Origin of the sequence: Mycolicibacterium hodleri (assembly GCF_025822245.1) — a bacterium.
Classification (GTDB): domain Bacteria; phylum Actinomycetota; class Actinomycetes; order Mycobacteriales; family Mycobacteriaceae; genus Mycobacterium; species Mycobacterium hodleri.
On sequence record NZ_JACKTL010000050.1, the window covers coordinates 1 to 115,343 of the forward strand.

Here is a 115,343-nt window from a genome sequence, read left to right on the forward strand (position 1 = left end):
GCCCCGCCGGCACCACCGTTGGTCGAGCCCGTCCCGCCGTTGCCGCCGTTGGCTCCGTTGCCGCCGACTGCGGCCCCGCCCGCGCCCGTGGTCGACGCCGCGCCGCCGGCCCGCCCGCGCCCGTGGTCGACGCCGCGCCGCCGGCGCCACCCGCACCGCCGTTGGCACCGTCGGTGCCGTTGGCGCCTGCCGCGCCGTTACCACCGGTAGCCAATGGTGCGGTCCCCGCCACCGCGCCGCCGGCTCCGCCTGCGCCACCGGGGTTTCCGGAGGTCCCGGGCAGGCCGTTGCCACCCGTCACCGTGCCGGTACCACCGGCTGCGCCGTCTACTCCGGCCGGGCCGGTAGGTGCCGGGTTGACCCCGTTCGCGCCATTGGCGCCGACCGTCGTCCCGTTCGCCCCATTGGTGCCGTTGGCGGCCGCGCCGCCGGTTGCCGAGGTGCCGGGTGTGCCTGCCACCCCGTCACCGCCGACGCCGCCCGCGCCGCCGTGGCCGAACAGGGCCAGCAGTCCGGCGTTGCCACCGTTGCCACCGTTGGCACTGGTGCCGCCCGCGCCGCCCGCGCCGCCGCTGCCGAGCAGGGCGAACAGGCCGGCGTTGCCGCCGTTGCCACCCGCCGCACCCGCGCCGCCGGCACCGCCTGAGCCACCGTTGCCGAAGATCACGAACGTGCCCGCGTTGGCGCCGTTGCCACCCACCGCACCGAGGCCGCCAGCGCCACCGGAGCCGCCCGAGCCGAACCAGAGCGCCCCTGCGCCGCCGTTTCCGCCGGCCTGGCCAACGGCGCCGGACCCACCGGTGCCGCCGTAGCCGATGAGCAGTCCGGCGTTTCCGCCGTTGACGCCGGTGCCGACGCCGCCATTGGTGCCGTTGTGCACGAAGATGTTGACGATGGGCACCAGCCCGACGAGGTTGATCACCTGGTACAGCGGAGTGAATTCAACGGGCCCGATGAAGGCCGCCGACAGAGCGTTGGGGGTGGGGAGATTCGGGGTCGCCAGGAAGCTGCTGGTACCGATCACCATGGTGTTCGACGTCGTGCACTGAGCCGGTAGCAGCGGGCATCCGACACTGGTGGCCGGTGACAATGACGAAGTTTGCACAGGTGCGGCATGTGCGATACCGGCGCCGCAGGCGAGTGCCGCACCAGCGCCTGCGATGGACAGGCTGGTGGCTAACGAATAGACGGAGCTCTTCTTCACTTGGAGACTTTCTTTGTGGGCTCCTTAGAGCCATTAACTAGGGTTTTTGGAGCTGATGACCAGTCATCCCCTGACCGCGGCCGCGACCAAGGCGGCAAACACTGAATCCTTTCAACTCGGTAAGTACATCTGCATGTAAGCATAGCGATATGCATGTGTGCCTGCAATAGCTGAGTGTGCTGGAGCGAACGATTGCGGCGGTCGGAATGCACGCCAAGGGCCGATCATGGAATACATTGGCCAGATGGCCGAGTCGACGTGGTGGCAGTACGTGCTCACCGTGACCGGCAATGCCGCGCAACGGGACATCGCCGAGGCGACGGGAATCGACCAGTCCAGCATCTCGCGCTGGCAGCGGGGGACGACGACCCCGCGGGCAGAGGCGGTGGTCGCGTTTGCGAGGGCCTATGAGCGCTCGCCGGTCGAGGCGTTGGTTGCCGCGGGCTATCTGAGGAGCGACGAATTGGGTGTCGTGGAATTGACCACGCTCACCGGCGACCTCACTTCGGTGTCGGTCGACTCACTGCTGAGCGAGCTACGGCGCCGTGTGCTCGCCGGCGGCGAGGAGGCGCAATCGTGGCCGGCTGGCTGGGCCGCCGATGACACGCGAGTGCACCGGTCGCAGGACCAAGAGAAGAGCGGCGACCTCGGTCGCTGACAGGTCCTGGGGTCGCACCCGCGTCATCACCTGCTCCAACTCCCAGCGCAAGTGCGGAAGGGCGCCGTGCGCCTCGGGGCTCGACCCGGAGTTGTTGCTGATGCGATCGCCTGCCTTCGATGTGCCGTGCGGTGGTGGTTCACGGATCGGGCAGCGGGGTTCAGGCCAGCCGACGTCGTCAAGCCGCTGAGCGAACTCCGCGTTCCGACAACACCGTCATCGTGCGCCTATCGGGCGATAAGCGCAAGCAAACGATCTTACGTATTCGAGATGTCCTGACATTTGCCTGCTAATGGGCTTCCGTCGGGAGGCGGATGTCCTGTTGGCGAACCGCTCCGGCTCGGACCGGGCCGGCCGGATCGGTTCGGTGGGACATGGCCAATCCCGCCGTTGTCAACATGGAAGCGTCCTCTGGTGCGCTCGAATCGCAGGTAATGCAACATGAAGTGGGATTTGAGGCAACCGGGCCGACGTGTCGGTCGACACCCGGCGCGCGGTGACGGCGGTTGTTCCTGCCGGTCGCGAGCTACATCGCAATTCTTGACACGTGTGAATAGGCATCGTGGTTAAATGCCGCCGCCGCGCGGGCCGCCAGCGAACACCGATACTGATCTTGATCCCTGCGACCACGACGATCTCGGCGACGCCCCCAGTGCTTGCGCAAACGAACGTGCGGGTCCTACCGGGTGTGGTCGCGGTGCCGCACGGAGGCTTCGATGTCGCCGGCCGTGACGACGTGACCGTCCTCGCAGCGCACCTCGACGGCGATGGGGCTCCCGCAGTCGGCATGCGTCAGGGCGACGCGGCCGCCGTCGGAGCGCGTCCAGCGGTTGCCCCACTGCATCAGGGCGAGCAGTGCCGGCAGGAGCTCCTCGCCCTTGGGGGTGAGGTGGTAGTCCTCGCGGCTTCGTTGTCCGGCCACGTGGTACGGCCGCCGTTCGAGTAGGCCCTCGTCGACGAGCTCCTTGAGGCGGGCGGCCGTGATCCGTTCGCTGACCTGAGCCCGACGGACGAACTCGTCGAATCGGTGGGCGCCGTAGAACGCCTCTCGGAGCAGCAGCATGCTGGCCCGGCGGCCCACGACGTCGAGCGCGGCGGCCATGGTGCAATTTTCCGCCGACCAGCCGTCACGATCGGCGAGTGCGCCCGTCAGCGTCATGGAGGTCACATCGCCATGATGCCACGCTGACTTGCCAGAGGTAAAGTCAGCGTCGTACTGTCTGACTTACCCGGGCCGCAGTCAGCATGCACGCGACCCACCAGACGCGAGGTAGCGATGACGATCGACGTATCCCCCCAGGCCGCGGCACTCGACCGGACCGCCGCACTCCTCGCGAAGGACCCGCAGATTCAGCGCGCCACACCCCGGCAGGACGTCGTCACGGCAGCCCGCCAGCCGGGTCTGCGACTCGCCGAGGTGCTCGCCACCTTCGTCGACGGCTACGAGGATCGCCCGGCCATCGGCAGCCGCGCCCGCTCCGTCGTCACCGATCCCGCGACGGGCCGCAGCGTGGCCCTGCTGCGTCCCGAATTCGAGACCACGTCCTACCGCGAGCTGTGGTCCAACGTCACCGCCGTCGCGAACGCGTGGAGCCAGGCGCCGGACGCGCCCGTGCGGCCGGGGGACTTCGTCGCCACCATCGGCTTCGCCAGCGGGGACTACCTGACGGTGGACCTCGTCTGCGGCTACCTGGGCTTGGTCGCCGTGCCCCTGCAGCACAACGCGTCGGTGTCCCGGCTGCAGCCGATTCTCGCCGAGACCGAGCCGGTGGTGCTCGCCGTTAGCGCCGCCTACCTCGATCTGGCGGTGGAATCGGTGCTGGGCAACCGATCGCTGCGGCGGCTGGTCGTGTTCGACTTCTCGGCCGACGTCGACGACGATCGCGACCGGCTCGAGCGGGCCACCGCCCGCCTGGCTGCGGAGGGAATGGACGTCGTGGTGGAGACGCTCGACGCCGCGGTTGCCCGGGGACGGGCCCTGCCGGACACGCCGCCCTACACCGAAGGCGACCAGGACCGGCTCGCCATGATCCTGTACACCTCGGGCAGCACGGGTGCGCCGAAGGGCGCCATGTGGACCGAGAAGATGGTCGCCACGCTGTGGACGTTGCCGCTCAAGGCGCCGGATGTCCCGGTCGTCAACGTCAACTTCCTCCCCCTCAACCACCTCGGCGGCCGGATCCCGCTGTCCTCGGCCTTCCAGGCGGGCGGCACGAGCTACTTCGTGCCCGAGAGCGATCTGTCGACGCTGTTCGAGGACTGGTCCCTGGTACGTCCCACCGACGTCGGGCTGGTGCCGCGCGTGGTCGACATGCTGTTCCAGCGATACCAGCAGGGCGTCGAGCGGCTGGTGTCCCAGGGGGTCGACGAGACGACGGCCGACACCCTTGCCAAGGCCGAGCTCCGCGAGCACGTCTTCGGCGGCCGCGTGGTCGGGGGCTTCGTCAGCACCGCACCCCTGTCCGCCGAGATGAAGACGTTCGTCGAGTCCTGCCTCGACGCGAACCTGGCCGACGCCTATGGGCTCACCGAGATCGGTGCCGTCTCGACCGACGGAATCATCGTGCGGCCCTTGGTGATCGACTACAAGCTGATCGACGTGCCTGAGCTCGGTTACTTCAACACCGACCGGCCGTACCCCCGCGGGGAACTGCTGGTGAAGAGCAACGGTGCCACCCCCGGGTACTACAAGCGACCGGAGGTGACGGCGGAGGTCTTCGACGCCGACGGGCACTACCGCACGGGTGACGTGATGGCGGAGATCGCCCCGGACCACCTCGTCTACGTGGACCGGCGCAACAACGTCATCAAGCTGTCCCAGGGTGAGTTCGTCGCGGTTGCCAACCTGGAGGCCGTCTACGCCGGCGCCGCCCTGGTGCGCCAAATCTTCCTCTACGGCAACAGCGAACGCGCCGCGCTCCTGGCGGTCGTCGTACCCACCGAGGATGCCCTCGCGCGATTCGAGGGCGATCCCGCCGGGCTGAAGACCGCCATCCAGCAGACGCTGTCGCAGACGGCCCGCGAGGCGGAGCTGCAATCCTACGAGCTGCCCGCCGACATCCTCGTCGAGGACATGCCGTTCAGTGCCGCCAACGGGCTGCTGTCCGGCGTCGGAAAGTTGTTGCGGCCCAAGCTCAAGGAACACTACGGCGCCGCGCTGGAGCAGATGTACGCCGACCTCGACGGCGCCAGGGCCGACGAGCTTCGGGCGCTGCTCGACGCGGCCGCGAGCCAGCCCGTCGTCGACTCCGTCGTCCAAGCCGCCCAGGCGCTACTGGGCATCTCGGACACCGCACCGGAGCCCGCCGCCAAGTTCCTCGACCTGGGTGGGGACTCGCTGTCGGCGTTGACGTTCTCCAACCTCCTGCAGGACGTCTTCGGCGTCGAGATGCCGGTGGGTGTCATCATCGGTCCGACGACGACGCTGGCCGACATCGCGGCGTACGTGGAGCGCCAGCGATCCGGGGGATCGGCGGGTGCGACCTTCGGCGGTGTCCACGGCGTCGGCGCCACGGCGGTTCGCGCGTCGGACCTGACACTCGACCACTTCCTGCCTGCCGAACTTCTGTCCAATGCCGGTGCGCTGCCTCAGGTTTCGACTGACGAGCCGCGCACCGTCCTGCTCACCGGCGCCAACGGCTATCTGGGCAAGTTTCTCGCACTCGACTGGTTGCAGCGGCTGTCGACGGTTGGCGGGACGCTGGTCTGCCTCGTCCGGGGCGACGACGTCTCCTCGGCGCGCGCCCGCCTGGAGGCGGTGTTCGAGGGCGAGGACCCGGTGCTGCTCGACCGGTTCCGTCGGCTCGCCGAGGAGCATCTGGTGGTGATCGTCGGTGACGTGGCCGAGCCCCGGTTCGGCCTCGACGAGGACGCCTGGCAGCGGTTGGCGGACAACGTGGACCTCGTCGTGCACCCGGCGGCGTTGGTCAACCACGTGCTGCCCTACTCACAGCTGTTCGGCCCCAACGTCGTCGGCACCGCAGAGGTTATCCGCCTGGCGATCACGTCGCGGCGCAAGCCCGTCGCGTACGTCTCCACCGTGTCGGTGGCGATGACCGTCGACCCGGACCGCTTCGAGGAGGACGGCGACATCAGGACGGTCAGCCCCGAGCGCCCCGTCGACGACTCCTACGCCAACGGCTACGGCAACAGCAAGTGGGCGGGGGAGGTCCTGCTCCGGGAGGCCCACGACCTCTGCGGCCTGCCCGTGACGGTGTTCCGATCGGGAATGATCCTCGCCCACCGCAGCTACGCGGGTCAGCTCAACGTGCCAGACATGTTCACCCGCTTGATCTTCAGCGTGCTGGCCACCGGTCTGGCACCGACGTCGTTCTACGTCAGGGACGCCGACGGGCACCGGCAGCGCTCGCACTACGACGGTCTGCCGGTGGACTTCGTCGCGGAGGCGATCACGACGCTCGGCGCCGAGACGAAGACGGGGTTCCGGTCCCTCGACGTGATGAACCCCCACGACGACGGGATCTCGTTGGACGTGTTCGTCGACTGGCTGGTCGAGTCGGGTCATGCCGTCAACCGCATCGACGACTACGACGAGTGGTTCCGCCGCTTCGAGACCGCTCTTCGCGCCCTGCCGGAGCACCTGCGGCAGCAGTCGGTGTTGCCCCTGCTGCACGCCTACCGCCGGCCGGAGGTACCCGTCCAGGGCTCGCTGGCCCCCGCCGAGGCGTTTCAGGCGGCGGTGCGCGCCGCGAAGATCGGTGTGGACCAGGATGTTCCGCACCTGACCCAGGACTTCATCGGCAAGTACGTGTCGGACTTGCGACTGCTCGACGTCCTGACGTCGTGACCGACGCGCGGCGGTTCGGGGCGCAAAGACGGCGTGGGCGGGTGACGGCGAACTAGGTTGGTGTCTTTCCGATCGACGACGGGAGACCACCATGGGACGCGGCCTGAAGTTCGGCGCCGTCGGCGTGTGCGCGCTGATGGCCGTCGGCTGCGGTGGTTCGGGCGGCGGCACCCAGCCGGCTGCGGCGCCGAGCCCCAGCCCGACGAGCAGTTCCGCAGCACCGCGACCGGTGATCAGCCCGTCGCTTCTCGACGTCGGCAGGTATCCCACCGCACCGCGTCCCCCGCTGGGTCTCGCGGGTAATCCGGCCGTGGGAGCGGTGTCCGACGCCCAGCACATGGCCGACTTCGTGGTGGGTCCGTGGCAGGTCGACGACAAACTCGTCGGCACCTACCTCAACAGTTTCTACGTGCTGAGCTCGGCCAGCGTGCTGAAGCAGCTGGGCCCGGAGGGAGTCGCGACCGCGGCGGCCCAGGCCGGGATGATCAACGGATTCGCCTCGGCCCGACAGGATCCGGACCGGGAGTCGATGGTGAACGCCGTGCTGCGCTTCCCCGATCCCGCGGCCGCGACGGCGGCCAGCGCGGCGATGGGAGACGCCGCGGCCAGGCAACCCGTGAAGGGCGTCGCCCCGACGGTGGTGGCCATCCCGGGTCATCCCGACGCCGTGGCCTCGACCTATCCGTTCACCCCGAACGGCTCTACACAGACCAGTGCCACCGTGCGTTCCTTCACCCCGCGGGGTCCGTACGTGTTCATGCACTTCGTCCAGTCGGTCGACGGCGTCGACCGCGCCACAGGACTGGTGGCCAAGGCAATCGACGCCCAGGGGCCGGCCATCGACGAGTTCACCCCCGCGGGCGATCTCGCCGCCGTACCGCTCGACCCGACCGGGCTGCTCGCCAAGACCCTGCCCGCCGCCGTCTCCGAGGCCGCGAAGAATGCGGTGTACGCGACGAAGGGAGCCGAGCACTTCCAGAGCAACCCCGTGGCGTCGGCGACGCTGTTCTCCGACACCGGCACCACCCAGGTCGCGATGGGGAGCACGAACGTCTATCAGACCAAGGACGACGGCGCGGCGGTCATGATCATCAACGCGTTCAGCCAGGAGATGACGTCGGACGGGATGGCGATCGCCGACACGGTCACGGCCCTGCCCGACAGCCATTGCTACGCGTTGCCGAAGGGGTTCTACTGCGTGGCGCCCGCCGGCCGGTACGCGATCGAGGCTCGCAGCGATCAGCTGGCCGACGTCCACCAGCAGTTGTCCGCTCAGTACGTGATGCTCACGGCGAAGTAGGCGTCATCGCCTCCGCGGCGGCGGCCCGCTCGACACCGCCGGCCCGACCCTCGACGCTTCTGGCGAGGTAGGTGCCCGTCAGGATCAGCACGGCGCCGACGACCCCGGCGACCGTCACGGGATCGCCCGCGACCGTCACTCCGATCGCCGCCGCCCACAGTGGTTCGGTGCCAAGGAGCACGCTCACCCGGGCCGGGGAGGTGCGGCGCGCGGCCCACATCTGCACGACGAACGCGAAGATGGTGCACGACAGCGCCAAGTGGAGCACGAGGAGCCACGAGTACGCGGTCATCTGGGTGGCGACGTCGACGACGCCGCGTCCGGTGGTACCCGACAGGACGACGAAAATGCCCAGGGCGGCGGCGAATTGGACGAGGGTCACCCGCCCGGGGTCGAGGGCTCGACCCGCGGACACCCGCGAGATCACGATGACGTGGACCGAACGCGCCACGGCCGCGAGCAGCATCAGGAGATCGCCCAGGCTGGGCGTGGCGAATCCGCCGTTCTGAGTGAGAAGACCGACACCCGCCACCGCGACGGCGGCGGACCAGTAGAACGTGGCGGACAGGCGGGGGACCGCAGCGCGTCGGTCGAGAAGCGGCGTGACGACGATCGTCAGCGAGATGATCAGCCCGGCGTTGGCAGCGGAGGTCTTCGTGACACCGAACGTCTCGAGGACGAGCACGACGCCGAGAATCGCGCCGAACACCGCACCCCACGCCAGCTCGTGGCGCGTGAGCCGGCGCAGACGCGGTGCCACGACGAGGGTCAGGCCGGCCGCGGCGATCCCGAATCGCAGTGTCAGGACGGCGAACACGGTGTCGGGGGTGACGGACTCCTTCGCGGCGAGGTAGCTCGATCCCCACGCGAGGGCGACCGCGAGCAGGGCGAGGTCGACGGTGTGCCGGTTCGTCGTGGGTGTCACGGGTCAATCGTGAGTGGGGGAGTCTCGGTAGACAAGCGAAATGAAATTCCGATATTGAGTAGAGTTACTACATGGATGTCGGGCGGCTGCGGCTGCTGCGTGAACTCGCCGAACGCGGCACGGTGAACGCGGCGGCCGGGGCCATGTCCCTGACGCCGTCCGCGGTCTCCCAGCAGCTGAAGATCCTGCAGCGCGAGGCGGGAGTGCCACTGCTCGAACCCGACGGGCGGCGGGTCCGGCTGACCGACGCGGGCCGCACACTGGTTGCGCGGACCGACGAGGTGCTCGCGGCGCTGGACCGCGCGCACGCGGACATGGACGGCTATCGGACGACGCCCCGCGGCACCGTGCGGGTGGTCATGTTCCCGTCGGGGGCGGCAATGCTGTTGGCGGGCCTCATCACTCGCGCGGCCGCGATCGGCGTGGAGGTGCTCGGCCGCGACCTCGACCAGCCCGCAGCCAATGCACCCGCCCTGCTGGCCGACGCCGACGTGGTGGTGGTGCACCGCGACGCGCGCGACACCGCCCCACTGAGCCCGCGGCTGGACACCACCGTGCTGCTGCGTGAACCCTTCGACGTACTGCTGCCGCCCGGACACCGCCTCGCGGATCAGGACGAGGTGGCGCTGCGCGACGTCGCCGACGAGTCGTGGGTGGGGGTCGAGGGCGGTCTCGTCGTCGACGACGTGATGCGATCGCTGGCTGCGGTGTCCGAAGTGCAGCCGCGAATAGTGCAACGGGTCAACGACTTTCGCGTCGTCGAGGAGTTGGTGCTCGCCGGGGTCGGGATGGCGCTGATGCCGCGCTACGTGGTGGGGGTGCGCGACCTGGTGCGCAAGCCGCTGAGTGGGGTGCGGGCCGCCCGTCGCATCGAGGCCGTCACCCGCGCGGGTGCGGCCACGCGCCCGGCCGTCGCGGCCGTCGTCGAGATCCTGGTGGCGCTGGCCGCCGACGTCGCGCGTTGAGCGTCGGCCATTTGGCGTGTAACGCATCGGGAAGGAGGTGACACTGAGGCGTGGAGTCACCGACGACATCCTTTCCCGCAACGGCAACGAATGGGTAGACGTGGACGATCCCGACCAACCCCGACGGCGCGGGTTCCCCGCTGGCCTCTGGCGGACGCTGGAGGAACATCCTCCGCCAGGACTGTCCCGCATCCGGTGGCGGAGTCCGCTGCGCGGCCCCTGGCTGACGTCGGTCTTCGCCTCCGCGCTGCTCGTCGTCCTGCCGATCGTCATCGTCACCGGCCTGCTGTCCTACATCGCGTACGGCCCCAAGTTCGGGCAGGCCATCCCCCTCGACGTGGGCTGGCTCAAGCTGCCGTCGTTCGACTGGCCGAGCAACCCGGCGTGGCTGTACCGACTGAACCAGGGGCTGCACGTCGGCCTCGGGCTGATCATGATCCCGCTGGTGCTCGCCAAGCTGTGGTCGGTGATCCCGCGGCTCTTCGCCTGGCCACCCGCCCGGTCGCTGGCGACCGTGCTCGAGCGCATTTCGCTGTTGATGATCGTCGGTGGCGTGCTCTTCGAAATCGTCACCGGCGTGCTGAACATCCAGTACGACTACATCTTCGGGTTTAGCTTCTACACCGCGCACTACTTCGGCGCGTGGGTGTTCATCGCGGGATTCGTTTCGCACGTCGCGATCAAGCTGCCGAAGATGATTCGGAGTTTGCGCTCCCGATCGTTCGTCACCGAGATGCGCACCTCGCGGGCCGACACCGTGCCGGAACCGCTCGACGAGGACGGGTTGGTGGCGCCCGACCCGGATCCGCCCACGTTGAGTCGCCGGGGGATTCTGGGGGTCGTCGGCGGTGGCGCACTGTTGGTGGCGGTGTTGACGGCCGGGCAGACCATCGGCGGCTGGACCCGGCAGTTCGCCGTCCTGTTGCCCCGCGGCCGAAGCTACGGCGACGGACCCAACGACTTCCAGATCAACCGGACGGCGGCCAGCGCGCGCATCGACCCTGGCCTGACCGGTGAGCGGTGGCGACTGCAACTGCTCGGCGGCCCGCGACCCGTCGCCCTCGACCGCGCCACGCTGGCCGCGATGCCACAGCACACCGTCGAGCTGCCGATCGCCTGCGTGGAGGGCTGGTCGACCGTCGAGACCTGGACCGGCGTGCGACTCGCCGACCTCGCCGCCGCGGCGGGACGGCCGACGCCAGGGTCGGCCGTGGTCTCCTCCCTGGAGCGGTTCGGCGCGTTCAACCACGCCCGACTGCAGCGCAACCAGGTGCTCAATCCCGATGCGCTACTGGCATTTCGGGTCAACGGCGCGGATCTGTCACTGGATCACGGCTACCCGGCCCGGATCATCGTGCCTGCGCTCCCCGGTGTGCACTGCACGAAGTGGGTGGCCTCCATCGAATTCCGGGAGTCGTGATGACCGTCTTCAGGCGCCTCTACGGCGACCACGTCCTGCATCTCCTCGTCCTGCTGGCGGCGTTGGCCCTGGGCGCGTACACGATCTCGGTACTCGGGGTCGACCAGTTGTTCAATCCACGGGTGTGGTGGCAGTCGATCGCGGTGTGGTTCGCCGTGGCCGTCATCGGGCACGACCTCATCCTGTTTCCGCTCTACGCGCTCGCCGAGCGGCTCCTGCCCAAGGCGCGCCGACCTGCCGACCCCGCCACGACGCGTCGGGTGCCGATCGTCAACTATCTCCGGATGCCCACCCTCGCAACGGCGTTGACGTTCGCCATGTTCCTGCCGGGCATCGTCGAGCAGGGCGCCTTCACCTATACCGCGGCGACCGGCCTCACCCAGGAGCCGTACCTCGCGCGCTGGCTACTGCTGGTGGCGGGCTTCTACCTGGTGAGCGCGGCCTGCTATCTGGTGCGTAGCGTCACGACCAGGACTCGTCCAGTTCACCCAGCGACTCGATGAGGGCGCTGTTGACGCTGTAGTCGACCGGGCAGGCGATGACGCTGACCGTGTCGGCCGCCAACGCCTCGCGCAGAGTGGGCAACAGCTCGCCGGCCGATGCGATGCGATGTCCCGTGGCGCCGAAACTCTCGGCGTAGGCGACGAAGTCGGGATTGGCGAACCTGGTGTCGACGTTGTGGCCGATCTCCAGATCCATCTTCCAACTGATCAGTCCGTAGGCGTCGTCGACCCAGATGAGGATGACGATGGGGGTGCCGACCCGCAGCGCCGTCTCGATCTCCTGGGAGTTCATCAGGAACGAGCCGTCGCCGGTGGCCACCAGCACCTTGGCCTCGGGCCGGGCGATCTTCGCGGCGATCGCACCGGGCAACGTCCACGCCATGGTGGACAGGCCGTTGGAGATGAGACAGGTGTTGGGTTCGTAGGTCGGGTAGAGCCGTGCCATCCACATCTTCAACGCGCCGGTGTCGACGAGCACGATGTCCTCACGACCCAGGGCCGCCCTGGTGTCGGCGACGATGCGCGCCGGGGCGAGCGGGAACCTGTCGTCGTCCCGGCCGTTGTCGAGCTCCCGGGTGAGCAGCTCCCTGATGCGCTCCTGCCCGGACGTGGGCGGATGGTCGCGGTGCACCGCGGCGGCGAGCTCGTCGAGACAGCGCCCGATGTCGGCGTGCAGACCCACGGCCACGTCGTAGTGCGCGTCGACCTCCGCCGGAAAGCGATGGACGTGAATGATCTTCGTGTCGCCGCGGGGGTTGATGCGGACCGGGTCGAACTCCTGGAGCTCGTATCCCGCCGCCACGATCACGTCGGCCTGGTCGAACCCGAAGTTCACGTAGTCGTGTCGCATGAAGCCGACCGCGCCCAGTGCCAGGGGGTGGTCGTCGGGCATGACGCCCTTGCCGTGGAACGTGGTGGCCACCGGGATGGCGAGGGTCTCGGCGAAGCGGCGCACCGCGGCGGAGGCATCGGTGCGCGCGGCACCGTGGCCGGCCAGCACCACGGGGTTGCGGGCGGCCCGAAGGATGTCGGCGGCACGGGCGATCTGGCTGGCCGACGGGTCGTCGGGGCGGGGCACGTTGACCCGCAGCGGCACGGCTGCTTCGGGGGCGTCGGCGGACTCGACGTCCTCCGGCACGGCCAGGTAGACGGCACCCGGACGCTCGGTCTGGGCGAGCTTGAAGGCCTTGCGGACCATCTCCGGCACGGCACCCGGCGTCGCGACCAGGGCCGACCACTTGGTGACCGGTGCGAACATCGACACCAGGTCGACGCCCTGATGCGATTCCTTGTAGCTTCGGCGCATGCCGACTTGCGCCGAGAGGGCAAGCACCGGAGTCGAATTGGTGGTGGCGTCGGCGACACCGAGCAGGAGGTTGATGGCGCCGGGGCCCAGGGTCGCCGAGCAGACCCCGGCCCGGCCCGTCAGCCGGCCGAAGACCTCGGCCATGAACGACGCACCCTGCTCGTGGCGGGTGAGCACGTATTCGATCGACGACCGCGAGAGCGCGTCGACCAACCTGATGTTCTCCTCGCCCGGAATGCCGAAGACGTGGGTGACGCCTTCGTTCTCCAAGCATTCGACGATCAACTCGGCCGTGATGCGACTGGGTGCTGCCATTCCTCGAGACTAGACACCGGGGCAATACCTGCTAGCCGGTAGACCGGCTGGGGGCAGGCATCGTCGACGCCGGCGGGCCGCTCACGACACGATCGAGACATGACCCAGCAGAGCTCCGTCCGAGACGACGAACTGCTCGGTGCGGTGAACATCCCCTACGAGGGCGGGTCGATGCCGGGCTATCTGTCCCTCGTCGACCCGGGTGGTCCGCCGCGGCCAACGGTGATCTACACCAACGGTTTCGGGGAGCGCTGCGAGAACGGCTACTCCGTCATCGGGGCGGCGGCACTTCGGCGCGGGTACAACTTCCTGACCTACGACGGGCCCGGGCAGGGCGCGATGCTCCGGGACCACCGGGCGACGATGCGCCCGGATTGGGAGAACGTGCTGGGTCCCGTCGTCGACCATGCCTCGACCGTCCCCGAGATCGACGACGGCGCCGTCGTGCAATTCGGCCACGGTCTGGGCGGTTACCTGGTGGCCCGGTACGCGGCCAACGACCACCGGGCGGCCGCGGTCGTCTGCAACGACGGCATGACGACGTTCTACGCGTCGTGCCCGCACATCCCGGAGCCGATCCTCGAGCTCATCGAAGACGGGCGCGACGACGAGGCGACGCCCCTGCTCGACGCGCTGATGCAGGAGGATCCCCGGGTCCGGTGGGGGCTGACCACCGGTCAACGGGCGTTTGGCGACCCGACTGCCGTGGGGTACGTCCGCAGGACTGCCGACTACACCCTGACCGCCGCGGACATCCGCCGGATCACCACGCCCGTGTTGGTGCTGGAGAGCCGCGACGACGCGTCACTGGCCGGTCAGGCGGCCAACTTCGCCAGGGCCATGACGGCGCCGGTCCACCACGTCGTGGTCCGCGACGCCGACGTCGTCCGTGAGACGGTGTTCGACTACCTGGCAACCGCGCTGCACCGGTGAGTCTCCGTGGCGCGGAGACCCCGGCCACCGCGTCGAATTCGACTGCGAGATGCAGGCTTTCGAGGTTGAGGGTGGGATGACGCCGTCGCGGACGGCACACGACGAGGTCCCCTCCACCCGGGGGCGGAAGGGACCTCGCGAGACCGTGGCGTCGGTTAGGAGGAACTGCCCTTCGACGACGACCCGGCGCCCTTGTCGGAACTCTTGTCCGAGGTCTTGGTGGAACCGGTGTCCGAGCCCTTCTCGGAACCGGTCGACGAGCCCGTCGACTGCTCGCTCGACGCGCCGTCCTTCGCCGGCGTCGTGGTGCTCGAGCCGCTCGACTTCGGTGTGTCCGAACCCGCCGAGGTTCCCGGCTCGACCTTGTTGCCGGTCGTCACGTCGGGATCTGACGTCGTCGGCTTCGTGGTCGGGGACGGGGCCGAGGACGTCTCGGACGGGGTCTTGGTCGAGGTCGACGGAGTCGTCGTCCCCGTGGTGTCCTTCGTCGTCCCCGTGGTCGTGTCCTTCGTCGAATCCACTGCACCGCTGGTGGATTCGCTACCGTCCTTGGTGCTCGCGGTGGTGCCGACGGCCTTGTCCGTGACGGCCGGCTGGTCCGCCGAGGCTGCCGGTGCGGTCGCGTCGGGGGTGGTGGCCGTGCCGGGCGTCGTCGCCGGGGCGGTGGCCGTGGTCAGGGTGACGGTCGCCGCGGCCGCGGCGGGGAGGCTGGCGATGGTGGCCGCGGGGGCGGGCGGTGCGATCGCATCGGTGATGAGCTTGAGGACCTGCTGGATGGCGTAGAGCGGGCCGCCGGTGTTGATGACGGCGTTGCCGTTCTCGTCGAAGGTGATCCCCGAGGACGCGAGCAGTCCGCCCGCCTTGACGATGATCCCCGACCCGTCCGGGATGCCCGCCAGCGGTCCGAGGTTGGGCCCGTAGCCACCGTTGAGGATGCCGTCGGCGATGGTGGCCGGGGCGGTGAAGACGGCATTCGCCACGGCGCCGAGGTCGCCGGTGCCCACCGCGTTGATCACGTTCTGGATGGCGGTAGCCGCGGCGGCGGGGGCGCTGATCAACGGGGCGATGAAACCGCTGACGGCGAGGAGCGTCGCGAGCGGATCGCGGGTGAACGCGTTGATCACGTTGACGAGGTTTGTCAGGGGCTGGGTGAGCACCGTTTGGAGAACGGGCAGGAGGTTCAACGCGGGTGCGGCGAGCGCGAGGGGAACGCCCAGCAGCGTGTTCACGGCGCCCTCGACGTTGCCCGCGGCGAGCTGGCTGACGGCGGTGGTCAGCGCGGCAGGCACCTGCGACGCCGCGGCGGCGATGCCCCCGCCGGTGGTCGCCAGCCCGTTGAGCAGCGTGGCGGCGCTGCTGACCTGGTTCTGCAGGATTTGGTTGAGCAGCTGCCCCGGAACGGTGTTCTGGATCAGGGTGTTCGTGTTGGCGAGCGCGGTCTGGAACACCTGGGCGTAGGCGTCGAGCGGATTGGCCAGGGCGGCGAGGTTGACCTCGGCGGCGTGAATCGACGGGAGCGCCACGTCCGGCAGGTGGATGTCGGGCATCGGCGTGACGGCGGCGGCGGCGATGACGCTCGCTCCGACCAATGCGACGCCGGCCGCGGCGAAGTGGGGACGACGGACGGCAGCTTCCATGGGAACTCCTTGACTGGATGTGAGCTCCGACACAGCGGAACCTACTTGCGAGTAACATCACGAACGGGGATGACTCAACCACCCGGGAGCCGGACTGCCCATCGCGCGAATTGATGATCTTGACTGGGCTTGTCAGCCCATTTGCTCCGATGTCCACGAGTGCAGCGTTGCGGCACGTCCTGCGCGGTTCGGTCGGGGGAAGGCGTCGTCGCCCGCCATCCGGTGGGCCTGGCGCCGCCCGCTCGTCTCCGCCGACGGAACGGGCGTGACCTCGACGGAACGGCCGCGCACACGACTCCGTCGTCAATATCATCCAAACGGGTGAGGGGGTGCCGCGGCCGGCCTTCGCCGTGGGAATTCTGACCGGCATTCGGCGTTCTGCAATGCGGGTCCTCGTAGAAGACCGGTGGACGGGACGGAGCCAGATGGCGCAGACGGTGCTCAGGGGCCGCAGCGACGCGATGTCGCGCGCACTGACCGCGCTGCGCCGAGCCAGCAGCACCGGCCAGGGCGCACTCATCGTGATCAGCGGTGAGCCCGGCATCGGCAAGTCGGCCGTCATGCGGGCGGTCGTCGAACAAGCCGCTCGGTCCGGTTTCGCGGTCGGCAGCGGCAAGGCCGAGCAGGGCGACCAGATCGCGCCGGGTGCGCCGCTGTTGGTGTCGCTGCGGTCGGGACGGCAACCGCTGCTGCCCGGCGAGGCATTCGCCAGCCTCGCGCCGCTGTACGACAAACCGCTGTGGCTGGTCGACCGGATCAGCTCGCTGCTCGAGGAGATGGCACTGAACACGCCGGTGTTGATCGCCGTCGACGACGTGCAGTGGTCCGACCGGTTGACCAGATTTGCGTTGCGCGTGCTGCCGTCTCGGCTTGCCGGGTCCCCGGTGGTGTGGGTGCTCACCAGTCGGTGGGCGCCGACCGGCCCGGTTCAAGAGGTAATCGCCGGCACCGACGACGTCACCGCGATCACGCGAATATCGTTGGGGCCGTTGGGTCCTGGTGACATCGCTAGCCTCGCCTCGGACCGGTTGGGCGCCGAACCGTCCGAACACGTGAAGAAACTCCTCAACGGCGTCGGCGGGAACCCCTTCTGGGCGGTGCAGGTGCTCGACGGACTGGCCAGGCGTCGCGAGCGCGGTCAGGGGGTCGGTGACTTGGCCGCCGAACTGTCGGTGGGTGTGCGCGAGCGGATGGGCGAGCTGTCGGAACAGACCGCGGCCCTGGTTCGGCTGACCGCCGTCTGGGGTCGACCCCTCGACGCGTCCGACGCGGGACGGCTGCTGGGCAACCTCTCCGACGCGCAGGTGAGCCTGCTCGTCCGTGAGGGCGTGGATCAGGGGTTGCTCGGCACCGCCGACGGCGAGGTGTTCCTGCCTCACGACCTGGTCGGCGAGGCCGTGTACGCCGACATCGTGCCGGGTGATCGCCGGGCGTTGCATCGGTCCGCCGCACGGTATCTGGTCGGCGAGGGCCGACCGGCATTGGCTGCGGCGACCCATTTCCGGGCCAGTGCCGTGCAGAACGACGAGGAGGCCATCCTCGCGCTGGAACAGGCGGCGAGCGAGTGCCTGGTGTCGATGCCGGAGCAGGCCGCCGAGCTGGCCCAGCAGGCCTTTGCGTTGACGACGCAAGCGAATCCGCTCTGGCTGGTCACCGGCACCCGCACGGTCGAGACTCTGGTCAACGTGCAGCGTGAGGGCCGGGCACTGGCCGTCGCCGATCGCCTGCTCGAGGTGGCCGTCGAGCCGGAGGTCGTGGCACGGATCGAGCTGCAGGCGTGCCGCGCGCTGTGGTGCCTGGGTGACTGCGTTCCGATGGAACGCCGCGCCGGTGCGGCGTTGGCCCTGACCGGAGTCTCGGAGGTGCTGCGGGCCCAGCTGTCGGCGGCGCAGGCCTTGGCCGCCTCCCGGACGAGCTCGGCGCCGCGAGCGGAGTCCATGGCCCACGTCGCGCTGGCGGAGGGGCTCCGCGTCGGAGACGACTACGGCCAACGCCTGGCGGTGATCGCCCTGATCGAGGCCGCCCGCAACGAGGGTCGGCACCGGTTGGCGCTGGACCGCTTCGCCGATTTGCGGCGGCTCTCGGACACCGCCTACGAGATCGAGGAGATTCGGACCCTTCAGCACCTGGACGCCTACGACGACGCCGAAGCCCTGCTGGCCAAGATTCGCGAGGCGCGCGACGACGTCGACGCGCTGCTGCCCTCCATGCTCTACGCCCAAATGTGGCAGGACCACAACCTCGCCCGATTCGACGCCGCCGAGGCAGGTGCCCGCACCCTGCTCAGGCTGGCCGACGAGACCGACAATCACGGCTACCGGCTCAACGCACGCATGGTGCTCGCCGCCGTCGCGAGCTATCGCGGTGAAATCGACAGGGCGACAGAACTCTTGGCGCCGATTGGGGACGACTGCCAGTCGTCCGACGGTGACCGGTCGCCGCGCGCGGAACTGATGCGGGGCTGGATGAGGGCCAGCTCCGGCGACCTGGCGGGAGCCTTGGCCATCCTGGGCCCGCTGCTCGATCGCGCGGAGGACGTCCGCGACCCCTGGCCGTGGACGCCGCCGTGGATGAGGATTCTGGCCGACATCGGCCTCGCCGCGGGCGATCGGGACATGGTGGTCGCGGCGTCACGCCTCGCCGACCTCGCGGCTGGGCGGAATCCCGGCGTTCCGAGTTTGGACGGCGTCGCGCTGCACGTTCGTGGTCTGATGAGTGACGACCCCGACGTGCTCGCCGTCGCGGTGAGCACGCTGCGGGAGTCGCCGCGGCCGATGTTGTTGGCAGACGCCCTGAAGGATTGCGGAACGGCGCTGCTGCGCCACGGGCGATCGGCGGAGGCCGTCGACGCCCTGGTCGAGGCCGCCGAGATCTATCAGCGGGTCGGCGCAACCTCGGCTGGGCGTGCGACAGCGAATGTGCTTCGCGGACAGGGCATCAGGGGAATCAGGGTGAGCCCGCCGGCGCCGCGCCCCCACAGTGGGTGGGCGTCGTTGACTCCTACCGAACTGCGGGTGGTCGAACTGATCAGCACCGGCTACACCAACCGCTCCGCCGCGGAGGCGTTGAGCGTGTCGACCAACACGGTGAACACCCACCTACGCGCGGTGTTTCGCAAGCTCGGGGTGAAGTCGCGAGTTCAGCTCGCCCTGGCCTGGGGAGGCCGGTCAGCCGGGGACGCGTGAGCCGGCAGGGTCGGTACGCCCCGAATGAGGAGCTGGCGTCGGAACGATCCGATTCTCGCCGGGGGTCGGCTGCCGACGACGTGACGGGGATCTCCACAGGTACGTCTGACACGCCACGTCGATTCTGTTTAGGGTTGCCTAACCTAAATGGAAAGGTGAGGCATGAGACGGATACGCGTCGCAGTCATCGGTGCGGGCCCGGCGGGCATCTACGCCGCCGACACCCTGGTGAACGACCACCCGGGGGCTCGGGTGGACGTGTTCGACCGGCTTCCGGCCCCGTACGGGCTGGTGCGTTACGGCGTCGCCCCGGATCATCCGCGCATCAAGGAGATCGTCAAGGCCCTGCGCCGGGTGCTCTCCCGCGACGGCATCCGGTTCCTGGGCAACGTCCACTACGGCACGGACGTGAAGCTGTCCGATCTGCGGCGCTTCTACGACGCGGTGATCTTCTCCACCGGCGCGCGGGCCGACCGTCGGTTGGACATACCCGGCGTCGACCTGCCCGGCAGTTACGGCGCGGCCGACTTCGTGTCCTGGTACGACGGCCATCCCGACGTTCCGCGGGAGTGGCCACTGACGGCCAAGAACGTCGCCGTCCTCGGGGCGGGCAACGTCGCACTCGACATCGCCAGGGTGCTCGCGAAGCCGGCCGACGAACAGCTTGCCACCGAGATACCCGGCAACGTGTACCGTGGCCTCGCCCTCAACCAGGCCACCGACGTGCACGTCTTCGCGCGCCGAGGTCCGGCCCAAATCAAGTTCACGCCAATGGAATTCCGCGAGCTGTCGCATTCGCCGAGCGTCGACGTCGTCGTGCATCCCGAGGGCTTCGAGATCGACGAGGCCAGCCAGGCCGCGATCGGCAAGAGCAAGTCGACCAAGCTCGTCGTCGACACGTTGATGCGCTATCTGGAGAAGGAGCCGACCGGCGCGCCGCACCGCATCCACATCCACCTCTGCCAGGCGCCGGTGGCGATTCTGGGCACGGACCGCGTCGAGGGGTTGCGGACCGAGCGCACCGAGCTCATCGGTGACGGAACCGTCCGGGGGACTGGCGAATTCGTCGACACTCCGGTGGAGGCGGTGTACCGTGCGGTCGGCTATCTGTCCTCGCATCTGGCCGACCTGCCCTTCGACCACGGAGCCGGTGTGGTGCCCCACGACAAGGGTCGGGTGCTCGACATGGACGGCGTCATGATGGAGGGCACCTACGTGACCGGGTGGATCAAGCGGGGACCGATCGGCCTCATCGGCCACACGAAGTCCGACGCGGCCGAGACCGTGACGAGCCTGTTGGCCGACCTGCCGGGAATCGCGCCCGCCGAGATCTCCGATCCCGACGCAATCCTCGCCCACCTGAGCGGCCGCGGCGTCGACTACACGACGTGGGCCGAGTGGGAGCGCCTCGACGCCCACGAGGTCGCGCTCGGGGCGGAGCAGGGTCGCGAGCGAGTCAAGGTCGTGCCGCGCGAGGACATGGTGCGGGCCGGCCGCCCCGCCTGACCCGCGCGGGGTTCGCGTACGAATCGTGAGTCAAGACAGGTCGACCGACACCTCGAAGGACGCCCGGTCGGCGCGGTAGACGTCGCGAGCGAACTCCACCCGTCGGTCGCCAACACCGAACGTCGTCCTGGTCAGCAGGGTGCCCGCCGAGCCGGGCCGGACGTTGAGCTGTGCACTCGAGGAATCGTCGAGGACGATCGACTCCAGCACGGCCGTCGAGCGGCTGAGTTCGATGCCGTACCGGTCTCGCAGCGTCGCCCAGAGGGACCCCTCGTCGGCGAGGTCGAGGATGCCCGGGGTCAGGTCGGCGGGCAGGAACGTCGTCTCTAGCGCGAACGGAACGTCGTCGACGGTGCGCAGGCGATGAAACACGTGTACGGCCGCCCCGTCGTCGAGTTCGAGGGCCAGCCGGACCGACGGCGTCGGCTCCTGATGTTCGGCCCACAGCAGTTTCGCGGCCGGGTGGCGGCCCAGCCGGGACACCTCTTCGGAGAAACTGCCGATGTGGAACCGCACGCGGGGCTCGGCGACGAACGTGCCCCGCGGTGGCCGTCGGTAGACCACGCCCTCGTTCTCCAGCAGTGACAGCGCCTGCCGCGCGGTCATCCGGCTGACCTGATGTAGTTCCGCGAGCTCGCGTTCCGACGGCAGCAGGGTGTGGGGTCCGAGCTGCTCGACGAGGATGCGATCCCGCAGCTGATTGGCGATCGCGATGTAGCGCGGTGTGGGCGACGGCCTCCGCTCGCTCCTCGACGCCGTCACCCATGCAGGGTAGCTCCGGGCCACCGGCCGGGTGACCGCTTGGTCTAGTCCACTGGCGTGTTAACAGTCGATGTCCGGGGTTGACGGCACGCGACCCCACTCCCATACTTTGGTTCAACCGCATGGTCTATACCATCTTGGAGGAGCCCCCATGAGCGATCCGAAGCCAGTCCCCCGAGGCGGGGGTGACGAGGCCGAACTGGCGCAGTTCGGTTACAAGCAGTCGATGGAGCGCCACACCGGGAAGTTCACGTCCTTCGCGGTGGCGTTCGCCTTCGTCTCCATCGCGACGGGCATCTTCACCACCTACGGCGCGGTGCTGAACTCCTCGGGTCCCGTCGGAATCTGGACGTGGCCCATCGCGGTCGTGGGCCAGCTCGCCGTGGCCTTCGTCCTGGGCACCATCGCCTCGCGGATGCCCGTGACCGGCTATGCGTACCAATGGATGTCGCGGCTGGCCAACCCGATCCTGGGCTGGATCATCGGATGGATCTCCTTCACCTTCCTGGCCATCGTCGTCGTCGCGGTCGACTACACGATCGCCTCGACCGTGCTTCCGGTGCTGCTGAACTACGAGGGCACGGCGGCCGTCACCTGGGGCGTGACCGCGCTGGTGCTCCTGCTGCAAGCGGTGCTGCTGGCGTTGTCCACCAAGTGGACCGAGCGCGTGAACAACGGCGCGGTGTCCCTCGAACTCGTCGGCATGGTCACGCTGACGGTGCTGCTGCTGGTGGTCGCGGCCGTCCGCGGCGACATGGATGGCGCCAATCTGTTCAGCAAGGGAGCCGTTGCGCCAGAGGGGTTCTGGAGCTTTGGCGACTGGACGTCAGCCGGCCCGTGGATGCTGGGCTTCCTGCTCGGCGCCTTCACGATCGTCGGGTTCGAGTCCGCTGCCAACCTCGCCGAGGAGACCAACGACCCGGAGCGCGTGGTGCCGCGGGCCATGTGTCAGGCCGTCATCGCCTCCGGCGTACTGGGTTTCGTGTTCCTCGTCGCCGTGACGCTGGCCGCGGGAGATCCCGTCGCCCTCGCCGAGTCCGGAACCCCGATCGCCGACGTCATCCACGACACCCTCGGGTCGGTGGTCAGCACCCTGCTTCTGCTCATGGTCGTCATCGCCATCTTCGCGTGCGGGCTGGTCATCATGATGACGGGAGTTCGCTTGACGTGGGCCATGTCTCGCGACGAGCGCTTCCCCGGCTGGCAGCAGTGGAGTCACATATCGCCGCGGTTCCACACGCCGTTCAAGGCGACGGTGCTGTTCGTCCTGCTCGCCGAGCTGATTCTGGCCATCTTCTCGCAGTCCGAAGACGCCCTGTTCACGCTGTTCGGCGCCGCCACGCTGCTGCCCGCGATCATCTACGCCGCGACGGTGGTGCTGTATCTGGTCAAGCGCAAGAATCTGCCCGTCAACGGCAAGTTCGACCTGGGCGCCTGGGAGAAGCCGATTCTGGTCGTCGCCGTGGTCTGGCTGGTCTTCGAACTCGCGCTCTTCCGCGACGCCAGCTTCAAGGACGCCTGGCTCTATGTCATCGTGATGGTCGTGATCGGTGCGGTGTACCTCGGCTATCTGCTCGCCCGCCGCGGGCGGGACGGCCTGGCCATGCCCGATCAGCACTCGATCGACGCGGTCCTCGACCACGAGGCGGGCGCACACCACCCATGAGCCACGTGTTGGCCGTCGACCAGGGGACCTCGGGCACCAAGGCGATCGTCGTCGACGACGCCGGTCGGGTGGTGTCGATCGCGGAGGTCGCGCTACGCCCCCGGTATCTGCCGGGGGGAGGGGTCGAGCAGGACCCCGAGGCCCTCTGGGACTCGGTGGTCGACGCGGGACGACGTGCCCTGGCCGAGGCGGGGGTGCCCGTCGCCGCGGTGGCGCTGGCCAACCAGGGTGAGACCGTGCTCGCCTGGGACCGCACGACCGGCCGTCCGCTGACCCCCGCGATCGTCTGGCAGGACCGCAGGGCGGAGACCGTCTGCGCGGCCCTCGCCGCCACGGCCGACGACGTCGCCCGGCAGACCGGTCTGGTGCTTGACCCGTACTTCTCCGCGCCGAAGATGGCGTGGATCCGGGCCAACCTGACCCGCGCCGGCGTCGTCACGACCACCGACACCTGGCTGGTGCACCGGCTCTGCGGCGCCTTCGTCACCGACGCCTCGACTGCCAGCCGGTCGCTTCTGCTCGACCTGGACTCGGCGACGTGGAGCCGCGGGCTGCTGGACGTCTTCGGCCTGGCCGACGAGCCACTGCCCGAGATCGTCGCCTGTGATCAGATCGTCGGTGAGACAACGGCATTCGGTGACACCCCGATACCCGTCGCCGGCCTCGTCGTCGACCAGCAGGCGGCCCTGCTCGCCGAAGCCTGCCTGGAGCCCGGGGCGGCCAAGTGCACGTACGGCACCGGTGCGTTCCTGCTCGCCCAGCTCGGCGACGACGCGGTCCGGTCGACGGCGGGGCTCACCACCTCGGTTGCCTGGACGCTGCGCGACCGGACGTCCTACTGCGCCGACGGACAGGTGTACACCGCGGCTTCGGCGGTGCGGTGGGCCGTCGACCTCGGTCTGATTCCGGCCGCCGACCAGCTCGACGCGGTGTCGGCGAGCGACTCCGCCGGTGTCCTCTGCGTGCCCGCCCTGGCCGGTCTGGCCGCACCGTGGTGGGACGCCCAGGCAGGAGCGTCCTTCACCGGGATGAGGCTCAGCAGCGGCCGGGGTCACCTGGTCCGGGCACTGCTCGAGGGCGTCGCCGCGCAGGTCGCATGTCTCGCCGAGCTGGTCGCCCAGGACATGGGGCGACCGTTGACGCGGCTGCGGGTCGACGGCGGGCTGACGCGCTCCGCGGCGCTGATGCAGGCCCAAGCCGACCTCGCCCGGATCCCCGTCGAGGTCTACCCGTCCGCGCACGCCACCCCGCTGGGCGCCGCGGCGTGTGCGCGGCTGGCGCTCGACCCGGCGCTGAGACCGGCCGACGTCGTCGGCACGTGGACGCCGGAACACACCTACGAGCCCCTGTGGTCAGACGAGCGCGCCGCCGAGTACCTGGCCCGCTGGCGGCAGGCCGCCGACGCCGTTCGTACCCCGAGTGAGGATCAATCATGAACACCCCCAACGGCACTCGCGACGTCGTCGTCGTCGGAGCCGGCATCGTCGGCAGTGCCATCGCCCGCGACCTCGGCGCCACCGGGCTGAGGGTGACGCTCGTCGACGGACGCGACGACGTGGGCGACGGCACCAGCAAGGCCAACACCGCGTTGCTGCACACCGGCTTCGACGCCACGCCGGGAACGTTGGAGTCGCGCCTGGTCGCCCGCGGCTACGACCTGCTCGGCGAGTACGCCGAGCGGGTGGGCATCCCCGTCGAACGCACCGGCGCCTTGCTGGTGGCGTGGACCGACGAGGAACGCGACGCCCTGCCGAAGCTGAAGGACAAGGCCGAACGCAACGGCTACCACGCCTGCGAGATCGTCGCGGGCGACGAGGTCTACCGTCGCGTGCCCGACCTCGGCCCCGGCGCCCTGGCCGGCCTCACCGTGCCCGGTGAGTCGATCATCTGCAGCTGGACCACCAACCTGGCGCTGGCGACCGAGGCCGTGCGGCGCGGCGTCGAACTGCGCCGGGGCACGACGGTCACCGACGTCGTCCGCCACGACGGGCACAGCACCGTCGTCACCTCTCGCGGAGAGATCCACGCGCGGTGGGTGGTCAACGCCGCGGGGCTCGGCGCCGACCAGCTCGACGGACGGTTTGGCTACGACCGCTTCACGGTCACCCCGCGGCGCGGTGAACTTCTGGTGTTCGACAAGCTCACCCGACCGATGGTGCCGTGCATCGTGCTGGCCGTGCCCTCGTCGCGCGGCAAGGGCGTGCTCGTCAGCCCCACCATCTACGGCAACGTCATGGTGGGGCCGACGTCGGAGAATCTGACCGACCGCACCGCCACCGGCACCTCCGAGGAGGGCTTCGAATTCCTGCTGAGCAAGGGCCGCGCGCTGATGCCGACCCTGTTCGACGAGGAGGTCACCGCGGCCTACGCGGGCCTGCGGGCCGCGATCGACCACGACGACTACCTGGTCGACGTCGACCACGACCAGCGGTACGTCCTGGTCGGTGGCATCCGCTCGACGGGACTGACCGCGGGAATGGCCGTGGCAGAACACCTTCTGGACCTCTTGGCCGACACCGACCTGGACCTGACGCCGCGCGAGGCGCTGCCGCCCGCGCCCCGGATGCCGAACATCGGCGAGGCGAGCACCCGGCCGTACCAGGACGCCGACCGGATCGCCGCCGACCAGGAGTACGGCCGCATCGTGTGCTTCTGCGAACGGGTCACCGCCGGTGAGATCCGCGACGCGTTCGACTCGACCATCCCTCCACGTGACCTCGACGGCCTCCGCCGCCGCACGCGGGTGATGAACGGACGCTGCCAGGGCTTCTACTGCGGCGCGCACACCCAGGCGCTGCTCGAGGCCGCGCTGTGAGGGTGGCGGTCGCCGTCGTCGGCGGCGGGCCGTCCGGTCTGACCGCGGCCGCGGCCCTGGCCCCGATGGTCGACGGCGAGGTGCTGGTGCTCGAACGCGAGGCTCATACCGGCGGAATCCCCAGGCACAGCGACCATCTCGGCTACGGGATGCGGGATCTCAAGCGTTTCGTCTCGGGCCCGACCTACGCCCGCCGACTGACGGCCACCGCGCGCGACGCCGGTGTGCGGCTGGAGACCGAGGCCATGGTCACCGGGTGGGGTGGCGAGCGCACCCTCGAGGTCACCTCGCCGCGCGGTCGCCGGATCGTCGAGGCCGACGCCGTCGTCCTGGCCACCGGCGCCAGGGAACGACCCCGTCCAGCCAGGATGATCCCCGGCGACCGGCCCGACGGGATCTACACCACCGGGCAGCTGCAGAACCTCGTCCACGTTCAGCACGCGGCGGTGGGCAGCCGCGCCGTCGTCGTCGGCGCCGAACTGGTCAGCTGGTCGGCGGTGCTGACCCTGCGCGAATCCGGTTGTGCGACGGTCGCAATGGTCAGCGCCCACCCGCATTCGGAGTCCTACGCGGCCTTCCGGATTCCCGGCCGTGCGCTTCTGCGCGGCCCGGTCCTGACGCGCAGCCGCGTGGTGAGCATCGACGGCAAGCGCCGGGTCCGGTCGGTGACCGTGGAGAACGTCGACACCGGCGCGCGCTCGACGGTCGACTGCGACACCGTCGTCACCACCGGCGACTGGATCCCCGACCACGAGCTCGCCCGCACCGCAGGTCTCGCGATGGACTCCGCCACGCGCGGACCCGTCGTCGACGCGAGCCTGCGGACCAGCACGCCGGGAGTGTTCGCGGTGGGAAACCTGGTGCACCCGGTCGACACCGCCGACGCAGCTGCCCTCGACGGCCGCCACGTGGCGCCCCGGGTTCGGGACTGGCTCGCCGGGAGACGCGCGGAGCGGACGGGTATCCGCATCCGAAGCCGGGCGCCGTTGCGTTGGGTCACACCGCAACTCGTCACCCCGGGCGGCGGGGTGGCCCCGCGCGGGGACCTGTTGTTCTGGGTCGACGAGTACCACCGCACCCCGCGGCTGCGGGCCGTCCAGGGCGGTCGCACGATCGGGGCGACGCGAACACCATGGCCGGCCGCGCCGGGGCGGATCTATCGGGCACCATGGTCACTGGTGTCCGATGCCGACCCGTCGGGTGGCGACGTCACCATCGAGCTGGTCCTCTAGTCAGGAGATCGTCAATGTCCGTCACCGTCATGCTCGAGCTGCGATTCAAGCCCGAATCAGTAGCCGAGGCGCGCGAGGTGTTCACCCGCGAGCTCGCCAAGACCCGCAGCTTCGCGGGCGCCCAGGTCATCGACGTCCTCGTCGACGAAACCGACGAGGCGCACTGGATCATCTACGAGGTCTGGGAGACCGTCGCCGACGACGAGGCCTATCGCGCCTTCCGCGCGGGTGACGGCAAGATCACCGATCTGCCGCCGCTGCTGGCCGCGCCGCCGGTCAAGACCCGCTACGTCACCACCGACGTCTGACACCCGCGCGAGTGGCCACTTGCCGAACGCTTCCCCGTCGACTGCGTGCAGTAGGTGGCCACTCGGCGGGTCGACATGGCTCTAGGTGCTTTACAAACCCGGTCGTCACCGCCACGCTCACAGGCATGTGCGCGCACACCGAGAGATGCAACCCCCGTCGCCCGAGGCCGGCATGAAGTCGTCCGTCGATCCCGGCAACGTCGAGGACATCCTCGCCCGTTCCGGAATCGTCCAGGGTGTCGAACCCGGCGCGGTCGCCGCCCTCGCGAGTCAGCTTCACCCCGTTGACTTCCCGCGAGGGCACACGATCTTCGTCGAGGGCGAGCCCGGTGACCGGCTGTACATCATCGTCTCGGGCAAGGTGAAGATCGTTCGCAGCGCTCCGGACGGCCGCGAGAATCTGCTCACCATCCTCGGCCCGTCCGACATGTTCGGGGAGCTGGCGATCTTCGATCCCGGTCCGCGGACCTCCAGCGTCACCACGGTCACGCAGGTGCGTGCGGTCTCGATGGATCGCGAGGCGCTGCGCACCTGGATCGCGGGCCGCCCCGAGATCGCCGAGCAGCTGCTGCGCGTGCTCGCCCGCCGTCTGCGTCGCACCAACAACAACCTCGGCGACCTCATCTTCACGGACGTGCCCGGGCGCGTCGCCAAGCAGCTGCTGCAGCTGGTGCAACGCTTCGGGGCGCAGGAGGGCAACGCGCTGCGCGTCACCCACGATCTGACGCAGGAGGAGATCGCCCAGCTGGTCGGCGCGTCGCGCGAGACGGTCAACAAGGCGCTCGCCGACTTCAGCCAGCGCGGCTGGATCCGCGTGGAGGGCAAGAGTGTGTTGATCCTCGATCCGGAGCGGTTGGCGAAAAGAGCCCGCTAGACCGTGCGTTGACGGTTCCGGTTCGATCGGCCATGCTCGAAGTTACTGGCGAGTAGTGGCGCTCACTTGATGATCGAACCGAAGCGGAGAGATCGACCATGAACGACGTGAAGTTCCTCAACCTGCACGGTGACCGGGTTGCCTATCGAGACGAGGGCAGCGGCGAGGTCCTGCTCCTGATCCACGGCATGGCGGGTAGTTCGGACGCCTGGCGCGAGTTGATTCCGCGCCTGGCCAAGAACTACCGCGTGGTGGCGCCCGATCTGCTGGGCCACGGCCAGACGGTCAAGCCCCGCGGCGACTACTCACTCGGCGCGTTCGCCGTGTCGCTGCGCGACCTGCTCGACGAGCTGGGCATCGCCCAGGCGACGATCGTGGGGCACTCCCTCGGCGGCGGAGTGGCGATGCAGTTCCTCTACCAACACCCGGACTACTGCGAGCGCCTGATCCTGATCAGCAGTGGCGGTCTGGGCTCCGACGTCGGCCTGATCCTGCGGCTGCTGTCCGCGCCGGGCGCCGAGTTCGTGCTGCCCGTCATCGCGCCGTCACCAGTTCTCAAGGCGGGCAACAAGATTGGCTCGTGGTTCACCGCGTCGGGCATGCGTAATCCGCGCGCGAGCGAGATCTGGCGGGCCTATTCGTCGTTCTCCGACCGCCCGACCCGGGACGCCTTCCTGCGCACTCTGCGGTCGGTGGTCGACTACCGCGGCCAGGCGGTGAGCGCGCTCAACCGCTTGCACGTGCGCGCCGAGTTGCCGACGCTGGCCATCTGGGGTGAGGACGACCAGATCATTCCCGTCGAGCACGGCCACGCGGCGATGGCGGCGCGGCCCGGCGGTCGACTGGAGGTGTTGCCCGGCGTCGGGCACTTCGCGCACGTCGAGGCTCCCAACGAGGTCGCCGACATCATCGACGACTTCATGCGGTCGACGAAGCACGACACCGGCGTCGACCTCGAGGTCGAGGTCGTGAATCCGCCGACCATTACGGATTCGGGCAAATAGGCCCGAAGTTCGCCGCAGTCGGGTTGACTTTGGTTACCGGTGGGTATTGGGTGTACAGGTGTTCACCAACTGAGCGCCGCTGTTCCATCGACGGATCCCGAGGTGCACCATGGCTCTGAACTTGCGCGACCTGGTCCGCTGGACCGAGAAGCCCGCCCGCAACGTGGAGGCGGGCACCGGGTCGCCGACGAACCTGCTCCGCGGCCTCGCGGCCCGGGCGACGACACCGCTGCTGCCGGACGACTACCTGACGCTGCTCAATCCACTGTGGTCGGCGCGTGAACTCCGCGGCGAGGTCGTTGACGTGCAGAAGGAGACCGAAGACACCGCGACCGTGACCATCCGGCCGGGGTGGGGTTTCTCCGGTGAGTACCAACCCGGTCAGTACGTCGGAATCGGATTGAGCATCGACGGCAAGTGGCACTGGCGGTCCTACTCGCTGACGTCGGTTCCGGTCCGCGACAAGAAGCTCATCTCGATCACGGTCAAGGCCACGCCCGAGGGTTTCCTGTCAACCCACTTGGTGAACGGTGTGGAGTCCGGAACGATCGTTCGCTTGGCGTCACCCAAGGGTGACTTCGCCCTGCCGGATCCGCCGCCTGCAAAGTTGTTGTTGGTGACCGCAGGCAGCGGAATCACCCCCGTGATGGCGATGCTGCGGTCGATGGCTCAGCGTGGGCAGACCTCCGACGTCGTCCACATTCATTCGGCGCCGTCGGCCAAGGACGTCATCTTCCGCGACGAACTGCAGGAACTCGACCGCGGGCCGTCGACCTACGAGCTGCTTCTTCAGCTGACCGGGGAGATGGGTCATCTGGACTTCGAGGCGGAGCTCGACCGGTTGGTACCGGACTGGAAGGACAGACCGACCTGGGCGTGCGGGCCGCCCGCGATGCTCGACACGCTCGAGAAGGTGTGGGCCGACGCCGGTGTGCCGGAGGACCGCCTGCACATGGAGCGCTTCGTCATCGCCCGCACCGACAAGGGAGGCGAGGGCGGCACGGTCACCTTCGCGATCTCCGACAAGACGATCGAGGTGGACGGCGCCACCTCCCTCTTGGAGGCCGGCGAAAAGCTCGGCATCCAAATGCCGTTCGGGTGCCGCATGGGCATCTGCCAAACCTGCGTGCTGCCATTGGAATCCGGCCACGTGCGTGACTTTCGATCGGGCAACGAACACGGGGAGGGCGATCGCATCCAGACCTGCATCTCCGCGGCATCCGGTGACTGCACCCTCAACATCTAGGAGTCGACATGGCCATCAGTGACATCAAGGAATACGCCCACCTGACGCCCGAGGACGTCGAGGAACTCGGACGCGAGCTCGACGCGATCAGGGCCGACATCGAGGAATCTCGGGGCGCGCGCGACGCACAGTACATCCGAAAGACCATCCAGCTGCAGCGAGGATTGGCCGCCTTCGGGCGAATCGCGTTGTTCGCCAGCCGCGACAAGCTCGCCTGGACCGCGGGCACCGCTGCTCTCGCCACCGCGAAGATCATCGAGAACATGGAGTTGGGCCACAACATCACCCACGGCCAGTGGGATTGGATGAACGACCCGGAGATTCACTCCACCGAATGGGAGTGGGACACCACCTCGCCCACCCAGCACTGGAAGAAGTCGCACAACTTCATCCACCACAAGTACACCAACATCGTGGGCCTGGACGACGACATCGGTTACGGCATCATGCGTCTCACGCGCGACCAGCGCTGGGAGAAGTGGATGATCGGCAACCCGATCTACAACATTTTGCTCGGCACGCTCTTCGAGTGGGGCGTGGCCCTGCACGGGGTGGAGACCACCAAGTGGCGCAAGGGCGAGAAGTCGATGGCCGAGGTGCGCAAGGACCTCAAGATCATCGGCAAGAAGGTCGGCAAGCAGGTCGGCAAGGACTACGTGGTGTTCCCGGCGCTCACCGGGCCGGCGTGGAAGCACACGCTTGGCGCCAACGCGGTGGCGAACCTGATCCGCAACTACTGGTCCTACATGGTGATCTTCTGCGGCCACTTCCCCGACGGCGCAGAGAAGTTCACGCAGGAGGAGTTCGAGAACGAGACGCAGGCCGAGTGGTACCTGCGCCAGATGCTCGGGTCGGCGAACTTCAAGGCCGGTCCGGTGATGGCCTTCATGAGCGGCAACCTCTGCTACCAGATCGAGCACCACATGTTCCCCGATCTGCCAAGCAACCGGTACGCCGAGATCTCCGAACGCGTTCAGGCCCTGTGCGACAAGTACGACCTGCCGTACACGACCGGCCCGCTGCTGCGGCAGTACGGCCAGTCGTTCTGGACGATCCTGAAGCTCGCACTGCCCAACAGGTTCTTGAAGGGCACACCCGACGACGCGCCGGAGACCAACTCCGAGTTGAAGTTCCGGATCCGTGGCGGCATGCGCGACACCTTCGGCATCGATCCGGAGACCGGCCGCCGACGAGGCCTGCGGACGGCACTGCGCGAGATGCAGAAGGACAAGGTGGCGGCTTAGCCACACCGACGACGACGATCGGCCCCGGCGACGCTGCCGGGGTCGATCGTCGCGTCGTGGGGATTACCGGGTGCGGGTGGTGCTGCGGCCGCCGACCCGGCTCCAGATCAGGATCACGATGATCGAGCCGATGATCGAGCCGATGATGCCCGACGGCTGCAGGAAGCCGTGGGCGGCGTCCTTGCCGAACAGCAGGTAGCCGAGGAAGCCGCCGACGAACGAGCCGACGATGCCGAGAGCGATGGTCATGACGACGGACATGCTCTGCTTGCCGGGGATGAGCAGTCGGGCGACCGCTCCGGCGATGAGTCCGACGACGATGATGCTGACGATGAGTCCGAGCATGGTGTGAGCCTTTCCGATTGGCACCCCGTGGGGCGCTTGCTCCGGGAGGTCGAGCGAGTGCCCGACGCTGACACCAGTCCACCCTCCCTAGGGCTGCCTCGGTACACCCCTAGGGAGGTAATCTCGGCCCTAGGTGATCGTCACCCCGCCGTCGACGGCGATGGTCTGCCCGGTGACGTAGCCGGCGGCCGGTGAGGCCAGCCACACCAGCGTCGCGGCCAGCTCGGCGGGATCGCCCATCCGCGGCAGCACGAACCGCTCGCTCAACGACTCGAGGTAGTCGGGCTTGTACTGGTCGGTCATCTCCGACTTGAAGAACCCGGGCGCGATGGCGTTGACCCGGATGCCCTTGCGAGATCCCCACTGCTGAGCCAGGTCTCGGGTCAAGCCGACGATTGCCGCCTTGCTGGCGCTGTAGGCGGCCTGCGGGAGCCCGGCGGTCGTCAGACCAAGGATGCTGGAGATGTTGACGATCGAACTGCCCGGCTGCATGACCTTGGCGCACGCCTGCGCCGCCCAGTACGACCCGTGCAGGTTGACGTCGACGACCGCGCGGAACTCCTCGGGCGTCTCGCGAGTGGCCGGCACCGCGGTGCCGATCCCGGCGTTGTTGACCAGCACGTCGACGTGGCCGAACTCGGCCATGGCGGCGTCGACCATGGCCTGACACTGGTCCGGGTCGGTGACGTCGGTCTGCACGGTCAGCACCCGCCTGCCCGCCGCGGACACCAGATCGGCTGTCGCGCCCAGCTTGTCGGCTCGCCGGGCGGCGAGCACCACGTCGGCACCGGCCTGAGCGCATGCCTCGGCGAACGCCACGCCGAGGCCGGACGAGGCGCCGGTGACGATGGCAACCTTGCCCTCGAGGGTGAACATCTTCATCACGTTCGCGTCAGCCATGGTTGCTTTCTACCCTGTCGGCCGGCGGTCACCGAACCCGCCACCGCGCTCGATCGAGCAAAGGGCGGTGCGACGTCGTGGTCTGGAAGTAAACTTCCACCATGCAACCGTCGGTGCCGATGAGCGAGGTCGGGGTCGGTGGCTGGATGTTCACCGTCGCCTCCGTCGTGGCCCTGCTGGCCGCCGGGGTCGCCGTCCGGACGGGTCGGCGCTTACTGCGCAGGTCCACCCCCGAGCTCGTCGTGCTGTTGAACGAGTCGGCGGCGTTCTACAGCCGTTGGCCGGAGGACCGGCTGTGGGCGGTCCCCGCCGCCGAATTGGCCGGCGAAGTGGCCAGATGTCGGCGCGTCGTCGAACTGCTGGAATCCCGGAGCGGCGCGGCGACGAGTGCGTCCCGTGGCGCCGTCGACGGTCTGCACGCGTGGATTGCGCTGTTGGGCAAGCGAATCGACAAACCCGTGAACTTGCCCTCGGGTGCGGCATACGCCTAGCGTGTTGGCCTGATGAGCCCACGACCGCTGCACTTCAACGCCTTCATCTGGCCCAACGGGTATCACGAATCGGCCTGGCGTCTCGCCCACGACGACGTCCGGAACGTGCTGGGGTTGCCGTACTACGCCGACATCGCCCGGACCGCCGAGCGGGGGCTGCTGGACTCGATCTTCCTGGCCGACAACATCGCCATCGCCGACTACCGCGCCACGCATCTGCCCCAGGTCCAGTTCGACCCCATCTCGGTGCTGTCGGCGCTGGCCGCGAGCACCGAGCACATCGGGCTGATCGGCACGGGGTCGACGACGTACAACGAGCCGTGGGAGCTGGCTCGCCGGTTCGCCACGCTGGATCACCTCAGCGGTGGACGGGCCGGCTGGAACATCGTCACGACCGTCACGCCACTGGCCGCAGCCAACTTTGGCAAGGGCGACCATCCCGATCACGCCGACCGGTATGCCCGCGCAAGTGAGTTCGTCGAGGTGGCCGCCCGGGTGTGGGACAGCTGGGCCGACGACGCGATCGTCGGCGACCGGGAGGGCGGGGTCTGGGCCGACCGCAGCAAGCTGCACGCCCCCCGCTTTCACGGACGCTACTACGACGTCGAGGGCATCCAGCCGTTCCCCCGCTCGCCCCAGGGCCGGCCCGTCCTCGTCCAGGCCGGCCAATCGGGGGCCGGAGTCGAGCTGGCCGCCCGTCACGCCGACATGGCGTTCTCCGGGCCGCCGTCGTTGGAGGCGGCGGTGGCCTTCCGCGCCGATCTGCACGCCAAGGCCGCGGCCCTGGGCCGCGATCCCGACCAGGTGCTGGTGCTGCCCGCACTGATGGTCACCCTTGGCGGCACCGAAGCCGAAGCCCAGGCTCGTGCGCAGCGGTTGGAGGAGCTGTCGAGCAGTGACTTTCGGTGGCAGAACGCGCTCTACACGGCGGGATTGGATCCCGACGGCTTCGACCCCGACGTTCCTTTGCCGGCGTCGCTCTGGAGGGACCCGTCCGTGTCCACCAGGACCGACCAGCTCTACGCCGCGGCCCGGGCCCAGCCGGATGCGCCGTTGCGGGAGGTGGCCCAGCGGGTCCGCGGCGGTGCCGGGCACACGCACTTCGTCGGTACCCCGGAGCAACTTGCCGAGCACGTGCTCACGTGGCAGGACGCCGGCGCGGTGGACGGCTTCACCATCATGGGGTCGACGCTCCCGCACGAGCTGACCACGTTCGTCGACCACGTCGTCCCGATCCTGCAGCGCCGCAACCGGTTCCGCAGCGAGTATGCCGGCACCACGCTGCGCGACCATCTCGGATTGGCGAGGCCAAGCGCCCCGTCCCGAGCTACAGCGGGATGACCGACTCGCTGTTGAGGAACCGCCAGAGACGGCGGCACGTCGCGCCGATCCGTCGGCGCGACGGATGGTGGGACAACGCGTCGACGAGTTCCTGGTCGGCGATCACGTAGCCACCGTCCAACCGGCGCCACCACCCGGCCAGCGACAGCTCGATCGCGGCCATCGTGCTGACCCGGCCGTGCGCCAGGGTGTCGAGGCTTTCGTCGGAGACGAAGTTCGCCCGGGTGGTGTGGGCGAGGTGGTCGACCACCCGGACGTGAATCTCGAGGGCGGCGGGCGAGAGGACCGCCCGCGCCGTGTCGGCGCGCAGCGCCGCGACCTCCGAGAAGACCGACTTGTCGTCCATGCCCACACTCTATCCGCAACACGGACGTAACAAGGCTTTTACATGGGGACGCTCAGCTCGAGACGCGGTCGACGATCAGGTCGGCCAGCAGGTCCGGTTGCTCCTCGGGCACCCAGTGCGAACCGCCGGCGATCTCGAATCGGTAGGGACCCGACACGCAGCGCGCGCACATCGTGGCGCCTCGCCTGCCGAGCGCGGTGTCGCCGGTGGTCCACACGTAGGTCGTCGGCGCGGCGACCTTCCTGGCGTACCTGGGGCTCGCGAACGGCATCGCGCGGTACCAGTTCAGGCTCGGGGTCAGCGCTCCAGAGTCGACGACTTCGGTTCGTACCGTGGCGATCTGCTGCGGCGTCATCCCGGTGCCGCCCAGCATTCGGGCCAGCAACCGCGGACGGCGGCACGCGAACTCCGGCAGCCACGGCAGCTGGAACAGCCCGATGTAGTACGAGCGCAGGATCTGACTGCTGATCGGCATGGAGCCCAGGAATGCCCTCGGATGCGGTACCGAGACCGCCGTGAGCGTGCGGACCACCTCGGGGCGACCGGCCGCCGTCGACCAGGCGACCGCGGCGCCCCAGTCGTGCCCCACCAGGTGCACCGGGGCGCCCGTCGCCTCGGCGAGGGCCGCCACGTCGGAGACCAGCCGGCTCATCCGGTAGGCGCGGCGACCCCGGGGCCGGGCGGTCGGGGCGTAGCCGCGCTGGTCGAACGCCAACGTCCGGTACCCGCTGGCGTGGAGCCGTTCGCGCACCGCGCGCCACGACGTGGAGGTCTGCGGAAACCCGTGCAGCAGCACGACGACGTCGCCGTCGACCGGTCCCTCGTCGGTGACGGCGAAGGTCAGGCCGTCGTTGGCGAACTGGCGGATGCGTTCAGTCATCGTTCCTCGGGTGGTTCGCAGTGAGCAGCGACAGCAGCAGCGGGATGCGGCCCGCCTCGAGCTCCGGCTGGGGCAGGACGCGACGGACGATCGCCGCCCCGTCGAAGGAGTTGGTCAGCAATGCCACGACGGCGGCGAGTGCGCCCTCGGGATACTGGTCGGCCGTGGGCAGGGTGCGCGCGGTGTCGAAGATTCGGGAGCTGTACTCCTTCAGCACCTCCTGCAGTGTGCCACTGAGCCTTTCGTCGGTGCGGGCCGCGACCAGGAGCTCGTACATCACCACGTTGGTGTCGTTGCCGGTGATGTCGCGCAGCGCGTGCAGGACCCCCTCGAGAGGGGGTTGGGTGGCCGGGATCTCGGCGACCAGCTTGCCGAATGCGTCGAGCTGGCGGCGCATCACCTCGTGGGCCGTCGCCGCCATGAAGTCGCCCATGGTGTCGAAGTGGCGAAACAGCGCCCCGCCCGACAGCCCGGCGCGTGCGGTGATCACCGCCGCCGACGCCCTGGCGTAACCGACGTCGACGATCGTGGCGATGCTCGCGTCGAGCAGGCGCGCGACGGTCTCTTCGCGACGCTCCCGCTGGGTCCTTGCCACGTCAGGCGGGTGCGGCGGCGACGGTTGGCCGAGCCGCACCCGCGGCCCGCAGGAACCGACCGGACTTGGCGGTCCGACCATAACCCTCCTGGAATTCTCCACTGCGGTAGACGATCTGGCCGTTGACCGCCGTGGCCACGACGGCGGCGTCGTTGCGGTTGACCATGCGGCTCAGCCCGCCGTAGAACGACACCGGAGCTTCGTGGTAGCCGTCGACGTCGTCGAGACCAGCCGGGTCGACGACGACGAAGTTGGCGGCGTCGCCTTCGCGCAGCCGGCCGGCGTCGAGGCCGAACCAGTCGGCGACCTCGCCGGTCAGGCGGTGTACGGCGTGTTCGAGGGTCATGAAGGGTCGACCGGCTCGGTCGGCGACGAGCACGCGCTTGAGCAACCGCAGGGCGTAGTTGTAGAACGCCATGTTGCGCAGGTGTGCACCGGCATCCGAGAAGCCCATGTGCACCGTCGGCTCGACGGCCAGCTTGTCGAGCTGGCGCTGACGATGGTTGGCGACGGTGGTCGTCCAGCGGACGTTGCGCTCCCCGTTCTCGACGAGCACGTCGAGGAAGGCGTCCAACGGATGCAGTCCACGCATCTCGGCGATCGCCCCGAAGCTCTTGCCGACCAGCGTCTGGTCCGGGCATTCGACGATCACCGCGTCGTGGAAGTCGCGGTGCCACAACGTCGGACCGAGCTTCTTGCGGTCGAACTCACGCCGGAACTCGCGGCGATACTCGACGTCGGCGAGCAGTTCGTTGCGCTCCAACTGGTCGCGCAGGTGCAGCGCCGCGGTCCCGGCACCGAACTCCTCGAACACCGGCAGGTCGATGCCGTCGGAGTACAACTCGAACGGGACGGGCAGGTGCTGGAACCGGACGCTGGCGCCGAGTACCCGATTCAGCAACCGGGTGCCCCTGCCGAAGACGCCGACCGCGCCAGGCGCCGCCTTGGAGTCGGCGGAGACCAGCAGGCTCATCCGCACGCCGTCGCGACGGCCGAACATCCGGCTGCTGGATAGGAAGAACAACAGTGCCGTCCACGGGCGCGCCACGTCGGGTGCGCTCTGTAACATCCTGCGACGCTTGCGAAGTACCGCAATGAGTGCGCGGCGCTCCCGCCAGGTCGCGAAGGTCGACGGCAATCCGCGGGACCGGTAGCGGTCGCCGTCGAGCTTGTCGATTGCCGAGTCCATGCCCGACATGCCGAGCAGGCCCGCGTCGAGCGCCTCGGCGAGCTTGGCGGTCATGGCGTTCAGTTCCGTCGGCGTCGGCCGAGTCGTGTCGTCGGTGGCGCGGCCGAGGCCGAGCACCGAGGTGCGCAGGTCCGAGTGCCCGATCAACGAGCTCACGTTCGGACCCAGCGGCAGGGCGTCGAGGGCGTCGACGTATTCGGCCGCAGTCGTCCAGGTCTTCTTGTCGTTCAACGCGCCGAGCACGAACTCGCGCGGTACGGCTTCGACCCGGCTGAACAGGTCGGCCGCATCCTCGTTGGTCGCGTACACCGCGGACAACGAGCAGTTGCCGAGCAGGACGGTCGTCACGCCGTGCCGGACGGACTCGCGCAGGCCGGGGTCGAGGAGCACCTCGGCGTCGTAGTGGGTGTGCACGTCGATGAAGCCAGGAAGGACCCACTTGCCCTCGGCGTCGACCACGTCGGGACAACCCGTCTCGTCGAGCGGTTGGTCGGACACCGAGGCGACGACGTCGCCGCGAATGCCGAGATTCCTCGTGCGCGGCGGGGCGCCGGTGCCGTCGAACCACAATCCGTTGCGCACGATCACGTCATAGGGCATGTGATGCACGCTACAGAAGATTGCGAGTGCTTACAATCTTTTTCTCGCTAGGCGGCCTTGAGCTCGGGACGCTCGGCGACGGCGGCGGGCCGACGACGGCGGCGCAACAGATCGGTCACCTTGAAGTCGTTGGGCAGCGAGAGCTTGAAGACCGTCTTCCACGCCGAGCCGACCTGCCGCGGCAGCGAACCGGTGGTGTAGGTCAGGCCGTAGCGCTCGAACACGTCCTGGATCTTGGGCGCGATCTCCTGATACCGATTGCTGGGCAGATCGGGGAACAGGTGGTGTTCGATCTGGAACGAAAGGTTGCCGGACATGAAGTGCAGCAACCGACTTCCGGAGATGTTGGCCGAGCCGAGCATCTGACGCAGGTACCACTCGCCGCGGGTCTCGCCGTCGATGGAGTGCTTCTCGAAGGTCTGCACGCCCTCGGGGAAGTGACCGCACATGATGACCGAGTGGGTCCACAGGTTGCGCACCAGGTTGGCCGTCAGATTGGCGGTCAGCGTGGGCAGGGCCGACGGGCCCGACAGCAGCGGGTGCAGCAGGTAGTCGCGGGTGGCCTGCTTGCGGATCTTGGCGAGCACCCGCTTGGCCTTGCCCTGGAACTCCGCCTTGTCGGTGCGGCCCTTGAGGTACTTGCCGATCTGCAGGTCGTAGGCGGCGATGCCGTATTCGATGACGCAGGCGTTGATGAAGTTCCACAGCGGCTGGGCGACGTAGAAGGGCACCCACTTCTGGTTCTCGTCGACGCGCATGATGCCGTAGCCGAGGTCGTGGTCCTTGCCGCGAACGTTGGTGTAGGTGTGGTGCACCTCGTTGTGCGAGTGCTTCCACATCTCGGCGGGGGAGGCGTTGTCCCACTCCCACGTCGTGGAGTGAATCTTGCTGTCGCGCATCCAGTCCCACTGGCCGTGCATGACGTTGTGCCCGATCTCCATGTTCTCGACGATCTTGGAGATCGACAGCCCGACGGTGCCGACGAACCAGGCGGGCGGGAACAGCGAGAACAGCAGGACGGCGCGGCTGCCCAGTTCGAGCTTGCGTTGACCGTCGATCACCTTGCGGATGTAGGCGGCGTCGCGCTCGCCGCGGCTGGCGATGATCTGCTCGCGAATCGCGTCGAGCTCGCGGCCGAGGTTCTCGACGTCCTCGGCGGTGAGGTGCGCGGTGGTGGGGTTCATGTCGATCTGAGCAGTGGTCATGGTGGTCTCCTGGTGGATTAGAGATCGATGTCGCACGAGCCCGCGGCGGCGGAGACGCAGGTCTGGATTTGGACGTTGTCGCCGGGTGCGGCGGAGGTGACGTCACCGGTGCGCAGGTCGCGCACGGCGCCTTGGCGGAGCGGGACGACGCAGCCGAAGCAGACGCCCATCCGGCAGCCCGACGGCATGAGGACACCCGCGGCCTCGCCGGCGTCGAGCAGGGTCTCGGCGCTGCCGGCGTCGACCACGGTGCCGGACTTGGAGAAGGTCACCTCGCCACCGTCACCCTCGGTGATGATGACCGGGCGGAAGCGCTCGGTGTGCAGTCGATCGGCGATCCCGTCGGCGGCCCACCGGGATTCGAGGGCGTCGAGCATGCCCGCCGGCCCGCACGCCCAGGTCTGCCGGTCGGCGAGGTCGTCGACCAGGTGATGCAGGGTTGCGACGTCGAGCATGCCGTCGACGTCGGTGTGCTTCTCCACCAACCGGATTCGCCCCTGGCGCTCCAGCTGTCGGAGTTCGCCGCCAAAGATGACGTCGTCGGCGGTCGGCGCCGAGTGCACGACGACGACGTCTGAACCCGTGTCGGTCATGTTGCGCAGCATCCCCATCACGGGGGTGACGCCACTGCCCGCGGTGAGGAAGAGGATCTTGGGTGGCGCCTGCTCGCCGAGGGTGAATTCGCCGGCGGCCTGGTCGAGTTGGACGACGGTGCCGGGTCGCGCCCGGCGGACGATGTGATTGCTGACCTTGCCGTCCGGAATCGCCTTCACGGTGATGGCGATGCAGCCGTCCCGCCGAGACGTCTCGGAGGTCAGTGAGTAAGCGCGCCACTGGCGAATGCCGTCGACGTCGATCCCGATGCGGACGTACTGACCGGGCGTGTGACCCAGCCACCCACGACCGGGCTTGATCACCACGGAGACGGCGTCACGAGTCTCGGGATGGATGGCGACGATGCGGCCGCGCAGGTCCGCACTCGAGCGCAGGGGATCGATGACGTCGAGGTAGTCGGCGGGGACCAGCGGCGTGGTCACGCGTTCGGCGAACTTGATGACCCGGGCCCGCAGCGCGCCGACGGCGGTCGGTAGAGGTGCTGTCGTCGTCATTACCCCACTCTGGCTGAGGTGCAGGTATAAAGTCTTGAATGTCAGGTGTGAATACTCACCATCAATTTGTTCGCAGGGAACAGTTTGTCTGAATCGGCGGTCCGCTTCACCGGTCTCGACCTCTCCGACGAGATGGCCGAGGCGCTTCGGGCCGTCCTGCCGCGGATGGCCGAGCGCACGGTGACCGCGGTGACGGTGGAGGTTCCCAGCTACACGCGCGCCTTCAGTGGCCCAATGGGCCAGACCATCGAGAACGCCGTGCAGATGGCCCTCGGCGCCTTCCTGCGGTTGGCCGTGCGCTCGCACGACTCCGACCCGAGCGCGACGCTGACCCCCGCCCTGGACGGGGCCTACGAACTCGGGCGCGGGGAGGCCCGTCAGGGCCGCACCATGGACGCGCTGCTCTCGGCGTACCGGGTCGGCGCGCGGGTGGCGTGGCGCGAGCTGTCGTCCACGGCCGTCGCCGCCGGGCTGGACGCCGAGACCGTCGCCCGCTTCGCCGAGTTGGTGTTCGCGTTCATCGACGAACTCTCGGCCTCCAGCGTCGCCGGACACACCGACGAATTGGCGACCACCGGTCGGGTCCGCCAGCGATATCTCGACAGGCTGGCCAAGCAGCTGATCGCCGGAGCTCCCGTCGACGTGGTGACGGCCAGCGCCGAGGAGGCGGACTGGCACCCACCGGACACCCTGACCGCAATCCTGGTCGCCGAGGCCCAGACCCGCGGATTGGCGGCCCGATTCGGACAGTCGACGCTGCAGTTGAGCGAGGACCTGCCCGGCGTCGAGCCCGCGGAATCACTTGCGGTGCTTCTGGTTCCGGACCTGGACGGCAGGTACCGCGGGCAGCTGCGGTCGGCGCTACAGGGTCGCCGAGCGGTGGTGGGCCCGGCGCGGCCGTGGGCATTCGTCGAGTCGTCCTATCGGCGTGCGCTGCGCGCCAGGCAGCTGGCGGTCGACGAGGAGATCGTCGACACCGAGGAGCACCTGGTCGAGTTGGTCCTGACCGCCGACCGCGACGCCGCCGCCGACCTTCGCCGCCACGCCCTGGCGCCGCTGGCCGACCTGCGGCCCACCACCGCGGACCGCCTGGCCGAGACGTTGCGATCGTGGCTTCTGCACCGGGGGCAGCGCGACGCCGTCGCCGCCGAACTCTTCGTCCACGCGCAGACGGTGCGCTACCGCATGACGCAACTCCGTGAGCTCTACGGAGACCGGCTCGACGACCCCCAGATGATCCTGGAACTGACCGTCGCCCTCGGGGTGTCGCAGTGACAACCCGGATCGCCGCCGCGTGCTGGGCCGTCGCCGGCGTGGCCTACCTGGGGTTGGAGGCGATCACCGCCGCGGCCCATCCGGGATACCGCTACGCGACGAACTTCATCAGCGACCTCGGCAGGCCCGATTCCCCGCTGAGCCCTCTGATGAACACGGCGTTCGTCGTGCAGGGCACGCTGTTCCTCGCGGCGGCGCTGGCGCTGACCCGCACCAGACGCGGCCCCGGCAGGGGCGTCTTCGTGGCATGCGCCGCGGCCAACGCGGTCGGCAACGTCGTCGTCGCGATGGTGCCCAGTGGCGGCGCGGGGATCGCCTGGGTTCACGTGTCGGCCGCGACGGTCGCCATCGTCGGAGGCAATGCCGCCATCCTCGCCGGGTATCGGTTGGTGAGCGAATCCCGTTGGTACCGATTGGTTTCCGCCGGGATCGCGGCACTGGGCCTGCTGGCCTTCGTCGTGCTCGCCGTCGGGGCGGTGACCGCCTCGACGGTGATCCTCCCTGGCGCGGTGTGGGAACGGACCTGCGTCTACACCATCATCGGCTGGCAGCTGCTGTCGGCGCTGCGCCTGCTCCGACGATGAAGCTCGCGGCGGTGAAAGCCGTTGCGGCTCAGGCGGGTGCGGGAGCAGGCGCCCCTGGGGCAGGAGCCGGAACGGCTACGGGCGCGGGAGCCGGAGCGGGCGCAGGTGCCGGAGCGGGAGCCGGCGGGAGGCCGGCGTCGGGTGCCGGTGGTGGTGGCGGCGGTGCGTCCGCCGGCGGTGGTGGCGGCGCTGCGGGAACGGGATACCCGAGCTTGCCGACGACGTAGTCGGCCGCCTGGTCCACCCGACCGTCGGGGACGTAGGCGTTGTGGAGGGAGAAGTCGCCGCCGTCGGAACAGATCGGGTCCCCGGGCACGCACGAGTCGAGGGTCTTGCCCGCGTACTTCGGGCCGATCACGATGTCGGGCTGGTTGACGAAGTTCATGAAGCGCGGCGACGGCTTGCCGAAGAGGGCCACCGCGGCCACGTGGTCGGCCACGGCCGGCGGCAGCGGGCCCGTCACGCCGGAGTCCGCGGCGCCCGGTGGCACGACGTCGGCGGTGACGAACCCAGCCACGGCGGCGCCCTGAGAAAATCCGCCGAGCACGATCTTGGACTTCGGGCAGTTCGCCACGGTGGCCTGGATGTGGGCGGCGGCGTCGTTGATGCCGTCGACGGCCCTGGGGAAGTCGATGGTGGCCGGATAGTTCACCGCGTAGACGTCGAGCGACTTGCCTCCCAGCTTGGAGCGCAGCGAATCCGCGAAGGAGTCGCCCACGTACCCGAGGCCGACGGGCTCGCCGGTGCCGCGCGCGAAGACGAGGTCGACGTCGGAGCACCCCGGGTTGGAGGCGTTCGGCAGGGGTTCGGCGGACGCGCCGGGAGCAGTGCCGCTCACCAATGACCACGTCAGAGCCGCCACAGCACCAAGGACGGGGGTGAGGGAGCGCAAAGTCATGCTGCTAGTTTGCCTAATTTTCGCGGATGCAAACCCTCCGAATGCACGTGATCTTCACGACGTCGGGGGTCAGGTGCCGCAGAACGTTTGGTACGGACCGAAGTCGTCGGGGGCCGGGGTGGCGTACCGCTCGAGGTCGGCGCGTTCGTCGTAGGGCGACGCGACGGCCTCGAGAAGCCGGTTCAGCGGGCCGACGTCACCGGAAGTGGCTGCGGCCAGGGCTTCCTCGACAAGGTGGTTGCGCGGGACGTACACGGGGTTTACCCGGTCCATCGCCTCGGCGTCCGGGTCGAGGGCCCGCCACCTGGCCAGCCAGTCGTCGAACCCGGCCAGGTCGAGGAACAGCCCGCGGGCGGGTTCGGCGTCCCCGCGGGCGGCCGCGGCCAGGTGGCGGAAGAACGACGTGTAGTCGACCCGGCTCTGGGTAAGTTGGGCCAGCAGGTCCGTGGCCAGGGACGTCACCGTCGCGTCGTCCACGCCGGCGGCCACGCCGAGCTTGGCTCTCGCGCCCGAGGCCCAGGCGGCGTCGTAGGCGGCGGTGAACCTGCCGAGCGATTCCACCGCGACCTCCACGGCGCGCTGTTGGTCGTCGTCGATCAGCGGCAGAAGGGTTTCGGCGAAGCGGGCCAGGTTCCACTGCGCGACGATCGGCTGGTTGGCATACGCGTAGCGCCCCGCGTGGTCGATCGAGCTGTACACCGTCGCCGGGTCGTAGGCCTCCATGAAGGCACACGGTCCGTAGTCGATCGTCTCGCCCGAGATCGTCATGTTGTCGGTGTTCATCACCCCGTGGATGAAGCCGACGAGCATCCACTGCGCGACCAAGCCCGCCTGTGCGGCGACCACCGCGTCGAACAGGGCCAGATAGGGCTGCTCGGCGCCCGCCGCGGCGGGGTAGTGCCGGGCGATGGCATGGTCGGCGAGCCGGCGTACCAGGTCGAGGTCCCCGGAGGCGGCTGCGTATTGGAAGCTGCCGACGCGCAGATGGCTGCTGGCGACGCGGGCGAGGACGGCCCCTGGCAGGGCGGTCTCCCGCCACACCTCGGCCCCGGTCGCGACGACGGCCAGGGCGCGCGTAGTCGGGATGCCGAGGGCGTGCATCGACTCGCTGACGACGTACTCGCGCAGCATCGGGCCGACGGCCGCGAGTCCGTCGCCACCGCGGGCGAAGGGGGTGCGCCCGGAGCCCTTGAGATGAAGGTCGCGTCGTCGGCCGTCCGAGTCGGTGAGTTCGCCGAGCAGCAACGCACGGCCGTCGCCGAGACGTGGTGTGTACCCGCCGAATTGGTGTCCGGAGTACGCCTGGGCCACCGGCGTCACACCCTCGGGAACCTCGGCGCCGACCAGCAGCCGCAGACCAGCCGCGCTTCGGAGCCACGGCACGTCGAGACCCAGTTCGGCGGCCAGTGTTTCGTTGAGGGCCAGCAGGCGGGGCTCGGGTGCCTCGGCGGCCCGCCACGCGACGGCCATCTCCGGCAGGTCGCGGGCGAAGTGGCTGTCGTGGAGGACCGTGGTCGGCAGTGCTGTGCTCACCTCGTCCAGGGTACGGAGCGGGCGACTCAGCGGTCGATCATCTTCATCTGCTGCTCGTTGTGGTGCTCGCCCACCGCGGGGGACACCTCGGTCAACTTTCGAAGCTGCTCCGCCGTCAGCTCGACGCCGTCGGCGGCGACGTTCTCCTCGAGCCGCGACACGCGCTTGGTGCCGGGGATGGGCGCGATGTCGTCGCCCTGGGCCAGCAGCCAGGCCAGTGCGACCTGAGCCGGGGTGGCGCCGACGTCGGCCGCGATGGCCTTCACCTCGGCGACCGCGCGCAGGTTCTGTTCGAAGTTCTCGCATACGAAGCGGGGGTTGGTCTTGCGGTTGTCGGAGTCGTCGAAGTCGGCAGTCGACGTGATCTGTCCGGTGAGGAAGCCGCGCCCCAGCGGCGAGTACGCGACGAACCCAATCCCGAGTTCGCGCAGGAGCGGCAGCACGTCGGGCTCCGGGTCGCGGGTCCACAGTGAGTACTCCGACTGCAGCGCGGTGATCGGGTGCACGGCGTGCGCACGGCGGATGTTGTCGACGCCGGCCTCGGACAGCCCGATGTGCCGGATCTTGCCCTCGGACACCAGCTCGGCCAGTGCGCCGACGGTGTCCTCGATCGGTGTCGCCGGGTCGACGCGGTGCTGGTAGTACAGGTCGATCCGGTCGGTGTCGAGCCGTCGAAGCGAGCCCTCCACGGCGGTGCGGATGTTCGCCGGAGTGCTGTCGAGATGGCCGGGACCCTCGCCCGCGTGCGAGACCATGCCGAACTTGGTGGCGAGCACCACGTCGTCGCGGCGACCCTTGACGGCCCGGCCCACCAGTTCCTCGTTGACGTACGGGCCGTAGATCTCGGCGGAGTCGACGAGGGTGACACCGAGGTCGAGGGCCCGCTGAATCGTGCGGATGGACTCCTCGTCGTCGGTGCCCGCCCCCGTGTAGGCGAACGACATGCCCATGGCGCCCAGGCCGATGCGGGCGACGTCCAGATCTCCGAGCGTGATGTGCTTCATGCGATCGACGTTACGACCGGACGACTCCGGGTGGGAGGGTCTGTCATTACCCGCCTCGGGACGCTGCCCCGCCGGTAGCGTCTGCCCGATGCGCAACGTCGTCATCACCGGTCCCGGCGCCGTCGAGCTCCGCGACGCCCCAGACCCGGTTCCGCCCGGAGCCGACGGAGCGGTGGTCGGGGTGGAGGCGACGGCGATCTGCGGATCCGATTTGCACTTCTACGACGGCGATCTGCCGGTCGGCGACGGGGTGGCCGTCGGTCACGAATTCATCGGCACCGTCCTGGAAGTCGGGCCGGAGGTGTCCAACGTGCGGGTCGGCGACCGCGTGCTCGCGGCATCGGTCACCGGCTGCGGAAAGTGCGCCGGGTGTGCAACGGGCAACCCCGTCACGTGTGTGCACGGCATGCAGATCTTCGGCTCCGGCGTGCTGGGTGGGGGGCAGGCCACCGCAGTCGCGGTGCCCAACGCCAACTTTCAGCTCCTCCCGATTCCCGAGGGGGTCGACGACGAGGCCGCGCTGTTGCTGACGGACAACCTCTCGACCGGGTGGATCGGAGCGAAGAAGGCCGACATCCCGCCGGGTGGGACGGTCGTCGTCATCGGCCTCGGCGCCGTCGGACTCTGCGCGGTGCGTGCGGCGTTCGCCCAGGGGGCGGGCACCGTCCTGGCCGCCGATCCGGTGGCGGGCCGCCGCGCGTTGGCGGTGGATTCGGGGGCCACGGCGCTTGAGGGGCCGACCGTCGCGGCGGTGCTCGAGCGCACCGGCGGTCGCGGGGCCGACAGCGTGATCGACACCGTCGCGCTGAACGCCACCCTCGACGACGCCCTGGCGTGCGTGCGTGCCGACGGCACGGTGTCGGTCCTCGGCGTGCACGACCTCGACCCCTACCCGCTGCCGATCCTGATGGCGCTGATCCGCAACCTCACCCTGCGCATGACGACCGCCCCCATCCAGCAGACGTGGGTGGACCTGCTTCCGCTGGTGACGGGTGGGCAGCTGCGCACCGACGGCATCTTCACGCACCGGTTCCCGTTGACCGAGGCGGCCGACGCCTACGCCGCGGTGGCGGCGCGCAGCCCGGAGTGCGTGAAGGTGATCCTCGACCCGGGCCGTAGCCCTCAACCGGCGTAGAGCACCTCGTCGAACGGCCAGGCGTCGGCGAGCCATTGCCGAACCGCTTGGCGCAGAACGGGATCGAGGTCGGCGACGTCGGCGCGAACCCACGACCGCACGTCCACCACGCCGGGCCGCGGTCCGGGATCGAGGTAGAGACATCCGATGACGTCGCCGTCCTCGGGCCGCAGCACGGTGTACGCGAACGCCACCCGCCGCTCGAATTCGTCGTCGTGGCGGACGAGGTCGACCAGGTTGGCCTCGGCCGAGAGGCCGCCGTCCGGCGGCCAGTCCCGGCGCTGAAACCCGGGAGTGGCCCGAATGTGCTCGATGCTGGTGGTCCAGGCGTTCAGATCGGCAGTGTTGTGCTGCGGGCCAAGGGGTTCGAGGCGAAACCGCGGCGCGCGAAGCTCGCGCGGCACCTCGAAGTCGTCCGGTACCAACGGCTGCGGGGTCATCGACGCACTCTAGCGTCACACCAGCCGGGGAGCGGTGGCCGTCAGCATTGCCGCGAGCATGTGCACGATCTCCTCGGGATCGCCGGGATCCGTGCCGTCCTGTGCCGCCCGCTCGTGCTCCGCGGCGAGCGCGAACATCGCGGTGGCGACCGCGGCGACGCGGCGGTGACGTGTCCTGCGGTCGCCGCCGGGCACCGCGTGCGAGAGCGCATCGAGCACCCTCGGCCAGGCGGTCTCGGCGGAATTCATTGGCTCCGTGCGCAGTCGGGGTCCGACCACCTGCACGAAGCGCGCGTAGTGCGTGCTCTCCAGGCGCAGCAGCGGCAGGACGAGCACCCGCATCAGCGCGTGCGCGTCGGCGTCGGCGTCGAGCTCCCCGAGCATGCGTTCGCGTTCCAGCTCCATGGGCAGCAGACGACGCGCCACCACGGCGTCGACGAGGTCCTGTCTGCTGCGGAAGTGGTAGTTGACCGCCGAGTTGTTGCGCTGGCCGGCCGCCTTGGCGATGTCGCGCAGCGGTACCTCGAACCCGTGCTCGGCGATCAGCCGCTCGGCGGCGTCGAGCAGCGCGTCCTTCGACCGGGTTCCACGATCCACGGGCTGATCCTAGACTTTCCTCGACATGGATTAAGCGGATGTGCTTAACTCGGTCATCGGCCAGCCCGCCGGAAGGATGCACGATGACTGCTGTCGACCACCCCCGCGAGAGCGGCGTCCGCGAGATCGACGCCGGCACACCCATGACTCGGTTCGCGAGGGGGTGGCACTGTCTCGGCCTGGCCGACTCGTTCCGCGACGGCGCACCGCACGGCGTCGACGCGTTCGGCACGCGCCTGGTCGTCTTCGCCGACCCCGAGGGCCAGCTCCACGCGCTCGACGGATACTGCCGGCACATGGGTGGGGACCTGTCGATGGGAACGATCAAGGGCGACACCGTGGCGTGTCCGTTTCACGACTGGCGCTGGCAGGGCTCGACCGGCCGATGCGTCGAGGTGCCCTATGCCCGCCGCACCCCACGGCTGGCACGCACGCGAAAGTGGTCGTGCCAGGAGGTGAACGGTCAGCTCCTGGTGTGGCACGACCCCGAGGGGTCGACGCCGCCCGCCGAGCTGACTCCGCCGACCATCGACGGCTACGACGAGGGCAAGTGGTCGCCGTGGACGTGGAACACGATCTTCATCGAGGGCTCGCACTGCCGGGAGATCGTCGACAACAACGTCGACATGGCCCACTTCTTCTACATTCACCGGGCGTACCCGACGTACTTCAAGAACGTGATCGAGGGTCAGACCGCCAGCCAGTTCATGGAGTCCAAGGCGCGTCCCGACACCACGGAGAACTACGACAATCTCTGGGAGGGAACGAATCTGAGGTCGGAGGCCACCTACTTCGGGCCCGCCTACATGATCAACTGGCTGCACAACGACGTCGCGCCGGACTTCACCCTCGAGGTGGCGCTGATCAACTGCCACTACCCGGTCACGCAGAATTCCTTCGTCCTGCAGTACGGCGTCGCCGTCCAGAAGATCGACGGCCTGCCCGAGGACAAGGCGGCGCGGCTCGCCGCGACGCTGAGCAAGAACTTCGGCGAGGGCTTCCTCGACGACGTGGAGGTGTGGAAGCACAAGACGCGCATCGACAACCCGCTGCTGACCGAGGAGGACGGCGCGGTGTACCAGCACCGGCGCTGGTACGAGCAGTTCTACGTCGACGTCGCCGACGTCACCGACGACATGGTCGACCGGTTCGAACTGGAGGTCGACACCACCCACGCCTACGGTGTGTGGCAGCAGGAAGTCCAGGAAAACCTCTCGCGCCGAGACGCGTTGGCGTAGGTCGGTCCCGTTCGGGCACGACCACCGGGATGACCCGATCGGTCGTGCTCTGGTAGTCGACGTAGTGCGGCGAGGCGGTGGTCATCGCGGCTCTCGTCTCGATCAGAGGTTGGCGTGGTCGTCGACGACCCGTGCGACCGTGCCGACGGCGCCGCGCAGTACGTCGAAGTCGGTCGAGCCCAAGGCCAGGCGAAGCGCCTGCGGCACGTGGCCTACGGCGAACGGCTCGGCGGTGGACACCGACACCCGCTGGTGTGCCAGGTCGGCCACGACCCGGTCCGCGCGCACGTCCTCGGGCAGGGGAAGCCACAGGAAGTACGACGCCGGATGGCCGACCACCGGCAGGCCCGCCAGCACGTCGCGCGCGATCGTCTGTCTGGCCCGCGCGTCGGCGCGCTTGGCGGTCTCGAGCCGCGCGACGGTACCGTCGTCCAGCCAGCGACAGGCGATCGCCGTCATCACCGCGGGCGTGTTCCAGGTGGTGGCACGGATCGCCCGCTCCAGCACCGGCATGAATTCCGTTGGTGCCGCGACGAATCCGACACGAAGTCCGGTGGCGACGCTCTTGGAGAGACCGGTCACGTGGACGGTGAGTTCCGGGGCCCGCGCGGCGAGCGATGCCGGCGGACGGTCGGCGAGATAGGCGTAGGCGGCGTCTTCGACGATGAGGAGGCCGTGTCGCCGCGCGATGCCGACCAGGCGGTCGCGGTGGGCGTCGGTCGTCACCCACCCCAGCGGGTTGTGCAGGGTGGGCATCGCGTACACCGCACGGACGCGCCGGGTGGCGCACAGACGGTCGAGGGCGTCCAGGTCGGTGCCGTCGCCGCCGGCGGGCAGCGGTGCCAGTTCGAGCCGAAGGGTCTCGGCGAGGACCTTGAACCCCGGATAGGTCACGGCGTCCACCGCGACGACGTCACCCGGTTGCAGCAGGGCCATGACGGTGACAGCCAAGCCATGCTGCGACCCGTTGACCAGCAGAACCCGGTTGGCGCTCACCGGCAACCCGTGCTTCTCGAGATATCCTGCCGCCGAGGCTCTTTCGTGCGACCTGCCCCCGTGGGGCTGGTAGCGCAGGAGGGCGGCCAGGTCACCCCCTGAAGCGAGGTCGCGCAACGCCCGTCGCAGGAGCTCGGGTTGGCCAGGCAGCGACGGGTAGTTGAAGTTCAGGTCGGCCACGTCGGCGCCGAGCGCCTGCTGGTCGACGCCGTGACCGGGGGACAGGGTGGTGTCGCGGACGAAGGTGCCGCGACCGCGCTCGCCGCTGACCAGCCCCATGGCCTCGAGTTCGGCGTAGACGCGCGAGGCGGTGACGACGGCGAGCTCCTCGGCGGCGGCCAGTTTCCGGTGGGTCGGCAGGCGGGTGCCCGACGGCAGCCGGCCCGACCGAATGTCGGCGGCCATCGCGTCGACCACACCCTTGTATCTCGACGGCGCCACCCCGAGATTGTATGCATGACAATTCTTTGATTGTCACGCTCGCCGGACCATACGATCGCCGCCATGCACATCGCCATCCTCACCTTCGACGGCTTCAACGAACTCGACTCGCTGATCGCACTCGGCGTCCTCAACCGCGTGACGCAGCCCGGCTGGCGCGTGTCCATCGCCAGCCCCACCCCGCGGGTGCGCTCGATGAACGGCGTCGTCGTGGACGCCATGGCCACCGTCGAGGAGGCCTGCACCGCCGACGCCGTGATCGTCGGCAGCGGAATGCGGACCCGCGAGGTCGTCGAGGACCACGCCCTGATGGCCCGGCTGCGCCTGGACCCGGCACGTCAACTGCTGGCAGGGCAGTGCTCGGGAACCCTGGTGCTGGCCAAACTCGGACTGCTCGACGGGGTTCCGGCGTGCACGGATCTGACGACGAAGCCGTGGGTGCGGGAAGCCGGCGTGGAGGTCCTGCACCAACCGTTCTTCGCCAGGGGCGACGTCGCCACCGCGGGCGGCTGTCTCGCGTCGCCCTACCTCGCCGCGTGGCTCATCGCCCGGCTGGTCGACGTCGAGGCGGCCGAGAGTGCGTTGCACTACGTGGCGCCGGTAGGGGAGAAGGACGACTACGTGCGGCGGGCCATGCGCAACGTCGGGCCCTACCTCGTTCGACCCGCGGCGGCCGTCTGACAAGATCGCAGGCGTGCGAACCGGACTGATGGTGGTGGTGTCGCTCGTCGTCGCGCTGGCGACCTCGGCAACCGTTCACGCCGACCCGAGCGCGCTGTGGAACATCGTGAACGGCCAGTGCGTCCCGAATCAGCTCGCCCACGACGACCCCGCACCGTGCGCGAGCGTCGACCTCGCGGCGGGCTCCGCGGTGCTCAAGGACCTCGTCGGCGCCACGCAGTTCCTGCTGATCCCCACCGAACGTTCCTCTGGCATAGACGATCCGGCAATCCTCGCGCCCACGGCGCCAAACTACTTCGCGGCGGCGTGGCGGGCGAGGTCCTTCGTCGACGAGCGGGCGGGCGCCCGACTCCCGCGGCAGTGGATGAGTCTGGCCATCAACTCGGCCTACGCGCGGTCGCAGGATCAGCTGCACATCCACGTCGACTGCGTGCGCCCCGACGTGCACGACGCGCTGACCCGGTACGGCAGTGCGGTCGGTCCGGGGTGGGCGCCATTCCCCGTCGAGCTGGCCGGGCATCGGTACGACGCCATGTCGATCGCCGGCGACGACCTGGGGTCGGCCAATCCGTTCGACCTCCTGGCCGACGGGGTGGCGGGCGCGCGCGGCGACATGGCCTCTCGCACCCTGGTGGTGGTGGGCTCGGTGGACGCGAACGGGCAGCCTGGTTTCGTGGTCCTCACCGACCGGGCCGACGCCGCGACCGGCAACGAGGCCGCGGGAGAAGAGTTGCAGGATCACGACTTCTGCCCACGCCTGGCGGCGACGCTGCCGGGCAAGTAGCGCTTACCGGTCGAATTCTCGCGTGCTCGACTCTGCGGTCCCCGTGGCTGCCTCTCGCACTTTTGCGCAGTGGTCGCAGAGTCGGCGCGCTAGTCCGGCTCGCCGTACTCGTCGAACCAGTACGCGAGCTTCCCTCGGCGGCTGACCGCACGGAGCCTGCGCTCGGCCGAGGCGCGGGTCTTGGTGGTGGTGACGATCAGCAGCTCGTCGCCGGCTTCGATGCGGGTGTCGGGCAGGGGGACGAACGTGTGGCCGTCCCGGATGATCAGCGTGATCACGCTGGGGTCGGGCAGCCGAAGCTCGAGGACGGTGACGTCATGCAGCCGGGAGGTGGGCCGCACGGTCAGCGTCAGCAGCTCCGCCTCGAGCACGTCCAGCGGCGCGGACTCGACGTAGATCTCCCGTGGCGAATCGCGCGGGATCAGCCGCAGCGCATGCGCCAGCGGGCGCAGGCTGGGCCCCTGCACCAGGGTGAAGACCAACACCAGAACGAACACGACGTTGAGCAGGCGGTTGCTGTCGGGCACCCCGGCCACGATCGGGAACGTGGCCAACACGATCGGCACCGCGCCGCGCAGACCCGCAAAGGACAGGAAGACCTTCTCGCGCAGCGGGACCTTGAACCCGGCCAGTGACCCCACCACCGACAGCGGCCGCGCGACGAGGAGCAGCACCAGGCCGACGACGATCGCGGGCACGAGGTCCGCGGCGAGCTCGCTGGGGTCGACCAGCAGGCCAAGGAGGACGAAGAGGCCGATCTGTGCCAGCCAGCCCAGGCCCTCCGCGAAGGACCGCGTCGCCGACCGGTGCGGCAGCCCGGAGTTGGCCAGGACCACTGCAGCGAGGTAGGCGGCGATGAAGCCGGAGGCGTGCACGGAGCCCGCCGCGGCGAACGCGACGATGCCGATCCCGAACGTCCCGATGGGGTAGAGGCCGGACGCGGGCAGGGCGACCCGTCGCAGCAGCAGCGCCCCGAGGTAGCCGAAGCCCAGCCCGATTCCCGTGCCGGCCAGCAACTCGTACACCAGGTCGCCGACGGCGCTCTCCGGATCGAAGACGAAGGGTACGGCGCTGAACATCAGCACGAAGATGACGGCGGGCGCGTCGTTGAAGCCCGATTCGGCCTCGAGTAGACCCGCCACCCGTCGGGGCAGCGGCAGTACCCGCAGCACCGAGAACACCGCCGCGGCGTCGGTGGACGACACGATGGCGCCGAGGAGGAGCGCTAGCTGCCAGTCCATGCCGAGCAGCAGATGCGCTCCAGCGGCGGTGACCACCAAGCTGATCACCACGCCGAGCGTGGCGAGTGCACCCGCGGGCGCGATGACCGTGCGGATGTCGGAGAACCGCGTCGTCAGGCCGCCCTCGACCAGGATGACGGCCAGGGCGGCGGTGCCGATGTTGCGGGCCAGCTCGACGTCGTCGAACTGCAAGCCGAGGCCGTCTTCGCCGATCGCGACGCCGACCAGCAGGAACAGCAGCAGGCTGGGAAAGCCGACCCGGGTGGCCACTCGGGTACCGACGATGCTGGCGAGCAACACGAAGCCGCCGATCAGCAACGCCAGGTACAACTCGTGCAGGCTCAATGGTTCCCGTTCGGACGTGGGCGGACGTGGCGGTTCGGACCGATGCGAGGGCCGGAGTGTGCGGTCAGTATTTCAGTAGGACGCCCGGTCGTCGTGCGTGCTGGCGACGCCACGGCCGAGGATGGACGAAGATGGACGGGTGGCGGGGGAGCGAAGGACACGCATTGGGATCGCCGGCGCGGGAAACGTCGGTCGCTCGGTGGCGCAGGAACTCCTCGACAACGGTCACAAGGTGCTGCTGATCGAACGCGAGCGCCGCAAGTTCGAACCGCACGTCGTGCCGGACGCCGACTGGTTGTTCGCCGACGCCTGCGAGGTGACGACGTTGGAGGAGGCGGGCGCCGAGACCTGCGACGTCCTCATCGCGGCGACCGGTGACGACAAGGCCAACCTCGTCGTCGGGCTGTTGGCCAAGTCCGAATTCGGCGTGCCGCGGGTCGTCGCCCGCATCAACGAGATCCGCAACGAGTGGTTGTTCACCCAGGCCTGGGGGATCGACGTGGCCGTCTCGACGCCCGGTGCGATGGTGGCGGGCGTCGAGGGCGCCATCGACGTCGGGCACCTGGTGCGGTTGATGGGCCTACGCGAAGGTCAAGCAGATCTGGCGAAACTCACTCTGCCACAAGACAACCCGCTGGTCGGCCAACGCATCGGAGATCTGGACCTGCCCGAGAACACCGCCATGGTGACCCTGGTCCGCGACGGCAGCGTGCACGTGCCGACGCCCGAGGAGGTGCTGCAGGCAGGTGACGAGATGCTGTTCGTCTCCGACAAGTCCGTCGAGAGTTCGATGCGCGCGGCGATCCACGGCGCCGAGCCGATTCGGGCGTTGAAGGACCTCTACGGGTTCTAGCCCGGCGGTTCCGCCGTCGTGGCCGCGCCGGATGCCTAGGCTGGAGCCAAGTCTAGGAGGGCCCGTTGACTGTCGTCGTCGTCATCTCGATCGCACTGCTCCTCGGGGCGGGCCTGGTGGTCAGCCAACTCGTCCGCCTCAAGGAGTGGCTCGGCAAGGCGCCGCCACCCGACCCCGGTCCCACCGAACCGCCCGGGTAGTCCGCGACTCAGCCAGCCGAACGCTGGCGGCCGTTCAGCACGACGTCGACGGCCGCCTCGATGACCGCGTCCTCGGGCACCGTTCCGAACATGATGGCCGGGCACGCGACGACACCGGTGAGCATGGAGACCGCGGCGTCCAGCGCGGCGCCGGAGAAGAGCTCACCGAGCATCTCGTACATCTGGTGCTGGCCGTCGGTGTTCACCCTCTGACGGATGCGCGCCATCTGCTCCTCCGACGCCCACTCGGCCATCCCGGACAGCACCCGGTCCAGTCGCATGTCCAGCACGCCGGCGCGAAACACGTGGAGCTCCCCGATCAGGTCGTCGCGTAGGACACCCGTGCGCTCGTGGTGTGGCATGTCGCCGATGCTCTCGATCGCCATGGCGATCAGGTCGACCCGCGCAGGCCAATGGGTGTACAGGGTGGTCTTGGAGTAGCCGGCGACCTCGGCGACGCGCGCGTGGGTCACCGCGTCGGAGCCATCCGTGGTGAGTACCTCGAGCGCGGCGCGCGCGACGTCGGCACGCGTGCGCGACACCCGGGCGTCCTCACCGGTGTCGCCTGCCTTGCTCCCGTCGCCGGATGCCATCGGAGTCCGTCACTTTCTCTGTGTCGCTGGCCGCCGAAATTGACGGACCTGAACGAGAAGTTAACTGATGCACTCCCAATCCAGTATTGGTCTGCTCTTCCACTATTGAACGTTTAGATCATTAGTGTACTGGGAATTTGTTATCTCGACGGCCGGCGCTACCTGACGGCGCCGCGTCGACCTACTTCGACAGGTAAAGGGAAGCCCATGTCAACGATCCTCTTCGGCTCCATCAGTACCCTCGCCGACACCTCAGAGCTCCAGCGTCGGGCGTTCAACGACGCCTTCGAGGCCTACGGCCTGGACTGGGAGTGGTCGCGCGACGACTACGCCTCGATGTTGGGCTCCAATGGCGGCGCGGACCGCATCGCGCAGTACGCGGCCTCTCGCGGGCTCGACGTGGACGCCGCGGCGGTACACGCCAAGAAGTCGGAGATCTTCCAGAACCTCCTCGGCTCGTCGTCGGTCTCGCCGCGGCCCGGCGTGGTCGACGTGGTCGAGGAAGCCAAGCGCGGCGGACACGAGATCGGGTTCGTCACCACGACCTCGCAGGGCAACATCGACGCGCTGCTGGCGGCCCTGCAACCGCACATCAGCGCCGAGATGTTCGACCTGATCGTCAACCGGGACTCGGTGTCCAGCCCCAAGCCGAACCCGGAGGTCTACGAGCTCGCCCTCAAGACCCTCGGTGCCGACGCGGGTAACGCCGTCGCGATCGAGGACAACGTCGGCGGAGTCAGCGCGGCGACCGCGGCGGGCATCACGTGCATCGCCTTCCCGAACGAGAACACCGCGGGCGGGGACTTCAGCGCCGCCGACGAGACCGTCGACTCCCTGGACGCCACGAAGATCTTCGGGCTGACCGCCCCGGATTCGCGGTCCTGAGCCACATCCCGATCCCGTCCACCCCTCGACACGGAGGAACACGATGAGCAACATGCAAGCCACGGTGACGGTGAGCGACCGGACCTTTCACGTCAAGGGCTACGAGAAGATCGAGTACGACCTGGTCTACGTCGACGGCGTATTCGCCGTCGACAATCCGGAGCTGGCAGACAGCTATCGTCAGTACGGCCGCGCATTGATGGTCGTCGACGAGTCGGTGCACGAGATCTACGGTGACGCGATTCAGACGTACTTCGACCACTACGGCATCGCGTTGACGGTCGTCCCCGTGCAGATCCGCGAGACGGCCAAGTCGCTGGAGACCTTCGAGATGATCGTCGGTCGCTTCGACGAATTCGGGCTCGTCCGAACCGAACCCGTCCTGGTCGTCGGGGGCGGGCTGACCACCGACGTGGCCGGATTCGCCTGTGCGAGCTACCGGCGCAACACCCCGTACATCCGTATTCCGACCACGCTGATCGGGCTCATCGACGCCAGTGTGTCGATCAAGGTGGCCGTCAACTACGGCAAGCACAAGAACCGCCTGGGCGCCTACCACGCGTCCCAAAAGGTGTTGCTGGACTTCTCGTTCCTGAAGACCCTGCCGGAGGACCAGGTTCGCAACGGCATGGCGGAGCTGATCAAGATCGCCGTCGTCGGCAACGCCGAGATATTCGGCCTGTTGGAGACGTACGGCCCCGAACTGCTCGCCACCCGGTTCGGGTACCTCGACGGCACCGCCGAATTGCGCGAGGCCGCCGACCGAGTGACCCACCAGGCCATCGCCACGATGCTCGAACTCGAGGCCCCCAACCTCCACGAGATCGACCTCGACCGTGTGATCGCCTTCGGTCACACCTGGAGTCCGACACTGGAACTCACCCCGCCGGTGCCGTTCTTCCACGGGCACGCCATCAACGTCGACATGGCCCTGTCGACGACACTCGCCGAGCAGCGCGGCCACCTGTCGGTCGAGGACCGGGACCGGGTGCTGGGTGTGATGAGCGGGCTCGGGTTGTCGCTGGATAGCAAGTACCTGACCCCCGAGCTCCTGGAGCAGGCGACGGCGTCGATCCTCAAGACCCGCGACGGTCTGCTGCGAGCGGCGATTCCCACCCCGATCGGTCGGTGCAGCTTCCTCAACGACCTCACCGTTGCCGAACTCGCCGACGCGTTGACGCTGCACAAGAAGATCTGCCTCGACTACCCGCGAGGCGGCGAGGGCGTCGACGTGTTCACCCTGGCCGACCCGCGTGACGAGTCGTGAACGACGCTGCGGTGCTTGACGACAACGCCGCGTCGACGGCTCGGCCGGTGACGCCGTCGACGATCCTGGCCCAAGAGCTCGGCGACGTGTGCCGTCAGCTCGCCGCGGCCGGCGGGGTCGACGCTGCGGTGCTGGACCGGTTGCAGCGGGCTCGTGACCTGGCGGCAGGGCTGGACCCGTACCTGGACCAGTGCACCACCCCGGAGTCACCGGCGCTGACTGAATTGGCCCGTCGGACCCGCGGCACCGACTGGGCCGCGCCGGACGCCGGTGGCGGCCGGCTGGAGCAGGAGATGCTCTCCGGCCACGTGGAGGGGCAGGTGCTGAAGTTCCTCCTGCACCTCGCCGACGCCAGGAGGGTGCTGGAGATCGGCATGTTCACCGGGTACTCGGCGCTGGCGATGGCCGAGGCGTTGCCCGACGACGGTGTCGTGGTCGCCTGCGAAATCGACTCCGACGTCGCACGATTCGCCCAGGAGTGCTTCGACCGGTCACCGGCGGGTCACAAGATCACCGTCGAGGTCGGGCCGGCGATCGACTCGCTGCGACGGCTGGCTGCCCAGTCGCCGACGCCGCGCTTCGACTTCGTGTTCGTCGACGCCGACAAGTCGGGGTATCTCGACTACGTGGAGTTCCTCCTGGCCGGCGACCCGCTCTCACCGCGGGCCGTCATCGCCGTCGACAACACGTTGATGCAGGGCCAGCCCTACGGCGACACGGACCTCACGGTCAACGGGGCGGCCATCGCGAGCTTCAACGCCGCCCTCACCTACGATTCGCGGGTCGAGCAGGTGTTGATACCGCTGAGGGACGGACTGACCCTCATCCGGCGGACGCCGTGACGTCGCTGCTGGACGCGGGAACGCCGGGCACGGACTCGGCGTCGGCGAGCCTGAGGTCGGCCAACGTCGGCAAGACCGTGGCCGCCTTCGGCGCACTGCTGCTCACGTTGCCCGTCGACCTCGCGCTGACCGCGGTGGCCCTGGCCATGCGACGACGAGACCCGTTGGCGCACAGTGCCGACGGGCCGCGGCGGACGGTACTCATCAGCGGCGGCAGGATGACCAAGGCGCTGCAACTGGCGAGGTCGTTTCACTCGGCCGGACATCGGGTGGTGCTCGTCGAGTCGGCGAAGTACCGGTTCACCGGGCACCGATTCTCCCGCGCCGTCGACGCGTTCCATTGCGTGCCCGAACCTACCGCGCCCGGATACGCAGAGGCCTTGCGGGACGTCGCCGTCGTCGAACGCGCCGACGTCTTCGTGCCCGTGTCCAGTCCCGCCGGCAGCGTCCACGACGCGCGCGCCGGCGAGCTGGTTCGCCACTTCTGCGACGTCGTGCACGTCGACTCCGCCACCGTCCGCACGCTCGACGACAAGACCGAATTCTCCAGCACCGCTGCGTCACTCGGCTTGCGGGTACCGGACTTCCGGCGCATCACCGATCCTCAGCAGGTGGTGGACTTCGAGTTCCCGCCCGGGCGCACCTACATCCTGAAGCGCATCGCCTACAACCCCGTCGGCCGGATGGACCTGACGCCGCTGTCGGCGCGGACACCCGAGCGCAACGCGGCCTTCGCGCGTTCGCTGCCCATCTCCGCCGACGACCCGTGGATCCTCCAGGAATTCGTCGAGGGCCAGGAGTACTGCACGCACGGCACCGTCCGTGACGGTCGGCTGCAGGTGTACGGCTGCTGCGAGTCGTCGGCGTTCCAGATCAACTACGCACACGTCGAGAAGCCCGAGATCCGTTCGTGGGTAGAAGAATTCGTGGGGGCCCTTGGCCTGACGGGTCAGGCCTCCTTCGACTTCATCGAGGCGGCCGACGGGCATGCCTACGCGATCGAGTGCAACCCTCGCACGCACTCGGCCATCACGATGTTCTACGACCATCCCCAGGTCGCCTCGGCCTACCTCGACCAGGGTCACCCCGTCATCACGCCGCGACCCGGTGCTCGGCCCACCTACTGGATCTACCACGAGATCTGGCGGCTGCTGACCCAGCCCAACCGGGTGGCCCGGCTCGCGACCATCCGCAGCGGCACCGATGCCATCTTTGCGTGGTGGGATCCGCTGCCGTTCCTCGCTGTTCACCATCTGCAGATCCCGTCGCTGCTGGTGGCCAACCTCCGGGCCCGGCGCGGCTGGAGCCGGATCGACTTCAACATCGGCAAGCTCGTCGAACCCGGGGGCGACTGAATGAGGCGCACGGTCCTGCAGCTCGTCGGTTCCGCGGTCGACGACTTCCTCGCCGATCTGTCCCGGCTGTATGCGGGCGCGTGCATCGAGGCGCTCGCGGGGGACGATCGATACGAGATGCGGGTGGCCTACGTGTCGCCGGATGGATTCTGGCGCTTCCCCACTGGCCTCGACGCCGACTCTCTGGCCGCGGCCGACCCGATGACGCTCGCCGAGGCCGTCGGTCACCTGCAGACCGCGGGCGTCGACGTGGTCGTGCCCCAGATGTTCTGTCTCCCAGGCATGACCGCCTACCGGGCGCTGTTCGACGTACTCGGCATCCCGTACGTCGGCAACCCGCCGGAGGTGATGGCGATCGCCGCCGACAAGGCCAAGGCGCGGGCGATCGTCGCCGCCGCTGGGGTCGCCGTGCCCACGGGCGAGGTGCTGGCCGCCGGGGAATCGTCGTCGCTGCCGTTACCCGTGGTGGTGAAGCCGGTCGACGCCGACAACTCGGCGGGGGTGACGCTGGTCCGAAGGGCCGGTGAGCTGGACGCCGCGGTCGACCTCGCGTGTTCCCGCGGTCGTGCCGCGCTGGTCGAGTCCTACGTCGAACTCGGTCGAGAAGTGCGGTGCGGCATCGTCGTCCGCAACGGTGAATTGGTCTGCCTCCCCCTGGAGGAGTACGCGGTCAGCGACGCCAAGCCGGTCCGGTTGGGCGACGACAAACTCGACCGCACCGCCGACGGCGATCTCTACCTGGTCGCCAAGGACCCGTCCCGAGCCTGGATCGTGCCGGAGGACGACCCGGTCACCGAACGCGTGTGGGCCGCGGCGCGGCAATGCCACGTCGCACTGGGATGCCGGCACTACAGCCTGTTCGACTTCCGGATCGACCCGGACGGCACCCCGTGGTTCCTGGAGGCCGGGCCCTACTGCTCGTACGCTCCGACGAGCGTGATCGCCGTGATGGCGGCCGCCGCGGGCGTCGACGTCGCGACACTGTTCGCGACCGCACTCACCGAACTCGACGACGAGGGGTCGCCATGCCTACGTACAGCCCGCTGACACCTGTGGGTGTCAGGGTCTCCGACGCGAGGGTCGACGAACTCGACGACGGTGAGATCGACGATCTGCGAACCGCTTTGGCAACCCATGGTGTGGCCGTCATCCCCGGGCAAGACGTCGACGACGAGGTCTTCCTGCGCTTCGTCCGCAGGTTCGGCGAGACGGTGTTCACCGTTGGGGAGACACCCGTGCCCGGCCGACCGGAGCTCAACGTCGTCACCAACGTCGGTCGGACCCGTCCGCCCAGGTCGAACTTCCACACCGACACCAGCTACATCTCGAACCCGCCGGCCTACACGGCACTGCGCGCGGTCTCCGTGCCCGAACGGGGCGGGCAAACCCTGTTCACCAACCAGTACGCGGCCTACGAGACGCTGCCCCGTCACATCCGCGAGTTCCTCGACGGGCGCGCGATCACACACGTCGTCACCGGGGTGACCCCCGACGGACGGCAGGAGTCCGCGGCGACGCACCCGATCTTTCTGGTGCACCCGGTGTCGGGTCGGACCGCGCTGTACCTGTCGACGCCCGAGCGATGTGCGGAGGTGAGCGGGATGTCGCCGCAGGACGCGGCGGCCACCGTGGCGTACCTGTTCGAGCATTCGACGCGCGAGGACAACGTCTACCGGCACGCCTGGTCGCCCGGCGACGTCGTGATGTGGGACAACCGGTGTGTGCTGCACAAGGCAGACCACCACGGCGTGGTCGGCGAACGGGTCCTCCATCGCGGCATGGTGGCCGCCCCGGCCTGACCGGTGAACAGTTCTCCGAAACTGTCAACCATCCCCTCCGGCGGCGGTAGCGTGCCGACATGACGATGCAGATGCAGGTGGACGACCTGGTGGCGACGGCGCGCGGGCTGCGCGACCTGGTGCGAGGCGAGGCAGCCGAGTCGGAGCGCCTGCGCACCATGTCGGCCCCGGTCGTCGACGCCATGTGGGCGAGCGGTCTGATGACGGCGTTCAACCCGGTGCCGGCCGGCGGCGTCGAGCCCTCGTTCGCCGAGATGATCGAGACCTGGATCGAAATGGCTTGGCAGGACGGCTCGTTCGGGTGGACCGGGATCGCGAACTTGCCGTCGTCGTTTGCCGCGGCGTCGTACCTGCCCGACCGGGGCTTCGCGGAGGTGTTCACCGACCACGACAATCGCGTCACGATGGGCGGACAGTTCGCGCCCAACGGCCAGGGTGTCGTGGTCGACGGTGGCTACCGGCTGACCGGGTCGTGGAACTTCGGGTCGGGCACCGGGCATGCGGAGTACGTCGCCGCCGGCTTCCTCCCGATGGACGCCGGCGAGATGCGCTGGATCAGCGAGGGCATTCCAGAGCTGATGATCGCCGTGCTGCCACGCGCCGAGGTGACCTTCACCGACGGGTGGAACGTGCAGGGGCTCAAGGGAACCGGGTCCTACGACTACGAGGTGGCCGACGTCTTCGTGCCGGAACACCGGACGTTCCGGCTGTTCACCACGGTGCCGTTGCGCGGGACGTCCCCGGCCGGGCGGATGGGCATGATGCCGGTGACCGCAGCCGGCCACGCCGCGTGGGCGCTCGGCGTCGCCAAGAGCATGCTCGACGACGTCACGGAGTTGGCGGCCGCCAAGTACCGCATGAGCGACATGGCGTCGCTCGCGAGCCGGCCCACCTTTCAGAAGGACCTGGCGCATCACGTCGCCGCGTGGCGGGCCGCCCGCCTCCTGGTGCTCGACGCCTTCTCCACCGCCGAGACGGCGGTCGCCGCGGGGGAGGATCTGACCCCGACGCTGCGAGTCGACATGCGGGTCGCGGCCGTTTACGCGACCGACGTCGCACGGGAGTGTGCCCAGTGGGCACACCTGGCGGCGGGCACCAGTTCGATCCGCGAGGGCAGCAGGCTCGAGCGGGCGTTCCGCGACGTCTACACCGGAACCCAGCACGCATTCATCAGCGAGAAGGTCGCGATCGACTCGGCGCAGGTGTGGCTGGGCATCATCGACGACCACTTCTCGCTGTAGAGCCGAGCGCTTTTGGGCACCACGGGGTTACGCCGCGCTCTCGTCGTCCCCCGGGCCGAGGAGTCGTTCGGGGTGGTGGAGGTAGTTGATTCGGGCTTGGCCGACGTCGAGTTGCGGGGGTGGGATCCACTCCACCGCGCCGTCTCTGAGTTGGACGGTCCAGCCGTGTTCGGCGAGTCGGTTGTCCGGGCCGCAGGCCAGGACCACGTCGTCGACGTTGGTGTGGCCGTTCTTGGCCCACCCGGTCGTGTGGTGCACCTGAGCCCCGTACCCAGGCACCGTGCAGCCGGGTTTGGTGCACCCACGGTCCCGCGCATGCAGCACGATCCGTTGGGCGGCTGAGGCAAGGCGTTTGGTCCGGCCGAGGTAGAGGGCTTCGTTCGTATGTTTGTCGAACACCGCCAAGTAGTGGTGGGCGTGGGCGGCCATCCGAATCAGGTCGGCCATCGGCAACAGGGACCCACCACCGGTGACACCACTGCCGCGGGCGGCTTCCAGGTCCTGCAGGGTGGTGGTCACGATCACCGTGACGGGCAACCCGTTGTGCTGGCCGAGTTCCCCGGAGGACAGGACAGACCGGCCGATGGCGATGAGCGCGTCGTGGTTGCGTTGCCCGACGCTGCGGCCATCGGCGTCGATCTGCTCCTGTGACGGTGTGCCCGAGATTCGGGGTTCACGGTCGTCGGGGTTGCACATGCCGGGTGCGGCGTACTTCGCGAGGATCGGTTCGATCACCGCGCGGGCTTCGGGGTCGAGCAGTCCGGTGATGCGGCTCATCCCGTCGGCTTGCTGTGGACCGATCGTCACCGATCGTTTCCGCGCCCGGTCCCGGTCGTCGGGTTCGGGTCCGTCCTGGTCGATCGCGGCGGCCAGCTTGTCGGCGACCTTCTTCACCTCCTCAGGCCCGGTGCCGGACCCGACGACCACCAAGGTCTTCTCCGAGAGCTCCCGAACCTCGGGGTCCACCCACGTCGGCAGCTTGCCCAGAAACGACCGGATCTCTATGACGTGCTCGGGTCCGATCGCGCCCTCTTGCTGTGCGGTGGCGGTGGGGGCCAGCTTCGGGTTCAGCGGCTGCCCGTTGAACGCCGTCCGCGGCCCGAGATCCTCGGCCTCGGACAGCCGGCGGCGGACCTCCTTGCCCGAGATCCGCAACCGCTGCGTCAGCACCGACCCCAACGACTTCGCGCCCAACTCGACCGGGGAGGCTTCGCGTTGCAGGCGGGCGATCACCCGATGCCCCACCGTCGGCAGCTGCCAGGTCGTGGTTTCCAGTTCACCCAGCAACTCCACCAACTCGAGGTGGGTGAACTGGTCACAGTCGAGGTCGGCGAGTTCGGCGACGGCGGACACCAGCGACCCCACAGCTGCGACCACCCGATCCGAACTCATACCCGAACACTAGTACCAGCCACCGACAAAACAGTCACCCTGAAACGGATGTGACACAAGGGTTTTCACGCCTCTGTGAGCGTGCGCAAAGTGGGATCTTCGCTCGGGGTGTCGGGTGCAGACACGCACGCTCGCGCTGTGAGCAGACACGCTCGGGCGTAGTGGGTCAGGTCGGCTGGTAGTCCGGCAACACGGGGGCACGGTCCGGCGACGACGCCGTCAGCCGCGACGTCAGCGCCCGAGCGGGCGCACTGGCGGCGACTCTCACGGCGGTGCGGAACACGCCAACGCCAAGTCGGCTGGTCGGGTTGGCGATCCTCGGCACCCCCGGCGGCAGCTTCTGCGCTTCGTCGACGAACGGCCGCATGTGGCGCTCGTAGGACGCGAAGGCCTCGGCGTGGTCATCCGTGGCGCCGAGTGCTCCCGCCAGAAGGTAGGCACCGGCGAGGGCAAGGCTGGTGCCCATCCCGCTGACCGGGGTGGCGCAGTAGGCGGCGTCGCCCACCACCGCCACCCGACCCGCGGACCACGACGGCAGTCGCACCTGGGCGATCCTGTCGAGATACAAGCTCGACGGATCGTCGGAGAGGGCGTCCAGGACGCGCGGTGCCGCGTAGCCGACGTCGGCGAACACCTCCCGCAGCGCCAGGACTTGATCCTCGCGGCTCTGATAGTCCAAACCCGTTGGGCGACTGAAGAAGTTGAGGGACGCACGGGTGGACCCGACGTTGTCGGGCCGCAGCTGAACCGAGCGGCCCCCGGTCGTGGTGTACCACCGCCACCACTGGTCGTCGTCGGTGATCTTGGGGACGGTGCAGTAGGCGGTGTAGAAACCGAGGTCGCGGTAGTCCGGCTCGGCACCGAAGACGGCATTGCGGGTCGTCGAGCGGATGCCCTCGGCCACGATCAGGAGGTCGAAGCGGCGGGTGTTGGCCCCGGCGAAGGTGACGTCGAAACCACTCTCGTCCTGCGCGACCGACACGATGCGCTCACCGAACAGGAACTCCAGCTCGCCGGCCTCGTCGACGAGCAGCCGCGACAGCTGGCTGCGCAGGATCTCCAGCTCGGCCGTCGGGCCGTCGCCGGTGGCGGAGTCGCCGACGGGAAACTCGCCCAGCGACCGGCCGTGGTCGTCGATGAAGCGCAATCCGACCTCGCCGGTGCCCGAGGCGCGCACCCGGTCCTCAAGGCCCATGCGGCGCAGAACTTCTCGGCCGATGCCGCGAACGTCGACGTTCTGGCCGCTGTCGCGCAGCTCCGGTGCGCGTTCGACGATCGTCGGCGAGAAGTCGTACCGCTTGAGCCAGTAGGCAAGAACCGGTCCTGCGATGCCAGCTCCGCTGATCAGAACGGTCCGTGTGGTGATGAAGGCTCCTGGGTCAGGGGTAGGTGAGGTCGGTCTGGTCAGCTGACCGCGATGACCACTTTGCCTCGGGCGTGGCCGATCTCGACCGCGGCGACCGCGTCGGCGGCCTCGTCGAGTGGCCGCACGTCCTCGACGTGCGGGTCGAGCTTGCCGTCGGCGACGAGCCCGGCGACGATCTCGAGGACACGGCTGGTGCGGTCTCGTTCGATCGGGTGACCGCCGAGTTCGCCGACGGAGAAGTCGCCTGCGCTGATGAGTTTCGTTCTGTCCGAGACGAGTTCGGCCACGGCTCGCAGCGCGTCGCCGCCGGCCAGGTCGAAGATGCCGTCGACGCCGTCGGGCAGGATCTGCCGGATCCGGTCGGCGACGCCGTCACCCGACGGCACCAGGGTGGCGCCAAGGGTTTCCACCATGGCGCGCTTGTCCTCGCTACCGGTGCCGATCACGTTGAGACCGAGATCCCGGGCGATCTGGGCGGCTGCCACCCCGACGCCCCCGCCGACGCCGTTGATGAGCAGCGTCTGGCCCTCCTTCAGGCCGAGTTGCGTCACGCCGTCGTAGGCGGTGGCTGCGGCGACGGGCAGGGTCGCGGCGTCGTTGAAGGACACCTGCGGCGGTTTGCGTGCCGCGGCGCCGGCGGTCACCAGGGTGTACTCGGCGAAGGCTCCCGAGCCGGGTGCGACGCTACCGAAGACCTCGTCGTTCTCGGCAAAGCCGTCGACGTCCTTGCCGACCCCGCGCACCACACCGGAGACCTCGCTGCCCAGAACCGCGGGCAGGTCGCCCTCGCTCGCATTGCCGAACATACCGGAGCGGATCTTCCAGTCGACGGGGTTGACTCCAGCGGCTCGCACTTCGACCAGCAACTCGCCCGGCATCGGCGTGGGCACGTCGACGTCGAGGAATTCTTGGACCTCGGGTCCACCATTGCTGCGGTATCCAAATGCTTTGACCATTGACGGGGCGTACCCGAACACGGTGGTGCGGTAAACCGCAGGAGCAGGTCGCGAGCCCGCCGCTGATTAGGTTAGCCTGCACTACGTGGATGTGGTGGAGGCTTTCGTCGCCGAGGTGGTCGACGCCGGACCGCGGATGCGGCGCGTGGTCGTCGATGTTCCGCGGTTGGCCCAGCTGAACCTGCCCGGAGCGGGTGACGAGGCCGTCGGTGTCTACGTTCCCGACGACCAGGAGGGGCGCAACTACACCGTCCGCCACCGCGGTCCGGGTGGGAACCAGCTGACGTTGGACTTCGTCTTGCACGAGCGCGGCCTCGCCAGCGGCTGGGCGCGGCGTGCGACGGTCGGCGACCGCTTGGTGCTGGACCATGCCCGCAGCTGGTACCGGCCCGAGGCCACCAGCGCCTGGCAGCTGCTGATCGCGGATCTGTCGGGACTGCCCGCCCTGGCCCGCATCCTCGACGAGCTGCCCGACGGCACCCACGCCTCGGTCATCGTCGAGGTCGCCGACGACTCAGACCTCGCCTACGTGGCGGTACCGCCGGGCGTCCCGGTGGTCACGACGATTGGCACTGGCAACGGTTACGCCGCAAGCCGTCTCACCGAGCTGGTACGCGAGCACGTTCACGCCGACGGGCGTGGTTACTGCTGGTTCGCCGGGGAGGCACAGACCACCCGCGAGGTACGCAAGCATCTGCGTGCCGACCACGGCTGGAGTGCCGATCAATACGACATCGTCGGCTACTGGCGGTTCGACTCCGAGACCTGGGACCGCAAGTTCGAGGAGGTGAGCGACGAGATGGTCGCCGTCTACGAGAAGGCCCTCGCCGACGGCAAGGGCGACAAGATCGCCGCCGAGGAGTTCGACCTCGCCCTCGAGAGCGTCGGGCTCTAGCCGTTGGCCGTCGCCGCGCTCGACCCCGCAACCGGCACCGACCGTGCGACGCGCGGCCGGCGCCACGCGCTCGGCCTGGTCGCCGCTGCCGCCGTACTGGCGCTGACGTGTCTGCTGAGTCTGGCGATCGGCACCGAGAACGTCGGGCTGGCCACGGTATGGCACGCCGTCGTCGACTACTCCGACACCGGCAACCAATGGATCGTGCACGAGCTGCGCATCCCCCGCACGCTGCTGGGCATCGTCGTCGGAGTCGCGCTCGGCCTGAGCGGTGCGCTGATCCAGGGAGTGACCCGAAACCCGTTGGCCGACGCGCAGATTCTGGGCATCAACTCCGGTGCGGGTCTGTTCGTCGTCGCGGCGATCGCCTTCCTGGGGCTCCGATCCGTCTGGTCGTACGTGTGGTTCGCGTTCGTCGGAGCCTTCGTCGCGATGGCGTTGGTGTACCTGATCGGCATGACCGGGCGCGCCGTCGCCACCCCGGTGCGGATGCTGCTCGCCGGCGTCGCCGCGGGCGCGGTGATGGAGGGCATCTCCTACGGCATCCGACTGCGCAACCCGCGGGCGTTCGACTCGATGCGGTACTGGGACGCCGGCGCCCTGGACGGCCACACGTTGGCCGTGGTCGGCGTGATCACCCCGTTCATCGTGCTCGGGACGGCGATGTGCCTCTACGTCAGTCGCGGCCTGAACGCGGTTGCCCTCGGTGACGAGTTGGCCGTTGCGATGGGCGGCAACGTCGTTCGTACCCGGGTGGTCGGCCTGCTGGCCGTCACGCTGCTGGCCGGCGCCGCCACCGCGGGTGCCGGACCCATCGGGTTCGTGGGGCTGATGGTGCCGCACGCGGTGCGGTGGTTCACCGGTCCCGACTGGCGGTGGATCTGTGCCTACACCGTGTTCGTGGCGCCCGCGTTGTTGCTCGCCGCGGACGTCGTCGGCCGGGTGGTCGTGACACCCGGAGAGCTGCCGGCCGGAATCGTCACGGCCTTCGTCGGCGCGCCGGTCCTGATTTGGCTGGTGCGCCGCAGGGACGTGGCGGCGCTGTGAGCCCCCTCGACACCGTCGACTTCGGCCACCGGCAGTTGATCGTCCGTCGCGAGCCGGGCCTTGCGCTGCGGGCCGCGTGGCGCAGCGTGGCGGTGCTGGCGGTCCTCGGGGTGGCATGCCTGGTGATGGCCGTGCTGGCGCTTGGGGTCGGGCAGTATCCCGTGCCGCCCGGGCAGGTGCTCGCCATCCTGCTCGGCCAGGACACGTCGTTTGCGAGCGTGCTGGTGCTCGAATGGCGGATGCCGCGAATCCTGTTGGCGTTGTTGATCGGTGCGGCCCTGGGCGTCTCGGGGGCGATCTTTCAGGCGCTGACCCGCAACCCACTGGGGAGCCCGGACGTGATCGGGTTCGACTTCGGCGCGTACACGGGTGCGCTGATCGCCATCGCGGTGCTCGGCGGTGGGTACTACACGACGTCGACCAGCGCGGTGGTCGGCGGCCTCCTCACGGCCGTCGTCGTCTACGTGCTGTCGTACAAGAACGGGCTGGCCGGCTTCCGGCTGATCATCGTCGGGATCGCCGTCAGCGCGGTGCTCAGCTCCGTCTGCCAGTGGATCATCCTGAAGATCCGGCTCCACCAGGCAATCACGGCGTCGGTCTGGCAGCAGGGCTCGCTCAACGGCCTGGAGTGGGCCCAAGTGTTTCCCGTCCTGGGCGGTCTGGTGGTCGCCATCGCCATGCTGATGGTCGTGGGACCCCAGCTGCCGATTCTGCAGATGGGCGACGACGCGGCCGGCGCCCTCGGCGTCCGTCCCGGCCGGGTGCGCCTGGCCTACTTCGGCATTGGCGTTCTGCTGATCGCGGTGGCCGCGGCCGCGGCGGGACCGATATCGTTCGTGGCCCTGGCGGCCCCGCAGCTGGCGCGTCGCCTCACCGGCGCCCCTGGCGTCGGGCTCACGTCGGCCGCGGCGATGGGTGCCTTCCTGCTGTTGGGTAGCGACCTGATCGCCTTGAAGATCTTCGCGCCCGCCGAGCTGCCGGTGGGCGCGGTGACGGTGACCCTCGGTGGGCTGTATCTCGTCTACCTGCTCGTCGTCCAGGCTCGTCGTCGATAGGAAGGGCGAGGAATGACCCATGAAGTGCGGCTGGGTGCCCGCGAGCTGTCCCTGGGCTACGGCGGGTCGGCGATCGTCGACGGTCTGACCGTCGACGTCGCCGCCGGGGCGGTGACCGCGATCGTCGGTCCGAACGCGTGCGGCAAGTCGACCCTGCTGCGTGGGCTCGCCCGATTGATGAGTCCCTCAGCGGGACAGGTCATTCTCGACGGATCCGACATCACCCGGCTCCGCACGAAGGACGTCGCCAGGAAGCTGGGGTTGTTGCCGCAGTCGTCGATCGCCCCGGAGGGCATCACGGTGGCCGACCTGGTCACCCGGGGGCGCTTCCCCCACCAGACGATGCTGCGGCAGTTCACCCGCGACGACCAGCGGGCCGTCGCCGACGCCATGGCGGCAACGGGGGTCACCGCGATCGCCGGGCGCCCCGTCGACCAACTGTCGGGCGGTCAGCGCCAACGGGTATGGATCGCAATGGTGCTGGCCCAGCAGACGCCGCTCATCCTGCTCGACGAGCCCACCACGTTCCTCGACATCGCCCACCAGATCGAGCTGCTCGACCTCTTCGCCGAGCTGAACGCCGAACAAGGCCGCACCATCGTCGCGGTGCTACACGACCTGAATCACGCCTGCCGGTTCGCCGACCAGATCATCGCGATGAAGGCTGGATCGATTGTCGCCCAGGGTAACCCGGCAGAGGTCATCACCGCCCCACTGGTCGAGGAGGTGTACGGGTTGAAGTGTCAGGTGATCGACGACCCGGAGACGGGCACCCCGCTGGTGGTGCCGCGAGCATCGGCGCGAATGCGCGCCAGGAGGCAGGACCCCACCCGCCGCTGACCACCCGGGACGGAAGTGGACCTGAGTCTGTGAACCTTCTAAGGTTAGGGTAACCTCTCTAACGACCGACTGTCGATGCGTCGGTTGCCACGGACGTCAACAACGCTGGAGGGCAAGCAATGCTCCGAACCATGCTGGGGGGCAAGGTGCATCGCGCCACCGTCACCCAGGCGGACCTGCACTACGTAGGGTCGATCACCATTGACCAGGACCTCATGCGAGCCGCGGACATTCTGGAGGGTGAACAGGTCGACGTCGTCGACGTCACCAACGGGGCCCGGATCACCACGTACGCGATCACCGGTGCGGCCGGCTCCGGAGTCGTCGGAATCAACGGTGCCGCAGCTCATTTGATCAACCCCGGTGATCTCGTCATCATCATGTCGTTCCAACAGCTCGACGAAGGCGAGGTGTCGCGCCACGCGCCACGCGTCGTCCACGTCGACGAGGGCAACCGGATCGTCGCCGTCGGCGTCGACCCGGCCCAGCCCGTCCCAGGGTCGGTCGACCAACTGGCGAGCCGGTGATGACGTTGACCATGAACGGCAACCACCGACCACGCACCGACGACGACGTCCTCGGGGTCGTCGGCGTTGGGTTCGGACCCTCGAACCTCGGCTTGGCGATCGCCATCGAGGAGCACAACGAATCGCGCGAGCACGGGCCGGCGATCACCGCCGAGTTCGTGGAGTCGAAGGCGGAATTCGGTTGGCACACCGGCATGTTGATCCCGGGCACGACGATGCAGATCTCGTTCCTCAAGGATCTGGCAAGTCAGCGCAACGTGCGAAGCCGCTACACGTTCCTCAGCTACCTGACCGAGCGTGGGCGGCTCAACGAGTTCATCAACCACCAGACGTTCTTTCCCACGCGGCTGGAGTTCCACGACTACCTGGAGTGGGCGGCGGCGAGAGTGTCGGCCACGGTGCACTACGGCACCCGGGCGGTGGCCGTCCGCGACGAGGGTGACTGCCTGGCCGTCGACGTCGACGGTGCGACGGGTGGAACGCTGCGCGCCCGTGCCGTCGTGCTCGCCGGCGGGCTGCGGCCCCAGCTTCCCGGCGGGGTCACCGAGACGCCGCGCCAGTTCCACAACCACGAGGTGCTCGACAAGCTGCAGACGCTGCCTTCGATCACGCATCGGAGATTCGTGGTGGTGGGGGCGGGGCAGAGCGCCGCCGAGGTCACCGACTACCTGCACACCACGTACCCGGACGCCGAGGTACATGGCGTGTTCGCGAAGTACGGGTACAGCCCGGCCGACGACAGTCCCTATGCCAACCGGGTTTTCGATCCGGCCGCGGTCGACGACTTCTACACCGCCGAACCGACGGTGCGCCAGCGGCTGCTGGACTATCACCGCGCCACCAACTACTCGTGCGTCGACCTGCCGCTGATCGAGGCACTCTACGCGCGGGAGTACGCCGAACGGGTGGCCGGCAACCGCAGGTTGTACTTCCACGGCGCCTCGGGCATCCAGTCGGCAACCGAGGACGAGGGCGGAGTCCGCGTCGTCGTCGAGCATCATCCGACGAAGGCGGTCGAGACGCTCGACTGCGACGCGGTGGTCTACGCCACCGGCTTCGCGCCGATGTCGCTGCCCGACATCCTCGGCGACCTGTGCGACCCGAAGGTGTTCTCGGCAGACGGGCCCGAGGTGGCGCGTGACTATCGGTTGCGGACGGCGCGCGACGTGCCGGGGGCGATCTATCTGCAGGGCGGTACCGAGCACACCCACGGCCTCAGCTCGTCGCTGATCTCGAACATTGCCGTGCGGTGCGGCGAGATCGTCGAATCCATCGCCAACGACCCGGTTTTCGGTCCGTCTCGCCGCCGCACCGTCGGCACTGCCTCGGCGGGTTAGGGCTGATCGGTCAGATAACCGCCACCGCGTCCGAAGAATTCCAGCGCGGGTAGCTCGGTGCCGTCGTCGAGGCGAACCACCTCGACGACGAGCCCGGGCGCGTCGCCACGATGGGAGTGCGGGCCCGCCACGATGACCATCCCGTCACCCTCGGCGATGAACACCCGGCCCGGGGTGCCCCCGTAGCGGCAGCGCGACACCGAGGCCCGCAGGATGCGGATCCGCTGGCCCCGCCAATACGTGACGGCGTTCGGATAGGGATCGGAGAGTGCGCGGACGAAGCGGTCCAAATCCTCTGCAGGCCAACGCCAGTCGACGATGCTGTCCCGGGCGGACCGCTTGTGGAAGAAGGTGCGTTCGTCGAGATTCTGGGGCGTCCAGGTCGCGGTGCCCTGCTCGATGAGGTCCAGCGATTCGATCAACACGTCAGGGATGAGGTCGATGGTCGCGCGTACCAGCGAGGTTCCCGTGTCGGTCGGTCCGATCGGAATGGACCGCTGCAGCACGACGTCGCCGGTGTCGAGTTCGTCGTCCATGCGATGGGCCGTCAGCCCGACTTCGGTTGCGCCACTGATCATCGCCCAGATGACGGGGGAGAAGCCGGTGAACTTCGGCAGCAGCGAGTCGTGCAGGTTGAGGGTGCCGTGCGGCGGCAGGTCGAACAACTCCCGCGGCAACCAAGTCCGCCAGTTGTTGGCGACGATGATGTCGGGCTCGGCGGCCCTCACGCGTTCGATCAGCTCGGCGTCGGGCCGCTGCGCAAGATGAACCGGGATGCCGTGGTCACGTGCCAGTTCCTCGACGGAATCCGACCAAATCGACTCGTACGGCTGGTCACTCGGCGGATGCGTGACCGCCAGAACCACGTCGTGATCCGACTTGACGAGTGCCTCCAAGGTCTTGTGACCCCAGGTTTGGTATCCGAACGTTGCTACCCGCATGATCCACCTCCCATGTGTACCTAGATTTGGCTAGCCTAACCTTTGATAGGGTTGCGTGGTTCCGGTGGGCGCGCCAAGGGTGCGCCAGGGGCCATGACGGCACCCCCAGGTCATTATTGAGGAGAGCACATGTCGGGCAACCCATTTGACGACGAGACGGCCAGCTTCTACGTGCTCGTCAACGGCGAGGAGCAGCACTCGCTGTGGCCCACGTTCAAGCAGGTTCCCGGTGGCTGGACCATCGTCTTCGGCGCCGAGGGCGGGTCGAGCAGGCAGGAGTGCCTCGACTACGTCGACGAGAACTGGACCGACATGCGTCCGAAGAGCCTCCGGGAGCGGATGGCGGCTGCCTCACCAGGAGCTGACTCGACATCGTAGCCACGACCACGGATTCGCCGACGACGAGCGAGGAAACGCGTACGGGCAACGCGGTCCTGCGGCGAACCGTCACCCGAAATGCCCGGCTGCTCACCGTGGGATCGCTCCTGATCTGCGGTCACCAGCTGTGCGAGGCCATGGTCCCCGTGATGATCGGCGTCGTCATCGGCCGCGCCGTCGAGACCGGTGACGTCGGCCAGCTGGTCGTGTGGGTCGCGGCACTCGCGGCCCTGTTCCTCCTGCTGACCCTCTGCTATCAGAGCGGCGCCAGGTATCTGATGCGCGCCATCGCGACCGAAGGACACCAGCTCCGGGTCGACCTCTCGTCGCGGATCCTGCATCCCTTCCGGCTGCGTACTCCGCTGCGCAGCGGCGAATTGCTGTCCATCGCAGGCACGGACGCCGACGAGACGTCCTATCTGCTGGACTACGTTCCGCGCATCGCGGGGTCGGTCACCGCCATCGTGGTGTGCGCGGGGGTGCTGCTGTCCGTCGACGTGCCGTTGGGCCTGGTGGTGCTGATCGGGACCCCGGTGATCCTGTACCTGCTGCACTTCGGCGGCCCGGTGATCACCAGGCGCGTCGCAGACCAACAGGAACTGGCGGGCAAGGCGACGGCGATGTCGGCCGACCTGGTCGCCGGACTGCGGCCCCTGCGCGGCATCGGTGCCGAGGACGCTGCCACGCACCGCTATCGCGCGGTCAGCCAGGAGGCGTTGGCCGCCACCCTTCTGGCGACCCGTTCCCAAAGTGTCTACATCGGCGTCTCCACGGCGATGAGCTCGCTGCTGGCCGTCGGGATCGCGGTCACCGCAGGCTGGTTCGCGTTGCGCGCACAGATCTCGATCGGTGAACTGGTCACCGTGATCGGCCTGGCCCAGTTCCTGCTGGAGCCGTTCAAGACCATGGCCGACGTACCCAGCTGGGTCGCCGAAGCCCGTGCCTCCGCAGTGCGCGTCGGCTGGGTCGAGGACGCGCCGGTCGCGTTGTCACCGGGGACGGCCCAGCTCGACGCGGGCCCGCACGCACTGGAGTTGCGCGACGTCCGGCACGGGTCGCTCAAGGGCGCCACGCTGTCGGTCGAGCCCGGCGCGATGGTGGGCCTCGTCGCCGTTCGGTCCGCCGACGCCGACGCCCTCGTCAAAGTGCTGTCCGGACAACTGGTTCCGGGGGAGTACGGCGGAGAGGTGCGGGTCGGCGGGGTGAAGCTGGAGGATCTCGACCTCGCGGAATCGCACCGAGCGCTTCTGGTCGAGCCACACAAGACCGATCTCTTCACCGGGTCGCTGCGGTCGAACCTGCTCACCGGGGGCGAGGTGGCCGACGGTAATCAGTTGGACGCCGCGCTGCGGTCGTCGTGCGCGGTCGACGTCGTCGAGGTGCACGGTGGTGGCCTCGACCACGGCGTCACCGAACGCGGGGCCAGCCTCTCGGGCGGGCAGCGGCAACGGCTCACGCTCGCGCGCGCCCTGCTGCGCCGGGCCCCCGTCCTCGTCCTGCACGAGCCGACGACCGCGGTGGACGCCGTCACCGAAAGCGCCGTGGCCCAGGGCATCACGGAGCTGCGGCACGGACCCCGGGCGGGGAACTTCACGACGTTGATCGTGACCTGCAGTCCGGCGTTGCTCGCGTCGACCGACCGGGTGGTGTTCCTCGACGGGGGTCGGGTGGTGGCTTCGGGGTCGCATGCCGAGCTGATGCGGCGCGAGGACTATCAATCGGCGGTGTTGCGATGAGCGCTTGCGCGAAGAACCGAGGGTTGCGATGACGACGATGATCGCCGAGGGCGACATCCTGCCGGTGGCGACCGGTCGCGAGACGTGGACGTGGTTGCGCCGAGAGTTGCGCAGCCGTGCCGGATCCGGACTGCTGACGGTGCTCATGGGGCTGATCGCCGCCGCGACCGCGGTGCTGCCCGTCTACGTGCTCGGTGTCCTCGTCGACCGCATCGTCGACGGCTCCCCGCCGTCGGTGATCGTCGTGATCGCCGTCGTCGTCACCACCGCCGCGGTGGTCGGCGGGCTGGCGAGCGGGCTGTCGAACTACTTCATCGGCCGGCTCGGCGCCATCGCGCTGGCAGACCTGCGCGAGGCCGGGGTCGAGCGGGCGCTGTCGCTGCCGACGGCGACGGTGGAACGGGTCGGGCGTGGGGACGTGCTCTCCCGCGTCAGCACCGACGTCGCGACGATCGGCAAGGCGGTGAGCGACGTCATCCCGACGATGTTCTCGTCGATCCTGTTGGCCGTGCTCTCGCTGGCGGCGATGGTGGGCCTGGACTGGCGGCTCGGACTCGCCGGCGCGATCGCGCTGCCGCTCTACGTCTTCGCGCTGCGCTGGTACCTGCCACGCTCGGCGCCCCGCTACGCCGAGGAGCGGCGAGCCATTGCCGAACGCTCACAGGTGTTGATGGAGAGCATGATTGGCTCGGCGACCGTACACGCCTACGACTTGCACGCCGAGCACCAGAGCGCGATTCAGGTCGCCTCCGCCCGCGTCCGGGACATCTCGCTTACGGTGTTCACCCTCTTCACGCGGTTCGTCGGCCGCATCAACCGCGCCGAGTTCATCGGGCTGGCCGTCATCTTGGTGACGGGGTTCTGGCTGGTGAAGACCGGCGAAGGCACAGTCGGTCAGACGACGGCCGCGGCGCTGCTCTTCCATCGCCTGTTCAGCCCGATCAGCGAGCTGCTCTTCACCTTCGACGAGGCCCAGGACGCCGGCGCGAGCCTGGCCCGCCTGGTCGGGTTGGTGACCATGCCCGACGCGGCTGGCCGGCGAACGGCCGCACCGGATTCCGAGCCGCGGGACGCGTCTCTGGACCTCGAGGATCTGCACTTCAGCTACGACGGTGACCACACCGTCGTGCAGGGTGTCAGCATCCGGCTCGAGCCGGGCCAGCGAGTGGCGCTGGTCGGGTCGACGGGCGCCGGAAAGTCCACGGTGGCCGGAATCGCCGCGGGGGCACTGACACCTCAGCGGGGCGTCGTGCGCATCGGTGGCGTCGACGTGTCCAGCCTGACCGCCGAACAGCGCCGCAGACACATTGCGATCGTCAGCCAGGAGGTGCACGTCTTCGCGGGGACGCTCGTCGACGACCTGCGACTGGCCAAGGCGGATGCCACCGAGGACCAGGTGCGTGACGCGCTGCGCGCGGTCGGCGCCGACGAGTGGGTCGCAGGACTCGACGACGGGCTCGACACGGTCGTCGGCGAGGGCGGTCACGAGGTGACGTCGGCTCAGGCGCAACAACTTGCGCTGGCACGCCTGATGCTCGCCGACCCCACCGTCGCGGTCCTCGACGAAGCCACCGCCGAGGCCGGGAGTCAGGGAGCCCGGGAGCTGGAGCGCGCGGCGGCCGCGGTGACCGCGGGCCGCACGACACTGATCATCGCGCACCGACTCACCCAGGCCGCATCGGCCGACCGGGTGATCGTGATGGCCCACGGCAGGGTCGTCGAAGAGGGAAGCCACCATGACCTGGTCGCGGCGGGTGGGCGTTACGCCCAGCTCTGGCGCGCCTGGGCAGCAGACCATTCTCGCGGGGAGTAGCCAGACATGACGACGACCGAGATCGACGACGGCCTGACCCCAAGCGCTCGCTTGGAACTCTTGCGGGAGTGGAACGACGCGAGCTGGCCCGACACCACGACCACGGTGCCGGCGGCCTTCGCCCGGCAGGTCGAGCAGACCCCCGACGCGCTGGCCGTCGTCGCGGGCGACGTGCGACTGACCTATCGCGAATTGGCCGACCGTGCCTACCAACTGGCCAATCACCTGCGGGCCGCGGGCGTCGAGCACGAACAGATGGTGGCCATCGCGTTGCCACGCTCGGCGGAGATGGTCGTGGCGGCGATGGCGATCCTCGCCGCCGGTGGGGCCTTCGTCCCCGTCGACCCCCAGTGGCCGGCCGAACGCAGGCAGCAGGTCCTCGCCGACACCAGGGCCACCTCTGTCGTGGTGGCGCCGGGTGCGGCCCTGCCGACGGATCCGACCGCGATCGACATCGCGCTCGACGCATGGACGTTCGGCCATCATCCGACGGCGCCGCCGACGACCACGATCGACGGCAGCCAGCTGGCGTACGTCATCTTCACCTCCGGGTCCACCGGCAAGCCCAAGGGTGCGATGATCCGCCACGAGGCCATCGCCGAACGACTGACCTGGCAGGTCGAGGACGTCCTGGGATTCGGTCCGGGAGACGCCTCGTTGTTCAAGGCGCCGCTGTCGTTCGACATCTCCGTCAACGAGATCCTGCTGCCGCTGGTCTCCGGCGGCTACGTCGTGGTGGCCGACCCCGGTGGCGAACGGGACCCGCAGTACCTGCTCGACCTGATCTCCGGCGAGAACGTCACCTTCGTCTACCTGGTGTCGTCGATGCTCGACGTGCTCCTCGACCTCGCCCAGGGCACCAGTCTGCTGTCCGGGCTCAAGCACGTGTGGTGCGGCGGCGAGGTGCTGACGCCCGCGCTGTTCGACCGGTTCCGAGCCCAACTGAGCACGACGCTCTACCACGGCTACGGGCCTGCCGAGGCGACCATCGGGGTCTCCCACGTCATCTACCGCGACAGCGCCGAGCGGATCGAGACCTCCATCGGGCGGCCGAATCCGCACACCCAGCTCTACGTCCTCGACGACGACTTGCACCCCGTCCCGGTCGGTGTCGGCGGCGAACTCTACGCCGCCGGATTCCTGTTGGGGCGGGGCTACATTCACGCACCCGGGCTGACCGGATCGCGTTTCGTCGCCAACCCCTTCGACGACGACGGCTCGCGGATGTACCGCACCGGCGACCTCGCGCGCTGGACCGCGGAGGGCGTCCTCGAATTCCTCGGTCGCGCCGACAACCAGGTGAAGATTCGTGGGATGCGGGTGGAACTCGAGGAGATCGAGGTCATCCTGGCGTCGCATCCGTTGGTGCGGCATGCGGCGGTCATCCTGCGGCAAACCCCCTCCGGCGGTGCACGACTGACCGGCTACGTGGTCTCCAACGCCGGGGTCGAGGCCGACGACCTGCTGAGCTGGTGCGCCTCGAAACTGCCGGAGCACATGGTGCCCGCCGCGGTGATGGTGCTCGACGAATTCCCCGTTACCGCCAACGGCAAGCTGGACCGACGCGCGCTGCCCGCACCGCCGACCGCGGTCCCGAATGCGGCCGCCGCGCCGACCGACCCACGCACCCGCGCGATCTGCGACATCTTCGCCGAGCTGCTCGGGGTGGTCAGCGTCAGTGCCGACGCCGACTTCTTCGCCATGGGTGGCGACAGCATCGTCGCGATGGGCCTGATCAGTCGCGCCCGCAAGCTCGGCCTGCGGCTACGACCGCGCGACGTCTTTGCGGCGCGCACCCCGGCCGCATTGGCTGCCGCGGCATCCGACATCGGCTCGATCGCAACCGAATCCGTGACCGTCGACCCGGTGGGCGACGTCGCCGCCACGCCGATTCTGGCGTGGCTCCACGAGGTCGGCAACGGCGTCACCGGCCTGGACGGCTTCTTCCAGTCGGTCACGTTGCACAGCCCCGCCGGATTGACGACGGCGGCGCTGACCACCATGGTCGACGCCCTGCTCGACTGCCACGACGTACTGCGCGCCCGTGTCGGCACGGTCGACCCCGCCGGGCTGACGATCCCCGCCACGGGCTCGGTGACGGCGGCCGACGTGCTGACCCGGGTACCGCTGGACGGCGACGCCGACGCGGTAACGGCCGAGCAGCGGTCTCAGGCGGTGGGCCGCCTCGACCCGCGCCACGGGCGTGTGCTCGACGTCGTGTGGCTGGACGCCGGCGCCAACCGCCCCGGACGGCTCATCCTGATGCTGCACCACGTGGTGGTCGACGGTGTCTCGCTGCGCCTGCTTGGTGAGGACTTGGCCTCGGCGTGGGCGAACGTGCGCGCCGGGCAACCCATCTCACTCGCCGCCGCGGACACTCCGCTTCGCCAGTGGTCCGATGAACTCCGCGCCGCCACGACGGGCGGCGTCTTCGCCGCCGACGAGGACCACTGGCTGCGCGTCGCCGGCACCGCAGACGCCCTACCGCTCGGCAGCAGGCCACTGGACCCGGCGGTCGACGTGGTCGCGACCGAGGACAGGCTGACGGTGCGCCTCGGCGCCAACGCCACGGGCCGCCTGCTGGGACCGGTGCCGAACGCGATCCGCGGCGGTGTGGACGACGTGTTGGTGGCGGCCCTCGCGGTGGCCCTCGCCGAGTGGCGCGGGAGCGAGTCGTCGTCGGTCCTGCTCGAACTGGAGGGGCACGGCCGCGAAGCCGAACACCTCGGTGCGGCAGGCGAACACCTGGACCTGTCCCGCACCCTGGGCTGGTTCACCACGCTCTTCCCCGTCGTGGTCGACCCCGGTGCGACGCCGTGGGACCGCCTGATGTCCGGTGGACGGCAACTGGGCGACGCCGTCAAGGCGGTCAAGGATCAACTGCGTGCAGTGCCCGGCAACGGATTGAGTTACGGTGCCCTGCGCTACCTCTCGGGCCGGCCGCGCCCGGATCTGGCGATCCAGCCGCAGGTGCTGTTCAACTACCTGGGCAGGTTCAGCGGTGCGGGCGACGCACCGTGGACCCTCGCCGAGGACGTCGTGGCCGAGGACCGCGACCCACGCATGCCCCTGCCGAGGGCCCTCGAGATCAACGCCATCACCGTGGAGACCGACGACGGCTCGCGACTGGAGGCGACCTTCAGCTGGCCCTCGGGCGTCCTGGATCATTCACGGGTGCAGGCACTCTCGCACCTATGGGTCGGCGCCCTCGAGGCCATCGCGGTCAGTGACGCGGTGAGCGGCCCGACGCCGTCGGACTTTCCGCTCGTCACGCTCGACCAGTCCGACGTCGACGCACTCGGAGTCGGCCAGGACGAGCTGGTCGACGTCCTGCCCCCGTCACCGCTGCAGGCGGGGATTTACTTCCACTCCACCTACGCCGACGTCGACCCCTACGTCGTCCAGCAGATCGTCGAGCTGTCCGGGCCGGTCGAGCCCGAGCGGTTGCGTGCCGCCGCGAACGCCCTCATCGCGCGGCATCGCCACCTTGGCGCCGCATTCCGGCCCACCGCGGACGGCGACGTCGTGTCGGTGATCGGGGCCGCGCCCGACATGCCCTGGCTCTTCGTCGATGTGAGCGTCGTCGACGACGCCGCCGCCAGTCGTCGGGTCCACGAGGTGGCCGCCGAGCAGCGCGACCGGCCGTTCGACCTGGCGCGGCCGCCGCTGATGCGGTACGCGCTGCTGCGCCTGACACCGCACCGGCACGTCTTGATTCAGACCGTCCACCACATCGTCGCCGACGGTTGGTCGGTGCCCGTCGTGCTGCGAGAACTCGCCGCACTGCACGACGACCCGTCGGCGCCACTGCCCGCGGCGCCCCGCTACGGCGACTACCTGACCTGGATCGCCGAGGCCCCCGTCGAGGAGGCGCTCACGGCCTGGCGCACCGAGTTGGACGGCGTGACAGAGCCGACCCGGTTCGCAGACGCGCTGCCGCCCAGCAGATCTCGAGGCGAGGGCTTCGGCAAGGCCGGCGCGACGTTGGCGACGGACGTGGCCGCCGGGCTGGCCGACTGGGCCGGCAGCCACGGCGTGACCGTCAGCGCCGTCGTCGGCGCGGCCTGGGGTATCGCGGTGGGCCGGCTCAGCGGCCGAAGCGACGTGGTCTTCGGCTCCACGGTCTCGGGCCGCGGCGTCGACGTCCCCGGCGTCGACGACATGGTGGGCCTGCTGATCAACACCGTCGCCGCGCGAACACGGTGGACGGCCGGCGATTCCCTCGAGACCGTGGTGCGCCGGTTCGCCGACGCGCAGACGGCGCTACTCGAAGACCACCACGTGGCGCTCGCGGACGTTCAGCAGGCCATCGGTGTCACGGATCTGTTCGACACCCTGGTCGTCGTCGAGAACCATCCCGCCGCGCACCACCCCGGGGCGAGCATCCAGGTCACCTCGGTCGACGTGGTCGAGGCGCCGCACTACCCCCTGACCCTGATGGTCAAGCCAGCCGAGCCGTTCACCGTCGCGCTGACCCACGACCTCGGCGTCGTCGACGCCGCGACGGCGCAACGCGTCCTGGAGTTCTATCAACGCATCCTCGCGACGATCGTCACCTCCGGTGAACTGCCCTGCGGCGACGTCGAACTCCTCGCGCCCGCCGAGTACGACGCGGTCCTGGCGGCCGGGACCGGTGCGCCGGCGTGGCGGGGCACCGTCCTCGACGCGTTCGACGACCAGGTGCGCCGCGTGCCGAGTGCGGTGGCCGTCGCCGACGGCTCCGGACGGCTGAGCTACGCCCAACTGGACCGGGAGGCGACACGGCTGGCGGGTGCCCTCGCCGACGCCGGCGTCCGTCGCGGTGACGTGGTGGCCGTGACCGTCGGCCGCACCACCGACCTGGTGGTCGCCCTGCTGGCCGTCCTGCGCTCCGGTGCGGCGTATCTGCCCGTCGACCCGCAGTACCCCCACGCGCGCATCAGCTTCATGCTCGACGACGCCCGGCCGCGGGTGATCGTCACCGACGGCCGTCCGCTGCCACCACACGGGCTGCCCACGGTGTCCGTCGATGCGAATCCGGCAGCGCAAGAAGCGGTCCGCGTCGACGTCGGACCCGACGACGCCGCGTCGATCGTCTACACCTCCGGCAGCACCGGCCGCCCAAAGGGGACCGTCGGAACCCACGGCGCGTTGGCCAACCGGCTCGCATGGGCGGCCGACGCATGGTCGCACGAGCACGACGACGTGCGGGTCGCCAAGAGCTCGACGAGCTTCGTCGACGGCACCACCGAGCTCCTCGGGGCCCTGGTGGCGGGTGCCACCACGGTGATCGCCGACGAGGACACCGCCCGGGACGCCGCGGCGCTCGCCAGTCTGGTCGACACGGTCGGAGCCACCCAGCTTCTCGTCGTGCCGAGCCTCGCCGTGGCGATGGCCGAGTCGGCCCCGACCGGCCTCGGTCACGTCCGGCGCTGGATCTGCAGCGGCGAGGCGCTGGACCACGGCACCGTCACCGCGCTGCGGCGGGTGTCGCCGGACGCGCAGATCGTGAACTCGTACGGATCGTCCGAGGTGGCGGGCGACGTGCTCGCCGGGCCGGTGCCCGTCGACGGCCCGACCACCCTGGGCCGACCCGTGCCGGGTGTTCGCATCCTGCTGCTGGGACCCGACCTCGCGCCGGTGCCACCCGGCGTCATCGGCGAGATCTACGTCGGCGGAAGCCAACTCGCCCGCGGCTACCACGGCCAGAGCGGCATGACCGCCGCCCGCTTCGTCGCCGACCCCTTCAGTGCGCATGGGGGAAGGCTCTATCGGACGGGCGATCTGGCCCGGTGGACCCCGACCGGCGACGTCGAGTTCGTCGGCCGGGCCGACGACCAGGTCACGATCAACGGATTCCGCGTCGAGCTGGGGGAGGTCGAAGCGGCGCTCGCCGACCTGCCCGGCGTCGCCGACGCCGTCGTCACCGTTCACCACGGGGCCCACGGCTCGACACGACTGGACTCCTACGTGGTGACCCGCGACGCGTCGCCGCTCGAGCAGGCGGCGATTCGCGCCGCGCTGGCCGAGCGGTTGCCGGCGCACTTGGTGCCGGCGACGGTGACCCAGCTGCCCGGGGTCCCGCTGCTGCCCAACGGCAAGCGCGACCGCGCGGCGCTCCCCGAACCCGTGCTCTCGGTCTCCAAGGTCGCCGCCCGGACGCCGCGGGAGTCGTTGATCTGCAGCGTCTTCCAGGACGTCCTGGACATCTCCGACCCGATCGGCGTCGACGACGACTTCTTCGCCCTCGGCGGCGACAGCCTGCTGGCGCTGCGGGTGGTCAACCGTCTCGCGGGCGCCGACGTGACGATCCAGACCAAGGAACTGTTCCAGCTGCGCACCCCCCGCGCGTTGGAAGACGTGCTCGCCACCCGCGGCACCGCCGTCAGCCCCGCACCCGCGGCGGTCCCGGCCACCTCCGTCGCGTGGCACGGCCTCGCCGACGACGAGCTGGCCCGTCTGGTCGACGGCTGCCCCGTCGAGGTCCAGGACGTCTGGCCGCTGTCGCCGCTGCAGCAGGGCGTCTACTACCAGTCCACGTACACCGACGACGTCAACACCTACCTGGCGCAGAACGTCTTCGACTTCGACCGCCAACTCGACGTGGACGCGATGCGCACGGCGTTCGGTGCGCTGCTGTCCCGGCACGACAACCTGCGGGCCGGCTTCACCAGCGAGGACGTGGTGCGGCCCGTGCAGTACGTCGGTCGGTTCGTGCCCGCCGACGGCGCGCTCGTCGACCTGTCGGACCTGACGCCCGAGGTGGCCGCCGATCGGCTCGCCGAGGTCATGCGCGCCGACGCCGAGAAGCCCTTCGACCTCCGCATGCCACCCCTGGTGCGGCTGACGGTGATCAGGCGGCCGGGTCTGGGGGACAGGCTGCTGCTCACCTGTCACTTCCTGCTCTGGGACGGCTGGTCCCGCGAGCTGGTGCTCCGAGAGTTGTTCGCGCTGTACGACTCCCGCGGCATCCGCGGGGCGCTCCCCGCGGCGGGCAGCACGTACGTCGACTACCTGCGGTGGGTCGACGACCAAGACCAGGCCGCGTCCATCCGGGCCTGGTCCGACGCCCTGGCCGGACTGGCCGAGGCAACACTGGTGGCGCCTGAGGCCGTCGGCCGCGAACCCGCACTGCCGCAACGGGTCTACGGGGAGCTGTCCGACGAGCTGACCGCCCGACTCGAGAGGCACACCAGGACCCGGCCGACGACGGCCAACACGGTTCTGACCACCGCCCTCGGGATGGTGCTGGGCTTCGAGACGGCAAGCACCGACGTCGTGTTCGGCACGACCGTGGCAGGCCGGCCGCCCGAACTTCCCGGTGTCGAGAACGTGATCGGACAATTCCTCAACACCATCCCCGTCCGCGTGCAGACGACGCCGAACATGACGGTGGCCGAACTGCTTCGGCGCGTGGAGGACTTCCGACTCGACCTCATGGCACACGAATACGTCGGGTTGGGTGACGTCACCCGCAGCACCGGTCACCAGCCCCTGTTCGACACGCTGTACGTCCTGCAGAACTTCCTCGACGACGACACGTTCACCGACTTCGAGCGCCAGCACGGAATCATCGGCGTCGACTTCGTCGACACCACGCACTATCCGCTCACGTGGGTGCTGACCCCCGGCGAGCGGCTGACGATCAAACTCGAGTACCGGCCCGACGTCGTCGACGCGGGCACCGCCGCGGCGATGGTCGAGCGGCTGATCCGAGCCGTCGACCTGCTCTTGGCGCACCCGGACGCCGCGGTGGGCGATCTGGATCTGGCCCTGCCCGCCGATCGGGCCGCACTCGAGGCGCAGTGGCGGTCGACCGAACACGACATGGGCGACGACACCATCGCCGATCTGCTGGCCGACCGGGCTCGCATCTGCCCCGACGAGACCGCACTGGTCTTCGGTGACACCCGGCTGACCTACGCCGAACTCGACGGTCGGATCAACCAATTGGCCCGCCGGCTGCTCGACCGCGGCGCGGGACCCGAGCGCATCGTCGCACTGGCGCTGCCGCGTTCGGTGGACATGGTGGTGGCCCTGTTCGCGGTGCTGCGCACCGGTGCCGCCTATCTGCCGCTGGAGCGGGACTACCCGCTGGCGCGACTCACCGGGATGATCGACGACGGACGCCCGGTGCTGTTGGTCTGCCATGCCGCGAGCGCCGAGGTGGCCGAACACCAGGAGCGCCGCGGCGGCGACGTCCTGCGGCTCGACGATCCGACGGTTCGCGACGCGTTGGCGCGCACGTCGACCGCCGCACTCACCGACGCCGAACTCGGCGCGTTCGCCAGAGGTGCCGGCGCGCAACGCCTCGAGCACCCGGCCTACGTCATCTTCACCTCCGGATCCACCGGACGCCCGAAGGGCGTGGTGACGCCCTACCGGGGTCTGACCAACATGCAGCTCAACCACCGGGCCGAGATCTTCGAACCGGCGATCGCCACGGCCGGTGGCCGGCGGCTGCGCGTCGCGCACACTGTGTCGTTCTCCTTCGACATGTCCTGGGAGGAGCTGCTGTGGCTCGTCGAGGGACACGAGGTGCACATCTGCAACGAGGAATTGCGCAGGGACGCCACCGCTTTGGTGGCGTACTGCCACGAGCACCGCATCGACGTCGTGAACGTGACGCCCAGCTACGCCCATCATCTGTTCGCGCAGGGACTGCTCGACGCGGGCTCCCATTCGCCGACCCTGGTCCTGCTCGGTGGTGAGGCCGTGTCCGACGAGGTCTGGCGGCGACTCCGGGAGCTGCCGGACGGCACCGGCTACAACCTCTACGGACCGACCGAGTACACCATCAACACCCTCGGCGCGAGCACCGATGACAGTGCCACTCCGACTGTGGGACAACCCATTTGGAACACTCGCGCCTACGTGCTGGATTCGTGGCTGCGACCCGTTGGCGACGGCGTGGTTGGTGAGTTATACATCGCCGGTGCCGGCCTGGCGCGCGGGTACCTCGACCGGCCCGCCCTGACCGCCGACCGCTTCGTCGCCGATCCGTTCACCGAGGGTGGGCGGATGTACTGCACGGGCGACCTGGTCGCCCGCCGGCCGGACACCGGTGGCACGCTCGACTTCTTCGGCCGCAGCGACGACCAGGTGAAGATCCGCGGCTACCGGGTGGAACTCGGCGAGGTCGCGGCGGCGCTGTCCGCGCTGCCGGGTGTGCGGCAGGCCGTCGCGGTCGCGCGACCCGGCCCGTCCGCGTCGGTGAACCAGCTGGTCTGCTACGTGGTCCAGGACGAGCGGCGGGAGGATAAGGAGGCGTTCGCCGCCGAACTCCGCGCGGCGGTGTCGCAGACCCTGCCCGACTACATGGTGCCCGCGCTGTACGGGTTCGTCGACGAGATTCCCTTGACCGTCAACGGCAAGCTCGACGTCCGCGCGCTCCCGGAACCCGTGGTTCCCTCCGCGGGAGAGTCGCGCGATCCGAGAGACGAACGGGAAACGTTGCTGGCCAGCGTCTTCGCGGAGGTCCTCGGCCTCCCGCACGTCGGCATCGACGACGACTTCTTCACCCTTGGCGGCGACAGCATCTCGTCGATCGCGGTGTCGGGCCGGGCGCGCAAGGCGGGTCTACCCCTCACCCCGCGCGACGTCTTCCGCCGCAGGACCGTGGCCGCGCTGGCCGCCGTCGTCGGGTCCTCCGCGCCGACGGCACCCGCCGAGCCCGACAGTGGTGTCGGCACGATCGCCGCGACGCCCATGCTCGCCGAGACCGCCGACGCCAAGACGCCGCTGGCCAACTTCTACCAGTCGATGGTGGTGGCCACGCCGGCCGGCATCACCGACGGTCAGCTCGACGCCGTGCTGCAGGCGCTGTTGGACACCCACGACATGTTGCGTGCGCGACTCGACGTCGGCACCGCCGGCTGGACGCTGTCGGTGCCGGAGGAGACCGTGGCGGCCGGCTCGTTGCTGACCGTTCGTGACGGCGCCCTCACCGCGTCCGACGTCGCCGAGGCCACCACCGCGGCGGCCGCCGACCTGAGCCCCGAAGACGGTCGGATGGTCCGCGCCGTCTGGTACCGCGACGGTCAACTCCTGCTGGTCGTGCACCACCTCGTCGTCGACGGCGTGTCGTGGCGCGTGGTCACCGAAGACCTGGCGGCCGCGTGGGCGGACGTCGTCGCCGGCCGGCCCGCCGCGCTCGACGCCGTCCCGACCTCGTTCCGGACGTGGTCGAGCGCGATTGCCGGGACGCGGTTCGACGCCGAGGCGCCGTACTGGAACGACGTGCTGTCGACTGCCGATCCCGACCTGGGCCACCGGCCCCTCGACGCGAGCGTCGACACGGCGGAGACCGTTCGCGCCCAGAGCTTTACGCTGCCGGGCGACGTCAGCTCGGCACTGCTCTCCTCGGTGCCCGCGGCGATTCACGGCGGGGTCAACGACGTGCTGCTCGCCGCGCTGGCGCTGGCGCTGGCCCGCTGGCGGGCCGACCGTGGGCATGACACGAGTGCTGCGGTGGTGAACCTCGAGGGACACGGCCGCGAACCCGAACTCGTCGCGGGGGACCTCGACCTGTCCCGGACCATCGGGTGGTTCACCGCGATCTACCCGGTGCGCCTCGATCCCGGCATGCTCGACTGGACTGACGTGCTCGAGGCGGGCCAGCAGCTCGCGACGGCGGTGAAGTCGGTCAAGGAGCAACTGCGCTCGGCCCCAAGCCGCGGCCTCGGCTATGGCGTGCTGCGCCACCTCGACGCCGAGCGGCCCGTCCGCGGCGACGCACCCCAAATCCTCTTCAACTACCTCGGGCGCTTCTCGGGCGGCAGCGGCAAGGCCTGGGAACCCGTCGCCGACTTCGGTGGTCTGCGTGAGGGCGTCGACCCCACCAATCCGGCAGTGGCACTGGAGATCAACGCCATCGCCGAGGACGGTCCCGGCGGCACCCGCCTGACCGTCACGCTCGCCTGGCCGGGTGGTCTGCTGGACGCCGGCGACGTCGACGAGCTGGCCACCCTGTGGTCGGCCACGTTGACGGCCCTGACCCGGTGCGACGCGCTGGCCGGTCACACCCCGTCGGACTTTCCGCTCGTCGAGGTCACCCAGGAGGACCTGGACGACTGGCAGTCGACCGGACCGGTCGAGGACGTCCTGCCGCTGTTGCCGCTGCAGGAGGGCATGTACTTCCACGGCGCACTCGGTGCGGGTTCCGACGACTACGTCGACACCTACCGCGTGCAGCAGATCGCCGAGCTGTCGGGCCCGGTCGACCCGGAAGCGTTGCGGGCCAGCCTGAGTGCGGTCATCGCGCGACACCAGGCGTTGCGGGCCGGGTTCCACGAGCTGCGCGACGGCCGGATCGCGCAGGTCGTCTGGGCCGAGGTGCCCGTCGTCCTCGACGTGGTCGACGCGTCGGACCTCGACGAGGGAGTCGTGCGCCAACGTCTGGACGACGTTGCGCGCGAGCAACTCTCGCGACCGTTCGACCTCGCGGCCCCGCCCTTGGTGCGCTACGCGTTGGTGTCGCTGACCGCCCACGACCACCGCCTGATTCAGACCATGCACCACATCGTCGCCGACGGCTGGTCGTATCCCGTGATGTTCGGCGACGTCGTCACGCACTACAACTCGGCGCTCGGCGTCGGCGCGGGCCTGACCCCGTTGACCGCAACGCTGCGCGATCACGTCGACGCCGTCCGCGGCGGGGACCAGGACGCGGCCCGACAGGCCTGGGCGACGGCGCTGGCCGGGGTCGAGCCGACCCTTCTGTTCGACGAGCCGAAAGCCGTTGGTGAACATCACAGTTCAGTGCGTCGACTCTCGGTTGACCTCACTGCGGCACTGACGCGGGCGGCGCGGGAGCGTGGCGTCACCCTCGGCACCGTGGTGCACGGGGCGTGGGGACTGCTGCTCGGGCGGCTTCTCGACCGGCGGCGCGTGGTGTTCGGGTCGACGGTCTCCGGTCGCGGCGGTGAGCTCGCGGGCACCGACTCCATCGTCGGATTGCTGATCAACACGGTGCCGGTGCCGATGGCCTGGGACCACGACACGTCGGTCGCGGCGGTCATGGCCGCCCTCCAGGAGCAGCAGAGCGCCGTCCTGGACGCCCAGCACCTGGGCCTGGCCGAACTGGCCAGGCTCGCCGGGGTCCGCGAGTTCTTCGACACCATGGTGGTCGTCGAGAACTTCCCGACGGTGGCCGACGAACCGTCCAATGACGCTCGCGCCGTGCACTTCGAGGGCTTCACCGGTACCGACGCGCCGCACTACCCGGTGTCGCTCGTCGCCTACCTCGACGACCGTCTCACCGTGGAGATCAAGTACGACGCCGAAGCGGTCACCGCCGCTCAGGCCGACCGCTTCGCCGAACGCGTGGAGCGCATCCTGGCGGCGTTCACCGGGACGCCGGACACCGCCGTCGGCGACGTCGACCTGCGCACCGACGCCGAACGCGACCTCGTCGCCGCCACGCAGTCGCGCCGTGGCCCCGACCGCACGCTCGTCGAGGCCTTCACCGCGGCGGCCGGCGCGCACGCCGGTCGCACCGCGGTCAGCTGTGGCGCGGCCCGCCTGACCTACGCCGAACTCGACGAGAGGGCCTCGGCGGTCGCCGCGACGCTGACCCGGCTCGGGGTCCGGCCCGAATCCCGGGTGGCCGTTGCGTTGCCGCGGTCCCTGGACCTGATCGTCGCGCTGCTCGCCGTGGTCAAGGCGGGCGGAACGTACGTGCCGCTGGACGTCGACTCACCCGAGGCGCGCCTGCGCCACATCGTCGTCGACTCGGCACCGGTCTGCATCCTGGTCGACCGGGTCGACCGGCTACCCGACGGGGTCTCGACCGCGGCCACGCCGGTGGTGCTCGTCGACGACGCCGCCCGGCCGCAGCCCGGTACCCTGCACGCACCGGCGCTGGTGGCGGACCACGCGGCCTACGTCATCTACACGTCCGGTTCCACCGGCCTGCCCAAGGGCGTGACGGTCACCCACCGCAACGTCGCAGCGTTGTTCGACGGCACCGCAACGCTGTTCGAGTTCGGCCACGACGACGTCTGGACGATGTTCCACTCGGCGGCGTTCGACTTCTCGGTGTGGGAGCTGTGGGGTCCGCTGCTGCACGGCGGTCACCTGGTGGTCGTCGAGCAGGCCGTCGCCCGCGACCCCGACCGCTTCCTGGAGCTGCTGGAGTCCGAGCGGGTCACGGTGCTGAACCAGACCCCGTCGGCGTTCTACCCCCTGATCGAGGCCGACCGACGACGGGGACGTCCGTCATCCCTTGGTTCGGTGCGCTACGTGGTCTTCGGTGGCGAGGCGCTGGACACCGGCCGGCTGGTCCCCTGGTACGAGCGGCACGACGCCGACTCGCCGCGGCTGGTCAACATGTACGGCATCACCGAGACCTGCGTGCACGTCTCGCACCGCCCGCTCGCGGTCGCCGACGCGACGAGTGCGACCGGCAGCGTGATCGGAGACGCCATTCCGGGACTGCGCATGCACCTGCTAGACGACTCCCTTCAGCCGGTACCCACGGGGGTGGTCGGCGAGATCTACGTCGCGGGCGGTCAGATCGCGCGCGGGTACGTCGGCAAGCCGGGTCTCACGGCGTCGCGATTCGTGGCCAACCCGTTCGACGGCGACGGTGAACGGCTCTACCGCAGCGGCGACACCGCGATGTGGACCGAGGACGGTCAGCTCGTGTACGTCGGACGCTCCGACCAGCAGGTCAAGGTGCGCGGCTATCGGATCGAGCTCGGCGAGGTCGAATCGGCGCTCGCAGCGCTGCCGGACGTGGCCAACGCCGCCGCCGCGGTCCGTCAGGACGAGACGGGCCGCAGCCGGCTGGTCGGATACGTGGTCGGTCGCACCCGGGTCGACGTCGCCGAGATCCGTGCACGACTGTCCACCCGGCTGCCCGACTACATGGTGCCGTCCGCGTTGGTGGTCCTGGATTCGCTGCCGTTGACGGTCAACGGCAAGCTGGACCGCGCCGCGCTGCCCGCACCCACCGAGGCGCCCGTCGCGACCGCGCAACCCGTCGTCGACCCCGATGCCTCCGGGAGCACCGCCGAACTGCTGGCGGCGCTGTACACCGAGATCCTGGGCGCCGCAGTCGGAGTCGACGACGACTTCTTCACCATGGGCGGCGACAGCATCGTCGCCATCCAGCTGGTGAACCGGGCCCGCCGCCAGGGCGTCCACATCACCCCGCAGCAGGTGTTCCTCAGCCGGACGCCCGCAGCACTGGCCGGAGAGGCCGACGCCGCGGCGCCGCGGCAGGCCGCCGTCGACGACACCGACGCCGGACCGGATCTCGGCGAGGTCATGGTGACGCCCATCGTGCAGCGGCTCGCCGAACTCGGCGGCGGCGTCGACCGTCTCAACCAAGCCGAGCTGCTGCTAGCACCGGCCGGAGCGACGGCCGAGCAGCTCGACGCGGTGGTCAACGCCGTCGTCACGCGACACGACGCGCTCGGGCTGCGGCTGCATCGGCCCGCACCCATGCTGTGGTCGTTGGAAGCCGCTGTGGCGCCGCACGTCTCGATCCGTCGGGTCGACGCCTCCGGGTTCACCGACGACGAATTCGTCGACGCGATCGGCCTGCAGTCCGACGCGGCGGCCGACCGCCTCGACCCGGGGACGGGAGCGTTGGTCGACGCCGTGTGGTTCGACCTCGGCCCGCAGCGGCAGGGCCGCCTGCTGCTAACCGTGCACCACCTCGCAATCGACGGCGTCTCCTGGCGCATCCTCGTCGACGACCTGGGGGAGGCCTTCGACCAGGTGCGCGCCGGCAACCGGCCCGCGCTGCCCGCGGTCCCGACCTCGATCCGGTCGTACGCCAGGGCCGTCAACGAAAGTGCGCAGCAGGCAGCACGATTGGCGGAGTTCGAACACTGGACCTCGGTCCTCGCGCCGGGCGGTGAGCTCGACGACCGGGCCAACACGGTGGGTTTGACCGTGGGCGCGACCCGCGACCACGAGGTGCGCCTGACGGCGGCGGAGACGCTGCCGCTGCTGACGTCGGTGCCCGCGATGGCCAACGCCGACGTCACCGAGACGTTGGTGGCCGCGTTGTCCATGGCCGTACGACGCTGGCGCAGTGCCAGCGGTGGCAACCCGGACGCACCACTGGTGGTGGACCTGGAACGTCATGGTCGCGACGGGTGGGGCGACGACATGGACCTCTCGCGCACCGTCGGGTGGTTCACCGCGATCGCGCCGGTTCGGTTGTCCAGCAACGCGACCGACGACCACGTCGCCGTTCTCAAGGAGACCAAGGAGCGGCTGCGCGCGGTCGCCGACGGCGGGCTGGGATTTGGTCAGCTGCGCTACTGCAACCCGCGCACCGCAGCGGCGCTCGGGCGCCTGCCCGCGCCGCAGGTGCTGTTCAACTACCTCGGTCGGTGGGCGGCCGACGGCACGGCGGACTGGGACTCGGCACCCGAGGTGGCCACGCTGCGCGGTGCCCCCGACCCCGACCTCGGTACGCCGTATCTGCTGGAGGTCAACGCCGTCTGCGACGACACCGTCGACGGACCGGTGCTGCGTGCGACGCTCACCTACGCCGATGGCGAACTGGGCGAGGAGCCCGTCGTCGAGCTGGCGGACCACTGGACGGCGGTGCTACGCGAGCTGGGTCAGCTCGACCAGCTCGACGGCGGCCCGTCCGCACCCTCTCTGACGCCGTCGGACCTGAGGTTCGTCGACCTGTCCCAGGCCGACGTCGACCGGGTGACCGCCGCGACGACGCCTGGCGTCGAGGACATCTGGCCGCTGTCGCCGCTGCAGGAGGGGGTGTACTTCCAAGCCAGCTACGCCCAAGCCGCGGTGTACATCGTGCAGAACGTCTTCGAGTTCGCCGAACCCGTCGACCCCGACGCCCTGCGCACCGCGTACTCGGCGGTGATGGCGCGCAACCCGGTGCTGCGCTCGGCTTTCCTCGCCGACGGACTGCCGCATCCGGTTGCCGCGATCGCGAAGGACCCGGTCTGTGAGCCGGAGTTGATCGATCTGACCGACGTGGCACCCGACGACCTCGACGCCCGGCTGGCCGAGATCACCGCGGCCGACCGGCTCCGCACCTTCGACCTGGACTCCCCGCCGCTGGCCCGGATGACGATCGCCCGGACCGCCGACCGCGACCGCCTGATCTTCAGCTACCACTTCCTGCTGCTGGACGGTTGGTCGCGTGAGCAATTGCTGCGTGAGTTGTTCGCCGAATACGCAGCGGCGAGAACGGGTGTCGCGGCTCGACTGCCCGAGCCGACCGCCCACTTCACCGACTATCTACGGTGGCTCGACCGCCAGGACCGGGACGCGTCGGCGGGGCGGTGGGCCGCGGCGTTGGCCGACCTGGCCGCACCCACCCTCCTGGTCCCCGCCGCCGTGGGCACCGAGCCCACGCTGGCGCTGCGCCTGGACTTCACGCTGACCGAGGACCAGAGCGCGACGTTGCTGCAGGCGGCCCGCGACGCGGGGGTTACCCTGAACGCCCTCGTCAGCACCGCGCTGGCCATGGTGCTCGCGTACGAAACCGGGAGCGAAGACGTGGTGTTCGGCTCCACCGTGGCCGGGCGGCCGACCGACCTCGAGGGCATCGAGGACGTCATCGGACTCTTCCTCAACACGGTCCCGACCCGGGTGCGGCTCGAACCGGGCCGCTCGGTCACCGAGACGATGCGGGCCGTGCAGTCCGAACGCCTGGCCCTGATGGACCACGAGTACCTCGGCCTCGGCGACATCCAGCGCGCGTTGGGCTCGGGCAGCGGCCCGTTGTTCGACAGCCTGTACGTGCTGCAGAACTTCCTGGACGACGACACCTTCACCGACATGGAGTCGGAGTACGGCATCGTCGGCCACGATTCGGTCGACGCGTCGCACTACCCGCTGACCTGGGTGGCCTCGCCCGGCCGCGAACTCTGGGTGAAGCTCGAATACCGGCCGGACGTGGTGGACCGGGCCGACGCCCAGCGGCTGCTCGACCGTCTGCGCCAGACCATGCTCCAGATCGCCGACGGTGCAGCGACTCTGGCGGCGGTGCCCATGCCGCTGCCGGCCGAGACCGGCGCGCTGACGGCGCACGACGCGGCAACCCGCCACGACCTGCCCGCCGCCACGGTGATGGACCTGCTGGCCGAGCGCTGCGTGGAGTCGCCCCGGGCGACGGCACTGGTGTGCGGGGACGACAGCGTCGACTACCGGACGTTGGACGAGCGGGTCAACCGCTTGGCCCGGCGGTTGCGGGGTAGCGGCATCGGTCCAGAACAGACGGTGGCGCTTGCCATTCCGCGATCCGTCGACGCGGTGGTGGCACTGTTCGCGGTGTTGCGGGCCGGCGCCGCCTACCTGCCGCTCGAGCTGGACTACCCGGACGAGCGGTTGGCGATCATGCTCGACGACGCGGGACCGGTCCGTCTGCTGACCACCTCGGCCGTGGCATCGCGCATCGCGGCCGTCGCGCCGCCGAACTGCCCGGTCGTCGTGCTCGACGACGAGGACGTGGCCGCTCGACTCGCCGCGGAGGCGCCGGATTGGGACGGTGTCACGCCCTCGCTGGACCACCCCGCCTACGTCATCTACACCTCGGGGTCGACGGGCAAGCCGAAGGGCGTCGTCACCCCGCATCGCGGCCTGACCAACATGCACCTCAACCACCGCGAGGCCATCTTCGCACCGGCGATCGCCAAGGCCGGTGGGCGACGGCTTCGGATCGCCCACACGGTGTCGTTCTCCTTCGACATGTCGTGGGAGGAGCTGCTGTGGCTCATCGAAGGCCACGAGGTTCACATTTGCGACGAGGACTTGCGCAGGGACGCAACCGCGTTGGTTGCCTACTGCCACCGGTACGAGGTCGACGTCGTCAACGTGACACCCACCTACGCGCAGCTGCTGTTCGACCAGGGCCTCCTCTCACCCGGTGGGCATCCGCCGGTCCTGGTGCTGCTGGGTGGTGAGGCGGTGTCGGCCGCGGTCTGGGACCGGTTGCGCGACAGCGAGACCAGCTACGGCTACAACCTCTACGGACCCACCGAGTACACCATCAACACCCTCGGTGGTGGGACCGACGACAGCGCGACGTCGACCGTCGGAACGCCGATCTGGAACACCAGGGCACACATCCTCGACCCGTGGCTGCGGCCCGTCCCCGACGGTGTCGCCGGCGAGCTGTACATTGCCGGTGCGGGTCTCGCCCGCGGCTACCTCAACCAACCGGGGTTGAGCGCAGGCCGATTCGTGGCCAACCCCTTCGAGACCGACGGCCGGATGTACCGGACGGGGGACCTGGTGGTGCGCCGCCGCGCCGCCGACGATCGGGCCGGGAACCTCGACTTCCTGGGCCGCACCGACGACCAGGTCAAGATCCGTGGCTATCGCGTCGAAGTCGGCGACGTGCAGAGTGCCATCGCCGCCCATCCGCGCGTGTCGCAGGCCGCGGTGGTCGCCCGCCCCGACCCGAAGACCTCCGGGTCACACCAGCTGATCGCCTACGTGGTGCCCACGGGTGGGCTGGCGCTTTCCGACGAGGACGCCGCGTCGCTCATCGGCGGGGTGCGCACCCACCTCAAGGGTGCCCTGCCCGGCTACATGGTGCCCTCGGCGATCGCGGTGCTCGACCGACTTCCGTTGACCGACAACGGAAAGCTCGACATTAGAGCGCTGCCTCAGGTCGACCCCGCCACCCACCGCGCGCCGAGCCGGGCCCCGCAGACCGCGACCGAGGAGGCGCTCTGCCGGATCTTCGGCGACGTGCTGGGTCTGGACGACGTCGGCGTGGACGACGACTTCTTCGACCTCGGCGGCCACTCCCTGCTGAGCATTCGTCTGATCGGTGCTGTTCGGACCGCGCTCGGCGTCGAGACGTCGATCCGCGACGTCTTCGACGCTCCGACCGTCGGTGCGCTTGCGGCCCTGGTGGATTCGCAACGGACCGCCCGGGCACCACGGCCGGCGCTGGTCGCGGCGCAGCGCCCCGAGGTGGTGCCGACCTCACCCGCGCAGGAACGCCTGCTCATCCTCGACCGCCTTGGCGAGACCGGGCTGGCCTACAACTATCCGCTGGTGTTCCGGGTTCGCGGCCCGCTCGACGTCGAGGCGCTGCGTGCCGCTCTCGGCGACGTCGTGGACCGCCACGAGGCGCTGCGAACGGTCTTCGGCGACCGCGACGGTGTCCCGTTCCAACGCATCCTGGCCGCCGGAACCCCCGTGCCGCTGCGGGTTCTCGACCGCGCCGAGACCGACGTCGCGGCGCAGATCGCGAATTCCGCGCGGCATGCCTTCGACCTGGCGTCGGAGATCCCGTTGCGCGTCGACGTCATCCGGGTCGGCACCGACGACCACGCCGTGGTCGTGCTGCTGCATCACATCGCCACCGACGAGTGGTCGGACGCGCCCTTCGTCGCCGACCTGAACCGCGCGTACGCGGCCAGGGTCGTCGGCACCGACCCGGACCTGCCCGACCTGCCGGTGCAGTACGCGGACTACGCGTTGTGGCAACGCGAACTGCTGGCGTCCATCGGCGACGAACGGCTGACCCATTGGCGCGCGGCGCTCGCCGGCGCGCCCGACGAGCTCACCCTGCCGACCGACCGTCCCAGGCCAACCAGGCCCAGCGGTGTCGGCGGCACCGTCGACGTCGAGCTCCCGGCGGAAGTGGCTGCGGCGGTGCGCAATCTGGCCGCCGAGCGCCAGGTCAGCGTGTTGATGGTGTTGCACGCCGCGGTCGCGGTGCTTCTGCACCGGTTGGGCGCAGGGGACGACATAGTGGTCGGGACACCGGTCGCCGGCCGAGCCGACGCCGCGCTCGACGACGTGATCGGCTTCTTCGTCAACACCGTGGTGCTGCGGGTCGACGTCGCGGGCAACCCGTCGTTCGGCGACCTGCTGACCCGGGTCCGGACGGCCGACCTGGCCGCATTCGCCCACCAGGAGCTGCCCTTCGAACGACTGGTCGAGGACCTCAACCCGCCACGCGTCGCGGGCCGCAATCCGCTGTTCGGGGTCTTCGTCGGCTATCACCGGCGCGACGGCGCGGACGCCGACATGTTCGGCCTGCCCACGCAATGGGTCGAACCCGACACGTCGGCGGCCATGTTCGACCTGGGCTTCACGGTGATCGACGGGGGTGCCGAGGGTGGCGCCACGATCATGGCCGAGTACGGGGCCGACCTGTTCGACGAGTCGACGGTACGAACCCTGACGTCGCGGTTGGTGCGCATCCTGGGCGAGGGCGCGGTGGCTGCCGACCTGCCAATCGGGGCCGTCGAGCTGCTTGGTGACGGCGAGCTCGACGACCTGGTGGGCGAGCGCAACCGCACCGCCCACGACGTTCCCTCAATGGGATTGGGCGCGTTGGTGTCTCGGCAGGCGACGCTCACGCCGACCGCGACCGCCGTGGTGTTCGACGGGCGGGAGCTGAGCTACGCCGAGCTCGACGGGTGGTCGGACCGCCTCGCCGCCCAGCTCGTCGAGGACGGCGCCCACCCGGGCGCAATCGTCGGGGTGTCGCTGCCCCGGTCGGTGGAGCTGATCGTCGCCCTGGTCGCCATCGCGAAGTCGGGTGCGGCGTTCCTGCCGCTGGACCCCGAGTATCCCGCGGATCGGTTGGCGTTCATGACCTCCGACGCGAACCCCGCCGTGGTACTGGACGACCCGTACACGGTGGTGTGCGCGAGCGGTGACACTGCGGTGGCGCCGCCGACCGACGTCGACCCCCGACAGCTGGCGTACGTCCTGTACACGTCCGGTTCGACGGGACGACCCAAGGGCGTGGCGGTGCCGCACGCAGGCATCGTGAATCGCATTGCGTGGCTGCAGGACGCCTACCCGCTGGGGTCCGAGGACCGGATGCTGGTGAAGACGCCGATCAGCTTCGACACCTCGGTGTGGGAGGTCTTCTGGCCGTTGAGCGTTGGCGCGACGCTGGTGGTGGCTCGCCCCGGCGGGCACCGCGACCCCGGCTACCTGGCCGAAACGATCGTCTCCGAGCGGGTCACCGCGGTCGACTTCGTCCCGTCGATGCTCGAGCTGTTCCTGGAGGAGCCGCGAGCCGCGCGCTGCACGTCCCTGACTCGGGTCACCGTCGGCGGGGAGGCGCTGGCGGCCGACGTGGCGGCCCGCTTGGCCGACGTGCTCGACGTCCCGCTGCACAACCTGTACGGCCCCACCGAGGCGTCAGTCGACGTCCTCGGGTGGACGGCCGACGGCGGGCCGGTCGCCCTGGGGGTGCCGGGGTGGAACGTCCGCGTCTACGTGCTCGACGCGTACCTCAACCCCGTCCCGGTGGGCGCCCCCGGCGAGTTGTACCTGGCCGGCGTGCAACTGGCCGACGGCTACCTGCACCGGCACGGGCTGACCGCCGCGAGCTTCGTGGCCAATCCGTTCGAGGCCGGCGCGCGGATGTACCGGACCGGCGACGCGGTGCGTTGGCGGCGCGACGGGATGCTCGAGTATCTCGGCCGTACCGACGAGCAGATCAAGCTGCGCGGCGTCAGGATCGAACCCGGCGAGATCGAGACCGTCCTGGGCACCCACCCGTCGGTGGCCTCGGCACGCGTCGTCGTCCGCGGTGACGTGCTGGTGGCGTACTACCTGCGCGCCGAGGGCTCCGAGGGGACAGACACAGACGCGCTGCGGACGCATGCGCTCGCGTCGCTGCCGATCCACATGGTGCCGTCGGCGTTCGTCGAACTCGCGTCGTATCCGTTGACGCCCAGCGGCAAACTGGACCGCAAGGCGCTTCCGGACCCGCAGATCGTCTCGGGCACTGGACGACCCGCGGAGACCGCGTTGCAGCAGCGCCTGTGCGACCTGTTCTCCGACGTGCTCGGGGTCGCCGTGACGAGCGTCGACGACGACTTCTTCGCCCTCGGTGGGCACTCGCTGCTGCTGGTGCGGCTGGCCTCGGTCATTCGCCGGGAGCTGGACGTCGACGTGCCGGTGGCGGGCTTGATGGTCGCCCCGACCGTCGCCGAGGTAGCGGCGTTGCTGGACGACTTTGGCGGGACCGTCGACGGCTTGGCGCCCGTGCTTCCACTGCGCGCGGCCGGCGCGGCGGCGCCGCTGTTCTGCCTGGCCCCGGCCAGCGGGCTGAGCTGGCAGTTCGCCGGACTGAAACGGCATCTGCCGCAGGACGTTCCGCTGTACGGACTGCAATCGCCACTGTTCCACGGCGGGCGGTTGCCCGACGACATCGGCACCCTCGCCGCCGAGTACGCCGACAGGGCGGGCGAGGTCGCACCGCGGGGGCCGATCCGGCTCCTCGGGTGGTCGTTCGGCGGCTCGATGGCGCTGCTCGTCGCCGAGGAACTGGTCCGCCGCGGCCGCGAGGTGACGTTCGTGGGGATGCTCGACGCGCGCACCGACGTGGTCGCCGATGCCGACGAGTTCGACCCGGCGACCGTGTTGGCCGGCCTGCTCCGAGAGATGGGCTTCTCCGTCGACCCCGGTGCCACGATGACCGTCGACGAGGCCGTCGCCCTGGTGCGGACCAGTGGCGACGCGATCTCGATACTCGACGACGTGCAGATCGCCCGGGTCGTCGAGAACTACGTCGCGGCAGAACGATTGACGGCGGGAGCGGACTACGGTCGCTACGACGGGGACGTGTTCTTCGTCGACGCCACGCAGCTGGAGATGAACCTGACCGGGGTGGCGTCGGAGGGCTGGCGCGCTCACGTCGGCGGCGAGCTGAAGGTGGTCTCGCTCGACTGCGCACACTCCGAGCTGATGGACGCCGAAGTGCTCGATCGGCTGGGCCCGCTCATCGCGGCCGAGTTGGCCGACTGAGACCCCGCGACCAGACGCAAACGGCCCTGAATCTCGTCGATTCAGGGCTGTTTACGTCTGCTCGCGCAAAGACTGCTCGCGCAAAGACTGCTCGCGCGCGGGGGTGCTCAGGCGTTGGAGAGATCCTCGACCGGCTTACCCGTGTAGGCGTTGGACAGCTGGGGGACCAGCAGGTCGAGGGCGTACATCATGGCGTTGGGTCCGTGGAAGGCGATCGCACCGCTGAGGGTGGAGTCCGAGCCCGCGTACAGGGTGCGGCCGTCGCGAACGACGTTGAGCCGCTGGAACGCCGGGACGTCGGCCAGCTGTTCCTTGCCGAGGCCGTTGACGAAGAGGGCCTCGCCGTCGAGCAGGTTCAGCTTCTCCTCGGAGACGTCGCCGATGGTTCCGCCGGTGTCGAGCCCGAGTCCGTCGAAGATCGCGTTGCGCGGGTCACCCTTGCCGATGACGTAGTGCGCGTTGGGTTCCGAGGTGAAGTCGGAGACCAGCTTCTTGCCCGCGAACTCGGGATGGGCGGCCTTGGCCTCGTCGAACTTGGCGTTGACCTGGTCGACGAGCTTCTGGGCCTGCTCTTCGCGGCCAAGCGCCTTGCCGGTCGTCATCAGCTGGACGTTCCACGGCGTTTCCTCGTCCGGGTAGTCCGCGGACTGGACGACGGTGGGGGCGATCTGCGAGAGCCGGTCGTAGGTCTTCTGGTCGACGGTCTCGTTGATCGCGAAGATGACGTCGGGCTTGGCCGCGGCGATGCCCTCGAAGTTGATGGAGTCACCTTCGATGGCGGGGACGCCCTTGCCGCCGGTCTCCTGCTGGACCCACGGGAAGCTGTCGTAGTTCTCGAAGTAGCCGCCGCGACTGCCGACCGGCACCACGCCGAGCGACAGCACGAAGTCCTGGTCGATCCATCCGGCGGTGACGACGCGCTTCGGGTCGGCCGGAATCGTGGTCTCGCCGAACTTGTGCGACACCGTCACGGTGTCACCGGCGGCGGCCGAGGACGTCGACTCGTTCGCCGGGGTGGACGAGCTGCCGCATCCGGCGACGAGAGCCGCCCCGAGAAGGACCGTGGAGGCAAGGGCCAGGGCACGTGGTGCGTGTAGGGCACGACTAAAAATCCGCATTTGGCAAGGCTAGCATTGCCTAACTTCAATGGGTGCGGGCCGGTGTGAGCCCCGCCGCTTGCAGACGAATCGGTAGGGTGTCGTCCCGACGGCCCGCAAATCTCGGGTCATGCGCAACGGAGCGTCGATCGTTCCGGCATGCCGCCCGACGTGAATTCCATGATGTGAATTGGAGCAGTCCCTTGGCCCTCAACACCATCGCGCTGGAACTCGTGCCGCCCAACGTCGACCGCGGCGCGGCCTACGCCGTCGACGAAGCCCACAAGGTGCTGCAGCTGGCCAAGGACGCCGGCATCGAGGGCCGCATCAAGCACGTCATGATCCCCGGCATGATCGAGGAGGACGGCGACCGTCCCATCGAGATGAAGCCGAAGCTCGACGTCCTCGAATACTGGTCGATCATCCGGCCGGAGCTGCCGGACATGAACGGCTTGTGCACGCAGGTGACGTCGTTCCTCGACCAGCCGGCACTCGAACGACGCCTCGGCGAGCTGCTGACCGCCGGTTTCGACGGCATCGCCTTCGTCGGCGTCCCGCGCACGATGGCCGACGGCGAGGGTGCGGGCGTCGCGCCCACCGACGCACTGTCGCTCTACCAGGGCGTCGTGCCCAACCGCGGTGCGATCCTGATCCCCACCCGCGACGGCGAACACGGCCGCTTCAACTTCAAGTGCGACCAGGGCGCGACCTACGGGATGACGCAGCTGCTGTACTCCGACGCGGTCGTCGGCTTCCTCACCGACTTCGCGAAGGCGACCGACCACCGCCCCGAGATTCTGCTGTCGTTCGGTTTCGTGCCGAAGATGGAGACCGACGTTGGCCTCGTCAACTGGCTGATCCAGGACCCCGGCAACGCCGCCGTCGCCGCCGAGCAGGCCTTCGTCAAGGAATTGGCCGCCGCCGACCCGGCCTTCAAGCGCAAGCAAATGCTCGACCTCTACAAGCGGGTGCTCGACGGCGTCGCCGACCTCGGCTTCCCCCTGAGCATCCACTTCGAGGCCACCTACGGCGTCTCACGGCCGGCGTTCGACACCTTCGCGGAGATGCTCGACTACTGGTCGCCCGACCGCTGACTCACCGGCCCGCGGCGACGTAGTCCGCCAGGGCCGTCCCCACCGCGCGGGCGCCCGCCCCGTTGGGATGCAGCGGCGCCGCCGGGCTGACCGGCGCGAAGCCCTCGACGAAGCGATCCTGCGGCGCCGCGCAGATGTCGTGCCCCACCGACAGCGGCCGGACGTCGAAGAACTCGACGCCCCGATCGGCGGCCACCCGAGACAACCGCTCGTCCAATTCGTCGACCCTGGCCTGGAAGTAGGCGGCGTCGACCGGATTGATGGGCTCGTCGGGAAAGCACCCCTGCGGCCGGACGTAGGTGCCGTAGCCGACCAGGATCACCCGGGCCGACGGCGCCCTCCCACGGATGTCGTCGACGAGGTCGGACCAACCGTCGGCCTTGGCCTCGATGGCCGTGGAGATGGAGTCCGCGCCGTCGACGACCAGGTCCGGCGAACAGGGTGGTACGTCCAGGCTGGTCCGACGGCACTTGGCGGCGATGGTCGGCAGGTCGACGTCGTTGCCACCGATCGTGACCGTGACCAACTGGGTGTCGGCGGTCACCGCGTCCAGCTGGGGCGGCACCGAACCGGTGCGGGTGGGCTGGAAGTGCGAAACGAGGTCCTCGGTACGCGCTCCGCTGCACGTCACGTCGGTGAACGACGCCGCCCCGATGCGGCGGGCCAGCACCGACGGGTAGTCGTTGGTCGACTTGAGGCACCCCACGGGCTCGGCCTGGTCGGGCACCAGCGGCGCCGCCGCGGCCGAGTCGCCCATCGCCACGTACCGCGGACCGGACCCGGGCGGTGCCCCGGGTGGCGGCAGTGCGGCGGTCGACGACGGCTCCGGCGCGATCGGCGCGGGCGGGGCATCGACGCACGCCGACGCCGTCAGCACGGTCAGCAGAACCGCGACCACCGTCCGGTGGATTCGGTTCGGAGCCATCACTCGTTCATACCCAGGCCCGCCGACCATGCCACTGTGGGCTGCGTGACTCTTCCCTCGGACAACCACGTCCACACCGAGTTCTCCTGGGACACCGGACCGGACGCCTCCATGGTGAACACCTGTCGCCGTGCCGTCGAGATCGGGTTGCCCGCGGTCGCCTTCACCGAGCACGTCGACTTCACCGACTGGGGCGACCTCGACCGTCCGCCGACGGGTGCCCTGGTCGGCGCTCGCAAGCGCGTGCTCCCGGTCGACGTCGACGAGTACCTGGGAAGCATCGAGCGCTGCCGTCACGAGTTTCCCGGGCTGCGCATCCTGTCCGGCATCGAGGCCGGCGAACCCCACCTCTTCGCGGGCAGCGTCGCGGCGGTGCTGAGGTCGGGGCGCTTCGACCGCGTACTCGGGTCGCTGCACTCGATCGTCCACGACGGCAAGCTCGTCTACGCCAACCACGTCTTCCGATCGCGGCCCGCCGACGAGGTCGTGCGGGACTACTTCGCCGAGCTGCTGCGTCTCGTCGAGGGATCCGACGTCTTCGAGGTGCTGGCCCACTGCGACTACCCGCGGCGCTACTGGCCCGCGGCGCGCGAGGGCCGGTACCGCGAGGCCGACTTCGAGGAGGAGTACCGGACGGTGTTCCGCGCGCTTGCCAGCTCCGGGCGGCCGCTGGAACTCAACACCTCCAGCCCGCTCGCGTCGGTGGACCTGATGCGGTGGTGGTACGAGGAGGGTGGCGGGGCGGTGTCCTTCGGGAGCGACGCCCACGTCCCCGTCCGGGTCGGGGACAAGTTCGACGTGGCCGTCGACGTCGTCGAGGCGGCCGGGTTCCGGCCGGGCCGCGACGAGTACGACTTCTGGCGCCGCTGAACCTCCGTGGTCGACCGCCTATCGTTGACCGAGTGTCCGGCGACGAATTGCGCGACTTGCGTGCGCGCCTCGACGGCCTGACGATCCGCGACGCCGACCGGCTGCGGCGTCGGCTTCGGGGCAGCGGAGCCAACCCGGAAACCCTGGCGAAGCTCGCCGGTCAGTTCGCCACGGCGGAAGCCCTCGTCGCCACCCGGCTCGCGGCCGTGCCCGAGATCTCCTATCCCGACCTGCCGGTCAGCGAGAAGCGCCACGACATCGCCGCCGCCATCCGCGACCACCAGGTGGTCGTGGTCGCCGGTGAGACCGGGTCGGGCAAGACCACCCAGCTGCCGAAGATCTGCCTCGAGTTGGGCCGCGGCATCCGGGGCACCATCGGCCACACCCAACCGCGCAGGCTCGCCGCGCGCACCGTCGGCCAGCGCATCGCCGACGAGTTGGGTGTCCCGCTCGGCGAGGCGGTCGGCTACACCGTCCGGTTCAACGACCACGCCAGCGACCGCACGTTGGTCAAGCTGATGACCGACGGCATCCTGCTCGCCGAGATCCAGCGCGACCGAAGGCTGCTGCGCTACGACACGCTGATCCTCGACGAGGCCCACGAACGCAGCCTCAACATCGACTTCCTGCTCGGCTATCTGCGGGAGCTGTTGCCGCGCCGGCCCGACCTGAAGGTGATCGTGACCTCGGCGACCATCGAGCCGGGCCGGTTCGCCGCGCACTTCGGGGGACCGGAGGGCCCGGCACCCGTCGTCGAGGTGTCGGGCCGCACCTATCCCGTCGAAATCCGTTACCGCCCACTGGAACTCCCGGTATCTTCCGACGACGAGGACGATCCCGACGACCCGGACCACGACGTGATCCGCACCGAGGTGCGCGACCAGACCGAGGCGATCGTCGACGCGGTCCGCGAACTGGAGGCCGAGCCGCCGGGCGACGTCCTGGTGTTCCTGTCCGGCGAGCGGGAGATCCGGGACACCGCCGAGTCGCTCCGCGACGCGCTCAACCCCAACACCGAGGTGCTGCCGCTGTACGCGCGGCTGCCGACCGCCGAACAGCAGAAGGTCTTTCAGCCGGGTCGATCGGCACGGCGAATCGTGTTGGCCACCAACGTCGCCGAGACGTCACTGACCGTGCCGGGCATCCGCTACGTCGTCGACCCGGGCCTGGCTCGCATCTCGCGGTACAGCCGGCGCACCAAGGTGCAGCGGCTGCCGATCGAGCCCATCTCGCAGGCGTCGGCCGCGCAACGCGCGGGCCGCTCGGGGCGCACCGCACCGGGCGTGTGCATCCGGCTGTACTCGGAGACCGACTTCGAACTCCGCCCCCGCTACACCGATCCCGAGATCCTGCGCACCAACCTCGCCGCCGTCATCCTGCAGATGGCCGCCCTGGGTCTTGGTGACATCGAGAACTTCCCCTTCCTCGATCCGCCGGACGCGCGCAGCATCCGCGACGGCGTGCAACTGCTGCGCGAACTCGGTGCGTTCGACGGTGACGGCGCCATCACCGAGCTGGGCCGCCGGCTCGCGAAACTCCCACTCGACCCCCGGATCGGCCGGATGATCCTGGCCGCCGACGCCGAGGGGTGCGTTCGCGAGGTGTTGGTTCTCGCTGCGGCACTGTCGATCCCCGATCCGCGCGAGCGGCCGACCGACCACGAGGAGTCGGCGCGGCAGAAGCATGCCAGGTTCGCCGACGAGTTCTCCGACTTCACCTCGTACCTGAACCTGTGGCGGTACCTCGGGGAGCAGCGACGGGCGTTGTCGGGCAGCGCCTTCCGGCGCATGTGCCGCACCGAGTACCTGCACTACCTGCGCATCCGGGAGTGGCAGGACCTGACGGGGCAGCTGCGCAGCATCGCGCGTGACCTCGGCATCCGCGAGAGCGACGACCAGGAACCCGCCGACCCGGCGAGGGTGCACGCCGCCCTGCTCGCGGGATTGTTGTCGCACGTCGGTTTACGCGAGGGCGACGGCAGAGACTATGCGGGCGCGCGCAACTCGAAGTTCGTGCTCGCACCGGGTTCGGTGTTGTCGAAGAAGCCGCCCCGCTGGGTGGTCGTCGCCGACCTGGTGGAGACCAGTCGACTGTTCGGACGGATTGCGGCACGTGTCGAGCCCGAGGTCGTCGAACGCGTCGCGGGCGACCTGGTGCAGCGCACCTACAGCGAACCGCATTGGGACGCCCGGCGGGGTGCGGTGATGGGCTACGAACGCGTCACCCTCTACGGCCTGCCGCTGGTGGCCCGCCGACGCATCGGGTACGCACAGGTCGACCCGGTGGTGGCACGGGACCTGTTCATCCGGCACGCCCTGGTCGAGGGCGACTGGGACACCCGGCACCACTTCTACCGCGACAACACCCGGCTGCGCGAGGAGCTCGCCGAGCTGGAGGAGCGGGCCCGACGGCGCGACCTGCTGGTCGACGACGACGAGATTCACGCCCTCTACGACGCCAGGGTGCCGCCGGAGGTGGTGTCGGCGCGGCACTTCGACGGATGGTGGAAGAAGCAGCGGCACCGCACGCCGGACCTGCTGACGTTCACCAGGGACGATCTGCTGCGCCACGACGCCGACGCCGATCAGCCCGACACCTGGGAGGCCGACGACCTGTCGTTGCCCCTGACCTACCGCTACGAACCGGGCCGGGAGGACGACGGCGTCACGGTGCACGTCCCGGTCGAGGTGCTCGCTCGCCTCGGCGGTGACGAATTTGGTTGGCACGTACCGGCATTGCGCGAGGAGCTGGTCACCGCGCTGATCAAGTCGCTGCCAAAGGACTTGCGGCGCAACTTCGTTCCCGCGCCGGACACCGCACGGGCCGTCGTCGGATCGCTGGATCCCAGTGCCGGGTCGCTGCTGGACGCACTGCAGCGGGAGCTGCGCCGTCGCACCGGCGTGCTGGTCCCCGTCGACGCCTTCGACCTCGGCAAGCTGCCCGACCACCTGCGGGTCACCTTCTCCGTCGAGGCCGGCGACGGCACCGAGCTGGCCCGCGGCAAGGACCTCGGCGTCCTTCAGGAACGGCTCGCCGCGCCGGTGCGCGACGCCGTCGCCCAGGCCTTTGCCGGCGATCTCGAACGGACCGGGCTGCGCACCTGGCCCGAGGACCTCGACGACCTCCCTCGCGTCGTCGATACGGCGGGCGGTGGCCGCGCGGTCCGCGGCTACCCCGCCCTGGTCGACGACGGGACGACGGTCAGCCTGCGGGTGTTCGCCACCGCCGCCGAGCAGGGTGCCGCCATGGGGAAGGGCACCCGGCGACTGCTTCGACTGGCGGTGCCGTCGCCGACGAAGGCACTGGAGAAGCAGCTCGACACCCGGACCCGTTTGGTGCTCGGCAGCAATCCCGACGGATCACTGGCCGCGCTGCTGGACGACTGCGCCGACGCCGCCGTGGCCGGCCTCGCGCCGAAACCGGTGTGGAGCCGGGCCGAGTTCACCGCCCTACTCGAACGGGTCGCGGCGGCCATCGCCCCCACCACGCGGGACGTCCTCACCCGGGTTCAGCGGGTGCTGACGGCGTTGCACGACGTGCAGGTGGCGCTGCCCGCCACGCCGGTACCCGCCCAGGCCGACGCGGTCGCCGACATCCGCGCGCAATTGGCCGCGCTGCTACCTCCGGGCTTCGTCGCCGCCACGGGCGCCACGCACCTGCTCGACCTGGCCCGCTACCTGACGGCCATCGGCCGTCGACTCGAGCGGTTGCCCCAGGGCCTGGTGGCCGACCGGGAGCGGATGGACCGGGTGCACCACCTACAGGACGCGTACGACGACCTGGTGGCCGCGCTGTCGCCGACCAGGGCCGGGGCCGACGACGTCCGGGACGTCGCGCGTCTCATCGAGGAGTTCCGGGTGAGTCTGTGGGCCCAGCAACTCGGTACCGCGCGACCGGTCAGCGAGCAGCGGATCTACCGCGCGATCGACGCCGTCACCCGGTCCTAGCGCGCAGGCCCCGGGCACGACGAAGGGGGCATCCGCGGTGCGGATGCCCCCTTCGGTGTCTGAGTTAGCGGCTCTGGTGAACAGTCGTGTCGACGTGCGGCACGTTGACCTGCTGCGTGATGTCGTTGATGAACGCGTGGTGGTCGATGTCGGCCTGCGCGGCACCCGAGAGTCCAAGGGCGCTGGCGGCGAGTCCACCGGCGACGATCGTGGCAAAGCCGAGCTTCTGAATCTTCTTCATGATTGTCATCCCTTCATGTCGAACGTGTTCGAGTCGTGGCCTTCTTGCCGCGATTCGGACGCTCTTCCGGAGCGGAGTTTCCTTCGTGCCGGTCTAAAGGGTTGAACCTGCACCGCAGGGGTTTTCATTCCGTCTGTGTCCGGTGCCACACCGCGGGTAGGCGACGGAATGGTCTGCGTCTCAATGACGTTGAACAAGTAGTTAGTTAGAAGATGATTGCCGCGTTCCGCGGCTCAAAGGACTCAACATGCACTTCGCTTCCCGTTACTTGACCCCGATGGCCCTCGCAGGAGGTGCGGCCCTCGCGATCGCCGTGGCACCCACGGCCGCCGCGTCACCGCTCAGCTGCACCGACGTCGGCTCGGCCACGCAGTGCGTCTCGCCGGGAAACAGCCAGATCACCGCCAACGCCCCGGTGGTGCAGCAGCAGCCCCAGCTCATCATCATCCACCGCAACCGCTTCTAGGTCTCACGGCACGAGCGAGCGCACCTGCCCCGCGGTGGCGATGAAGTCAGCCATGCCGTCCGCCGAGTCCAGTGGTTGCAACGCGACGGCGTCCACTCCGGCGGCGAGGTAGGGCGCCACCCCGTCGGCGATCTGGGCGGGGGTGCCACCGACGCCGAACACGCCTCCGGAGGGGACCTCCTGTCGCGCCGCCTCGTCGGCCAGCCGTCGTTCGGCGCGCTCGCCCGGCACGCAGGCCAGGAACAGTGTGGTGTCGAAGGGCCGGGTCGCGTGGGTGCGCCCCTCGGCGACGTGGCCTAGCGCCTCGCCCACCGTGTGCGTGGCGTATCTGCTGTCGAGCAGGACCCCGTCGGCGATCTCCCCGGCCAGCCGTAGGGTCTTGGGCCCCGTGCCGCCGATGAGGATCGGGTAGGGGCGGGCACTCGGGAACTCCAGGCGCACCTGCGACAGCCGGACGTAGCGGCCGTCGGTGGTGACCTCCTCGCCGGCCAGTAGGTCCCTCAGTGCGGTCACGTACTCGCGCAGGAGGGTGAGCGGCGACTCGACCGCCGCACCCGCCTGTCGCATCCAGCTCTGCACCCCGTGGCCGACCGCCACGCGGGTGCGGCCGGGGAACGTCGCATCCAACGTGGCGAACTCCATCGCGGCCGCGGCGACGTTGCGCAGCGGGGCCGGAATCAGCCCGATCCCGACGTTGAGCCGCTCGGTGGAGGCAAGGGCGACGGCGACCTGGGCGACGCCACCCTGTTGGAAGCAGTCCTCCCACAGCCACAGTTCGTCCACGCCGGCGGCCTCCGCCGCGGTCGCGATGCGCCGGAGTTCGTGCGGGGGGAAGTCGGGGCGGAAGATCACACCAAGGCTCGTACTCACGACCCCATCATGCGGGACGCCGGGAGACGCCGGACACCGGCCGGGGTGGCGCGCGGCAAATGGTTTGCTAGCTGGGCTAGGCACCTTCCGGCGTGACGCGTTCCTGCCACGCGCCGGTCAATTTCCGCCAGCGGAATTACCGCGCTGAACTGGGCGTTACAACCACCAGACCACCAAGAGGAACGAGAAAGAAGGGCTTCGAAAGTGAAGAAGTTCGGATTTGCCACCATCACCGCCACCGCATTCGCGGCTGCCCTCGTCGGGCTTGCGGGGCCCGCCGCCGCGGCGCCCGTCGCCAACCCGGCACAGGTCGGATACTCCGCTGGCATCGACCATCACCAGTGGATCAACGACATCCAGCAGCAGGTGAACCGGCCGCCCGCGCCCATCGTGGGCAACGGCCGCTAACCGCGGCACCAATCAAGAGGGGCATCCGCCAGGCGGGTGCCCCTCTTGCGTTGTTCTTGCTACATGTCCGCCGCCGCGCGCCGACGCGCGAGTTCCTTGATGTCGTCGGGCAGCGCATCGGCGGCGAGGACCTCCGGCAGCAGGTCCTTCTCGACCAGCAGGGCGCGGTACACGAAGCCGACGGTAATGCCGTGCCCCGGGACGTCCACCACGTCGACGGCGTCACCACCGGTCAGCGATCCCGGTTCGAGCACCCGCAGGTAGGCGCCCGGTGTGCCACCGTGGGCGAAAGTCTTTATCCAGCCGGCGATTCCGAGGCGCTTGGCGAAGGTCTTGCACGGCGTCCGTGGACTGGTGACCTCCAGAAGCACCCCGTCGGTGCCGACTCGCCACCGCTCGCCGATCACCGCACCGGTGACGTCGACCCCCATGGTCGTCAGGTTCTCGCCGAAGATGCCGTTGGGGAGCTCGCGGTCCAGCTTGGCCGCCCACGCGTCCAAATCCTCACGGGCGTAGGCGTAGACGGCCTGGTCGTCGCCGCCGTGCAGCTTCCGGTTGCCGATCACGTCGTCGACGACCCCGCTACCGAGGCCGCCGCGCATGGGACCCGGTGCCCGAACCGCGACCGACCCGTTCACCGGACGCTTGTCGATGCCCGTCCTCGAGCCGGTGCCGTTCGACTCGACCTGCGTGCGGTTGACCGTCAATACCGTTGCCACCCCACGAGGGTAGAGCGCGACGGTGTCATCCGCCGTTCTGGGCCGCCGCCGCGTCGCGCAGGATCTGCTGCAACCGATCCAGCGGATCGCCGGCCCCGGGGTTGAGTCGCAGTCGTTGGTCGGGCTCGTCGGGGCCTGGCCCCGACGCCGCGGGCGGCGGGGGAGGCGGCGGCGCCGCCGGTGGCGGGGGAGGAGGCGGCGGTGGTGGAGCCACCGACACCGCGTCGATCTTCGCGTTGAGACGGGCCGCGGTGGCCTCGAGCACGGCGCGACGGTCGGGGTCGGCGTCGGTGCTGCCCGTGAAGCAGCCGGCGGGGGCGGCGTCGACGACGGCCAACGCGTTGCGGTACCAGCCGACGGCGGCACCGTCGAACGTCTCGGCCGCCCGGTCGCCGAGGGTCTCCCTGACCAGTTCGAGGTTGACCCGAACTGGGCACGACGCGGCCGCGTCGGTGCCGGCCAGCACCAAGGCGAACTGGCCGTCGGCGTCGGTGAGCCGATCCTCCAGGACGGCGAGAGTGCCTGCGGCGAAACGGGTCCGGGTCGGCTCGACGACGTCGGCGATGCTCAGCGTCGACACGTCGCCGCGGAGGGCGTCGGCGTCGCGTGCGGCGAAGTCGGCGGGGGCCGAGCCGCCCGCGACGACGACCGTCCACAGCTTCAGCAGTACGACGACCAGTAGCAGGGACACTGGCGCCGAGGCCACCAGCAGTCGCGTCCGAAGCGAACCCCGTCGCCACCACGCTCGTTGGCTCATATGGACACGTCCACCATGGTTTGCCGGGTCCGGCGGAACTCCCGCAGCACGTGATACAGCTCGATGAGCGCCAGCAGGGCCGCCACCGCGGCCGGCGCCCAATACAGCTCCGTGCGGCTGGCGGTCCCGCTGCCGGTCGCGGCCTGGCCGCGGTCGCCGGGCTCGGCGGGCAGCACCGACGCCAGTCCGTTGCCATCGCCGCGCAGGGCATACGGGACGCCGATCTGGTCGGCGACGCCGCGCAGCGTGGCCTCGTCCACCACCGACTGCGTGACGTCCGTGCCGGGAATGGGACCGCCCACGGGGCTGCCGTAGCCGAGCACCGCCCCGCCGTCGACCGCGCCCTCGGGCAGGTTGAAGTCGCGCGGTGGGAGGGCCGCTTCTGGGGCGCCGGCCCCGAGGTAGTAGACCAGGTTGCGCGCCCTCGGGTACTGCTGCACCGCACTGATCAGCTGGTAGCGCAACATGTTTCCCGCCGCCCCGGCGTTGGTCTCGGCCGCCGCGTCGGGGCCGGCGGCATACGGGGTCAGAGTGGAGACCACGGGTCGAAGGCTCCAGGTGTCCGCCGACAGCGGCCAATCCAACGACGCCCGGCTCGCAAACGAGATGACGGCGACGCGCGCATCCGGGTAGCGGTCGAGCAGTGCGGCGACGTCCGTTCGCGCCGCGGTCATCCTCGACGCACCGTCGGGTTCGTCCCGGACGTCCATGTCGGGGGACCGGTCGACGAGCACGAACACGTTGGGCGCCTGGGAGTCCGCCACGCGGGTGTCGGGGTCGGCCGGGTCGAGCACGGGTCGCGCCGCGGACACGACGAGCAGCAGTGCCGCCGCGGTGAGTCCACCCCACCGCCACAGTGCGCCCCTGGTGCGGGCCGCCGGGGACAGCCGGCGCAGCGCGACGACGCGGGCAACCAGGATGATCACGGCGACGGCGGCCAGCAGCAGCGGCGGAAACACGGGTTGCAGCGTCATCGGCGTTGCACCATGGGCCATCCGGCCAACGCGACGGCCGCCGCGAGCGCGATCAACACCGGTACGTCGGGGGACTCCGGCGCCGTGTCGCCGTCGGCGTCCTCGCTGAACCTGGCCGCAGGCGGGTGGGCCCGGATGTCGTCGAGGCTCGCGGTCACGCTGGGACCCGCGGAGAGTGCGCGTCCGCCGGTGTCGCGGGCGAGTGCCGACAGCGCGCCGGAGTCCCGCCCGGTGAGCACGGCGTTCACCTGGACCGCACCCGTGACCGCGAGATCGTGCAGCCGATCGGGGGTGAACAGCGCCGGATCGCCGGGCGGGGTCGAGTCGGGGCCGACGTAGATCAGCGAACGACGTTGTGCCGTCGGCTGATCGAAGCCCGGGAAGCCGGTCAAGCACAGGCTCAGCAGATCGTCGAGGTTCGCGGAGTAGTCCACGTAGGTCACCGGGGCCGAGAACGCCGCCACGTCCCCGCGCTGGTCGGCAGTTTGGGCGTAGTCCGAGAGCGTCTGCTTGGCGTATTGGTAGTCCCGCGTCAGCGGGATGACTCGGCGGTTCGTCGACGTCAACCCGATGCGCTGGGTGCCGAAGTCGTCGACGTGGCCGGCGAAGTACCCCAGCGTCGCCGCGACCGCCGGGTCCGTCGGGGGCGCTCCGACGCAGATCATCACGTCCTCAGGATCACCGCCGCCGAAACGCGTTGCCGTCGTGGGTAATCCCGTGGGTCGAGCGGCGACGATCACCGATCCGGCGAACATCACCGCGAGCAGCACGATCGTCACGACCGCCGCCACCGTGCGGGCCCGAACGGCACGTGCGTATTCCGGCAGCAGGGTGAGTCGTGCGGTGTTGGCCAGCGGGCGCAGCCGCCGGCGTTGGGCGCCCATCGGCTGGAACAGCACCGCGGCGATGCAGCCGGCGAGGGCAACGCACCCCGCGATGACCACCAGCATCCACGTCAGCCCCACGAGCGGATCAACTCCTCGGCGTCCCGGCTGATCTGGCCGACGTCCAATTCCGAGGCCGCGTTGAAGCGGACGTCGACCAGGTTCGCCAACAGCGGTGCGGCAGGCGCGATGTCACTGTTCTCGACGTCCTCGATCTGCATGTACTCCGCGCGAACGCCGCTGACCTGGCGGAGGAAGCGCCGCAGTTCGCGGCTGACGGCCTCCCCGGCGGGTGCGGCGGCCAACTCGCCCGCCCGGTACCGGTCCCCGATGGCGCGGACGTGGTGCGCGGCGCGGTAGCGGATCACGCGGTCGCGGGCCGCCCCGACCAGTGGCATGGTGCGCAACCGCCGGCGCGGCATGGTGAGCACGAAGACGCCGACGTACCAGGCGACCAGCAGCAGCGACAGCCCGATCGCCAGCCACAGCCACCACGACGAGTAGGGCGTCGGCCCGATGACGTGGCGCAGCAGGTCATCCGGCACGGGCGTACACCTCGGTCATCCCGATCAACTGGTTGCGGATCGCGGTGCTGCCTCCGATCACGGCATGCGGGATGCCGTGGCCGACCATGAAGTCCGAGAGCCGCTCGCGCCGTTGAGCTTCGGCGCGGCGGTAGGCCTCCACCACGCGCGAGCCGAGCGCGGCACCACCGAAGACGAAGCCGCCGTCGGCGACGTCGAAGCCGTCGTCCTCGTCCTCTGCCGATCCGATCGCCGGCATGTCGGAGACCATCGCCCACATGACGTCGTGCCGCGCGGTGAGCCGGGAGAGCACCTCGGCCAGCCGGTCGTCGGGGTCGGGCTCGTCGGACACCACGAAGAGCAACAGCGGGCGGCGTTGGTGCCGGGCCACCCAATCGAGTTGCGCGACAATGCGACTGGCCGCCGGCCGGTCGGTGGCGTGGTCGTGGAAGCGGTGCAGCATGTGCTCGACGTGGGTCTCGCCACGCCGCAGCCGGACGTCGACGCAACCGCGCGCGTCCCCGAACACCATGCCGATCTCGTCGGAACGCGGCAGGGTGATCAGGCCCATGGCGCCGATGACGTTGGCGGCGACGTCGCGCTTGCGCTCCCCGGACGGCGCCGACGCGGACATGTTCCGGCCCGCGTCGGCCACCACCATGATCTTGTGGTGCTTCTCGGTGACGAAGCGCTTGATCAGCACCTGGCCCGACCGGGCCGAGGCCTTCCAGTCGATGTCACGGACGTCGTCGCCCTGCACGTAGGGACGCAAGTCGTCGAACTCGAGGCTGCGGGTGTGCACCAGCGCGTACCGGCCGCCCTCGAGCAGGCCGTTGCCGTCGCGGCCGAAGTGCGTCCTGGCGCGGTCGAGATGGACGCCCACTCACGGCACCCGCACTGCCTGCAGGACCGCGTCCACCACCACGTCCGGGGTGACGCGGGCGCTGGCCGCCTCGAAGCCCAGGATCAGCCGGTGGCGCAACACGCGGTGCGCCAGCTTCGCGACGTCGTCGGGCACGACGTGGGTACGCCCGCGCAGCACCGCCAGCGCCCGGGCGGTGCGACAGAACGCGATGGTCGCGCGGGGGCTGGCACCGTACTCGATCAGCCGCGCGATCCCCGGGGACAGGTGAGCCTCCGGGTCGCGCGTCACGCCGACCAGATGGCTGGCGTACTGGATCAGGGCGCGGTCCATGTGGACCGACGCCACCAACCGCCGAACCCGGCGCACGTCGTCGAGGCTGACGACCGGCATGGTGCGGTGGTCCTTGTCGAAGAGGCCCGCGTCCATCCGGGAGATGACCTCGACCTCGTCCTCGGTCGACGGATAGTGCACCACCTCCTTGAGCATGAAGCGGTCGGTCTGGGCCTCCGACAGCGGATAGGTGCCCTCCTGGTCGACCGGGTTCTGGGTGGCGATTACCAGGAACGGCTCCGGGATGGGGTACTCGACGCCGGCGATGGTGGTCTGGCGTTCCTCCATGGCCTCCAGCATCGCGCTCTGGGTCTTGGCGCTGGACCGGTTGATCTC

The 115,343-nt window shown here is 69.6% G+C and carries 86 protein-coding genes and 1 pseudogene (1 of these 87 running past the window's edge); 50 read left to right on the forward strand and 37 right to left on the reverse strand.

What is annotated here, in order from left to right; translation table 11 throughout:
* Window positions 1-1,027 (reverse strand): annotated as a pseudogene (locus tag H7J06_RS20915) (hypothetical protein); the annotation flags it as partial.
* A 421-nt stretch (window positions 1,028-1,448) separates the two neighbouring features.
* Between H7J06_RS20915 and H7J06_RS20920 the strand changes: the two are divergent.
* A complete protein-coding gene (locus tag H7J06_RS20920; RefSeq protein ID WP_264041004.1) occupies window positions 1,449-1,862 on the forward strand; it encodes a helix-turn-helix domain-containing protein in 414 nt (137 codons plus the stop codon).
* A 679-nt stretch (window positions 1,863-2,541) separates the two neighbouring features.
* Here H7J06_RS20920 and H7J06_RS20925 read toward each other — a convergent pair.
* Window positions 2,542-3,021 carry a winged helix-turn-helix transcriptional regulator gene (locus H7J06_RS20925; protein ID WP_264041144.1) on the reverse strand — a complete coding sequence of 160 codons (480 nt, stop codon included), beginning with the start codon at window positions 3,019-3,021 and terminating at the stop codon, window positions 2,542-2,544.
* A 117-nt stretch (window positions 3,022-3,138) separates the two neighbouring features.
* On the opposite strand from H7J06_RS20925, the gene car reads away from it, so the two are divergent.
* Window positions 3,139-6,669, forward strand: coding sequence for a carboxylic acid reductase (gene car, locus H7J06_RS20930; protein WP_264041005.1), 3,531 nt, complete (start codon window positions 3,139-3,141; stop codon window positions 6,667-6,669).
* 91 nt (window positions 6,670-6,760) lie between these two features.
* The gene (locus H7J06_RS20935; protein ID WP_264041006.1) at window positions 6,761-7,969 is read left to right on the forward strand and encodes a DUF7373 family lipoprotein; all 1,209 of its coding nucleotides are present in this window, start codon (window positions 6,761-6,763) and stop codon (window positions 7,967-7,969) included.
* On the opposite strand, the gene H7J06_RS20940 is transcribed toward H7J06_RS20935, so the two are convergent.
* A complete protein-coding gene (locus H7J06_RS20940) occupies window positions 7,956-8,894 on the reverse strand; it encodes a DMT family transporter (RefSeq protein WP_264041007.1) in 939 nt (312 codons plus the stop codon). The two genes, H7J06_RS20935 and H7J06_RS20940, sit on opposite strands and share 14 nt — an antisense overlap.
* Before the next feature lie 71 nt (window positions 8,895-8,965).
* On the opposite strand from H7J06_RS20940, the gene H7J06_RS20945 reads away from it, so the two are divergent.
* The 3 genes from H7J06_RS20945 (at window position 8,966) to H7J06_RS20955 (ending at window position 11,782) form a co-directional block, all read left to right on the forward strand.
* The gene (locus tag H7J06_RS20945) at window positions 8,966-9,859 is read left to right on the forward strand and encodes a LysR family transcriptional regulator (protein WP_264041008.1); all 894 of its coding nucleotides are present in this window, start codon (window positions 8,966-8,968) and stop codon (window positions 9,857-9,859) included.
* A gap of 157 nt (window positions 9,860-10,016) precedes the next feature.
* Window positions 10,017-11,279: a molybdopterin-dependent oxidoreductase gene (locus H7J06_RS20950; protein WP_264041145.1), complete on the forward strand. Its 1,263-nt coding sequence runs from the start codon at window positions 10,017-10,019 to the stop codon at window positions 11,277-11,279.
* Window positions 11,279-11,782: a hypothetical protein gene (locus H7J06_RS20955; RefSeq protein ID WP_264041009.1), complete on the forward strand. Its 504-nt coding sequence runs from the start codon at window positions 11,279-11,281 to the stop codon at window positions 11,780-11,782. Before H7J06_RS20950 ends, H7J06_RS20955 begins: the two co-directional genes overlap by 1 nt.
* On the opposite strand, the gene H7J06_RS20960 is transcribed toward H7J06_RS20955, so the two are convergent.
* Complete coding sequence (locus H7J06_RS20960) at window positions 11,742-13,403, reverse strand: acetolactate synthase large subunit (protein WP_264041011.1); 1,662 nt, start codon at window positions 13,401-13,403, stop codon at window positions 11,742-11,744. The genes H7J06_RS20955 and H7J06_RS20960 overlap by 41 nt on opposite strands.
* Window positions 13,404-13,502: 99 nt before the next feature.
* Between H7J06_RS20960 and H7J06_RS20965 the strand changes: the two genes are divergently transcribed.
* Window positions 13,503-14,336 carry an alpha/beta hydrolase family protein gene (locus H7J06_RS20965; RefSeq protein ID WP_264041012.1) on the forward strand — a complete coding sequence of 278 codons (834 nt, stop codon included), beginning with the start codon at window positions 13,503-13,505 and terminating at the stop codon, window positions 14,334-14,336.
* 155 nt (window positions 14,337-14,491) lie between these two features.
* On the opposite strand, the gene H7J06_RS20970 is transcribed toward H7J06_RS20965, so the two are convergent.
* Window positions 14,492-15,973, reverse strand: coding sequence for a hypothetical protein (locus H7J06_RS20970; RefSeq protein ID WP_264041013.1), 1,482 nt, complete (start codon window positions 15,971-15,973; stop codon window positions 14,492-14,494).
* 425 nt (window positions 15,974-16,398) lie between these two features.
* Between H7J06_RS20970 and H7J06_RS20975 the strand changes: the two genes are divergently transcribed.
* Both H7J06_RS20975 and H7J06_RS20980 read left to right on the forward strand, forming a co-directional pair.
* The gene (locus H7J06_RS20975) at window positions 16,399-19,158 is read left to right on the forward strand and encodes a helix-turn-helix transcriptional regulator (RefSeq protein WP_264041014.1); all 2,760 of its coding nucleotides are present in this window, start codon (window positions 16,399-16,401) and stop codon (window positions 19,156-19,158) included.
* A 162-nt stretch (window positions 19,159-19,320) separates the two neighbouring features.
* The gene (locus tag H7J06_RS20980) at window positions 19,321-20,664 is read left to right on the forward strand and encodes an FAD-dependent oxidoreductase (protein ID WP_264041015.1); all 1,344 of its coding nucleotides are present in this window, start codon (window positions 19,321-19,323) and stop codon (window positions 20,662-20,664) included.
* 30 nt (window positions 20,665-20,694) lie between these two features.
* Here H7J06_RS20980 and H7J06_RS20985 read toward each other — a convergent pair whose 3' ends face one another.
* The gene (locus tag H7J06_RS20985; protein ID WP_264041016.1) at window positions 20,695-21,426 is read right to left on the reverse strand and encodes a GntR family transcriptional regulator; all 732 of its coding nucleotides are present in this window, start codon (window positions 21,424-21,426) and stop codon (window positions 20,695-20,697) included.
* A gap of 151 nt (window positions 21,427-21,577) precedes the next feature.
* On the opposite strand from H7J06_RS20985, the gene H7J06_RS20990 reads away from it, so the two are divergent.
* The 9 genes from H7J06_RS20990 to H7J06_RS21030 all read left to right on the forward strand — a co-directional run bounded on the left by H7J06_RS20990 (window position 21,578) and on the right by H7J06_RS21030 (window position 31,815).
* Window positions 21,578-23,092, forward strand: coding sequence for an amino acid permease (locus H7J06_RS20990; RefSeq protein ID WP_264041019.1), 1,515 nt, complete (start codon window positions 21,578-21,580; stop codon window positions 23,090-23,092).
* Window positions 23,089-24,528 (forward strand): FGGY family carbohydrate kinase, encoded by a 1,440-nt coding sequence (locus tag H7J06_RS20995; protein ID WP_264041020.1) that lies wholly within the window; start codon window positions 23,089-23,091, stop codon window positions 24,526-24,528. Before H7J06_RS20990 ends, H7J06_RS20995 begins: the two co-directional genes overlap by 4 nt.
* Entirely contained in the window at window positions 24,525-25,907 is a 1,383-nt protein-coding gene (locus H7J06_RS21000) for an NAD(P)/FAD-dependent oxidoreductase (protein WP_264041021.1), read from the forward strand. Before H7J06_RS20995 ends, H7J06_RS21000 begins: the two co-directional genes overlap by 4 nt.
* On the forward strand, window positions 25,904-27,139 hold the full coding sequence (locus H7J06_RS21005) for an NAD(P)/FAD-dependent oxidoreductase (protein ID WP_264041022.1): 1,236 nt from the start codon (window positions 25,904-25,906) through the stop codon (window positions 27,137-27,139). The genes H7J06_RS21000 and H7J06_RS21005 overlap by 4 nt, the downstream gene beginning before the upstream one ends.
* A 14-nt stretch (window positions 27,140-27,153) precedes the next feature.
* Window positions 27,154-27,447 (forward strand): putative quinol monooxygenase, encoded by a 294-nt coding sequence (locus tag H7J06_RS21010; protein WP_264041023.1) that lies wholly within the window; start codon window positions 27,154-27,156, stop codon window positions 27,445-27,447.
* 172 nt (window positions 27,448-27,619) lie between these two features.
* Complete coding sequence (locus H7J06_RS21015) at window positions 27,620-28,321, forward strand: Crp/Fnr family transcriptional regulator (protein ID WP_264041024.1); 702 nt, start codon at window positions 27,620-27,622, stop codon at window positions 28,319-28,321.
* A gap of 98 nt (window positions 28,322-28,419) precedes the next feature.
* Window positions 28,420-29,325 (forward strand): alpha/beta fold hydrolase, encoded by a 906-nt coding sequence (locus H7J06_RS21020; RefSeq protein WP_264041025.1) that lies wholly within the window; start codon window positions 28,420-28,422, stop codon window positions 29,323-29,325.
* A gap of 109 nt (window positions 29,326-29,434) precedes the next feature.
* Window positions 29,435-30,571, forward strand: a complete 1,137-nt coding sequence (locus H7J06_RS21025) for a ferredoxin reductase (RefSeq protein ID WP_264041027.1) — start codon at window positions 29,435-29,437, stop codon at window positions 30,569-30,571.
* A gap of 8 nt (window positions 30,572-30,579) precedes the next feature.
* A complete protein-coding gene (locus H7J06_RS21030) occupies window positions 30,580-31,815 on the forward strand; it encodes a fatty acid desaturase family protein (RefSeq protein ID WP_264041029.1) in 1,236 nt (411 codons plus the stop codon).
* Between the two features lie 63 nt (window positions 31,816-31,878).
* Here the strand turns inward: H7J06_RS21030 and H7J06_RS21035 are convergent, their stop codons facing one another.
* Complete coding sequence (locus H7J06_RS21035; protein WP_264041030.1) at window positions 31,879-32,160, reverse strand: GlsB/YeaQ/YmgE family stress response membrane protein; 282 nt, start codon at window positions 32,158-32,160, stop codon at window positions 31,879-31,881.
* 129 nt (window positions 32,161-32,289) lie between these two features.
* Window positions 32,290-33,060 (reverse strand): SDR family NAD(P)-dependent oxidoreductase, encoded by a 771-nt coding sequence (locus tag H7J06_RS21040; protein ID WP_264041031.1) that lies wholly within the window; start codon window positions 33,058-33,060, stop codon window positions 32,290-32,292.
* Window positions 33,061-33,161: 101 nt separating this feature from the next.
* On the opposite strand from H7J06_RS21040, the gene H7J06_RS21045 reads away from it, so the two are divergent.
* Together H7J06_RS21045 and H7J06_RS21050 are read left to right on the forward strand one after the other, a co-directional pair.
* Window positions 33,162-33,551, forward strand: a complete 390-nt coding sequence (locus tag H7J06_RS21045; RefSeq protein WP_264041032.1) for a hypothetical protein — start codon at window positions 33,162-33,164, stop codon at window positions 33,549-33,551.
* 12 nt (window positions 33,552-33,563) lie between these two features.
* Window positions 33,564-34,892 carry an NtaA/DmoA family FMN-dependent monooxygenase gene (locus H7J06_RS21050; RefSeq protein WP_264041033.1) on the forward strand — a complete coding sequence of 443 codons (1,329 nt, stop codon included), beginning with the start codon at window positions 33,564-33,566 and terminating at the stop codon, window positions 34,890-34,892.
* On the opposite strand, the gene H7J06_RS21055 is transcribed toward H7J06_RS21050, so the two are convergent.
* Genes H7J06_RS21055 through H7J06_RS21080 form a run of 6 tightly spaced genes read right to left on the reverse strand, consistent with a single transcriptional unit; the run spans window position 34,879 to window position 40,816 of the window.
* Window positions 34,879-35,238, reverse strand: coding sequence for a hypothetical protein (locus H7J06_RS21055; protein WP_264041034.1), 360 nt, complete (start codon window positions 35,236-35,238; stop codon window positions 34,879-34,881). The genes H7J06_RS21050 and H7J06_RS21055 overlap by 14 nt on opposite strands.
* Before the next feature lie 52 nt (window positions 35,239-35,290).
* Window positions 35,291-36,118, reverse strand: coding sequence for an alpha/beta fold hydrolase (locus H7J06_RS21060; protein WP_264041037.1), 828 nt, complete (start codon window positions 36,116-36,118; stop codon window positions 35,291-35,293).
* Window positions 36,111-36,713 (reverse strand): TetR family transcriptional regulator, encoded by a 603-nt coding sequence (locus H7J06_RS21065; RefSeq protein WP_264041038.1) that lies wholly within the window; start codon window positions 36,711-36,713, stop codon window positions 36,111-36,113. Before H7J06_RS21065 ends, H7J06_RS21060 begins: the two co-directional genes overlap by 8 nt.
* A gap of 1 nt (window position 36,714) precedes the next feature.
* A complete protein-coding gene (locus H7J06_RS21070) occupies window positions 36,715-38,502 on the reverse strand; it encodes an N-acyl-D-amino-acid deacylase family protein (protein ID WP_264041040.1) in 1,788 nt (595 codons plus the stop codon).
* Between the two features lie 47 nt (window positions 38,503-38,549).
* A complete protein-coding gene (locus H7J06_RS21075; protein WP_264041042.1) occupies window positions 38,550-39,707 on the reverse strand; it encodes a fatty acid desaturase family protein in 1,158 nt (385 codons plus the stop codon).
* A gap of 17 nt (window positions 39,708-39,724) precedes the next feature.
* Window positions 39,725-40,816 carry a ferredoxin reductase gene (locus tag H7J06_RS21080; protein ID WP_264041044.1) on the reverse strand — a complete coding sequence of 364 codons (1,092 nt, stop codon included), beginning with the start codon at window positions 40,814-40,816 and terminating at the stop codon, window positions 39,725-39,727.
* An 84-nt stretch (window positions 40,817-40,900) separates the two neighbouring features.
* Between H7J06_RS21080 and H7J06_RS21085 the strand changes: the two genes are divergently transcribed.
* Window positions 40,901-42,091, forward strand: coding sequence for a PucR family transcriptional regulator (locus H7J06_RS21085; RefSeq protein WP_264041046.1), 1,191 nt, complete (start codon window positions 40,901-40,903; stop codon window positions 42,089-42,091).
* Window positions 42,088-42,675: a DUF998 domain-containing protein gene (locus tag H7J06_RS21090; RefSeq protein WP_264041048.1), complete on the forward strand. Its 588-nt coding sequence runs from the start codon at window positions 42,088-42,090 to the stop codon at window positions 42,673-42,675. Before H7J06_RS21085 ends, H7J06_RS21090 begins: the two co-directional genes overlap by 4 nt.
* A 28-nt stretch (window positions 42,676-42,703) precedes the next feature.
* Here H7J06_RS21090 and H7J06_RS21095 read toward each other — a convergent pair whose 3' ends face one another.
* The 3 genes from H7J06_RS21095 to H7J06_RS21105 form a co-directional block, all read right to left on the reverse strand.
* Window positions 42,704-43,573 carry a cutinase family protein gene (locus H7J06_RS21095; RefSeq protein WP_275079699.1) on the reverse strand — a complete coding sequence of 290 codons (870 nt, stop codon included), beginning with the start codon at window positions 43,571-43,573 and terminating at the stop codon, window positions 42,704-42,706.
* 69 nt (window positions 43,574-43,642) lie between these two features.
* Entirely contained in the window at window positions 43,643-45,106 is a 1,464-nt protein-coding gene (locus H7J06_RS21100; RefSeq protein ID WP_264041050.1) for a protein adenylyltransferase SelO, read from the reverse strand.
* Window positions 45,107-45,132: 26 nt separating this feature from the next.
* Window positions 45,133-46,110: an aldo/keto reductase gene (locus H7J06_RS21105; RefSeq protein WP_264041052.1), complete on the reverse strand. Its 978-nt coding sequence runs from the start codon at window positions 46,108-46,110 to the stop codon at window positions 45,133-45,135.
* 88 nt (window positions 46,111-46,198) lie between these two features.
* Between H7J06_RS21105 and H7J06_RS21110 the strand changes: the two genes are divergently transcribed.
* A complete protein-coding gene (locus H7J06_RS21110; protein ID WP_264041053.1) occupies window positions 46,199-47,245 on the forward strand; it encodes an alcohol dehydrogenase catalytic domain-containing protein in 1,047 nt (348 codons plus the stop codon).
* Here the strand turns inward: H7J06_RS21110 and H7J06_RS21115 are convergent.
* Window positions 47,233-47,685, reverse strand: a complete 453-nt coding sequence (locus H7J06_RS21115) for a hypothetical protein (RefSeq protein WP_264041054.1) — start codon at window positions 47,683-47,685, stop codon at window positions 47,233-47,235. The genes H7J06_RS21110 and H7J06_RS21115 overlap by 13 nt on opposite strands.
* Before the next feature lie 15 nt (window positions 47,686-47,700).
* Entirely contained in the window at window positions 47,701-48,282 is a 582-nt protein-coding gene (locus H7J06_RS21120; protein WP_264041055.1) for a TetR/AcrR family transcriptional regulator, read from the reverse strand.
* Window positions 48,283-48,365: 83 nt separating this feature from the next.
* Between H7J06_RS21120 and H7J06_RS21125 the strand changes: the two genes are divergently transcribed.
* A complete protein-coding gene (locus H7J06_RS21125; protein WP_264041056.1) occupies window positions 48,366-49,520 on the forward strand; it encodes a 3-ketosteroid-9-alpha-monooxygenase, oxygenase component in 1,155 nt (384 codons plus the stop codon).
* A 102-nt stretch (window positions 49,521-49,622) separates the two neighbouring features.
* Here H7J06_RS21125 and H7J06_RS21130 read toward each other — a convergent pair whose 3' ends face one another.
* Window positions 49,623-50,957, reverse strand: a complete 1,335-nt coding sequence (locus H7J06_RS21130) for an aminotransferase-like domain-containing protein (RefSeq protein ID WP_264041058.1) — start codon at window positions 50,955-50,957, stop codon at window positions 49,623-49,625.
* 63 nt (window positions 50,958-51,020) lie between these two features.
* On the opposite strand from H7J06_RS21130, the gene H7J06_RS21135 reads away from it, so the two are divergent.
* Both H7J06_RS21135 and H7J06_RS21140 read left to right on the forward strand, forming a co-directional pair.
* A complete protein-coding gene (locus H7J06_RS21135) occupies window positions 51,021-51,638 on the forward strand; it encodes a DJ-1/PfpI family protein (protein WP_264041059.1) in 618 nt (205 codons plus the stop codon).
* Window positions 51,639-51,651: 13 nt separating this feature from the next.
* The gene (locus H7J06_RS21140; RefSeq protein ID WP_264041060.1) at window positions 51,652-52,422 is read left to right on the forward strand and encodes a CDP-diacylglycerol diphosphatase; all 771 of its coding nucleotides are present in this window, start codon (window positions 51,652-51,654) and stop codon (window positions 52,420-52,422) included.
* A gap of 89 nt (window positions 52,423-52,511) precedes the next feature.
* Here the strand turns inward: H7J06_RS21140 and H7J06_RS21145 are convergent, their stop codons facing one another.
* Entirely contained in the window at window positions 52,512-54,008 is a 1,497-nt protein-coding gene (locus tag H7J06_RS21145; protein ID WP_264041061.1) for a potassium/proton antiporter, read from the reverse strand.
* A gap of 121 nt (window positions 54,009-54,129) precedes the next feature.
* On the opposite strand from H7J06_RS21145, the gene H7J06_RS21150 reads away from it, so the two are divergent.
* Both H7J06_RS21150 and H7J06_RS21155 read left to right on the forward strand, forming a co-directional pair.
* Window positions 54,130-54,861 carry a potassium channel family protein gene (locus H7J06_RS21150; protein ID WP_264041062.1) on the forward strand — a complete coding sequence of 244 codons (732 nt, stop codon included), beginning with the start codon at window positions 54,130-54,132 and terminating at the stop codon, window positions 54,859-54,861.
* A 65-nt stretch (window positions 54,862-54,926) separates the two neighbouring features.
* The gene (locus H7J06_RS21155) at window positions 54,927-55,061 is read left to right on the forward strand and encodes a hypothetical protein (protein WP_264041064.1); all 135 of its coding nucleotides are present in this window, start codon (window positions 54,927-54,929) and stop codon (window positions 55,059-55,061) included.
* A gap of 8 nt (window positions 55,062-55,069) precedes the next feature.
* Here H7J06_RS21155 and H7J06_RS21160 read toward each other — a convergent pair whose 3' ends face one another.
* Window positions 55,070-55,654 (reverse strand): TetR/AcrR family transcriptional regulator, encoded by a 585-nt coding sequence (locus H7J06_RS21160; protein ID WP_264041066.1) that lies wholly within the window; start codon window positions 55,652-55,654, stop codon window positions 55,070-55,072.
* A gap of 207 nt (window positions 55,655-55,861) precedes the next feature.
* On the opposite strand from H7J06_RS21160, the gene H7J06_RS21165 reads away from it, so the two are divergent.
* From H7J06_RS21165 to H7J06_RS21195, 7 genes are read left to right on the forward strand one after another with little or no spacing between them, the layout of a single operon-like run.
* Complete coding sequence (locus H7J06_RS21165) at window positions 55,862-56,539, forward strand: HAD family hydrolase (protein ID WP_264041067.1); 678 nt, start codon at window positions 55,862-55,864, stop codon at window positions 56,537-56,539.
* A 43-nt stretch (window positions 56,540-56,582) separates the two neighbouring features.
* Window positions 56,583-57,806, forward strand: coding sequence for a sedoheptulose 7-phosphate cyclase (locus H7J06_RS21170; RefSeq protein WP_264041068.1), 1,224 nt, complete (start codon window positions 56,583-56,585; stop codon window positions 57,804-57,806).
* Window positions 57,803-58,648 (forward strand): O-methyltransferase, encoded by an 846-nt coding sequence (locus tag H7J06_RS21175; RefSeq protein WP_264041069.1) that lies wholly within the window; start codon window positions 57,803-57,805, stop codon window positions 58,646-58,648. The genes H7J06_RS21170 and H7J06_RS21175 overlap by 4 nt, the downstream gene beginning before the upstream one ends.
* Entirely contained in the window at window positions 58,645-60,003 is a 1,359-nt protein-coding gene (locus H7J06_RS21180; protein ID WP_264041070.1) for an ATP-grasp domain-containing protein, read from the forward strand. The genes H7J06_RS21175 and H7J06_RS21180 overlap by 4 nt, the downstream gene beginning before the upstream one ends.
* On the forward strand, window positions 60,004-61,050 hold the full coding sequence (locus tag H7J06_RS21185; protein ID WP_264041071.1) for a D-alanine--D-alanine ligase family protein: 1,047 nt from the start codon (window positions 60,004-60,006) through the stop codon (window positions 61,048-61,050). It begins immediately after the preceding gene.
* The gene (locus H7J06_RS21190; protein ID WP_264041072.1) at window positions 61,029-61,802 is read left to right on the forward strand and encodes a TauD/TfdA dioxygenase family protein; all 774 of its coding nucleotides are present in this window, start codon (window positions 61,029-61,031) and stop codon (window positions 61,800-61,802) included. Before H7J06_RS21185 ends, H7J06_RS21190 begins: the two co-directional genes overlap by 22 nt.
* Window positions 61,803-61,861: 59 nt before the next feature.
* Entirely contained in the window at window positions 61,862-63,043 is a 1,182-nt protein-coding gene (locus tag H7J06_RS21195) for an acyl-CoA dehydrogenase family protein (protein WP_372515373.1), read from the forward strand.
* A gap of 27 nt (window positions 63,044-63,070) precedes the next feature.
* Here H7J06_RS21195 and H7J06_RS21200 read toward each other — a convergent pair whose 3' ends face one another.
* From H7J06_RS21200 to H7J06_RS21210, 3 genes are all read right to left on the reverse strand, one after another.
* Entirely contained in the window at window positions 63,071-64,435 is a 1,365-nt protein-coding gene (locus tag H7J06_RS21200; RefSeq protein ID WP_264041073.1) for an HNH endonuclease signature motif containing protein, read from the reverse strand.
* Between the two features lie 166 nt (window positions 64,436-64,601).
* Window positions 64,602-65,843 (reverse strand): FAD-dependent monooxygenase, encoded by a 1,242-nt coding sequence (locus tag H7J06_RS21205; RefSeq protein WP_308205813.1) that lies wholly within the window; start codon window positions 65,841-65,843, stop codon window positions 64,602-64,604.
* On the reverse strand, window positions 65,840-66,757 hold the full coding sequence (locus H7J06_RS21210; protein WP_264041074.1) for an NADP-dependent oxidoreductase: 918 nt from the start codon (window positions 66,755-66,757) through the stop codon (window positions 65,840-65,842). The genes H7J06_RS21205 and H7J06_RS21210 overlap by 4 nt, the downstream gene beginning before the upstream one ends.
* A 136-nt stretch (window positions 66,758-66,893) precedes the next feature.
* On the opposite strand from H7J06_RS21210, the gene H7J06_RS21215 reads away from it, so the two are divergent.
* From H7J06_RS21215 to H7J06_RS21240, 6 genes are all read left to right on the forward strand, one after another.
* Entirely contained in the window at window positions 66,894-67,652 is a 759-nt protein-coding gene (locus tag H7J06_RS21215) for a siderophore-interacting protein (protein WP_264041148.1), read from the forward strand.
* Window positions 67,653-67,655: 3 nt separating this feature from the next.
* The gene (locus H7J06_RS21220; protein WP_264041076.1) at window positions 67,656-68,699 is read left to right on the forward strand and encodes a FecCD family ABC transporter permease; all 1,044 of its coding nucleotides are present in this window, start codon (window positions 67,656-67,658) and stop codon (window positions 68,697-68,699) included.
* Window positions 68,696-69,754: a FecCD family ABC transporter permease gene (locus H7J06_RS21225; protein WP_264041078.1), complete on the forward strand. Its 1,059-nt coding sequence runs from the start codon at window positions 68,696-68,698 to the stop codon at window positions 69,752-69,754. The genes H7J06_RS21220 and H7J06_RS21225 overlap by 4 nt, the downstream gene beginning before the upstream one ends.
* Window positions 69,755-69,766: 12 nt before the next feature.
* Window positions 69,767-70,594 carry an ABC transporter ATP-binding protein gene (locus tag H7J06_RS21230; protein WP_264041080.1) on the forward strand — a complete coding sequence of 276 codons (828 nt, stop codon included), beginning with the start codon at window positions 69,767-69,769 and terminating at the stop codon, window positions 70,592-70,594.
* Window positions 70,595-70,713: 119 nt separating this feature from the next.
* The gene (gene panD, locus H7J06_RS21235; protein WP_264041081.1) at window positions 70,714-71,121 is read left to right on the forward strand and encodes an aspartate 1-decarboxylase; all 408 of its coding nucleotides are present in this window, start codon (window positions 70,714-70,716) and stop codon (window positions 71,119-71,121) included.
* Window positions 71,121-72,458 carry a lysine N(6)-hydroxylase/L-ornithine N(5)-oxygenase family protein gene (locus tag H7J06_RS21240; protein ID WP_264041082.1) on the forward strand — a complete coding sequence of 446 codons (1,338 nt, stop codon included), beginning with the start codon at window positions 71,121-71,123 and terminating at the stop codon, window positions 72,456-72,458. Before panD ends, H7J06_RS21240 begins: the two co-directional genes overlap by 1 nt.
* On the opposite strand, the gene H7J06_RS21245 is transcribed toward H7J06_RS21240, so the two are convergent.
* Window positions 72,455-73,399, reverse strand: coding sequence for a methionyl-tRNA formyltransferase (locus H7J06_RS21245; protein ID WP_264041083.1), 945 nt, complete (start codon window positions 73,397-73,399; stop codon window positions 72,455-72,457). The two genes, H7J06_RS21240 and H7J06_RS21245, sit on opposite strands and share 4 nt — an antisense overlap.
* A 129-nt stretch (window positions 73,400-73,528) precedes the next feature.
* Here H7J06_RS21245 and H7J06_RS21250 point away from each other — a divergent pair, with 129 nt between their 5' ends.
* From H7J06_RS21250 to H7J06_RS21265, 4 genes are all read left to right on the forward strand, one after another.
* Window positions 73,529-73,777, forward strand: a complete 249-nt coding sequence (locus H7J06_RS21250) for an MbtH family protein (protein WP_264041084.1) — start codon at window positions 73,529-73,531, stop codon at window positions 73,775-73,777.
* Between the two features lie 95 nt (window positions 73,778-73,872).
* Window positions 73,873-75,513, forward strand: coding sequence for an ABC transporter ATP-binding protein (locus tag H7J06_RS21255; protein ID WP_264041085.1), 1,641 nt, complete (start codon window positions 73,873-73,875; stop codon window positions 75,511-75,513).
* A gap of 37 nt (window positions 75,514-75,550) precedes the next feature.
* Window positions 75,551-77,326 carry an ABC transporter ATP-binding protein gene (locus tag H7J06_RS21260; RefSeq protein WP_372515375.1) on the forward strand — a complete coding sequence of 592 codons (1,776 nt, stop codon included), beginning with the start codon at window positions 75,551-75,553 and terminating at the stop codon, window positions 77,324-77,326.
* A 6-nt stretch (window positions 77,327-77,332) separates the two neighbouring features.
* Window positions 77,333-100,036: a non-ribosomal peptide synthase/polyketide synthase gene (locus H7J06_RS21265; RefSeq protein ID WP_264041088.1), complete on the forward strand. Its 22,704-nt coding sequence runs from the start codon at window positions 77,333-77,335 to the stop codon at window positions 100,034-100,036.
* Between the two features lie 107 nt (window positions 100,037-100,143).
* Here the strand turns inward: H7J06_RS21265 and H7J06_RS21270 are convergent, their stop codons facing one another.
* Window positions 100,144-101,154 carry an ABC transporter substrate-binding protein gene (locus H7J06_RS21270; RefSeq protein ID WP_264041089.1) on the reverse strand — a complete coding sequence of 337 codons (1,011 nt, stop codon included), beginning with the start codon at window positions 101,152-101,154 and terminating at the stop codon, window positions 100,144-100,146.
* A 182-nt stretch (window positions 101,155-101,336) separates the two neighbouring features.
* Between H7J06_RS21270 and H7J06_RS21275 the strand changes: the two genes are divergently transcribed.
* Window positions 101,337-102,227: a mycobacterial-type methylenetetrahydrofolate reductase gene (locus H7J06_RS21275; RefSeq protein WP_264041090.1), complete on the forward strand. Its 891-nt coding sequence runs from the start codon at window positions 101,337-101,339 to the stop codon at window positions 102,225-102,227.
* 1 nt (window position 102,228) lies between these two features.
* Here H7J06_RS21275 and H7J06_RS21280 read toward each other — a convergent pair whose 3' ends face one another.
* The gene (locus H7J06_RS21280; protein WP_264041091.1) at window positions 102,229-103,152 is read right to left on the reverse strand and encodes an SGNH/GDSL hydrolase family protein; all 924 of its coding nucleotides are present in this window, start codon (window positions 103,150-103,152) and stop codon (window positions 102,229-102,231) included.
* A 45-nt stretch (window positions 103,153-103,197) separates the two neighbouring features.
* Here H7J06_RS21280 and H7J06_RS21285 point away from each other — a divergent pair, with 45 nt between their 5' ends.
* Together H7J06_RS21285 and hrpA are read left to right on the forward strand one after the other, a co-directional pair.
* Complete coding sequence (locus H7J06_RS21285) at window positions 103,198-104,022, forward strand: PHP domain-containing protein (protein ID WP_264041092.1); 825 nt, start codon at window positions 103,198-103,200, stop codon at window positions 104,020-104,022.
* 32 nt (window positions 104,023-104,054) lie between these two features.
* Window positions 104,055-107,969: an ATP-dependent RNA helicase HrpA gene (hrpA, locus tag H7J06_RS21290; protein ID WP_264041094.1), complete on the forward strand. Its 3,915-nt coding sequence runs from the start codon at window positions 104,055-104,057 to the stop codon at window positions 107,967-107,969.
* A 64-nt stretch (window positions 107,970-108,033) separates the two neighbouring features.
* Here hrpA and H7J06_RS21295 read toward each other — a convergent pair whose 3' ends face one another.
* Window positions 108,034-108,210, reverse strand: coding sequence for a hypothetical protein (locus H7J06_RS21295; protein ID WP_264041154.1), 177 nt, complete (start codon window positions 108,208-108,210; stop codon window positions 108,034-108,036).
* 247 nt (window positions 108,211-108,457) lie between these two features.
* Here H7J06_RS21295 and H7J06_RS21300 point away from each other — a divergent pair, with 247 nt between their 5' ends.
* Window positions 108,458-108,676 (forward strand): hypothetical protein, encoded by a 219-nt coding sequence (locus tag H7J06_RS21300; RefSeq protein WP_264041095.1) that lies wholly within the window; start codon window positions 108,458-108,460, stop codon window positions 108,674-108,676.
* A gap of 3 nt (window positions 108,677-108,679) precedes the next feature.
* Here the strand turns inward: H7J06_RS21300 and H7J06_RS21305 are convergent, their stop codons facing one another.
* The gene (locus H7J06_RS21305) at window positions 108,680-109,546 is read right to left on the reverse strand and encodes an LLM class flavin-dependent oxidoreductase (RefSeq protein WP_264041096.1); all 867 of its coding nucleotides are present in this window, start codon (window positions 109,544-109,546) and stop codon (window positions 108,680-108,682) included.
* Between the two features lie 204 nt (window positions 109,547-109,750).
* Here H7J06_RS21305 and H7J06_RS21310 point away from each other — a divergent pair, with 204 nt between their 5' ends.
* On the forward strand, window positions 109,751-109,954 hold the full coding sequence (locus H7J06_RS21310) for a hypothetical protein (RefSeq protein ID WP_149478179.1): 204 nt from the start codon (window positions 109,751-109,753) through the stop codon (window positions 109,952-109,954).
* Window positions 109,955-110,013: 59 nt separating this feature from the next.
* On the opposite strand, the gene H7J06_RS21315 is transcribed toward H7J06_RS21310, so the two are convergent.
* The 7 genes in view from H7J06_RS21315 to H7J06_RS21345 are tightly spaced (at most 25 nt apart) and all read right to left on the reverse strand, a layout consistent with a single transcriptional unit that may run on beyond the window.
* Window positions 110,014-110,673 (reverse strand): MOSC domain-containing protein, encoded by a 660-nt coding sequence (locus tag H7J06_RS21315; protein ID WP_264041098.1) that lies wholly within the window; start codon window positions 110,671-110,673, stop codon window positions 110,014-110,016.
* Between the two features lie 25 nt (window positions 110,674-110,698).
* Entirely contained in the window at window positions 110,699-111,430 is a 732-nt protein-coding gene (locus tag H7J06_RS21320; protein ID WP_264041099.1) for a hypothetical protein, read from the reverse strand.
* Complete coding sequence (locus H7J06_RS21325; RefSeq protein ID WP_264041100.1) at window positions 111,427-112,404, reverse strand: vWA domain-containing protein; 978 nt, start codon at window positions 112,402-112,404, stop codon at window positions 111,427-111,429. The genes H7J06_RS21320 and H7J06_RS21325 overlap by 4 nt, the downstream gene beginning before the upstream one ends.
* Window positions 112,401-113,369 carry a hypothetical protein gene (locus tag H7J06_RS21330; RefSeq protein WP_264041102.1) on the reverse strand — a complete coding sequence of 323 codons (969 nt, stop codon included), beginning with the start codon at window positions 113,367-113,369 and terminating at the stop codon, window positions 112,401-112,403. Before H7J06_RS21330 ends, H7J06_RS21325 begins: the two co-directional genes overlap by 4 nt.
* Window positions 113,360-113,833 (reverse strand): hypothetical protein, encoded by a 474-nt coding sequence (locus H7J06_RS21335; RefSeq protein WP_264041103.1) that lies wholly within the window; start codon window positions 113,831-113,833, stop codon window positions 113,360-113,362. Before H7J06_RS21335 ends, H7J06_RS21330 begins: the two co-directional genes overlap by 10 nt.
* A complete protein-coding gene (locus tag H7J06_RS21340; RefSeq protein ID WP_264041104.1) occupies window positions 113,823-114,695 on the reverse strand; it encodes a DUF58 domain-containing protein in 873 nt (290 codons plus the stop codon). Before H7J06_RS21340 ends, H7J06_RS21335 begins: the two co-directional genes overlap by 11 nt.
* On the reverse strand, window positions 114,696-115,343 hold the 3' portion of the coding sequence (locus H7J06_RS21345) for an AAA family ATPase (RefSeq protein ID WP_264041105.1). It continues 354 nt past the right edge of the window; 648 of the gene's 1,002 nt are visible here — the last part of the coding sequence; the start codon falls outside the window, past its right edge — the gene reads right to left on this strand; its stop codon occupies window positions 114,696-114,698. It lies immediately after the preceding gene.

Bases quoted from the DNA above. Each gene is read 5' to 3' on its own strand.
- H7J06_RS20920 (WP_264041004.1), top strand. From the start codon at position 1,449: ATGGCCGAGTCGACGTGGTGGCAGTACGTGCTCACCGTGACCGGCAAT.
- H7J06_RS20925 (WP_264041144.1), bottom strand. From the start codon at position 3,021: ATGACGCTGACGGGCGCACTCGCCGATCGTGACGGCTGGTCGGCGGAA.
- car (WP_264041005.1), top strand. From the start codon at position 3,139: ATGACGATCGACGTATCCCCCCAGGCCGCGGCACTCGACCGGACCGCC.
- H7J06_RS20935 (WP_264041006.1), top strand. From the start codon at position 6,761: ATGGGACGCGGCCTGAAGTTCGGCGCCGTCGGCGTGTGCGCGCTGATG.
- H7J06_RS20945 (WP_264041008.1), top strand. From the start codon at position 8,966: ATGGATGTCGGGCGGCTGCGGCTGCTGCGTGAACTCGCCGAACGCGGC.
- H7J06_RS20955 (WP_264041009.1), top strand. From the start codon at position 11,279: ATGACCGTCTTCAGGCGCCTCTACGGCGACCACGTCCTGCATCTCCTC.
- H7J06_RS20960 (WP_264041011.1), bottom strand. From the start codon at position 13,403: ATGGCAGCACCCAGTCGCATCACGGCCGAGTTGATCGTCGAATGCTTG.
- H7J06_RS20965 (WP_264041012.1), top strand. From the start codon at position 13,503: ATGACCCAGCAGAGCTCCGTCCGAGACGACGAACTGCTCGGTGCGGTG.
- H7J06_RS20970 (WP_264041013.1), bottom strand. From the start codon at position 15,973: ATGGAAGCTGCCGTCCGTCGTCCCCACTTCGCCGCGGCCGGCGTCGCA.
- H7J06_RS20975 (WP_264041014.1), top strand. From the start codon at position 16,399: ATGGCGCAGACGGTGCTCAGGGGCCGCAGCGACGCGATGTCGCGCGCA.
- H7J06_RS20980 (WP_264041015.1), top strand. From the start codon at position 19,321: ATGAGACGGATACGCGTCGCAGTCATCGGTGCGGGCCCGGCGGGCATC.
- H7J06_RS20990 (WP_264041019.1), top strand. From the start codon at position 21,578: ATGAGCGATCCGAAGCCAGTCCCCCGAGGCGGGGGTGACGAGGCCGAA.
- H7J06_RS20995 (WP_264041020.1), top strand. From the start codon at position 23,089: ATGAGCCACGTGTTGGCCGTCGACCAGGGGACCTCGGGCACCAAGGCG.
- H7J06_RS21000 (WP_264041021.1), top strand. From the start codon at position 24,525: ATGAACACCCCCAACGGCACTCGCGACGTCGTCGTCGTCGGAGCCGGC.
- H7J06_RS21010 (WP_264041023.1), top strand. From the start codon at position 27,154: ATGTCCGTCACCGTCATGCTCGAGCTGCGATTCAAGCCCGAATCAGTA.
- H7J06_RS21015 (WP_264041024.1), top strand. From the start codon at position 27,620: ATGAAGTCGTCCGTCGATCCCGGCAACGTCGAGGACATCCTCGCCCGT.
- H7J06_RS21020 (WP_264041025.1), top strand. From the start codon at position 28,420: ATGAACGACGTGAAGTTCCTCAACCTGCACGGTGACCGGGTTGCCTAT.
- H7J06_RS21025 (WP_264041027.1), top strand. From the start codon at position 29,435: ATGGCTCTGAACTTGCGCGACCTGGTCCGCTGGACCGAGAAGCCCGCC.
- H7J06_RS21030 (WP_264041029.1), top strand. From the start codon at position 30,580: ATGGCCATCAGTGACATCAAGGAATACGCCCACCTGACGCCCGAGGAC.
- H7J06_RS21035 (WP_264041030.1), bottom strand. From the start codon at position 32,160: ATGCTCGGACTCATCGTCAGCATCATCGTCGTCGGACTCATCGCCGGA.
- H7J06_RS21040 (WP_264041031.1), bottom strand. From the start codon at position 33,060: ATGGCTGACGCGAACGTGATGAAGATGTTCACCCTCGAGGGCAAGGTT.
- H7J06_RS21045 (WP_264041032.1), top strand. From the start codon at position 33,162: ATGCAACCGTCGGTGCCGATGAGCGAGGTCGGGGTCGGTGGCTGGATG.
- H7J06_RS21050 (WP_264041033.1), top strand. From the start codon at position 33,564: ATGAGCCCACGACCGCTGCACTTCAACGCCTTCATCTGGCCCAACGGG.
- H7J06_RS21055 (WP_264041034.1), bottom strand. From the start codon at position 35,238: ATGGACGACAAGTCGGTCTTCTCGGAGGTCGCGGCGCTGCGCGCCGAC.
- H7J06_RS21060 (WP_264041037.1), bottom strand. From the start codon at position 36,118: ATGACTGAACGCATCCGCCAGTTCGCCAACGACGGCCTGACCTTCGCC.
- H7J06_RS21070 (WP_264041040.1), bottom strand. From the start codon at position 38,502: ATGCCCTATGACGTGATCGTGCGCAACGGATTGTGGTTCGACGGCACC.
- H7J06_RS21075 (WP_264041042.1), bottom strand. From the start codon at position 39,707: ATGACCACTGCTCAGATCGACATGAACCCCACCACCGCGCACCTCACC.
- H7J06_RS21080 (WP_264041044.1), bottom strand. From the start codon at position 40,816: ATGACGACGACAGCACCTCTACCGACCGCCGTCGGCGCGCTGCGGGCC.
- H7J06_RS21095 (WP_275079699.1), bottom strand. From the start codon at position 43,573: ATGACTTTGCGCTCCCTCACCCCCGTCCTTGGTGCTGTGGCGGCTCTG.
- H7J06_RS21105 (WP_264041052.1), bottom strand. From the start codon at position 46,110: ATGAAGCACATCACGCTCGGAGATCTGGACGTCGCCCGCATCGGCCTG.
- H7J06_RS21110 (WP_264041053.1), top strand. From the start codon at position 46,199: ATGCGCAACGTCGTCATCACCGGTCCCGGCGCCGTCGAGCTCCGCGAC.
- H7J06_RS21115 (WP_264041054.1), bottom strand. From the start codon at position 47,685: ATGACCCCGCAGCCGTTGGTACCGGACGACTTCGAGGTGCCGCGCGAG.
- H7J06_RS21125 (WP_264041056.1), top strand. From the start codon at position 48,366: ATGACTGCTGTCGACCACCCCCGCGAGAGCGGCGTCCGCGAGATCGAC.
- H7J06_RS21135 (WP_264041059.1), top strand. From the start codon at position 51,021: ATGCACATCGCCATCCTCACCTTCGACGGCTTCAACGAACTCGACTCG.
- H7J06_RS21150 (WP_264041062.1), top strand. From the start codon at position 54,130: ATGGACGAAGATGGACGGGTGGCGGGGGAGCGAAGGACACGCATTGGG.
- H7J06_RS21160 (WP_264041066.1), bottom strand. From the start codon at position 55,654: ATGGCATCCGGCGACGGGAGCAAGGCAGGCGACACCGGTGAGGACGCC.
- H7J06_RS21165 (WP_264041067.1), top strand. From the start codon at position 55,862: ATGTCAACGATCCTCTTCGGCTCCATCAGTACCCTCGCCGACACCTCA.
- H7J06_RS21170 (WP_264041068.1), top strand. From the start codon at position 56,583: ATGAGCAACATGCAAGCCACGGTGACGGTGAGCGACCGGACCTTTCAC.
- H7J06_RS21185 (WP_264041071.1), top strand. From the start codon at position 60,004: ATGAGGCGCACGGTCCTGCAGCTCGTCGGTTCCGCGGTCGACGACTTC.
- H7J06_RS21190 (WP_264041072.1), top strand. From the start codon at position 61,029: ATGCCTACGTACAGCCCGCTGACACCTGTGGGTGTCAGGGTCTCCGAC.
- H7J06_RS21195 (WP_372515373.1), top strand. From the start codon at position 61,862: ATGACGATGCAGATGCAGGTGGACGACCTGGTGGCGACGGCGCGCGGG.
- H7J06_RS21200 (WP_264041073.1), bottom strand. From the start codon at position 64,435: ATGAGTTCGGATCGGGTGGTCGCAGCTGTGGGGTCGCTGGTGTCCGCC.
- H7J06_RS21210 (WP_264041074.1), bottom strand. From the start codon at position 66,757: ATGGTCAAAGCATTTGGATACCGCAGCAATGGTGGACCCGAGGTCCAA.
- H7J06_RS21215 (WP_264041148.1), top strand. From the start codon at position 66,894: ATGCGGCGCGTGGTCGTCGATGTTCCGCGGTTGGCCCAGCTGAACCTG.
- H7J06_RS21230 (WP_264041080.1), top strand. From the start codon at position 69,767: ATGACCCATGAAGTGCGGCTGGGTGCCCGCGAGCTGTCCCTGGGCTAC.
- panD (WP_264041081.1), top strand. From the start codon at position 70,714: ATGCTCCGAACCATGCTGGGGGGCAAGGTGCATCGCGCCACCGTCACC.
- H7J06_RS21240 (WP_264041082.1), top strand. From the start codon at position 71,121: ATGACGTTGACCATGAACGGCAACCACCGACCACGCACCGACGACGAC.
- H7J06_RS21245 (WP_264041083.1), bottom strand. From the start codon at position 73,399: ATGCGGGTAGCAACGTTCGGATACCAAACCTGGGGTCACAAGACCTTG.
- H7J06_RS21250 (WP_264041084.1), top strand. From the start codon at position 73,529: ATGTCGGGCAACCCATTTGACGACGAGACGGCCAGCTTCTACGTGCTC.
- H7J06_RS21260 (WP_372515375.1), top strand. From the start codon at position 75,551: ATGATCGCCGAGGGCGACATCCTGCCGGTGGCGACCGGTCGCGAGACG.
- H7J06_RS21265 (WP_264041088.1), top strand. From the start codon at position 77,333: ATGACGACGACCGAGATCGACGACGGCCTGACCCCAAGCGCTCGCTTG.
- H7J06_RS21270 (WP_264041089.1), bottom strand. From the start codon at position 101,154: ATGCGGATTTTTAGTCGTGCCCTACACGCACCACGTGCCCTGGCCCTT.
- H7J06_RS21280 (WP_264041091.1), bottom strand. From the start codon at position 103,152: ATGGCTCCGAACCGAATCCACCGGACGGTGGTCGCGGTTCTGCTGACC.
- H7J06_RS21295 (WP_264041154.1), bottom strand. From the start codon at position 108,210: ATGAAGAAGATTCAGAAGCTCGGCTTTGCCACGATCGTCGCCGGTGGA.
- H7J06_RS21300 (WP_264041095.1), top strand. From the start codon at position 108,458: ATGCACTTCGCTTCCCGTTACTTGACCCCGATGGCCCTCGCAGGAGGT.
- H7J06_RS21320 (WP_264041099.1), bottom strand. From the start codon at position 111,430: ATGAGCCAACGAGCGTGGTGGCGACGGGGTTCGCTTCGGACGCGACTG.
- H7J06_RS21325 (WP_264041100.1), bottom strand. From the start codon at position 112,404: ATGACGCTGCAACCCGTGTTTCCGCCGCTGCTGCTGGCCGCCGTCGCC.